Annotated in this window: 98 protein-coding genes, 5 tRNA genes, 1 other RNA gene and 3 pseudogenes (1 of these 107 running past the window's edge); 40 read left to right on the top strand and 67 right to left on the bottom strand. The window is 60.6% G+C overall.

Translation table 11 applies throughout. The annotated features are described in order from the left end of the window. Positions 1-252 precede the first annotated feature (252 nt). The 3 genes from CSING_RS01095 to CSING_RS01085 are packed head-to-tail and all read left to right on the top strand — an operon-like array spanning position 253 to position 2,889. Positions 253-1,317, top strand: coding sequence for a daunorubicin/doxorubicin resistance ABC transporter ATP-binding protein DrrA (locus CSING_RS01095; RefSeq protein WP_042528960.1), 1,065 nt, complete (start codon positions 253-255; stop codon positions 1,315-1,317). Then, on the top strand, positions 1,314-2,075 hold the full coding sequence (locus CSING_RS01090; RefSeq protein WP_014303357.1) for an ABC transporter permease: 762 nt from the start codon (positions 1,314-1,316) through the stop codon (positions 2,073-2,075). The genes CSING_RS01095 and CSING_RS01090 overlap by 4 nt, the downstream gene beginning before the upstream one ends. Further along, positions 2,068-2,889 carry an ABC transporter permease gene (locus CSING_RS01085; RefSeq protein WP_014303356.1) on the top strand — a complete coding sequence of 274 codons (822 nt, stop codon included), beginning with the start codon at positions 2,068-2,070 and terminating at the stop codon, positions 2,887-2,889. Before CSING_RS01090 ends, CSING_RS01085 begins: the two co-directional genes overlap by 8 nt. 542 nt (positions 2,890-3,431) lie before the next feature. Here CSING_RS01085 and CSING_RS13110 read toward each other — a convergent pair. The 9 genes and pseudogenes from CSING_RS13110 to nth form a co-directional block, all read right to left on the bottom strand. Continuing rightward, a pseudogene (locus CSING_RS13110) lies at positions 3,432-3,998 on the bottom strand (transposase); the annotation flags it as partial. 67 nt (positions 3,999-4,065) lie between these two features. Then, positions 4,066-4,368 (bottom strand): RHS repeat-associated core domain-containing protein, encoded by a 303-nt coding sequence (locus tag CSING_RS14185; RefSeq protein ID WP_158014665.1) that lies wholly within the window; start codon positions 4,366-4,368, stop codon positions 4,066-4,068. Beyond that, a complete protein-coding gene (locus tag CSING_RS13705) occupies positions 4,277-4,819 on the bottom strand; it encodes a hypothetical protein (protein WP_158407792.1) in 543 nt (180 codons plus the stop codon). Before CSING_RS13705 ends, CSING_RS14185 begins: the two co-directional genes overlap by 92 nt. A 234-nt stretch (positions 4,820-5,053) precedes the next feature. After that, positions 5,054-5,386 (bottom strand): annotated as a pseudogene (locus CSING_RS13965) (integrase core domain-containing protein); the annotation flags it as partial. Then, positions 5,292-5,555 (bottom strand): hypothetical protein, encoded by a 264-nt coding sequence (locus CSING_RS13960; protein ID WP_236684082.1) that lies wholly within the window; start codon positions 5,553-5,555, stop codon positions 5,292-5,294. The pseudogene CSING_RS13965 and the gene CSING_RS13960, both read right to left, overlap by 95 nt. Positions 5,556-5,689: 134 nt before the next feature. Further along, complete coding sequence (locus tag CSING_RS01070) at positions 5,690-6,886, bottom strand: MarP family serine protease (RefSeq protein WP_201773962.1); 1,197 nt, start codon at positions 6,884-6,886, stop codon at positions 5,690-5,692. Positions 6,887-6,909: 23 nt separating this feature from the next. Then, positions 6,910-7,587 (bottom strand): NUDIX hydrolase, encoded by a 678-nt coding sequence (locus CSING_RS01065; protein ID WP_042528954.1) that lies wholly within the window; start codon positions 7,585-7,587, stop codon positions 6,910-6,912. Continuing rightward, positions 7,584-8,153 carry a TlpA family protein disulfide reductase gene (locus tag CSING_RS01060; protein ID WP_042528952.1) on the bottom strand — a complete coding sequence of 190 codons (570 nt, stop codon included), beginning with the start codon at positions 8,151-8,153 and terminating at the stop codon, positions 7,584-7,586. The genes CSING_RS01065 and CSING_RS01060 overlap by 4 nt, the downstream gene beginning before the upstream one ends. A 9-nt stretch (positions 8,154-8,162) precedes the next feature. Then, positions 8,163-8,801 carry an endonuclease III gene (gene nth / locus CSING_RS01055; protein ID WP_042528950.1) on the bottom strand — a complete coding sequence of 213 codons (639 nt, stop codon included), beginning with the start codon at positions 8,799-8,801 and terminating at the stop codon, positions 8,163-8,165. A gap of 303 nt (positions 8,802-9,104) precedes the next feature. On the opposite strand from nth, the gene glxR reads away from it, so the two are divergent. Next, positions 9,105-9,788: a CRP-like cAMP-activated global transcriptional regulator GlxR gene (glxR, locus tag CSING_RS01050; RefSeq protein WP_042528948.1), complete on the top strand. Its 684-nt coding sequence runs from the start codon at positions 9,105-9,107 to the stop codon at positions 9,786-9,788. Positions 9,789-9,885: 97 nt separating this feature from the next. Here the strand turns inward: glxR and CSING_RS01045 are convergent, their stop codons facing one another. The 4 genes from CSING_RS01045 to CSING_RS01035 are packed head-to-tail and all read right to left on the bottom strand — an operon-like array spanning position 9,886 to position 11,700. Further along, positions 9,886-10,698 carry an MBL fold metallo-hydrolase gene (locus CSING_RS01045; RefSeq protein ID WP_042528947.1) on the bottom strand — a complete coding sequence of 271 codons (813 nt, stop codon included), beginning with the start codon at positions 10,696-10,698 and terminating at the stop codon, positions 9,886-9,888. An 18-nt stretch (positions 10,699-10,716) separates the two neighbouring features. Next, positions 10,717-11,175 (bottom strand): RidA family protein, encoded by a 459-nt coding sequence (locus CSING_RS01040; protein WP_042528944.1) that lies wholly within the window; start codon positions 11,173-11,175, stop codon positions 10,717-10,719. After that, entirely contained in the window at positions 11,176-11,337 is a 162-nt protein-coding gene (locus CSING_RS13480; protein ID WP_010189965.1) for a DUF4177 domain-containing protein, read from the bottom strand. Positions 11,338-11,364: 27 nt separating this feature from the next. Beyond that, on the bottom strand, positions 11,365-11,700 hold the full coding sequence (locus CSING_RS01035) for a WhiB family transcriptional regulator (protein ID WP_201773961.1): 336 nt from the start codon (positions 11,698-11,700) through the stop codon (positions 11,365-11,367). Between the two features lie 175 nt (positions 11,701-11,875). Between CSING_RS01035 and CSING_RS01030 the strand changes: the two genes are divergently transcribed. Continuing rightward, the gene (locus tag CSING_RS01030) at positions 11,876-14,311 is read left to right on the top strand and encodes a transglycosylase domain-containing protein (RefSeq protein ID WP_042528943.1); all 2,436 of its coding nucleotides are present in this window, start codon (positions 11,876-11,878) and stop codon (positions 14,309-14,311) included. 9 nt (positions 14,312-14,320) lie between these two features. Here CSING_RS01030 and CSING_RS01025 read toward each other — a convergent pair whose 3' ends face one another. Continuing rightward, entirely contained in the window at positions 14,321-14,785 is a 465-nt protein-coding gene (locus CSING_RS01025; RefSeq protein WP_042528941.1) for a GatB/YqeY domain-containing protein, read from the bottom strand. 41 nt (positions 14,786-14,826) lie between these two features. On the opposite strand from CSING_RS01025, the gene CSING_RS01020 reads away from it, so the two are divergent. The 3 genes from CSING_RS01020 to CSING_RS01010 all read left to right on the top strand — a co-directional run bounded on the left by CSING_RS01020 (position 14,827) and on the right by CSING_RS01010 (position 16,694). Then, positions 14,827-15,732 (top strand): metallophosphoesterase, encoded by a 906-nt coding sequence (locus CSING_RS01020; RefSeq protein WP_042528939.1) that lies wholly within the window; start codon positions 14,827-14,829, stop codon positions 15,730-15,732. Positions 15,733-15,842: 110 nt separating this feature from the next. Then, positions 15,843-15,919: transfer RNA gene (locus tag CSING_RS01015), tRNA-Pro, on the top strand. A 346-nt stretch (positions 15,920-16,265) separates the two neighbouring features. Beyond that, positions 16,266-16,694, top strand: a complete 429-nt coding sequence (locus CSING_RS01010; RefSeq protein ID WP_042528937.1) for a hypothetical protein — start codon at positions 16,266-16,268, stop codon at positions 16,692-16,694. 210 nt (positions 16,695-16,904) lie between these two features. On the opposite strand, the gene CSING_RS13700 is transcribed toward CSING_RS01010, so the two are convergent. The 4 genes from CSING_RS13700 to CSING_RS00990 form a co-directional block, all read right to left on the bottom strand. Further along, on the bottom strand, positions 16,905-19,352 hold the full coding sequence (locus tag CSING_RS13700) for a VaFE repeat-containing surface-anchored protein (protein WP_236683998.1): 2,448 nt from the start codon (positions 19,350-19,352) through the stop codon (positions 16,905-16,907). Between the two features lie 1,628 nt (positions 19,353-20,980). After that, positions 20,981-22,489 carry a DUF5129 domain-containing protein gene (locus CSING_RS01000; protein ID WP_042528935.1) on the bottom strand — a complete coding sequence of 503 codons (1,509 nt, stop codon included), beginning with the start codon at positions 22,487-22,489 and terminating at the stop codon, positions 20,981-20,983. A gap of 262 nt (positions 22,490-22,751) precedes the next feature. Further along, a complete protein-coding gene (locus CSING_RS00995; RefSeq protein WP_042528933.1) occupies positions 22,752-24,203 on the bottom strand; it encodes a membrane protein in 1,452 nt (483 codons plus the stop codon). A 142-nt stretch (positions 24,204-24,345) separates the two neighbouring features. Beyond that, positions 24,346-25,902 (bottom strand): catalase, encoded by a 1,557-nt coding sequence (locus CSING_RS00990; protein WP_042528931.1) that lies wholly within the window; start codon positions 25,900-25,902, stop codon positions 24,346-24,348. Positions 25,903-26,068: 166 nt separating this feature from the next. Here CSING_RS00990 and CSING_RS00985 point away from each other — a divergent pair, with 166 nt between their 5' ends. Beyond that, entirely contained in the window at positions 26,069-26,617 is a 549-nt protein-coding gene (locus CSING_RS00985; protein ID WP_042528929.1) for an RNA polymerase sigma factor, read from the top strand. Between the two features lie 261 nt (positions 26,618-26,878). Then, positions 26,879-28,201, top strand: a complete 1,323-nt coding sequence (locus tag CSING_RS00980) for a YkvI family membrane protein (RefSeq protein ID WP_042528927.1) — start codon at positions 26,879-26,881, stop codon at positions 28,199-28,201. Positions 28,202-28,373: 172 nt separating this feature from the next. Here the strand turns inward: CSING_RS00980 and CSING_RS00975 are convergent, their stop codons facing one another. Continuing rightward, positions 28,374-29,411, bottom strand: coding sequence for an aspartate-semialdehyde dehydrogenase (locus CSING_RS00975; RefSeq protein ID WP_042528925.1), 1,038 nt, complete (start codon positions 29,409-29,411; stop codon positions 28,374-28,376). Between the two features lie 31 nt (positions 29,412-29,442). Then, positions 29,443-30,708, bottom strand: a complete 1,266-nt coding sequence (locus CSING_RS00970; protein ID WP_042528922.1) for an aspartate kinase — start codon at positions 30,706-30,708, stop codon at positions 29,443-29,445. Positions 30,709-30,854: 146 nt separating this feature from the next. Between CSING_RS00970 and CSING_RS00965 the strand changes: the two genes are divergently transcribed. Then, positions 30,855-31,727 (top strand): DMT family transporter, encoded by an 873-nt coding sequence (locus tag CSING_RS00965; protein ID WP_042528920.1) that lies wholly within the window; start codon positions 30,855-30,857, stop codon positions 31,725-31,727. On the opposite strand, the gene CSING_RS00960 is transcribed toward CSING_RS00965, so the two are convergent. Continuing rightward, positions 31,724-33,007 (bottom strand): mannosyltransferase family protein, encoded by a 1,284-nt coding sequence (locus CSING_RS00960; RefSeq protein WP_236683997.1) that lies wholly within the window; start codon positions 33,005-33,007, stop codon positions 31,724-31,726. The two genes, CSING_RS00965 and CSING_RS00960, sit on opposite strands and share 4 nt — an antisense overlap. Before the next feature lie 238 nt (positions 33,008-33,245). On the opposite strand from CSING_RS00960, the gene leuA reads away from it, so the two are divergent. From leuA to CSING_RS00935, 5 genes and pseudogenes are all read left to right on the top strand, one after another. Continuing rightward, the gene (leuA, locus tag CSING_RS00955) at positions 33,246-35,060 is read left to right on the top strand and encodes a 2-isopropylmalate synthase (protein ID WP_042528918.1); all 1,815 of its coding nucleotides are present in this window, start codon (positions 33,246-33,248) and stop codon (positions 35,058-35,060) included. A gap of 404 nt (positions 35,061-35,464) precedes the next feature. After that, the gene (locus CSING_RS00950; RefSeq protein ID WP_042528915.1) at positions 35,465-37,654 is read left to right on the top strand and encodes a hypothetical protein; all 2,190 of its coding nucleotides are present in this window, start codon (positions 35,465-35,467) and stop codon (positions 37,652-37,654) included. A gap of 49 nt (positions 37,655-37,703) precedes the next feature. Next, positions 37,704-38,879, top strand: a pseudogene (locus CSING_RS00945) (DNA polymerase III subunit epsilon); the annotation flags it as partial. 420 nt (positions 38,880-39,299) lie between these two features. Beyond that, positions 39,300-40,586 carry a Mur ligase family protein gene (locus tag CSING_RS00940; RefSeq protein WP_042528911.1) on the top strand — a complete coding sequence of 429 codons (1,287 nt, stop codon included), beginning with the start codon at positions 39,300-39,302 and terminating at the stop codon, positions 40,584-40,586. Continuing rightward, entirely contained in the window at positions 40,579-41,358 is a 780-nt protein-coding gene (locus tag CSING_RS00935; RefSeq protein ID WP_042528909.1) for a type 1 glutamine amidotransferase, read from the top strand. The genes CSING_RS00940 and CSING_RS00935 overlap by 8 nt, the downstream gene beginning before the upstream one ends. A gap of 34 nt (positions 41,359-41,392) precedes the next feature. Here the strand turns inward: CSING_RS00935 and recR are convergent, their stop codons facing one another. The 6 genes from recR to ffs all read right to left on the bottom strand — a co-directional run bounded on the left by recR (position 41,393) and on the right by ffs (position 47,560). Beyond that, on the bottom strand, positions 41,393-42,049 hold the full coding sequence (gene recR, locus CSING_RS00930) for a recombination mediator RecR (RefSeq protein ID WP_039673215.1): 657 nt from the start codon (positions 42,047-42,049) through the stop codon (positions 41,393-41,395). A gap of 112 nt (positions 42,050-42,161) precedes the next feature. After that, a complete protein-coding gene (locus CSING_RS00925; RefSeq protein ID WP_042528907.1) occupies positions 42,162-42,542 on the bottom strand; it encodes a YbaB/EbfC family nucleoid-associated protein in 381 nt (126 codons plus the stop codon). Positions 42,543-42,599: 57 nt separating this feature from the next. Next, complete coding sequence (locus tag CSING_RS00920) at positions 42,600-45,470, bottom strand: DNA polymerase III subunit gamma and tau (RefSeq protein WP_042528905.1); 2,871 nt, start codon at positions 45,468-45,470, stop codon at positions 42,600-42,602. Positions 45,471-45,546: 76 nt separating this feature from the next. Then, positions 45,547-46,023, bottom strand: coding sequence for a suppressor of fused domain protein (locus CSING_RS00915; protein WP_052471353.1), 477 nt, complete (start codon positions 46,021-46,023; stop codon positions 45,547-45,549). An 84-nt stretch (positions 46,024-46,107) separates the two neighbouring features. After that, on the bottom strand, positions 46,108-47,379 hold the full coding sequence (locus CSING_RS00910) for an aminotransferase class I/II-fold pyridoxal phosphate-dependent enzyme (protein WP_042528901.1): 1,272 nt from the start codon (positions 47,377-47,379) through the stop codon (positions 46,108-46,110). 82 nt (positions 47,380-47,461) lie between these two features. Next, positions 47,462-47,560: signal recognition particle sRNA small type (gene ffs, locus CSING_RS13085), an RNA gene on the bottom strand. A gap of 199 nt (positions 47,561-47,759) precedes the next feature. On the opposite strand from ffs, the gene CSING_RS00905 reads away from it, so the two are divergent. Next, positions 47,760-47,848: transfer RNA gene (locus tag CSING_RS00905), tRNA-Ser, on the top strand. Positions 47,849-47,898: 50 nt separating this feature from the next. On the opposite strand, the gene CSING_RS00900 is transcribed toward CSING_RS00905, so the two are convergent. The 3 genes from CSING_RS00900 to gluQRS all read right to left on the bottom strand — a co-directional run bounded on the left by CSING_RS00900 (position 47,899) and on the right by gluQRS (position 50,829). After that, positions 47,899-48,234: a hypothetical protein gene (locus tag CSING_RS00900; protein WP_042528899.1), complete on the bottom strand. Its 336-nt coding sequence runs from the start codon at positions 48,232-48,234 to the stop codon at positions 47,899-47,901. A gap of 24 nt (positions 48,235-48,258) precedes the next feature. Further along, complete coding sequence (locus tag CSING_RS00895; protein WP_042528897.1) at positions 48,259-49,830, bottom strand: cation:proton antiporter; 1,572 nt, start codon at positions 49,828-49,830, stop codon at positions 48,259-48,261. A 66-nt stretch (positions 49,831-49,896) separates the two neighbouring features. Then, positions 49,897-50,829, bottom strand: coding sequence for a tRNA glutamyl-Q(34) synthetase GluQRS (gene gluQRS, locus CSING_RS00890; RefSeq protein ID WP_042528895.1), 933 nt, complete (start codon positions 50,827-50,829; stop codon positions 49,897-49,899). Positions 50,830-50,882: 53 nt separating this feature from the next. Here gluQRS and CSING_RS00885 point away from each other — a divergent pair, with 53 nt between their 5' ends. Further along, positions 50,883-52,259 (top strand): hypothetical protein, encoded by a 1,377-nt coding sequence (locus CSING_RS00885; protein WP_042528893.1) that lies wholly within the window; start codon positions 50,883-50,885, stop codon positions 52,257-52,259. On the opposite strand, the gene CSING_RS00880 is transcribed toward CSING_RS00885, so the two are convergent. From CSING_RS00880 to CSING_RS13955, 9 genes are read right to left on the bottom strand one after another with little or no spacing between them, the layout of a single operon-like run. Next, positions 52,256-52,774 (bottom strand): hypothetical protein, encoded by a 519-nt coding sequence (locus tag CSING_RS00880; protein ID WP_042528891.1) that lies wholly within the window; start codon positions 52,772-52,774, stop codon positions 52,256-52,258. The two genes, CSING_RS00885 and CSING_RS00880, sit on opposite strands and share 4 nt — an antisense overlap. Next, the gene (locus CSING_RS00875) at positions 52,771-53,781 is read right to left on the bottom strand and encodes a TRAFAC clade GTPase domain-containing protein (RefSeq protein ID WP_042528889.1); all 1,011 of its coding nucleotides are present in this window, start codon (positions 53,779-53,781) and stop codon (positions 52,771-52,773) included. The genes CSING_RS00880 and CSING_RS00875 overlap by 4 nt, the downstream gene beginning before the upstream one ends. Further along, positions 53,778-54,740 carry a hypothetical protein gene (locus CSING_RS00870; RefSeq protein ID WP_042528887.1) on the bottom strand — a complete coding sequence of 321 codons (963 nt, stop codon included), beginning with the start codon at positions 54,738-54,740 and terminating at the stop codon, positions 53,778-53,780. The genes CSING_RS00875 and CSING_RS00870 overlap by 4 nt, the downstream gene beginning before the upstream one ends. Before the next feature lie 41 nt (positions 54,741-54,781). Next, a complete protein-coding gene (locus tag CSING_RS00865) occupies positions 54,782-56,617 on the bottom strand; it encodes a GAP1-N2 domain-containing protein (RefSeq protein ID WP_042528884.1) in 1,836 nt (611 codons plus the stop codon). 2 nt (positions 56,618-56,619) lie between these two features. Then, positions 56,620-58,956, bottom strand: coding sequence for a hypothetical protein (locus CSING_RS00860; protein WP_042528882.1), 2,337 nt, complete (start codon positions 58,954-58,956; stop codon positions 56,620-56,622). A 24-nt stretch (positions 58,957-58,980) separates the two neighbouring features. Then, positions 58,981-61,839 (bottom strand): hypothetical protein, encoded by a 2,859-nt coding sequence (locus CSING_RS00855; protein ID WP_042528880.1) that lies wholly within the window; start codon positions 61,837-61,839, stop codon positions 58,981-58,983. After that, positions 61,839-65,507 (bottom strand): tubulin-like doman-containing protein, encoded by a 3,669-nt coding sequence (locus CSING_RS00850; protein ID WP_042528878.1) that lies wholly within the window; start codon positions 65,505-65,507, stop codon positions 61,839-61,841. The genes CSING_RS00855 and CSING_RS00850 overlap by 1 nt, the downstream gene beginning before the upstream one ends. A gap of 57 nt (positions 65,508-65,564) precedes the next feature. Beyond that, a complete protein-coding gene (locus tag CSING_RS00845; RefSeq protein ID WP_042528876.1) occupies positions 65,565-68,564 on the bottom strand; it encodes a vWA domain-containing protein in 3,000 nt (999 codons plus the stop codon). Continuing rightward, a complete protein-coding gene (locus tag CSING_RS13955; RefSeq protein ID WP_236683996.1) occupies positions 68,564-69,274 on the bottom strand; it encodes a hypothetical protein in 711 nt (236 codons plus the stop codon). Before CSING_RS13955 ends, CSING_RS00845 begins: the two co-directional genes overlap by 1 nt. 435 nt (positions 69,275-69,709) lie before the next feature. On the opposite strand from CSING_RS13955, the gene CSING_RS00835 reads away from it, so the two are divergent. The 4 genes from CSING_RS00835 (at position 69,710) to CSING_RS00820 (ending at position 71,783) form a co-directional block, all read left to right on the top strand. Next, positions 69,710-70,444, top strand: a complete 735-nt coding sequence (locus CSING_RS00835; protein WP_042528874.1) for a queuosine precursor transporter — start codon at positions 69,710-69,712, stop codon at positions 70,442-70,444. A 121-nt stretch (positions 70,445-70,565) separates the two neighbouring features. After that, positions 70,566-70,775 carry a type II toxin-antitoxin system RelB family antitoxin gene (gene relB / locus CSING_RS00830; RefSeq protein ID WP_042528872.1) on the top strand — a complete coding sequence of 70 codons (210 nt, stop codon included), beginning with the start codon at positions 70,566-70,568 and terminating at the stop codon, positions 70,773-70,775. 2 nt (positions 70,776-70,777) lie between these two features. Then, complete coding sequence (locus CSING_RS00825) at positions 70,778-71,062, top strand: type II toxin-antitoxin system RelE family toxin (protein ID WP_042528870.1); 285 nt, start codon at positions 70,778-70,780, stop codon at positions 71,060-71,062. After that, positions 71,055-71,783, top strand: coding sequence for a sortase family protein (locus CSING_RS00820; RefSeq protein ID WP_042528868.1), 729 nt, complete (start codon positions 71,055-71,057; stop codon positions 71,781-71,783). Before CSING_RS00825 ends, CSING_RS00820 begins: the two co-directional genes overlap by 8 nt. Here the strand turns inward: CSING_RS00820 and tgt are convergent. The 3 genes from tgt to CSING_RS00805 all read right to left on the bottom strand — a co-directional run bounded on the left by tgt (position 71,771) and on the right by CSING_RS00805 (position 76,934). After that, positions 71,771-73,054 carry a tRNA guanosine(34) transglycosylase Tgt gene (gene tgt / locus CSING_RS00815; protein ID WP_042528866.1) on the bottom strand — a complete coding sequence of 428 codons (1,284 nt, stop codon included), beginning with the start codon at positions 73,052-73,054 and terminating at the stop codon, positions 71,771-71,773. The genes CSING_RS00820 and tgt overlap by 13 nt on opposite strands. Positions 73,055-73,060: 6 nt before the next feature. After that, complete coding sequence (locus CSING_RS00810; RefSeq protein WP_042528864.1) at positions 73,061-75,493, bottom strand: MMPL family transporter; 2,433 nt, start codon at positions 75,491-75,493, stop codon at positions 73,061-73,063. A gap of 190 nt (positions 75,494-75,683) precedes the next feature. Then, complete coding sequence (locus tag CSING_RS00805; RefSeq protein ID WP_042528862.1) at positions 75,684-76,934, bottom strand: MFS transporter; 1,251 nt, start codon at positions 76,932-76,934, stop codon at positions 75,684-75,686. A 115-nt stretch (positions 76,935-77,049) separates the two neighbouring features. Between CSING_RS00805 and CSING_RS13795 the strand changes: the two genes are divergently transcribed. Further along, complete coding sequence (locus CSING_RS13795) at positions 77,050-77,217, top strand: hypothetical protein (protein WP_010188407.1); 168 nt, start codon at positions 77,050-77,052, stop codon at positions 77,215-77,217. Between the two features lie 507 nt (positions 77,218-77,724). Here CSING_RS13795 and CSING_RS00800 read toward each other — a convergent pair. The 4 genes from CSING_RS00800 to CSING_RS00785 form a co-directional block, all read right to left on the bottom strand. Further along, a tRNA-Ser gene (locus CSING_RS00800) sits at positions 77,725-77,815 on the bottom strand. A 91-nt stretch (positions 77,816-77,906) separates the two neighbouring features. Then, positions 77,907-78,104, bottom strand: a complete 198-nt coding sequence (locus CSING_RS00795) for a CsbD family protein (protein WP_042528861.1) — start codon at positions 78,102-78,104, stop codon at positions 77,907-77,909. A gap of 93 nt (positions 78,105-78,197) precedes the next feature. After that, entirely contained in the window at positions 78,198-78,629 is a 432-nt protein-coding gene (locus CSING_RS00790; RefSeq protein WP_042532996.1) for a nucleoside deaminase, read from the bottom strand. Positions 78,630-78,663: 34 nt separating this feature from the next. Next, the gene (locus tag CSING_RS00785) at positions 78,664-79,167 is read right to left on the bottom strand and encodes a tRNA adenosine deaminase-associated protein (protein WP_042528859.1); all 504 of its coding nucleotides are present in this window, start codon (positions 79,165-79,167) and stop codon (positions 78,664-78,666) included. 39 nt (positions 79,168-79,206) lie between these two features. Between CSING_RS00785 and CSING_RS00780 the strand changes: the two genes are divergently transcribed. Next, on the top strand, positions 79,207-80,235 hold the full coding sequence (locus CSING_RS00780; protein WP_042528857.1) for a prephenate dehydrogenase: 1,029 nt from the start codon (positions 79,207-79,209) through the stop codon (positions 80,233-80,235). 438 nt (positions 80,236-80,673) lie between these two features. Here CSING_RS00780 and CSING_RS00775 read toward each other — a convergent pair whose 3' ends face one another. The 11 genes from CSING_RS00775 to CSING_RS00725 form a co-directional block, all read right to left on the bottom strand. Continuing rightward, the gene (locus CSING_RS00775) at positions 80,674-80,862 is read right to left on the bottom strand and encodes a hypothetical protein (RefSeq protein ID WP_042528855.1); all 189 of its coding nucleotides are present in this window, start codon (positions 80,860-80,862) and stop codon (positions 80,674-80,676) included. An 11-nt stretch (positions 80,863-80,873) separates the two neighbouring features. Continuing rightward, positions 80,874-81,896 carry a trypsin-like serine protease gene (locus CSING_RS00770; protein ID WP_042528853.1) on the bottom strand — a complete coding sequence of 341 codons (1,023 nt, stop codon included), beginning with the start codon at positions 81,894-81,896 and terminating at the stop codon, positions 80,874-80,876. Beyond that, on the bottom strand, positions 81,896-82,801 hold the full coding sequence (locus tag CSING_RS00765) for a DUF418 domain-containing protein (RefSeq protein WP_042528851.1): 906 nt from the start codon (positions 82,799-82,801) through the stop codon (positions 81,896-81,898). Before CSING_RS00765 ends, CSING_RS00770 begins: the two co-directional genes overlap by 1 nt. A gap of 116 nt (positions 82,802-82,917) precedes the next feature. Then, positions 82,918-83,382, bottom strand: coding sequence for a hypothetical protein (locus CSING_RS00760; RefSeq protein WP_042532994.1), 465 nt, complete (start codon positions 83,380-83,382; stop codon positions 82,918-82,920). A 63-nt stretch (positions 83,383-83,445) separates the two neighbouring features. Beyond that, a complete protein-coding gene (locus CSING_RS00755) occupies positions 83,446-84,147 on the bottom strand; it encodes a type 1 glutamine amidotransferase domain-containing protein (protein WP_042528849.1) in 702 nt (233 codons plus the stop codon). A gap of 152 nt (positions 84,148-84,299) precedes the next feature. After that, positions 84,300-84,375, bottom strand: a tRNA-Arg gene (locus tag CSING_RS00750). Between the two features lie 188 nt (positions 84,376-84,563). Beyond that, positions 84,564-86,138 carry an SLC13 family permease gene (locus CSING_RS00745; RefSeq protein ID WP_042528847.1) on the bottom strand — a complete coding sequence of 525 codons (1,575 nt, stop codon included), beginning with the start codon at positions 86,136-86,138 and terminating at the stop codon, positions 84,564-84,566. Between the two features lie 222 nt (positions 86,139-86,360). Beyond that, a complete protein-coding gene (locus CSING_RS00740; RefSeq protein WP_042528845.1) occupies positions 86,361-86,654 on the bottom strand; it encodes a DUF202 domain-containing protein in 294 nt (97 codons plus the stop codon). Continuing rightward, positions 86,651-87,013, bottom strand: coding sequence for a YidH family protein (locus CSING_RS00735; protein ID WP_042528843.1), 363 nt, complete (start codon positions 87,011-87,013; stop codon positions 86,651-86,653). The genes CSING_RS00740 and CSING_RS00735 overlap by 4 nt, the downstream gene beginning before the upstream one ends. A 42-nt stretch (positions 87,014-87,055) precedes the next feature. Next, entirely contained in the window at positions 87,056-87,748 is a 693-nt protein-coding gene (locus tag CSING_RS00730) for a potassium channel family protein (RefSeq protein WP_042528840.1), read from the bottom strand. Then, entirely contained in the window at positions 87,741-89,120 is a 1,380-nt protein-coding gene (locus CSING_RS00725; protein WP_042528838.1) for a TrkH family potassium uptake protein, read from the bottom strand. Before CSING_RS00725 ends, CSING_RS00730 begins: the two co-directional genes overlap by 8 nt. 126 nt (positions 89,121-89,246) lie before the next feature. Between CSING_RS00725 and CSING_RS00720 the strand changes: the two genes are divergently transcribed. Next, positions 89,247-90,578: an MFS transporter gene (locus tag CSING_RS00720; RefSeq protein WP_042528836.1), complete on the top strand. Its 1,332-nt coding sequence runs from the start codon at positions 89,247-89,249 to the stop codon at positions 90,576-90,578. Positions 90,579-90,644: 66 nt separating this feature from the next. On the opposite strand, the gene CSING_RS00715 is transcribed toward CSING_RS00720, so the two are convergent. Both CSING_RS00715 and CSING_RS00710 read right to left on the bottom strand, forming a co-directional pair. Next, positions 90,645-92,693 carry a YhgE/Pip domain-containing protein gene (locus CSING_RS00715; RefSeq protein WP_042528834.1) on the bottom strand — a complete coding sequence of 683 codons (2,049 nt, stop codon included), beginning with the start codon at positions 92,691-92,693 and terminating at the stop codon, positions 90,645-90,647. Next, entirely contained in the window at positions 92,693-95,257 is a 2,565-nt protein-coding gene (locus CSING_RS00710) for a YhgE/Pip domain-containing protein (protein WP_042528832.1), read from the bottom strand. Before CSING_RS00710 ends, CSING_RS00715 begins: the two co-directional genes overlap by 1 nt. A 174-nt stretch (positions 95,258-95,431) precedes the next feature. Here CSING_RS00710 and CSING_RS00705 point away from each other — a divergent pair, with 174 nt between their 5' ends. After that, positions 95,432-96,616 (top strand): Nramp family divalent metal transporter, encoded by a 1,185-nt coding sequence (locus CSING_RS00705; protein WP_042528830.1) that lies wholly within the window; start codon positions 95,432-95,434, stop codon positions 96,614-96,616. Between the two features lie 20 nt (positions 96,617-96,636). Next, entirely contained in the window at positions 96,637-97,029 is a 393-nt protein-coding gene (locus CSING_RS00700) for an NUDIX hydrolase (RefSeq protein ID WP_042528828.1), read from the top strand. Between the two features lie 717 nt (positions 97,030-97,746). Here the strand turns inward: CSING_RS00700 and CSING_RS13950 are convergent. Continuing rightward, positions 97,747-97,914 carry a hypothetical protein gene (locus CSING_RS13950; RefSeq protein WP_210385456.1) on the bottom strand — a complete coding sequence of 56 codons (168 nt, stop codon included), beginning with the start codon at positions 97,912-97,914 and terminating at the stop codon, positions 97,747-97,749. Between the two features lie 55 nt (positions 97,915-97,969). Here CSING_RS13950 and CSING_RS00690 point away from each other — a divergent pair, with 55 nt between their 5' ends. From CSING_RS00690 to CSING_RS00665, 5 genes are all read left to right on the top strand, one after another. Further along, positions 97,970-98,545: a TetR/AcrR family transcriptional regulator gene (locus CSING_RS00690; RefSeq protein WP_042528824.1), complete on the top strand. Its 576-nt coding sequence runs from the start codon at positions 97,970-97,972 to the stop codon at positions 98,543-98,545. Next, positions 98,542-98,904 carry a DoxX family protein gene (locus CSING_RS00685; RefSeq protein WP_042528822.1) on the top strand — a complete coding sequence of 121 codons (363 nt, stop codon included), beginning with the start codon at positions 98,542-98,544 and terminating at the stop codon, positions 98,902-98,904. Before CSING_RS00690 ends, CSING_RS00685 begins: the two co-directional genes overlap by 4 nt. An 88-nt stretch (positions 98,905-98,992) precedes the next feature. Continuing rightward, the gene (locus tag CSING_RS00680) at positions 98,993-99,235 is read left to right on the top strand and encodes a hypothetical protein (protein ID WP_042528820.1); all 243 of its coding nucleotides are present in this window, start codon (positions 98,993-98,995) and stop codon (positions 99,233-99,235) included. Between the two features lie 131 nt (positions 99,236-99,366). Then, positions 99,367-100,592, top strand: a protein-coding gene (locus CSING_RS00670; RefSeq protein ID WP_144403090.1) for an IS3 family transposase whose coding sequence is annotated in 2 segments (ribosomal slippage) — positions 99,367-99,646 and positions 99,646-100,592 — 1,227 coding nt in all. Because the reading frame shifts where the segments join, the coding sequence is not laid out codon by codon here. 87 nt (positions 100,593-100,679) lie between these two features. Then, positions 100,680-100,958 carry a PIN domain-containing protein gene (locus CSING_RS00665; RefSeq protein WP_052471351.1) on the top strand — a complete coding sequence of 93 codons (279 nt, stop codon included), beginning with the start codon at positions 100,680-100,682 and terminating at the stop codon, positions 100,956-100,958. Between the two features lie 162 nt (positions 100,959-101,120). Here the strand turns inward: CSING_RS00665 and CSING_RS13075 are convergent, their stop codons facing one another. From CSING_RS13075 to CSING_RS00640, 6 genes are all read right to left on the bottom strand, one after another. Next, positions 101,121-102,269, bottom strand: a complete 1,149-nt coding sequence (locus CSING_RS13075) for an MFS transporter (protein WP_144403089.1) — start codon at positions 102,267-102,269, stop codon at positions 101,121-101,123. A gap of 16 nt (positions 102,270-102,285) precedes the next feature. Further along, complete coding sequence (locus CSING_RS00660; protein ID WP_236683995.1) at positions 102,286-103,317, bottom strand: HesA/MoeB/ThiF family protein; 1,032 nt, start codon at positions 103,315-103,317, stop codon at positions 102,286-102,288. Positions 103,318-103,752: 435 nt separating this feature from the next. Then, positions 103,753-104,529: an ATP-binding protein gene (locus tag CSING_RS00655; protein ID WP_042528814.1), complete on the bottom strand. Its 777-nt coding sequence runs from the start codon at positions 104,527-104,529 to the stop codon at positions 103,753-103,755. Then, entirely contained in the window at positions 104,526-106,160 is a 1,635-nt protein-coding gene (istA, locus tag CSING_RS00650) for an IS21 family transposase (protein WP_052471350.1), read from the bottom strand. Before istA ends, CSING_RS00655 begins: the two co-directional genes overlap by 4 nt. 550 nt (positions 106,161-106,710) lie before the next feature. After that, positions 106,711-106,799, bottom strand: a tRNA-Ser gene (locus CSING_RS00645). A gap of 64 nt (positions 106,800-106,863) precedes the next feature. Further along, the gene (locus CSING_RS00640; RefSeq protein WP_042528810.1) at positions 106,864-108,000 is read right to left on the bottom strand and encodes a PucR family transcriptional regulator; all 1,137 of its coding nucleotides are present in this window, start codon (positions 107,998-108,000) and stop codon (positions 106,864-106,866) included. A 29-nt stretch (positions 108,001-108,029) separates the two neighbouring features. On the opposite strand from CSING_RS00640, the gene CSING_RS00635 reads away from it, so the two are divergent. From CSING_RS00635 to CSING_RS00620, 4 genes are read left to right on the top strand one after another with little or no spacing between them, the layout of a single operon-like run. Further along, on the top strand, positions 108,030-109,511 hold the full coding sequence (locus tag CSING_RS00635; RefSeq protein ID WP_236683994.1) for an amino acid permease: 1,482 nt from the start codon (positions 108,030-108,032) through the stop codon (positions 109,509-109,511). A gap of 17 nt (positions 109,512-109,528) precedes the next feature. Further along, positions 109,529-111,205, top strand: a complete 1,677-nt coding sequence (locus CSING_RS00630; RefSeq protein ID WP_042528808.1) for an alpha-keto acid decarboxylase family protein — start codon at positions 109,529-109,531, stop codon at positions 111,203-111,205. 10 nt (positions 111,206-111,215) lie between these two features. Beyond that, entirely contained in the window at positions 111,216-112,274 is a 1,059-nt protein-coding gene (gene hisC, locus CSING_RS00625; protein ID WP_042528807.1) for a histidinol-phosphate transaminase, read from the top strand. Between the two features lie 21 nt (positions 112,275-112,295). Next, complete coding sequence (locus tag CSING_RS00620; protein ID WP_042528805.1) at positions 112,296-112,667, top strand: phage holin family protein; 372 nt, start codon at positions 112,296-112,298, stop codon at positions 112,665-112,667. On the opposite strand, the gene CSING_RS00615 is transcribed toward CSING_RS00620, so the two are convergent. Next, complete coding sequence (locus CSING_RS00615) at positions 112,664-112,918, bottom strand: MoaD/ThiS family protein (protein ID WP_042528803.1); 255 nt, start codon at positions 112,916-112,918, stop codon at positions 112,664-112,666. The genes CSING_RS00620 and CSING_RS00615 overlap by 4 nt on opposite strands. A gap of 40 nt (positions 112,919-112,958) precedes the next feature. Between CSING_RS00615 and CSING_RS00610 the strand changes: the two genes are divergently transcribed. The 4 genes in view from CSING_RS00610 to CSING_RS13470 are tightly spaced (at most 39 nt apart) and all read left to right on the top strand, a layout consistent with a single transcriptional unit that may run on beyond the window. Then, entirely contained in the window at positions 112,959-114,110 is a 1,152-nt protein-coding gene (locus CSING_RS00610) for a molybdopterin molybdotransferase MoeA (RefSeq protein WP_042528801.1), read from the top strand. After that, a complete protein-coding gene (locus tag CSING_RS00605; protein ID WP_042528799.1) occupies positions 114,107-114,577 on the top strand; it encodes a MogA/MoaB family molybdenum cofactor biosynthesis protein in 471 nt (156 codons plus the stop codon). Before CSING_RS00610 ends, CSING_RS00605 begins: the two co-directional genes overlap by 4 nt. Further along, positions 114,567-114,986: a molybdenum cofactor biosynthesis protein MoaE gene (locus CSING_RS00600; RefSeq protein WP_042528797.1), complete on the top strand. Its 420-nt coding sequence runs from the start codon at positions 114,567-114,569 to the stop codon at positions 114,984-114,986. Before CSING_RS00605 ends, CSING_RS00600 begins: the two co-directional genes overlap by 11 nt. A gap of 39 nt (positions 114,987-115,025) precedes the next feature. Next, positions 115,026-115,343 carry the start of a hypothetical protein gene (locus CSING_RS13470; protein WP_144403088.1) on the top strand. Its footprint extends 861 nt past the window's final position, so only the first 318 of its 1,179 coding nucleotides appear in the window; the start codon lies at positions 115,026-115,028; its stop codon lies off the right edge, out of view.

Raw genomic sequence — 115,343 nt, 5'->3', positions numbered from 1 at the left:
ATGCTCAACTTTGCAGCAACCTGCAGCGTCGCCGCCGATCAGCCGACCTGTGCAGCCCTCTCCTGCGGGGCGCTGTGCACGACCCGGTGCCGCTAGACATACATCATTTTCTAAGGATTAGTTGGCACTACCCCAGGCGCTTGCTCCGTGGACCACAATCCATCGTTCGCGGGCAATAATCGGTTTTCCTTCTGCGGTAGGAGAATCGGTGCGCCGTCTAATAGACCGTTGACGTATATCCAGGGATGAATCATGAAAGAAAACCCCACCACGGCAACCGCTAGCGGTGACCCCAGCGCCACCGCAGTCCCCTCAACCAGCGCCCACGCAAAAGGCCGCGACCTGGTGCTTGATGTTCAAGATCTGCGATGTAGCCTGGGAAAAGTCAAGAAGCGAACGGAAATCCTGCGCGGTGTGACCCTCGCCATTCCGCGCGGGGGCATCCTCGCCGTCCTAGGCGCCAATGGTGCCGGCAAGACAACCTTGGTCAATGTCCTTTCCACGCTGCTGCCCGCCACGGGCGGAACCGCCATCATCGATGGCCACAACTTAGCCACGGATCCTTCCAAGGTGCGCGCTTCCATCGCGCTGACCGGGCAATACGCCGCAGTGGATGAGGAGCTTACCGGCAAGGAAAACCTCATCTTCTTTGGCCGCCTGGCAGGGCTTAAAGCTAGCGATGCGAAGGCCCGCGCCGCGGAACTTCTTGAGCGCTTCGATCTGGTTGGCGCCGCCGACCGCCTGGTTTCGGCATACTCGGGCGGCATGCGCCGGCGGTTAGATATCGCCGCCTCCCTCACTATCCCGCCCGCGCTGCTGTTCCTCGACGAGCCGACCACGGGCCTCGACCCCGCCGCGCGCAGCTCCGTGTGGGATACCGTCCGCGGGCTGGCGGCCGACGGCACCTCGATCCTGCTTACTACCCAATACCTGGAAGAAGCTGACCAGCTCGCAGACCGCGTCGCCGTGCTCGCCGGAGGCAAGGTGCTCGACGAAGGCACCCCCGCCGAGCTCAAGGACCGCTATGGCACCACGGTGTGCCTCATCACGATGTCTAGCCCGGACGATGCCGCACGCCTCACCCACACCTTGCAAGAACACCGCATCGACTGCCGCCAAGAGGACACCGTATTGCGCGTCGATGCGCCCGATGGCCACCGCACCCTAGTCCGGGCGCTGGCCTTGTGGGATGGCGACGACACCTCGGTCGCGGACGTCTCCTTGGTTCCGCCCTCCTTGGACGATGTCTACTTCGCTATCGCCGGGTCCGGCGACATCGCGCAGCAGGCTCCCCACACCGGTGGAGGCTCCCAGTGAACGCGCTCGGAGCAGTCGCTGCCTCGTGGCACCGCAATGTCCTGCGCACCGTCCGCAACAAGGCCGTAATGGTTTCCGCCGTGGCAATACCCAGCCTGTTCATGGTCATCTTTTACGCCACCTTCGCCAAGGCTTCGACGGAACTTGGCATCGATTACGCCGCCTTCCTCCTGCCCGCCGGCGTTATTCAGGCGATTGTGTTCGCCGCCGGGGGCTCCTCCTTGGCGATTACGCGTGACGCCGAAAACGGCATCCACGACCGCATCCGCGCCACCGGGACGCCCGCCTGGGCCACGGTCGTCGGCCGGCTGCTGGCAGATCTCACCCGCGCCGCGTGGTCGTGCAGCATCGTCGTCCTCACCACGATCCTGCTCGGTGCCCGCTACGCTGCCGGACCGGGTCGTATTATCCTTACCATCGCCCTTTTCGCCGCCCTCACCATCATCCTCTCCGCGTTTATCGATGGCTCCTGCCTGTTGGCCCCCAAGCCCACCTCGGCGTCCTTGCTCTTCCAAAACCTCGTGCTGGTCATGGTGATGTTCTCCACCGCATTCGTGCCTGCGGATGCGCTGCCCGGCGGCATTGGCCCCATCATCCGGCACGTACCGCTATCTCCCATCTTGGACACCGCCCGCAACCTACTAGGTGGCGCTGCCCTGGGGGCGCGCGGAGTCGAAGCACTGTGCTGGCTCATCGCCATGACCGTCGTTGGCGTATGGGGCTTTATCACCGCTTTCCAGGGGAGGAAACATGACTAACCACACCACCGCCACCGTGTCGCACGACACCACCTGGCTGTCCACTGTCGCCACGCATTTTGGAAGGCACCTGCGCGCCGCCCGCCGCGATAGCGCGGTAATTACCAATACCGTGGCTGGTCCCGTTTTGATGTTCCTGGTCATGCGGTGGCTGTTTGGCGACCTCATGGCGGCCTCGCAAGGCTCTGCCACGCTCGACGCGTTACCGCTTACCATCGCGCTCATCCTTTCCAGCGAACTGATGAATGGCACCTCCGCCGCCGCGCAGATAATTAAGGAACGCCAACGCGGTATCACCACCCGCATCGCGACCACGCGCTACGGCACCAGCCCGGAGATCTTCGGCCGCTGGTGTTTCGATTCCTTACGCAGCCTTATCTCCGGCTGCGCGGTGCTGCTGGCTTCCGTGGCTTCTGGCCTGCGTATTCACACGCTGGCCGGGTTTGGCTGGGTGCTGTTAGTCATCATCTTCGGCGCGGTGGTGGCCGCCTCGCTATCGGCCATGGTGGGCGCGATGTGCGCCACCCCGGAGGCCGCCATTGGCCCGGCCCCCATCATCATGGCGGCCATGGCACTTAACGGCGGCCTCGTGCCCGTGGAGCAATTCGCTGGTGTGGTTCAACCCATCGCCCGGTGGAATCCGCTTACCTTCGCCGCCCGCGCCGGCGCCGCCATCGACGGCACGCCAAGCGCCGAAATCCTTGCCACCGGCCAGCCCGGCACCGCAGTCTGGGCTTTCGTGGCCTGGATGGTAGCACTCACCGTAGTGCTGCTAGCCGCCGCAGCTGCGTTCCGCCGCCCCACCATGTCGTAAATAGCGCCGGTTAGCGCGACAGTGCTACTTGTCGCGCGGCGGCGTCCCCAGCGGCGCGGTAGCGCTACTTGCCGCGCAGGGCGCGCCGCCGCGATAAAGAGCTGCGAATCTTTACCCGCGGCCGCGCTAAGGCGGGTAGTGTCGCCGCCGGTTACCGGCAACCAGGCGGCCTCGCCCGGGGCTAGCTCCAGGTCGTTTACCGTGACCACACCAGAAGTAGCCAGGGCGATAGCCGGTCCGGGAAGCTGCGTGGAAACCGTGGTGCCGGCGGGCAAATCGTAGCGGGTCACCGCAAACTCCTGCACCGGCAGCGGGTACTCTACTACCGTCGCGGTGTTGGGCGCGGCATCGGCAACAGCGGCGCTCTCCGCGCCTGCACCATCGCCCAGGGAGGTGTTCCTATATAGTTTGTCAATTCCGTGGGTGAGTTTGTTGGGGGGTGTGAAGGGTTTCTGCTTTTCCTTGTGGATGTTGTTTTCGGGCACGGTGAGGAGCCGATTGGGCTTGCTGTGCAATCGGCTTGAGGTGAGGGTCTGTTGGTTCTAGGCTGCTGCGGCCTCCTGGACTGTGGAGATGTCTCGGTAGAGCTCGCCGTTTCGCATCATGGCGAAGAGAACGTTGAGGCGCCGGCGTGCGAGTGCGACGACTGCGGCGTTGTGTCTTTTGCCTTCTTTGCGTTTTCGTTCATAGAATTGCCGGGAACGCTCGTGGAATCTGATCGATGCAAAAGACGATTGCCATAGGGCGTTCTTTAATTTTTTGTTGCCAGCCCGGTTAGGCGAATTCGACATGATAGACGTTCCTGACTGATTCGTCCGCGGTGATAGCCCTGCATAGGATGCTAGGTGCGCTGCATCGGGGAAGTCGGACATATCGCCAACAGTCATGAGGATCTGCGCTGCGCTACGCGGGCCGATACCAGGCATGGATAAAAGAATCTCGGTCTGCGGAATGTCCTGAATCAGCTTGAGTACCTGCGCTTCGATTTCTTTACGATGCTCGAGTTTGGTTAGTGCATCTGTGGCGGACATTGCTACGCCAAGTTCGGCGTATTCTGCGCCGGCAATGGATACGGTCTGTTCGTGGATGGCAGCAAGCATGGCATCGAGCTTTTGGAATTCTGGCATTGACTGAAGTTCCTTGACCGTGACCTGGTGGCATTGAAGTCCCAGGTAGTCATGCCAGTTCGCTGCGTGGTCGACGTAGCCTTGTGCGCTGGCTGTGCGTGGGACAACACCTAGGGGGGTCTTGGGCGTTGTAGATGCCAGCATCCGGGTGGTAGTAGCGGAAGCGGTTGTATGCCCACCCGGACTCGTCGTCCAGGTATTGGCCGGCAAACAACAGTGGCGAGGTCTCGTCGCCGGTCCAGGTGCGAGTGCCGTAGAGACTATGGCGGGCTGTACCTACGATGTTCCCGGTGGTGGGGTGGATGAGTTCTTGTGGGCTGCCGGTCAGATCGGTGACAAGAGAACTCGGCATCGACCAGTGCCTGGTCGACCGTATCAATGTCGCTGAGATTGTTTTCTGGGTGGCCACCACCATGCGCAATGGCTTCGCTGGTGTTGTTGGTGGTGGTGTTGATGGCTTCCTTGGCGACGCGGCGTCCATAGGGGTCGTAGATGTAGCGCCACCCGAGGTGTTTGTTGTCGGAGGAGATAAAACCGATGGGTTGTTCATTGGTGGCGTAGAAGAATTCGTGCACCAAGGGTTTGCGGGATAGGCGCTTGGTGACGGTGCGCACCACACGCCCAGCATCGTCATAGGTGTAGGCGGTTCGTCCTACACGCACCGGCTTGGTGCCGACAAAGTCAACAGCCGAGTCCGCTGCAGCACTCGTTGCGTTGTGGTTAGCGTGACCGTTGAGCCCTGGGCGACTGGTAGCCCCGGTGACTGGTGAAGCTGCAGCAGTCGAGCCGGTCGTGGTGGTCACGCTGGTTGTGCTTGGCGTATCAGCGTGGAGTGCAGTGAGTACGCCTGCCAGGCTGAGACCATAGAAAATCCGCACTCACACGCTTGCCGATGCCGCGGAAAATCTGCGTCTGTTTCTACCACGCGTTGTGCGTGTTGGAAGCGTTAGTTGTAGAGGATGGCGGTTGCGTGGTTTTTGGTGGCTGCGGTGGTGTAGAAGTCGATGAGGGTGTCGAGTGAAGTGCCCCGGGTTTTCCTAGGCATTTGCCTTAACTTCCATTGTTTCTCGGGCCGGGTGTCGGTTCCAAAATTCTGATTCAACCTCCGTCGGCGTGCGGTACCCCAAGGACTGGTGGAGTCTGGACTCATTCCACCAATTCACCCACTCAAACGTTGCGATCTCCACCTCAACCACGTCGGACTATTTCCGGCTATGAATGAGCTCATTCTTGTACGAACCGTTGACGTTCTCGGCCAAGGCATTGTCATACGAGTCACCGACGGTGCCGATAGAAGCGGTAATACCATGTTCGGCCAAACGTTCGTTGTAGATGATGCTTACGTACTGCGACCCATGATCCGAATGGTTTGCCGCTAAAGCGGGTGGGGCCGAAGTACACCTGGTTAAGGTGTGAAAGCTCGGTGGCATCGGCGGCATCGGCGCCGAGCGCGCGGAGCTTATCGGGTGTGCCAGGTATATGTTCCACCAGCGCAATCCCCGAGTTGCGTAGGCGGAGGTAGGTTTCGATATCCCCCATGAGCACAGAGACTAAAACAGCACCAGCCACCCCGCAACCGGAGGAAGAAAATCCCTGCTTAGAAAGGTGAGAGGAGAAAGTATCTCACAGGTGGGGTTAATGCCGACCAAGGGGAAGAAAAGCGCACGCGAGAACTAGCCGACGCAGGAGCCGGTTGGGATGGCGTCGACAAGCTGCGTGACGTCACCCACGTGGCCGCGCACTTCGTCGGCGGTGAGGGCATAGCCGGTATCGGAATCCTCCACGGACGCGCCGAAGACCACGCCGAGGACCTGACCCTCCGGGGTAATCATGGGCCCACCAGAATTACCTTGGCGGATATTGCCGCGCACCGTGTAGGCATCACGCTCCACGCGGCCGGTGGAATAGATATCCGGGCCGGCGATGGTGAGGCGATCCCGAATACGCGCGGTCTCCGCACTAAACGGCCCGGACTGCGGGAAGCCCATAACGATGGCATCGTCCCCGGTCACAGCATCATTTTCCGCCCACGGCAGGGGATCTATTCCCAAGTCTGGGCTGTGTAGCACCGCGATATCCACGTCCGAGTTGTAGTACACCACGTCAGCCTCCTTCAGCCCCAGGACCGTATCGAGGCGCACCTTATCCGTGCCGGCCACAACGTGCGCGTTCGTGATCACATAATCCGGTTCCGTCACAAATCCGGAACCCATAAGGCGCCGCGAACAAGCCTCCGCGTCACCCAAAACGTGGATGACAGAAGGTCGGACGCGCTCCAGCAGGCCCGGATCCCCAATCTCGAGCTCCGGAGCTTCCACCTCAATATCCGCGCCCGAGCGCTCCCACGGCGAGACAAGAGGCGGCAAACCGGACTCGTTGAGCATGGCAGCGAGGCCATTGGGCAACGCCGCTAGACGGTCCGGAGCGGCAGCGTTAAGTTCGCTGAGGATGCGGGACTCGCGCAGTGCCTGGCCTGGCTGCCCGCCTAAATTGGAAGCCAGCGGCAGCGAGACCAGCCAGATCACCACGATGGCGGCGACGGCCTGAAACACCGCGCCGATGGAAGAATCCACGCGCTGGCCCGAACGGGTACGCATGCGGTCCCGCAACGCCGCCCCCAGGGACGCTCCGACCAGCTGCCCCAAGCCCACCAGCAAAATCACCACGCCAACGGCCAGGAGGAAGCGCAGGGCAGGTTGGTCTGTCAACTGCATCGCCGCCGGCGCCACCGCCGTCCCCAAAACCAAGCCCGCAATAACGCCGACCGCCGCAAGAATCGCCGTCCACGCACCCTGACGCCAGCCCACCCACACGGCGAGGAGCACAGCAATCACAATGGCGATGTCAACAGCTAGGGACACGGAGAACACTTTCTCAGGAAAGACGGCACAAACTAACCCATCTTCTCATTATTCAGCGAGCGGGTCAGTGATTCACGCAGATCATGAACCTTATTTTTGTCCCACTCTACGGCCCACCCCGCGTGATCCATGAGTCCTGACAACACACCGGCGGTAAATCCCCACACCACATAGCCGCGCGCCCGGAAAGCCGGCCCCTTCCACCGGCTGAAACCCACCATCATGCGGTTTGCTGGATCCGCGAGCTCGCGCAGGGGAACGGTAAAAACATCATCGGTTTCTTCGGGGCTGGCCGGCCACACAGTTCCAGGCTGGTGCCAATAGGCCAACACTGGACTCACGGTGTTCCCGGTGGCCCGGATGTCCAGCTTGCCCCACTGTTCCAACGGAGTCACCGTGGAGCGGTCGAGGCCGGTTTCTTCTTCGGCTTCGCGCAAGGCAACGTCGACAAGCGAGGCGTCTCCATCGTCGCGCCTCCCACCAGGGAAGGCAATCTGACCCGAGTGCGAACGCATCGACGGCGAACGGTGCGTGAGCAGAACCTCGCCATCCTCGAAGCTCTCCCCCTTAAAGAGCACCAACACCGCAGACTCTCGGCGGCGCTTGGCGGCAGGGACATGAGTAACCAGTCGCTCTTGAACTCTGCGGGTATCCACGCCCAGCGCCGGGCGCAGCCATGCTGGGGCGTGGGCGGGCTTAAGCCGGCTCACTTGAGCACCTCATCGATAGCTTGCTCCAGCTCATCCGCCGAGGTAAACGGCTTAACAAACTTCTTCTCCACCTTTCCATCGCGCACCACCACCGTGACGGGAATGACGTTGGGCAACCCGAGTTCACCCGCGAAGGTGCCGTTCTCATCCTGGTAGCTAGGCAAATCAACACCAAGGTCACTCAGAAGTGCGGCACCGTTCGCTGCGTTGGCGTCTGCATGCACGCCCACAACGTTCCACGTGGAGTGCGAACGCGCGATGTCCTGGAAGAAAGGCAGCTCCGTGCGGCAAGGCTCGCACCACCACGCCCACACGGTGACGATCTGGATGTCCTTGGCCGCTGCTGTGCTCGCTGCACCAAGGCACGGCAGGTCTACCCCAGCGATGGGCCCCTCAGGGCACTTGGGGCGCTTGGTCACCTCTTGTTCTTGAGATTGAGGCACGGCGACTTCCGGCTCATCATCCTCAAGGAGATTAACCACGCCAACCAGCGCGAGCGCCGCCAACATGAGGACGGCTGCGATGCTGGCCTTCACGTATCCAGGCCACCGGGAGTATTGGCTCATTGTTCCATCCTAACTCCGTGACGGACACCACGAGGCCAGCACGCAGGCGCCGCAGCGGGGCTTGCGGGCCGTGCACACGCGGCGGCCATGGAGGATGAGTCGGTGTGAAAAGACTGTGTGTTCTTCTTCGGGCACGAGCTTGGCGACGTCCCTCTCAATCGCCCTCGGCGTCTTCGCCTCTGTCAGCCCGAGGCGCTGACTCAGACGTGTGACGTGGGTATCCACCGTGATGCCTGGCAAACCAAAGGCATTGCCGCGGACGACGAGTGCGGTTTTGCGCCCCACCCCGGGCAGGGAGGTGAGCTCCTCGATACCGCGGGGAACCTCACCGCCAAAGTCACCGACGAGCTTTTCGCCAATACCGATGAGGTGCCCGGCCTTCGCGCGCTGGAAACCGAGAGGCCGCAGGATCGCCTCGAGCTCCGCGCGGTCGGCGGCGGCATAGTCTGCCGCGGCGGGGTAGGTAGCGAAGAGCCGCGGGGTGACCTGGTTGACGCGTTCATCGGTACACTGTGCGGAGAGCACCGTGGCGACGAGCAGCTCGAGAGCGGTAGAGTAGTTCAGTTCGCAGTCTGCGTCCGGATATTCCGCAGCGAGGGCCGCACGAATGTGGCCGATGCGAGAATGGTCGCTGTCAAGGTCAGACATATGGCCGATTCTACTGAACGAGCAGGTAGAGTGAAACGCATGATTTCGCTTGTTTTGCTTGTCCCGCTGGGCTTGGCACTCTTCGCCATTCTGATGGAGAAGCTCGAGGCAACTGCCTTCGAGAGCTAATACCCATCACATCCCCTGTGACTATTTTTCAGACGGCTGGAAAAAGTGACAAATTGCACTGTATGATGTTGGGCAGTGCCTCGTGGCGCACTGGAGAGTAGGTGCGTCATCAACAAACTAAACCTGCTTGCGTTTGTCTCACCTACCCTACTGCGCAGGCTTTAAGGAGTAACAGTGGAAGGCGTACAGGACATCCTCTCCCGCGCTGGAATTTTCCAGGGCGTTGACCCGGTGGCAGTCCAGAACCTGATCGAGCAGATGGAGACTGTACGTTTCCCGCGCGGCACCACCATTTTTGATGAGGGTGAGCCGGGTGACCGCCTCTACATCATCACGTCGGGCAAGATTAAGCTCGCCCGCCACGCCCCGGATGGCCGCGAGAATCTTCTGACCGTGATGGGCCCGTCCGATATGTTCGGTGAGCTGTCCATCTTCGATCCGGGCCCGCGCACCTCGTCCGCTGTGTGCGTCACCGAAGTGACCGCTGCAACGATGAACTCTGACATGCTCAAGCAGTGGGTTGCTGACCACCCGGCCATCGCCCAACAGCTGCTGCGCGTGCTGGCTCGCCGCCTGCGCCGCACCAACGCTAACCTGGCAGACCTCATCTTCACCGATGTGCCGGGCCGCGTTGCGAAAACCTTGCTGCAGCTGGCTAACCGCTTCGGTGTGCAGGAGGGTGGCGCACTGCGCGTCAACCACGACCTCACCCAGGAAGAGATTGCGCAGCTCGTTGGTGCATCCCGCGAGACCGTCAACAAGGCCCTGGCTACCTTCGCGCACCGCGGCTGGATTCGCCTCGAAGGCAAGTCGGTACTCATCGTCGACACCGAGCACCTCGCCCGCCGCGCTCGCTAGGCGTCGCGTTTACTGCTGCACCGCCCCGGCCGCGCAGCAAGTCAGACGAAAAATCCCCCGAGGAAAACTCGGGGGATTGAGTCGTTTTCTTGAGCCCTTACTGCTGCGCCGCCAGGTACTTCAATGCGGTACGCGTGGACTGCTCAGCAGCATGGCGCAGGACCGGGTCGACGTCGTCGTACATCTCATCAACGAGCGTCTTGACGTCCACATCCTCACCCAGGCGGGAGCGGATCTCCTTGATCTGGTTGAGGCGGTAGTGGCGGCGGTCAATGTACTTGCGCGCAAACGCGGAGGTGTCCTCAAGGTCAGGGCCGTGGCCCGGGAAGAGCGGAACGTCCTTGCCGCGCTCTTCCAGAAGGTCCAGGGTCTTGAGGTAAGCGCCCAGGTCACCGTCGGTCTCAGAGAGAAGAACAGTGTGGCGGCCGGCGATGGTGTCACCGGTGAGGATGCCCTCCAGGGTGGAGTTCTTCGCCTCTGCGGACCACACGAAGAAACAGGTGGAATCAGCGGTGTGGCCGGGGGTGTGAACAACCTCCAGCTGGGGGGTGACGCCATCGATGTCGATAATTTCACCGTCGACAAGCGCGTCGGCGCCGTTGCAGTAGTTAGGGTCGAACGAGCGGATGGGGGCGCCAGTGAGCTGACGCAGGCGCTGGGCGCCCGACGCGTGATCATCGTGACGGTGAGTGAGGAGGATCAGCGCAACCTCGCCCGCCTTCGCGGTCACGACGTTGAGGTGGCCCTCATCTTCCGGGCCCGGATCAACGACGATGGCGCGGGAATCCTCCCCCGCTCGGATGATCCAGGTGTTAGTACCTTCCAGGGCGGTGTAGCTGGGATTATCACACAGCACGACACCGACGGACTGGCTCACGGGACGCAATTGGCTATATGCAGGATGCTCCATGCTTCTTACCCTATCCGATTACTCAGCGATTTCTACGATAACTTCGATCTCAACGGGGGAATCCTTCGGCAACACTGCCACCCCCACCGCCGAACGGGCATGCACGCCGGCCTCACCGAAGACGTCACCCAAGAAGTCCGAAGCGCCATTAATAACTGCGGCCTGCTCCGTGAAAGAAGGATCTGAGGCGACAAAGCCGACGACCTTCACCACGCGGCTGACCTTATCGAGGCCCACGAGGGAGTCGATAGCCGCGAGTGCATTGAGTGCCGCGGTGCGCGCCAGCTCTTGGGCGCGCTCCACCGACACCTCAGCCCCCACCTTTCCGGTAGCCGGCAGCTCACCGTCCACGACAGGCAGCTGACCCGAGGTCCATACTTGGCTGCCCACACGGGTAGCCGGAACATAGGACGCGAGCGGAGCTGCGACGGAAGGAAGTTCGACGCCGAGTTCCTCAAGGCGTTCCTGCACGCCCATTTAGGATTCCTCCAGCGGACGCTTGAAGTAGGCGACAACATTCTCCGGGTTCATGCCCGGGGTGATGGTGACGAGCTCCCAGCCGTCTTCACCCCAGGAATCCAGGATTTGCTTCGTCGCGTGAGTAAGGACTGGCGCAGTGGCATATTCCCATTTAGTCATGGGCTCCATGCTACTAAACTCCAGCGCTTAAATCCCGACGAGTTCGCCGCCTTCAGCAAGGTAGTGTGCCCAGCTGGTGATGTGCGGGTTCTTACGCAGCAGGGCGCGACGCTGACGCTCAGTCAGGCCACCCCACACGCCGAACTCAACGCGGTTATCAAGGGCATCGGCGCGGCACTCATTAAGCACAGGGCAGTGGCGGCAGATCACTGCAGCCTTGCGCTGCTCAGCACCACGCACGAACAGGGCATCGGGATCGCCATTGCGGCACTTAGCTTGGGTAACCCACTCACCACGCTCCGTGGTCGTCGAGGCATTCTTTACCATTGCGGACCGTCCTGCACCGTTCACATTGACTGTCATGGCTAGGTAACTCCTTCCAAGCTCCCATCCCGCCCCGCGAAAAGTGAATAACCCTCTACGCGGCGGAATATTATGTACTAACCGTAAGTCTATTCACAGACCGGTATCCCTGTCTAACAGGTCACACTTTAGGGGGGTCTCCCGGATTTGGCCTCAAGCAACTAGTGTGTGGAGGGTGACTGTCATCAAATCCCTGGGAAAGCTCGTCCTCTCCACTGCGCTGGTCGGCCTCCTCATCGCCCTAGCACTAGCCCCCATCGCGGGTGTCAGCGGCGTCGCCGTGGCCAAAACCAACGAGACGATGCAATCGGACATCCAGGATCTCACCTCCGGAGATACCCCCGGCGTGAGCACCATCCTCGACGCTAAGGGCAACACCATGGCGTATATCTTTGAACAACGCCGCCACCCAGTGAAGCCGGATGAGATTTCAGATGCCATGAAGCAGGCCGTCGTCGCCATTGAGGATCGCCGCTTTTATGAGCATGAAGGCGTCGATCTCCAGGGCAATTTCCGCGCGCTGTGGACTAACTTGGCGGCCGGCGGCGTCTCCCAAGGCGCGTCCACCATTGACCAGCAGTACGTGAAGAACTACCTCCTGCTCGTCAATGCCACCACCGATGAGGAGCGCCAGGCCGCCACCGAGCAGTCCGTACCGCGCAAGCTGCGCGAGATGCGCATGGCTACCGATATCGATGCGCAGCTCTCCAAGGATGAGATCCTCACGAATTACCTCAACCTCGTCCCCTTCGGTAACCACTCCTTTGGTGTTGAGGCTGCTGCCCGCACCTACTTCGGCACCAACGCCGCTCACCTCACCGTGCCGCAGGCAGCGATGCTCGCCGGCATGGTGCAATCATCTGAGTACCTCAACCCCTACACCAATGAGGAGGGCGTGCGGGAGCGCCGCAACGTGGTACTGCAGGCCATGGTGAACAACGGAACCCTGGCCCAAGAGGACGCCGATAATTTTGCCCAGCAGCCCCTGGGCGTGCTCGATAGCCCAGCCACCCTCCCCAATGGCTGCATCGGTGCGGGCGACCGCGGCTTCTTCTGCGATTATGCAGTGAGCTACCTCGCGGATAAGGGCATTGACCGCGAGCACCTCGCCCGCGGCGGCCTCACCATCAAAACAACGCTGGATCCGGATATCCAAGACCAGGCCCTCAACGCGGTGCGCAGTCACACAGCCCCGGATGCAGAGGGCGTGGCTGAAGTGATGAACGTCATCAAGCCCGGCGCCGATTCCCGCAAGGTCCTAGCCATGGTGTCTTCCCGCACCTACGGACTCGACTTGGACAACCACGAAACCCTACTCCCCCAGCCCAATTCACTGGTGGGTAACGGCGCGGGTTCCGTGTTCAAGCTCTTTACCGCCGCAGCAGCGTTGGAGTCCGGCTACGGAATTAAAGACCGCCTCGCCGTGCCCAACCGCTACGAGGCCGAGGGCCTTGGCTTCGGTGGTGCGGAGAACTGCCCGCCGAATAAGTACTGCGTGGAAAATGCGGGCAACTATGCCGCCACCATGACGCTGCAGGACACCCTGGCTTATTCCCCTAACACCCCATTCATTGAGCTCATTGAGCAGCTCGGCGTCGAGCAGGTAGTGGATATGGCCGTCAAGCTAGGCCTGCGCTCCTACGAGGACCCCGGCAGCTACGACGGTGACGCATCCATCGCTGATCACATCAAGAATGCCAACCTGGGTTCCTTTACTTTGGGCCCAACGGCCGTGAATGCGCTGGAGCTGTCTAACGTGGGCGCAACGGTGGCCTCGGAAGGCATGTGGTGCGAGCCGAACCCTATTGAGGAGGTCACGGATGCGCACGGCAATGAGGTGTACCTCAAGCACACGCCGTGTGAACGCGCGGTGGGCAAGGAAGTAGCCAAGGCGCTGGAGAACAACATGACGGCCGATACCCAGAAGGGCACAGCGTCGGCGTCGGCACGCGCAGCAGGGTTCACAGGCCAAGCGGCAGCCAAGACGGGAACGACTGAGTCCAACCAGTCCTCGGCCTTCTTGGGCTTTAACTCAGCCGTGGCGGCCGCACCGTATATCTATAACGACGGCACCACAACGACTCCGCTGTGCACCGGCCCTGTACGCCAGTGCCAGAACGGCAACCTCTTCGGTGGCAAGGAGCCGGCCTCGACGTTTTACACCATGGCGGCACGCCTCCCAGAGGCCGCCAACGGCACGGTTCCGGACTACGACCACGCCTACGATTCGGGTACGGTCTCGCCGCTTATCGACGGCCTGAAGGGCAAGTCCGAAAAGCAAGCCCGAGAGGCCCTGGAGAAGGCGGGCTATACCGTCAAGACCACGGAAGTCGCAGCACCTGGTGTGGGTTATGGCAAGGTGGTGCGCGTCATCACGGGCGCGTCCGGCACCAAGAAGGGTGCGGAGGTAACGCTGCAGCTTTCCGACGGCTCCTCCGCCCCAAGCAGTCCCAGCACCGGCACCGACACCGGCGCCGGCACCGACTACATCTACGCGCCGCCCGCCACCGGCGGTGGCGGCGACCAGCCTCCTTCCCAGCCGGAGCCATTGTTCAACCAGGAGGATGTGGACCGCCTCACCAACGACGTGAGGGACTTCTTCGGACTCTAACGCTGAGCGTTAGTTCAGGGCCGCCTTCACAGCACCCGACAGACGCTTGCCGTCGGCACGGCCAGCGGCCTTAGCGTTGGCCACCTTCATGACATTGCCCATCTGTTTGATGGTGACCGGCTCGCCAGATTCTTTCTCTACCTCGGCGATGGATTCGGCGACGAGGGCGTTCAGTGCGTCGTCGTCAAGCTGCTCAGGCTGGTAGGCCTCGAAGAAGGGGACGTCAACAAGCTCCGCCTCTGCCAACTCCGGGCGCCCGTTCGCCTCGTAGACCTCGGCGGACTCGCGGCGCTTCTTGATCTCACGGGCAATGACCTTGAGCACGTCCTCATCGGTGATCTCGTGGCGGGCACCGGTGGTCTCCTCCGCCTGGATGGCGGACAGGAGGGAACGGATCGCGGAGGTGCGGGCCTTGTCCTTAGCCTTCATCGAGGTCTTGAGGTCTGCGCGGATAGTTTCTTTCAACTCACTCATGCCCTTCAATCTACGCTAGCGAGCCAGGTAGGGTGGTGAGGGTGAAGATTTTTCCCATCCTTGGCGGACTCGCCGCCGCAGGCCTCGGCACTGCCGCGTGGGCGCACTCGGAACTCACCAAATTTGAGCTCAAGGAGTACACGCTGCCCCTATTGCCGCCCGGTACGCTGCGCGATGAGTCTGAATTCCGCCTCTTGCACGTGTCCGACCTCCACATGATTCCGGGCCAACGCGCCAAAATCGAGTGGGTTTCCAGCCTCGACCGCCTCGACCCGCATCTCGTGGTCAATACCGGCGATAATCTCTCCGATGAGGCCGGCGTTCCCGATGTCCTCCGCGCACTCGGCCCGCTGCTGAGCCGCCCGGGCCTGTTCTGCTTCGGCACCAACGATTACTGGGCGCCGCGCATCCCGAACCCATTCAACTACCTTGTGGGTAAGAAGAACACGCCGTCCTATGTAAACCTGCCGTGGAAGGGCATGCGCGCGGCCTTCCTTGAGCGCGGCTGGCATGATGCCAACCAAGCCCGCGTGGAATTCAAGGTCGGCGATGTCCGCCTGGCCGCCGCCGGTGTGGATGACCCGCACCACGACCTGGATGACTACGCTGAAATCGCCGGCGCCCCGAACGAGGACGCCGACTTGGCCTTAGCGCTGCTGCACTCCCCCGAGCCCCGCGTGCTGGAGAAGTTCGCCGCCGACGGCTACCAGCTCTCACTGTCCGGCCACACGCACGGCGGCCAGCTCTGCCTTCCGTTCAAGGTGGCAGGCTCGCGCTCCATCGTGACCAACTGCGGCATCGACCGCGCCCGCGCCCAAGGCCTGCACAAATTCGGCCCCATGTTCATGCACGTCTCCAACGGCCTGGGCACCTCCAAGTTCGTCCCCTTCCGCCTGTTCTGCCGTCCGTCCGCCACGCTGCTGCGCATTACCGAGAAGAACACCTAGCCCCCACACAGCAGCGCAAACCCCCGGTAATGAAAGCACCCCCACGCTGGCGTTTTGCCCTTTCGAACCGGGGTGCGTTAAAGTAATCCGGTACCGCTTAGAGCGGACACCGGGATATGGCGCAGCTTGGTAGCGCGCTTCGTTCGGGACGAAGAGGTCGCAGGTTCAAATCCTGTTATCCCGACCACTAAACCCGCAGGAAACTGCGGGTTTTCGTCGTTTTCACCTTCAAATCTCGGCGCTCACCCAAACCGGCCTAAACGACAAAATGTGTTGATTTGAAGCGTCCTGGGTTTAGTTCCGCTTCTTTTACGGCCCTGTGTTGATGGGCTGGGTGAGATAATACTCGGTGAGCTCGATACCGCGGGCTACTACGACCTCGACGAGATGAACAAGGTTGCTGAAGCCTACATGGCTGGCTTGAGCTCAGAGAAGCTACCTGGGGCCTCAGAAAGCTCCTAAGTCGCTGGCGCGCCGATAGAGCCTCTGCTGATAGGGACACCCGCGAGCGCGCCAAAGAGTTCAAGGCACACGTGCTGAAGTATCGCTATGCCTGGGAGTTCCTCTCACAGACCATTGCCTACGCCGACGCCGACGTTTCACGCCGCGCCATGCTGTGTAGCGTGTTGGCGCCGAATCTGCATATCACTGAGCTTGACGACGCCGAGAACTTCCTCACAGGCATCACCCTAGCGGGTGTGGCCATTGCACAACGGGCCGCAGAAGAAGACCAGAGCGTCACTGAAGGTAAAGCAGACCCACTAAACGTGCCTGAGTCCACGGTTCGAATTGGGGAGCCGCACTCACCACTGCGCACCGCATTCTTCGAATCCGTTGAAAAGGTCAACAACATCTTCTCCATGGCGGGCGTTGACGCCAACAGCGATGAAACCGCGCACATGATTGTCACTGCTTGGGGCACGTTGACTACCCTCCCGGAGGCGGTGCGTCTCGGCAAATAAAACAGCCGCGACCAGCTCAAGCGCTCCCGCAAGTTCCAGAAGGACGCTACTAAGGCGATCTTTAGCGGCGTCGAAAAGCGCACACAGTGCGACGCATTGCTCACCACCGGCTAGGCGCGAGCGTTTAACGAAAATACGAAGAAGCCCTCCAGTGTGCATACACATACTGGAGGGCTTCCTGCAGAACCTAGGTTCTGCTAGCGCTACAGGCTACTTAATGTAGCTCTGCATGCCCGGTTCAAGCTTGGTCGCACCAGACGGTACGTGCTTGATTTCGACACGCTCGGCGTTGGACGGCAGCGGCTGGCCAGCGTCCTCCGGCGCAGTAGCGTCCAGGGCATTCTTATCACGGTCACCGCGACCGGCGTCCTCGACAGACTCGTCCTTGACGTCGTTGTCACGGACGTTGTCCTCGGTCACGTCACCGTGGTCATTGCCACCCTCGTGGTCGCCATCGCTGACGTTATCGCCGCCATCGTGGCCGCCATCGAAACCGTCGGCGATGATCTTGACAAGTCCCAGACCCGGGATGAGCAGCAGCCACCACGGCAGGTCAGACTTCTTCGAGCTGCCATCTTCGTCACCCGGCTTGTCGCCCGGCTTATTCGGGGTCGTCTCCTCACCCGGGTTCTCCGGCTCGGTCGGCTCGGTCGGCTCGGTCGGCTCGGTCGGCTCGGTCGGCTCGGTCGACTCCGTCGGCTCCGTCGGCTCCGTCGGCTCCGTCGGCTCGGTCGGCTCCGTCGGCTCGGTCGGCTCCGTCGGCTCCGTCGGCTCCGTCGGCTCCGTCGGCTCCGTCGGCTCCGTCGGCTCCGTCGGCTCCGTCGGCTCCGTCGGCTCCGTCGGCTCCGTCGGCTCCGTCGGCTCCGTCGGCTCAGTCGGCTCGGTCGGCTCGGTCGGCTCCGTCGGGTTGGTCGGCTCCGTCGGGTTGGTCGGCTCCGTCGGCTCAGTCGGCTCGGTCGGCTCGGTCGGCTCCGTCGGGTTGGTCGGCTTCGTCGGCTCAGTCGGCTCCGTCGGCTCAGTCGGCTCCGTCGGCTCCGTCGGGTTAGTCGGCTCGGTCGGAGTCGTGGTCTCCTTATCCTTCGGAACCGTCTGATCCTTGTCGTTGATGTCCTCGTGAGTGGTGATCAGGTTACCGTCACCCTCCTCATTCGGAGCATCCTCGCCATCTTCATTGACCTGCTTAGAGAACAGCTTCTCGAAAGCAACCGCAGCCTCAACCGGCTCCGTCACCTTGTCAAAGACCGTAATCTCAACAACAACCTCGCCCTTAGAAGCCTCCGGAGTAAAGGTCCTCTCACCTTCACCCAGCACAGACTCACCGTCAGCCTTGGAAATCAACTCAGCCTTCAAGGTGTATTCCTTACCCGGGACCAAGCCCTCATAAGTCACCCTGTCATTGACCTGCGCACCAGCAACAACCTCAGTTGCGCCATTAGCAAAGTCAGCATTCGTCGAAATCTTCGGCTCACCAGACTCATTCTCCTTCGACGTCGTCGGCTGCTCCTTCGTCGTGGTCGGCGTCGGTTGCTCCTTCGTCGTGGTCGGCGTCGGTTGCTCCTTCGTCGTGGTCGGCGTCGGTTGCTCCTTCGTCGTGGTCGGCGTCGGTTGCTCCTTCGTCGTGGTCGGCGTCGGTTGCTCCTTCGTCGTGGTCGGCGTCGGCTGCTCCGGCGTCGGTTGCTCCTTCGTCGTGGTCGGCGTCGGCTGCTCCTTCGTTGTGGTCGGCGTCGACTGCTCCTTCGTCGTGGTCGGCGTCGGCTGCTCCTTCGTTGTGGTCGGCGTCGGCTGCTCCTTCGTCGTGGTCGTCTCCTCGCCCTTCGGAACAGTCTGATCCTTGTCACTGATGTCCTCATGAGTGGTGATCAAATTACCGTCACCCTCCTCATTCGGAGCATCCTCACCAAATTCATTGACCTGCTTAGAGAACAACTTCTCGAACGCAACAGCAGCCGCAACCGGCTCCTTCACATCCTCAGAAACAGTGATCTCAACCTCAGCCTGGCCATTAGCAGACTCAGGCTTAACAACAGCCTCGCCACTACCCAGAACAGACTTACCGTCCTTCTTGTTAATGAGCTCAGCCTTCAGGGTGTATTCCTTACCCGGAACCAAGTTGAAGTAATCAACAGTATCGATGACCTTGGCACCAGCAACAACCTCATGAGAACCCTCAGCAAACTCAGCCTTCGTCTTAATCGACGGCGTCAACGTCTTCTTAGAGGTAACAGTCTGAGCCTTATCCTCCAGATTCTTGTGCTCCGCAATCTTATTCGGAGTCTCAGCACCCGGAGTCTCATCACCATCAGCATTAACCTCCACAGAGGTCAACTCCTCAAACGCAACAGCAACATCAACCGGCTGCTCAGCATTCTTAACAGTGATATCAACCGTGGTGGAACCACTACCACTCTCAGCAGCAGTGAACTCAGCCTCACCAGTACCCAGCTCAGTCTCGCCATCCTTGGACATCAACGTCGCATCCAAGTGGTACTTCTTACCAGGCACCAGACCCTCATAGGTCACAGTGTCAGTAACAACCGCACCATTAACAACACGAACCGAACCCTCAGCAAACTCAGCCTTCGTCTTAATCGACGGCGTCTTAGTGGACGGGTTAGAACCGCTTCCACCGTTCTCGTCAGGTAGGCCCGGCTGATCCACTGGCATAATTGTTTGAGAATCTTTAGCGTCGTTTCCTTCAGGAGGAACAACGGTGATGTATGCGTCTCGAGGTTGCTCTGGGATCGACACCGATTTATCTCTTACGAGTTTCATCTGCTCAAGGTATCTACCTTCAAATCGATAACCCGTAAGTTTTGTGAATTCTTCGTAGCGTCCTGTATAGCCGCTAAAGTTCAAATTGTTGTGTGGATTATTGTACTTTGGATCTAGGCCCGTAATCGTACCGATAGCCTGTGACCTTGAGAGAGCGGCAGTGGCGGTAAAGCTTACTAGATAAACATAATAGTTAGCAGCCGCCTTTTTATCGCCTCGCGCAACCGCACTTTGCATCATCCGTGCGAGTCTGATCACTGGATCATGATACTCCGGACGAAGTTTGAGACGCTTAGCATTCGCTTTGTCATACTTGTTCGACGTGAAAAGGGGAGGTACAAAGCTTGTCTCAATACACCACGCCCAGCCAACATTATTTTCTTTATTGGGAGCATTGTCGGGATGTGGGTCGTTCTCGGGGTCCAGCAATTCGCCAGCCCAAACAAGCATACCCCAGCTAGGATCTTCTCCGAATGTACTTGTGGCACGCTTAGCGTCCTCATTACCCAATTTAGTATTGGGCACAAAATCGGTGGGTTCCGCAGCGCTGGCTCTTTCCGACGGCACGGCGAGCAAAGCCGCGATAACTGCAACTATTGCGAGAATCGCAGTTAAGAGCGCCCACCCCCTTCGGGGCAATCTTCTTGAAATACTCATTATTCCTCTTCACATTTGAAAGATATATTCCGGCTCAGTGGCGATCTCGCTGTTCAAGGCACGATTTCGTAGCTGAGCACACCGCAGCCAATCTCGACTTCAACGCTAAGCTATTGATTAGCCCTATAGTGCATACTGAACACTACCACCATTTAACTATCTGCACTTAATACGTTTTCCAGCGTATGTGTAGGAACAGGCTGCAGTGTTGCCATTGTGAACGGCAGCTGTCAGACGCACGTCAGCCGCTGCCAGAGCACTGTGAACTCTCTGGGAGTAGATTGTGATGTAAAGTTTCCGCCAGAATGTGCAAATATGCACGGGAGTGAGTTGGCGTCTCTTGAATTTCTGAGCGGTGCAGGCCGCCTAATAAAGCTCTGTATGTCTTGATAAAGCCTAGTAGCGCCATGTAGAAGGGCATTAATCCCAACGCGCTGAGCTCGAGGACGGCACTGCGTTTTCGGATTCACCATGCACCTGGTTTATAAGCTCAACACCAGAGATGTCGCTAAGCCTAGTCTTGTTGTGCGCCGAAACGCCCCAGTCTGACCCCCTTGTACCGGAGGGTGCGCCGTTGTCGTGAGTGTCGTGCGGCCATCAGGGCTTCCTACCATGATTTCTGCCACAGCTATCGTCGTGGTCAACACACACGTTTGCTTTTGGTGAAAACCACCATCGTTTTTCGCTCCCCATCATCCGCGTCAGCGGTAACAGCGTGGCCGCCGTGATTAGCGCTTCTTATGGGGACAGGATTCATGTTGAGTTTTCGGGTCTGCGCTTCCACTTTTTCAACTCTTGAGCGGGGGTTCGGGCTTCCGAATTGTGAGTCGCCCTTGCCGGCCTGGCCCTCTGCTTCCTTAGAAGCTGGAGGAGCCACCCGAACCGGAGAAGCCCGAGCTAAAGCTGCTGTTGACACCGCCGCCGCTGCTGCCAGAGTTAGAATCACGGGCGGCGACAGCATCGCTGTCCCAACTGCTCACAACGTAGAACGGCACGTAACCGTTGTAGCCGGAACCAGCGAAGAAATCCTTGTCATAAATGTGGGTGCGCTCAGGGCGCTCGTCGGCCTCATTGCGCTTCTGCAGCTGGCCCTGAAGGTGCTCCGACAGCAGTGCAGAACGGTCAAGGATCTCCAGGTAGCGCTCCATAAACTGCGGATGATCCGGTTGGTTGGACAATGCCACGGCGGCATCTTCCAGCTCCTTAGCGTGACGCGCGGCCCCAGAATCAATATCGGAAGCCACATACCCCGCCTGCGCCAGATCCTTGCCCAACTCATAGAGCTCATAGCGGCGGGCATCAACGTCGGCGTTCTCAACGCGGTATAGCTTCTCCAGATTGGCCTCGGCCGTTTCTACGCGCTCACACATGAGTCGTGCCTCCGCGATTTTCTCGGCGCGCGAACGAAACTGTTCATCCGGCGCATCGGCAGGGATAGACATGAAGGACCCGACGGAGCGATCAATAGCTAGGAAGTCATCGCGCAGCCCCTCCCAGTCCTCACGCATGCGCTCGTCTACCAAACCCGACTGCAGCGAATGCGCACGGATATCAATAGACTGCAAGCGCTGTGCAACATCGGTGTACGTCTGGGACACATAATCCCAATCCTCACGAGCCCGCATCGCCTTCTTTTGCTTGCTGCGGCGCACTCCGCCAACCGTGCCTGCAGCAACGGTTCCTAGCGCAAGTCCGCCCACACCGAGTCCCACGGCCCCGCCGACACGACTCTTCTTGGCGCTTTCAAACCGAGCATCGGCAGCACGCTCAGCATCAATTGCGGTGGACGCGCCTGCGAACAACCCGGCGGGGATATTGCCATCCCGCGCTCCCGGTTTGATGGCATCGATGGAGCGGCTCAAATGGCGGTCATCCTTACGCAAATCAAGCGCTTTGGCCACGTCCTCGCCCGAGAAAACGAAGGTTCGACGTGGGTTCAGCCCCACCCCGATGAACACCTGGCCGTCGGCGAACTTGTCCTTGCCAATGAGCTCTGGATGCTGGTCCCGCAGGTACTCCTCCACCGTGTCGTTGACGTTTTCATGATTCCTGGCGAAAACCACGTAGTGCAGGCCTTGAACCACATCTGGGGCGGCGATCCGGGAGGCATCGCGAAGCATGCGCTCTTCTTCCTCCGGAGTGAGCACGTCATGTGGATCCATGATGTCCGTCTGCACCGTCTGCTGGGCCGGCTGAATGACGTAGTCGGAGCGCTCAGGAGTGCCGACGGCTGCAAGGGTTGCCCCAGCGCCAAGCCCACCGAGAAGCAGACCACTAGCTAACGCCATCCCGACGATAGCGCCGACGGACGTCACCTTGGGGCCACGGCTAGCAGCAAACGGCTTGATATCACGGTCCGAAGTCACAATAGTTCTCCAATCCTAGAGCGGGATATCGTCGATTTTACCCCCGAAAACGGGAAACGACGCGGTGCCCCTACAGCAGCCGCGTCGCCCCTATTCCCTATCACTCACAACGGATTGGAGAAACCGTTTGCCTACCCCCTAAGTAGGCTTTGTGAGCGACTTTAACTCTAGCACTATTTCCCCTCGTTGCGATACCTAACTTCGGAAAATCGTAGTATCTTTAGCCGTTGCTCAGCCCGCTCTCACACCGCGAGGCCCTGAGCTAGGCTTTTGTTTCTGGGCGCCGAGAAGAGGGTGCCCCCACAACGCCAATCGAGACGGCGATGATTACCCCCAAAATTGCCATCCCGGCAAAGAGCTGTGGGGAATTCCCCCCATTTCCTGCCACTGTAATGGCGGACGTTGCCCAATGCATGGGGAAAAGATGAACAAGGGCGCTCAGTGCCGCATTCAGATCCGTGCCCGTGGACGCCGCCTTCCACGCCCATCCTACGACGCCCACCTGGAGCACGCCGAGCAGGATACCCAGGCCCCACCCCGGGACACCAAGGCCACGAACCAGGGCGAACATCGCGCTTGCCGACGCCACCCCGGCCCCCACCGCCGCGAGCACCGCCCAGCCCACGGCAGTAGCGGTCACACCGGTGGCCAAAAGAACCATGAGAAGGCCAACAATCACGCCGATCACCGCCGCGCCGCCAATCAGGGTCACGAGACGACGCTCAACACGGGTGAGCAGGGCACCCAACACACCGCCACCAAGAACAGCGAGCGCGGCCAGCAGCATCGCCACGATGGGGCTTAGCAGCTGCGCGGGCTCAGAGTGCTGCTGTGCTGGGCCAGCCACGGTGGGCAGGGCGCGCTGTGCACCCTGAACCTTGGTCTTGTTCTGCTGGGCCATGCCATCAACCTTCTCGGCACCGGCTACAAGCTCATCGACGCCCTTGAGCGCCTCATCCACCTTGGCGTTAAGCTCGCCAATACCGGCGTTAAGCTGCTTGGCACCCTCCGCAGCTTGGTAGACGCCGTCATGATAGGCGTAGCCATTGACCGCCAGTTGGTTTGAAAGCTCACGCGATCCGTCCTTGAGCTGGATGAGCTGGTCCTGGATGGATTGGTCAAACTGGAAATTCTCCACCTGGGCGCGCAGATCACCGAGCTGTGAGCGAATTTCCTTCGCCTCACGGGAGTTGTTGCCCTCAAGATCCTTGACGGTGCCGTCGATAGCTTCGAGGATTTGGCCACGCACCACGCCGAGGCCGACGACTTGATCGACGGCGCTACCGACGCCGTCGGCAAGCTCGGTGGCACCATTGCCCAACTGAGCGGTGCCGGACTGCAGCTGGACAAGCCCGTCGTACAGCTCTTGTGAGCCGCCCGCGAGCTGGTCCACGCCGCCGCCCAGTTCGTCTGCGCCGCCTTTGAGTTCGCCGGTACCATCGGTGAGCTGCTGTGTTCCGTTGGCCAGGAAGCCGGCCTGAGCATTGGCTTCGGTGAGGGCTCGGGCAACATCATAAAGCTCAGTAGGATCAATCGTGCCGTCACTGGGTGCACCGGCCTGCTCCTCTGACCACGCTTGAGCTGGTTGCCACTGGGACGCAGTGGCAACCACTGCACCGACGATGAGCGGTAGAAGGAAAAGGGCGGCGATCAGCAGCGAGCGAGTGCGCCCGGGCTGCTCGGCATCAGAAGAAGTGGCTAGGCGTGAGGTCATGGTATAGAAACTATCGCTCACGCTGGGAAAAAGGCGTCAGGCGCGCGGAAAGGCCCCGCCGGAGAGTATCCGACGGGGCCGCGATATTGAGTGGTCACATTCCGCTCAACTGTTTAACGCCTAGGCGTTCAGCTTCTACTGTTTACTTCTTCTCAGCGAAGAGCTCACGCACGCGCTTGCCCAGCTGCGGGGAGACAGCGTCCCAGTAGGCGTAGACGCGCTCCTCAGTCTCCGGGGATACACCAGCCATGGCGTTGGTGATGTTGTCCGCCATACGCTCCTTGGCGGCATCATCGTAGACGTTCTCGTACAGGTCGGTGGCCTGAACGGTGTCGTTGTCCTCAGCGTGGTGAATGTACGGCGCACGGACCAGGTCGATGCCGGCCGGGTCCGGGTTGACGTAGAGATCCGGAGCGGTGGTGGTCTCCTGCTCCTTGAAGCGCAGGTTCTCGTCACCGTCGAGGTAGCCGCCGCCCTTGGCGTGGCGGTTCGGGGAGTACACCGGATCCTCCGGGGCGTTGAACAGGTACTGCATCGGGCCCTCGTGCTCGTAGGTGTTGACCTGGTTCACGGGCTGGTTGACCGGAAGCTGCTTGTAGTTCGGTCCGATGCGGTAGCGCTGCTGGTCAGAGTAAGCAAAGGCACGAGCCTGCAGCATCTTGTCCGGGGACAGGCCAATGCCCGGAACGATGTTGGCCGGATCAAGTGCAACCTGCTCAATCTGTGCGAAGAAGTTGCGCGGGTTGCGGTTGAGCACGAAGTATCCGACATCCACCAGTGGGTAGTCCTTCTTGGACCAGACCTTGGTCAGGTCGAACGGGTTGAAGCGGTAACCCTCGGCCTCAGCGACCGGCATGATCTGAACCTTGACGTCCCAGACCGGGAAGTTGCCTTCCTCGATGGCGTTGTAGAGGTCCTCGCGGTGGTAGTCAGCGTTCTGGCCGGCCACCTCGCCTGCCTCAGCGTCGGTGAAGTTCTCCACGCCCTGACGGGACTTGAAGTGGTACTTCACCCAGAATGCCTCGCCCTGCTCGTTGACCCACTGGAAGGTGTGGGAACCGTAACCGTTCTGGTGGCGGGTGGTCTTTGGGGTACCGCGGTCACCCATGAGGTAGGTCACCTGGTGGGTGGTCTCCGGGTTACGGGTCCAGAAGTCCCACTGCATGTCAGCATCGCGCAGGCCGTTAGTACCCAGGCGCTTCTGGGAGTGGATGAAGTCCGGGAACTTGATGCCATCACGGATAAAGAACACCGGGGTGTTGTTACCCACGATGTCGTAGTTGCCCTCTTCAGTGTAGAAGCGCAGCGCGAAGCCGTGAACGTCACGCCAGGTATCCGGGGAGCCCTGCTCACCAGCAACGGTGGAGAAGCGGCCCATCATCGGGGTAACGGTGCCCTTCTGGAAAAGCTTGGCCTTGGTGTAAGCGGACACATCCTCGGTGACGTGCAGCTCACCGAAAGCGCCGTGGCCCTTCGCGTGCGGGGTACGCTCCGGAACGCGCTCACGGTTGAAGTGGGCCAGCTTCTCAATGAGATGGATGTCATTGAGAACAACCGGACCGTTCTCACCGTTGGTGATGCTGGTATTTTCGGTGGCCACCGGCTGGCCGGACGGGCGGGTGGTGTTCGGGCCACCCGGGGCACGCTGGCCCTTGTCCAGTACCTTGTCTGCTGCAGATTCGTTCGAAGCGTTAGTCATTGGGGAAAATTCCTCCTAATTCGGTTGATAATTTGAGGATTATTATCAATCTCGGACGTTTCATAGCCTACCGCCGAAATATGACCCCCGCAACAGGTTCACCAAACCGAACGCCACCTCACAGCGATAACTAAGGTGGCCCACCGCTGCTGGTAGATTGTGGGAGGTGAAACCCCACTCCGAGCGCGATGATACGCGCGTTACCGACCTTGCACTAAAGGCGGGACGCGGCGACCGCGCAGCATTAACGGAGTTCATTAAGTCCACCCAGGATGACGTCTGGCGCTTGCTTGCTCACCTCGGCGGACCCGACATTGCCGATGACCTAACCCAGGAAACCTACCTGCGCGTCATCGGCGCCCTCCCCCGCTTTGCCGCGCGTTCCTCTGCGCGCACGTGGCTACTCTCCCTTGCCCGCCGCGTATGGGTGGACAACATCCGCCACGACATGGCACGCCCCCGGAAATCTGCCACCGAATATGAGGATGCGGCGGCCCTAGCCCCAGCTCCCGAGAACGCCGGCACGTGGAGCGAATGGATCGACGCACGTTCGCTTATCGACGCCCTCCCCGACGATCGTCGCGAAGCCCTCATCCTCACCCAGGTGCTGGGCTACACCTATGAGGAGGCTGCCAAAATCGCCGGGGTGCGCGTGGGCACCATCCGCTCACGAGTAGCCCGAGCACGAAAAGACCTCATCGACCACCGCGAATAATCGTTACCGAGCCGTTATAAAGTGCAAGCCTCGACGTACACACCTGCACAGACACTGAGAACATTACCCTACTGTCACACGCATCACACCGCGTTGAGACCGTTTCAGCTGGAAAATACCTGTCCGCCATGCCTAATGTTTTTCGAGGCACACGTGATAAATCGATAGTCGACCCGGGCCGCGCGGCCTCCGACCGCCCGCATCACGCCTCAAAAAGTGACGACCCCCGGCTCGTGTGAGATTGAGAGACCTCTTAACCTTATGTGGAAACGCGCAGTGGCCATTTCTATGGCCTTTATCGGCGTCGTCGTTGGCGCCGGCTTTGCATCTGGACAAGAAGCGATGCAGTACTTTGTGGCATTCGGCAATTGGGGCCTGTGGGGTGTGGTACTTGCCGCAGCCCTCATGCTGATTACCGGTGTTTCGATCCTGCAGTTGGGATCGTACTTCCAGGCTGATGAGCACACTGCCGTCTACGACAAGATCAGTGGCCCGATCATCTCTCGCGTCCTGGACTATGGAACGCTTGCCACGCTATTCGCCATCGGCTTCGTCATGTTCGCCGGTGGTGGCTCTACTATTAGCCAGCAGTTCGACGGTGTCCCCATTTGGGTCGGTGGCGCGATCATGCTCGCCTTGGTCCTCCTCGTCGGCCTCCTCGACGTGGACAAGGTGACCTCCGTCATCGGCGCGATTACGCCGTTCATCATTATCTTCGTCGTCTTTGCCACCGGCTACACCATTGTGGTCACGGATGTGGATTGGTCCTCCGCCAACGAGTTCGCCGTGGCACAGGTGGAAAGCCCAATTGGCAGCTGGTGGCTGGCAGCCCTGAACTACACCGGCCTCAACGTCATGTGCGCGGTGTCCATGTCCATCGTGATTGGCGGCAACATCCTGGATAACCGCGCCGTGGGTATCGGCGGTTTCTTCGGCGGCATCATCTATCTTGTACTGCTGGCTCTGCTCGTGGTGTCCCTGTACATGGTGGCCCCTGAGGTCAACGGCCAGGATCTTCCGGTTCTCACGCTGATTAACAACGTGAACCCGGCACTGGGTTACTTCATGACCTTCATCATCTACGGAATGGTCTTCAACACCGCCATCGGCATGTTCTACGCCATGGGCAAGCGCCTGACCCGCAAGAAGCCGAAGCTCTTCTACCCCGTCTACGCCGCGGCCTGTGTCATCGGCTTCATCCTGTCCTTCGTGGGCTTCAAGAAGCTGGTCTCCAGCGTCTACCCAATTCTGGGTTGGATCGGCCTGCTCATGATCGCGGTGATGGTCATCAGCTGGATCACGCAGCGCGACAAGATTACCTCTGAGTCCCGCCGTCGTGTGCGCGCCCGCAAGCTGGTGAAGCGCCGTCTGGACCCGCGTGAGCACTTCACCAAGAAGAACGAGCGCGAGCTACGCAAGCTTGCTGCAGCCTCCAACATGAAGACCGAGGAGTTCGTGGAGACTGTCGCCGAGGAAATCCACGAGGAACTCGAGGCGGATGACGAGATCGAGTACGACCGCGAGGACCCGGATCCGTCCGTAACCTATGTGGAGCACACTCAGCCTGAGGTTCCCAAGAACTAGCAGGGGCTCACAGGACTACGGCTGAAGAGAGCTCGGCGCTCTTATCGGCCCTCGAAACGAAGAAAGTCCGCCGCCAGATAAAATCTGGGGTGGACGTTCGTTGTTTTTGGCTGCCAATAAGGCATCCCGGACCTCTCGGTCCTTTTCGGGCGCACCCTATGGGTGCGGCGTCTTAGACCAGCAGCTCCGCAATCTGAATAGTGTTGAGGGCTGCGCCTTTGCGGAGGTTATCACCGGAGACGACGAAGACGAGTCCCTTGTTGTCCGCGACCGTCTGATCCTGGCGGATACGCCCCACCAGGGAGAGGTCAATGCCGGTGGCAGCCAGCGGGGTTGGAACGTCGACGACCTTGACACCGGAGGCATTGGAAAGAACCTCGCGGGCCTGCTCCGGGGTAATCGGCTTCTCAAATTCCGCGTGGACGACCATGGTGTGGCCGGTGAAGACCGGAATACGGACGCAGGTACCAGAAACCTTCAGCTCAGGGATGCCCAAAATCTTGCGGGACTCGTTGCGCAGCTTCTGCTCCTCATCGGTCTCCTCCGAGCCATCGTCAACGAGGTTGCCGGCCATCGGCAACGCGTTATAGGCAATCGGGGCCACGTAAGGGCCGAGCTCGTCCTCAGAGACGTCGAGCACGGAGCCGTCATGCGCCAACTCCACGTTCTGGTGGCCCAGGGATGCGACCTGCTTGGCCAGTGTCTCCACACCAGCGAGGCCGGAGCCAGAGACTGCCTGGTAGGAGGCCACGCGCATGGTGGTGAGACCGGCGGCGTCGTGAAGCGCCTTAGTGACCGGCATAATTGCCATCGTGGTGCAGTTCGGGTTCGCAATAATTCCCTTGGCAACGTTCTTCGCCTCTTGCGGGTTCACCTCGGAGACAATAAGCGGAACCTCGGGATCCTTGCGCCAGGCGGAGGAGTTATCCACCACGGTGGCACCCGCCTCCGCAAAGAGTGGAGCGTACTGCTTGGAGGTAGAACCGCCCGCAGAGAACAACGCGATATCAATTCCGGCGAGGCTCTCTACGGTCTGCTCCGCCAGATCCTCCACAACAACCTTGTCCTCACGGAAAGTCAGTTCTTGGCCTGCCGAGCGCGCGGAGGCGAAAAAACGGACCGTGTCAGCCGGGAAATTGCGCTCTTCCAGGATGGACCGCATCACGCGGCCGACCTGCCCGGTGGCGCCTACAACTGCAACAGTGGTCATGACGTTAACTCCTTGATCCTTAGTGCGTTCTCTAGCGTCCGGTACCAGCGTAGACGGTAGCAATCTCATCGCCACCCAGCTGGAACTTCTCATGCAGTGCGACGGCAGCCTTCTCCAGGTCTGCCTCGCGGGTAAGCACAGAAATGCGAATCTCGGAGGTAGAGATGAGCTCCATGTTGACATCGGCATCACGCAACGCCTCGGTGAAGTCTGCGGTAACTCCCGGGTGGGACTTCATGCCGGCACCGACGAGGGACACCTTGCCTACTTGGTCGTCGTACAGCACATTGGCCCAGTGGCCATCCTGCTTGAGCTTGGCCAAAAGCTCCATGGCGCGCGGGCCATCTGCGCGCGGGCAGGTGAAGGTGATGTCAGTGGTGCCGGACTCTAGGGAAGAGACGTTCTGCAGGACCATGTCGATGTTGATCTCTGCATCCGCAATGGCACGGAAGACCTTGGCGGCCTCCCCTGGGCGGTCCGGGATGCCGAGGACGGTGACCTTGGCCTCGGAACGGTCGGTAGCGATGCCGGTAAGTACTGCTTCTTCCACGGGGATATCCTCCATTGAACCGGCGATGAGCGTGCCGGGGTCGTTTGAATAAGACGAGCGAACTCGCATAGGAACGTTGAACGCGCGGGCGTACTCGACGCTGCGCAGAACCAAAATCTTGGAGCCCACTGCTGCCAGTTCCAGCATTTCCTCAAAGGAAAGCTTTTCCAGCTTCTGGGCATTCGGCACGATGCGCGGGTCAGCGGTGTAGACGCCGTCCACGTCCGAGTAGATTTCGCATACATCTGCCTTGAGCGCTGCCGCAAGAGCGACTGCAGTAGTGTCTGAGCCACCGCGGCCGAGGGTGGTGACATCACGCGTGTCCTTGTTCACGCCCTGGAAACCGGCGACAATGCAAATTTTGCCTTCGTCGAGAGCCTCGGTGAGGCGGCCTGGGGTGACATCGATAATCCGGGCATTACCGTGGCGCTCAGTGGTGAGCACGCCGGCCTGGGAGCCAGTGAAAGAACACGCCTGGGCACCCAAAGACTCCACCGCCATCGCCACGAGGGCGTTCGAAATACGCTCACCGGCGGTGAGCAGCATATCCATCTCACGCTGCGGTGGGACCGGGTTTACTTCAGCGGCAAGGTCAAGGAGCTCATCGGTGGTGTCTCCCATGGCGGAGCACACGACGACGACGTCGTGACCCTGCTTCTTCGTCGCTACAATGCGCTCCGCGACGGCGCGGATGCGCTCTGCGCTTTCGAGGGAGGATCCCCCGTATTTCTGTACGACTAGGGCCACTGATGGTCCCACCTTTCGTTTTCGTGAGGGCCAATACCTGTTCACCGCCCAATACCTATAGACCGGCAGTCAACTCCTTTAGCCTACCGCCCTCACAGCGCGACCGAAACACCAAACGCACTTTAATTCCGGGTAGGGTGGATACGATGCTTTCTAATGTGGTTGCCGTTGCTTTTGCACTGGCCTCGGCGCTGGTCATTGCGTGGGGCACGGTGATTCGTCACCGTATTGTGCTCGACGCCAGCTCCACCAGCGTGATGCGCACTGCACTGCGAACCCCCCTGTGGTGGGTGGGTACTGGCGCTGCTGTGGTGGCGTATGTGTTGCAGCTCATCGCCCTTCATTTCGGAACACTGCTTATCGTGCAGCCCATTCTTGTGCTTTCGCTCATGTTCACGCTGCCGCTTGCGGCGTGGTATTCGCGGCGCCGCATGCCTGCCCGCGAGATCACCTGGTGCGTGGCGCTGACCATCGCCGTGGGCATCCTCGTTGTGTATGGGCGTCCTACCAAGGGCTTGTCGACGCCCACGTGGTCCCAATGGTGGCCCGCTTTCGCCGTCGGCGCCGTGGCGTTGGCCGCGCTGTTCGTCGCCGCCTATAACCGCCCAAAGGAATCCGCCCTGGCGCTCGGCACAGCGTGCGGCATTCTGTATGGCTACGTTGCGCTGGTAGCTAAAGCGGTCGTGGACATCTTTTCCCACGAAGGTGTCGCGGCCATGCTGGGCAGTTGGGAGCTCTACACGCTCATTGGGCTCGCAGGGGGTGGCACGGTCATTCAGCAGTATTCTTTCCACGCCGGCGCCCTCGCGCACTCTTTGCCGGCTATGACCATCATGGAACCCATCGTGGCCTTCGGCCTGGGCTACTGGGTGCTGGGAGAAAAGTTCCAGGTGAACTCTAGCGTGGGCTGGTGCGTCATGGGCGGCTCGTTGGCCATCATGGTTATCGCCACGGTTGTCCTGTCGCGTCTTCCCGTCAACACCGGCACGGCTCGACGCACCGATCAGTCACCGCGCTAGATAGCCCACTCAAACACGACAATCATGTAGGCGGAAAACCACGCCGACCAGACGACCCATGCTGCACTACCCAGCCAGGACATGCGACGCGGCAGCGCAGCTACAGCACGCACCGTCCACGGCACAAGAAGCAGCGCGACGGGCAGCAGCAAACGAGGACGCGAGTGCATAATTCCGTCTGACAACAGGACGTTCGCTGCAAGAGCTACGCTAAACCACCACGCCACCGGGTTCGCCTTGCCCCACGACGCCACAATGAGGACGACAGTACCCAAGATGACGAGCACGGAGAGCAGATATCCCACATTGTTGTTCTTCGTCAGGGTTTCCCACACAAAGGTCGCGGTGGCAACTCCACCATCGAAGGTGGAATGCCAGTGTTTGGTCTGTATTCCGAAGTAGCCGCCCACATCTGCCAGGTAGCGCTGTGCCCACAGCAGGTAAGCAGGCAGCGGAAGCGCAGCGATGATGAGGCTCACCCACGCCTGCCATGTCCGGCGACCGTAGATGAGTACCCACAGACCGAAGACGGCAAGAAAGTCCACGGAGGTTAACCGGACAAAGGACAGGAGGAAGCCCAAGGCACCGGCCCACCACCAGGCGCGCTGGTCCAAGGCCACCAACCCCCACACCACGAGCGCACCAAACAGCGCCTCCGTATAGGGCATGGAGAACACGATAGACATCGGCGCGCTCGTCACCACGAATGCCGCCGCCACTTGGCCAGCGCGGCCAGCGCCAATCCGGCGCGCCAGCACCATGACACCCGCAGCCATGACCGCAGTAAATACCGTATTAATAAGAAGAGCCGAAAGCTCCAGACTCAGCCCTGTCCAGCCGAGCGCGCGCAGCACCATGGGGAAGCCCGGAAAGAAAGCCATGGTGGTTTCATGGATCGGACCATCGGTGGTGATGTCAGCATCAAAATAGCCAACACGAGCGATTTCAAGGTAGTACTTGGCGTCCCACGCCAGCAGCTGATCCCACAGTTCACGCTCATGAACCGAGCTCAGAAGACGCAGCACTCCGATGCGCACGGCTGCACCAATGACAGCAACGGCAACGGCCGGAAGAATCAGGGCAATGTAGCCGAAGCCAGATGTAGCCTCACCCTTTTCGGCCCGCTCCTCACCTTCCCCTTCACCATGTTCGCCACCCTGCCCGTCACGTTGCTCAACACCACAGTCGTCATCCCCCGGGTGGAGCTCGGGAGGGGTGCCGACAAGCGCGGATTCACGCTCCGATTCCGCAGCATTCAGATCGAGTTTCTCTTCAGTCACAATGAACATCGTAACCACCCCCACCCAGATCCCAACATGTGAAATCGGTTGCCACAGAGTGAGAGGCGCTGTATTGTGGCTCACATGACATTGCGGCACACCCTTCTCCTTAGTAGCCGCGGCGGGATTTAGGTTCGTCTTTCACGGCCAGCGCCCCGTCGCGGAGCGCGGTGATGCTTAGCCCACCGCAGCTGGCCGTCATCACACACAGCCACAGCCCCAAGGAAGAGAAACCTCCATGTCCCCCAACGATTCTTTTATCTCCGCTCCGCGTGACATCACCACCCCCAACGGCCCACGCAATGAGAACCAGCCCGCGTGGAACAAGCAGCGCGGTTCCTCCATGCCCGTAGGGCGCTACCAGAACTTCGCCCAAGAAGTTGAGCCCGTAGAACTGCCGGATCGCACATGGCCGGATAAGAAGATTACGGTTGCCCCGCAGTGGTGCGCCGTCGACCTGCGCGATGGCAACCAGGCCCTCATCGATCCAATGAGCCCAGAGCGCAAGCACCGCATGTTCGACCTGCTGGTAAAGATGGGCTACAAGGAGATTGAGGTGGGCTTCCCGTCTGCGTCCCAGACGGACTTCAACTTCGTGCGCGAGATCATTGAGGGCAACAAAATCCCTGATGACGTCACTATCCAGGTCTTGGTCCAGGCGCGCGAGCACCTCATCCGCCGCACCTTTGAAGCCTGCGAAGGCGCCAAGAATGTCATCGTGCACTTCTACAACTCCACGTCCAAGCTGCAGCGCCGCGTGGTTTTCCGCAAGGACCGTCCCGCCATCAAGAAGCTGGCAACGGATGCTGCGGAGCTCATCAAGGGTATTGCCAAGGACTACCCGGACACCAACTGGCGGTGGGAGTACTCGCCGGAGTCCTTTACCGGAACCGAGCTGGACTTTGCCGTAGAGGTGTGCGACGCGGTTGTGGACATCATGGAGGCCACCCCGGAGAACCCGATGATCATCAACCTGCCATCCACGGTGGAGATGATAAGCCCGAATGTCTATGCCGACCAGATCGAGTGGATGCACCGCAACTTTGACAAGCGCGATTCGATCATCATGTCCCTGCACCCGCACAATGACCGCGGTGAAGGCATCGCTGCCGCCGAGCTGGGCTACCTGGCCGGCGCCGACCGCATCGAAGGCTGCCTGTTCGGCAACGGCGAGCGCACGGGCAACGTGGACATCGTCACCCTGGGTTTGAACATGCTCACCCAGGGGGTGGACCCACAAATCGACTTCTCCGACCTGCCCAAGATCCGCGAAACCGTGGAGTACTGCAACCAGCTGCGCGTGCCGGAACGCCACCCCTATGGTGGCGAGCTCGTCTTCACGGCGTTCTCCGGCTCTCACCAGGATGCGATCAACAAGGGGCTCGACGCCCTGGCCCAGGTGGTCCGCCCGGGAGCGAACAACACCGACGTGTCGTGGGAGGAGCTGCGCGAGACCACGTGGGAGGTTCCCTACCTGCCCATCGACCCAAAGGATGTCGGCCGCGACTACCAGGCTGTTATCCGCGTGAACTCGCAGTCCGGCAAGGGTGGCGTTGCCTACATCATGAAGACCGACCACGGCATCAACATGCCGCGCGCAATGCAGGCAGAGTTCTCCTCCGCGGTGCAGGCGGTGACCGACGCCGAGGGAGGCGAGGTTAACTCCAAGAACATGTGGGATATCTTCGCCACCGAGTTCCTGGACCGCACCACCCCGCTGGAGCTGGAATCTTTCCACGTTGATAACTCCACGACGGATTCTGAGGACGCGAAGGTAACCGCCACGATCACCTATAACGGCGAGAACCACGTTGTCTCCGGCAGCGGCAACGGCCCGGTGGCCGCTTATGCCAACGCCCTGGAAGGCGTCGGCATCGACTTCGAGGTCATGGATTACTCCCAGCACTCTCGTAGTGCTGGTGATGATGCCGAGGCGGCCTGCTACATCGCTGCGGAGGTCAACGGTACCCACGTTTGGGGTGCTGGAATCGCAGGCTCGACCACGCGCGCTTCCATCAACGCGATCACCTCAGCCATTAACCGCGCCAACTAGCACTCGTTAGCTGCACACAAGTACAGACATCCCCCGCCCGTCGTCCTAGCCCCGAATATCGGGATAACACGACGGGCATAATGCTTTTCCTAGCGCTTGCACCTACCCCTATCGCGGATTGTATTGATACCTTTTACATTCGACGCCGGTCCCCTCCAGAGCACACCTGTGCAATATTTTTTGTCACAATTATGGAATGTGACATTGTGCAGGACACGTCAGCTTGTCGGCAGAACGTTTCCCCCTGTATGGTGAATACACACAGACAATTTTGAAAATTTTTTTACCATCTTTTTAAGGGATATGTCCCGGCTGCAACTCAGCGCCTTGGTGCCCGCGCCGACACACACTCTCACTCTCGTCGCCCGCACCGTGCGCTCGAGCCAGCCACGAAGGCGAGCATTATGACGGTCACCAATTATGTGGTTCCCCACGCGGGCTTTGGTGATCCTCGCCACCTCACCGTCGACAATGTAAACCCCGATCTTTTCCTTGAATTGCTCGCTGAGGCAGGGGACTCTCATGAGGTCACGGTGACCTTATGCGGCCACTCCAGTTCTGGTTTCAGAGTACGCCACGACGACACCGTGGTGGGCATGGTCTCTGCGGCCCAATCCGCCGACTATGGCGAGCTGGATTGGGTGATGCTCGCTGGGTTGAGCCCACAAGTTACCGCAAGGGTGAGCCTGTGCTTGGACTGCGAGGATGACACAACTCCTGTCGTCGAAGTCCTCCTTCCGGAGCCCGGCTTGTGCGTACCTAGCAACAACCCGCCCGCTGATCGCTGGCACCTGCTCGAAGGTGACACTCCCCTACGTATCACCGATTTTGAAATTTCTGACGATGGACTGTCGAACCATTCCGCTCACCTGCTCGTGCGGGTGGAGAACAAACGCGGTTTGTTCCAGCACCACATTCAGGTCTTCGCGGATACAACACTCATCGCCACGATTCCTTATGAAGAGGCCGAGTGGCTTGCGCATGCCATCACTAACGTCAACCGCGAGGACCTGGTTGCCGTAACTCGTGCCTACTATTCGGCGGACAATGGCACGCCTACTCTTACCCTCTTCATCCCAAACGACACGACCAGCGGCTCTCCATTTTTGAAGACCGCGGGCGCTCTCGCCGCCGCTACCGCAGGTGCTGCCGTTGCCGCTGCTCGTGCTGAGGCCAACGGGGCTAGCTCTCCCACCCCGTTTGTTGGTACATCCCCGAGCCCGCATTCTCCCGTTGTTTCGCTGAACTCCATGGATGATGCCGCGTCCACGGCCTCCTTTGGCTCTAAATTCGCGGCAGCGAGCACTGGGTTGAAGCTCGCCTCTGCAGCCAGCGTTGCCATCATCATCGGCGGCACCGCCAATTTTGCCGCCTCATTGGCTTCCCTCAATTCCTCCCAGGAGCACATCACGGGCTCGGCTCTGGAGGTGTACAACAATCCCCACATCAATCCTCGTGCGGCCGATGACGAAAACACCGCGGACTCCACTGGCGTGGAGGGCCCCGAGTGGTCGGAAAAGAGTGCAGTGCTGGGCGTGGACTCGGAGCTGTTGTGGGATGGTCCATCGCCTCTGCGTGACGTAGTGTCCCAAGGTTTCAGGAATCCCTCCGCTGGTGAGTCCTCCGATTCTGCCACGGCAGCAAGCGACAGGGCCGCTGACACTACTGCGCTTGTCGACGTCCCCCGTGGCACCGCCCAAGCCACCGGCACCGGCTCTGCCCCAGAGCGCAACGACCGCGGCGCGCACCGCGAAGGACGCACGTCCCCGACGTCGAAAGCCACCGAAGCCCACACGTCTCCGCGCCGCACTGCGACGCAGGACGCTCCTCGCCGCCGCGAGCGTCTCGGCGCAGAATCAGATTCCGCGCCCATCCGCGACTCGGGTTCTGGCGCCGCCGCCACCGCTGCACGGCCCACCCGCCAGGCACAACCGAAGCCCAGCGTAACGCGCAAGCCAACGCCAACTGCCCAGGCAAAGCCGACTCCGCCGAAGGCCACCACACAGCCAGCGCCGGAGACAACTCCGCGCGCAGCTGCCTCGCAACCGACGTACGCTCCGCAGCCACGCCCGACGTCTGTTCCATACGTTCCGCAGCCCACGCCATCTGCCCCCACTGAGCAGGATCGTTCGACACCTGAGGAGGGCCAAGTCGTCGTCCCCTTCGTGCCAACACTCCCTCCTCACGGATCAGGCACTGACGAGCCAGCTCCGGAGATTTCCGAGGATGTCACTGTCATTCCAGCCGCGCCTCTCGAACCTGCTGCAACGGTCGAACCGTCGACACCCGTCTCAACACCACAGGAGCCGACGCCGGTCCCCAGTGCGGCAGAGGAGCCGACGCCGGCCCCCACGACAGAGGAGCCGACGCCGGAGATAGAGCTTACGATAGTGGTGGAGCTTACGACGGTGGTGGAGCCAGAGGATGATGAGCCGAGTCCGGAGCCGCATCCACTGCCGCAGCCGGAGGTCGATGAACCGGCCAAAAAGCCAGGAAAACCGGCTAAACCGGACAAGCCACAGTGGATTCCTCCGGGCCAGCTCAAGAAGATGGAGAGGGAAAGCAAGCCCTCCCCTGCCTCACCGAGCCGCTAAGAGTGTGCCCTTTCCTCGTTCCCTAGGACCGGGTACTAAACTGTGAACAATGACTACGACACCCGGCCCCACCGAACCTCCAGCGCACCACAGCGCTGGGGGAGCTGCGGCCGTGGCGTCGCCAAGCACAAGCGCCCCGAAGCCCGGCCCGCGTCCTCAATCCACGGAGAAGTCCACGCCCGCCAAGGGCAACAACGCCTCTCGGGACACCGCCCGTGAGGAAGCACTGGCAGCGTTTCCCTATGTCGCGCTGACGATTCAGACCACGGGCATTCACCCGTCAACAGGAAATCTGCTCACCGTTGATGCGCTGACGCTGAATGACGATGGGGAGGTCGGCCAAGAGTTCCACGCCGTCATCAATCCCGATGGTGACCCGGGCCCACGCCACCTCCACGGACTGAGCGTGGAGGAGATTAAGGCCGGGCAATCCTTCTCCTCGCTGCTCAAGCCCCTTGACAGGCTTATTGACGGCCGCACACTCATTGTGCACGACACCACCTTCACCTGGGGTTTCATCGTTGCGGAAGCCCGCCGAGCGATGACCGCAGCCGCGCGTCAGAACCGCGCACGCAACCGAAACCGCAACAAGGGTCGCCGTCGCCGCGTCAAGGTGGGCCACGTGCCAACCCCGGTGAGCATCATCGATACCCTCGCCACGGCGCGCCGCCAAGGCGTGTGGGGCACGGATATCCGTCTGGCGGCTGTCGCCCGCGCTACCGGCCTGGACGTGGACTCCCCCACAGCCACGGTCGAGCGCGCCCAGCGCCCGGAGAAGGAAACGTCCCGTGAGGCCACTCGCCTGCTCGTGTCGCTCTACCGCGCGCAGCGCGACGGCGTTGTGAGCGCCGCATCCCCTGAGGAACTGCGTGCGGATCGCTTCGGCCTACAGCGCTCCCATGTGCGCGTCGACGCCGCCGAAGCACCCCGCCAGCACCACAACCCCGGCCCCTATGTGCCGGGCAAGGAGCTCATTCGTGGCATGGAAATCGTGGTCGCCCCAGAGATCACCGAGGATCCCGATACCATCATCGCGGCACTCGCGCGCGAGGAGCTCAACTACTCAGAAAAGCTCACCCGGGAAACCTCCCTCGTGGTCTGCAATATCACCACCGACCTCGTGGGCAAGCCCATGCATGCGCACCGCAAAGACATCCCCCTGATGTCCGATACCGCCTTCCTTGCCGCACTCGAGCGCATCGAAGACGCCCAAGAGCCAGAAGAATCAGACACCAGCTCCGGATCTGGCGGAGGAAACAACGGCCAGCGGGCCAATCACGGAGGCTCTGGCGGGAACACTAGCCGTAACCGCTCCAGCAAGAACCGCCGCCGCTCGCGGCGGAAATCTTCCGGCAACGGCCAGGGCGCGAAGAACAAGAACCAGAGCCACAAGAACTCCCAGGGCAACTCCGGCAACAACGGTTCTGCGTCCCACCAGGACAACGCTGCGTCCTCCAACAAGAACAACAAGAGCGGCAACAACTCCAACCACAAGAGCGGCAACAACACTGGCCGCCGTCGGCGCCGCCGCGGTGGGCGTGGCCGGCGTGGGCAGGGCGGCCAGCACCAGCAGAACCAGCAAAACTCGGGACACAACCGCTCCCGCACCACCGATAACTAGCGTCCCCCGACTACCCTGGGGAACATGAATTTTAACTTCCGAAGCGCGCTGAAGTCAGCGCGCACCGCGGTGGCCACAACTGCTGCATCGCTGGCCACCACCGCCTCGCGCGCTACCGGCCGCGGCGCCGGCGGCATGATCGGCGGCCTCATCGCCGGCGCCATTGACCCCACCATCATGCAGAACTTGGCCAGGCAGCGCCCATCCATTTTGGTGACTGGTACCAACGGTAAGTCCACCACAACCCGCATGCTGGCCGCGGCAGTACGCACCGAACACGCCGTGGCAACCAACGATGGCGGCGACAACATGGACGCCGGCATCATCTCCGCGCTCCTCGCTGGAAAGGATGCAAGCCACCTCGTGCTGGAGGTTGATGAGCTGCACGTTCCGCACGTGGCAGATAACCTCAACCCCACGGCACTGGTACTGCTCAACCTCTCGCGTGACCAGCTGGATCGCGTAGGCGAAATCAACAAGATCGGGCGCGCCCTGCGTGGCGCAGTAGAAGCGCATCCGGACATGCTCGTCGTCGCCAACTGCGATGATGTCCTCATGACGTCCGTGGCCTATGACGCGAAGAACGTCATCTGGGTCTCCGCGGGGGCGGGCTGGATGGGTGAATCCGTGACCTGCCCGCGTACGGGCGGCCACATCGTTCGCGATGGCGAGGACTGGCGCGCGGTGAAGCCGCTGCCCGATGGGCGCGAGTTCCGCCGCCCCACCCCCACGTGGGCGGTGACGGAGGAAGGAATTGTGAGCCCTGGGGGCGTCGATAAGCTCAGGCTTGCTCTCCCCGGGCGCGCCAACCGCGGTAATGCCGCACAAGCTGTTGCCGCCGCCGTCGAGGCTTTCGGTGTGGATCGCCACAAGGCCATTACCGCTGCTGAAGGCGTCGACGATGTGGCCGGACGCTACTCCACCATCACGCTGGGCAACCGCACTATTCGTCTGCTTCTGGCCAAGAACCCGGCCGGCTGGCAGGAGGCGCTGTCCATGGTGGACCGTGATGCTGATGGCCTGGTCATTGCCACCAATGGTCACGTCGCAGACGGCATCGACATGTCCTGGCTGTGGGACGTGCGCTTCGAAGATTTCGAGGGTATCGCCGTCAAAGCCGCTGGTGAGCGCGCCGCAGACCTTGCCGTGCGCCTGGTGTATGCGGATATTTCGCACGAGCTTATCGACGACCCCCTCACCGCCATTCAATCCTGCCCGGAAGGACGCGTCGAGGTCCTGGCCAACTACACCGCCTTCCGTGATCTGAAGAAGGCACTCACCGCCGCAGTAAAGGAGCACGAGAATGACTAACCTGCAGATTGGTCTCATCCTTCCGGACGTTCTGGGCACCTACGGCGACGATGGCAACGCCCTCGTCCTGCGCCAGCGCGCCCGCATGCGCGGTTGTGAAGCAGAGATTGTGCCCATCAAACTGGGCGAGCCAGTTCCGGATTCCCTCGACGTCTACACCGTCGGCGGCGGCGAAGACACAGCGCAGATTCTTGCGGCGGAGCACCTCATTGCTGATGGGGGCCTTAGCCGCGCTGCCGCTGCCGGCCGCCCCATCATGGCTATTTGCGCAGGACTTCAAGTACTCGGCGAGTCTTTCCGCGCGTCGGGCCGCGTTGTCGATGGTGTGGGTCTTCTCGACGCCACCACCGCCTCCATGACCGAGCGCGCCATTGGTGAAGTCGCTTCCAAGCCAACGAAGGCTGGCATCACTGCCGAACTCACCGAGCCACTCAGCGGCTTTGAAAACCACATGGGCGCCACCATCCTCGGCCCCGCTGCCCAGCCGTTGGGCAAGCTCACCCGCGGCACCGGCAACGCCGACACCGCGGCCACCTGTGATCTGTCCGACGGCGCTGCACAGCGCGCCGCCGAGGGTGCGGTTCAGGGCAGCGTCATCGCCACCTACATGCATGGCCCGGTTCTAGCACGTAACCCGCAGTTGGCTGACCTTCTTCTGGCCAAGGCACTGGGAGTGGCCCTCAGTGAGCTTGAGCCGCTTGACATTCCTGCCATCGACCGTCTGCGCACCGAGCGCTTCAACGCCTCGGAGCCGCCGCGCTCCCAGCGCTAGAACGCGGAGCAACGTGGGGGACGGTGTCCCCCGGCTACACCGTCAGGCGGCCGCTGAGCGCGCGGGAAAGCGTGAGTTCATCAACGAACTCAAGGTCACCACCCAGCGGCATGCCGGACGCCAGCCTCGTGATTTTCAGCCCTGGGAAATCACGAAGCAGACGAACGAGGTAGGCCGCCGTCGCCTCGCCCTCCGTATTGGGATCGGTAGCGAGGATAACTTCGGTGATTTCGGGTGTGTCATCGTACAGCGGTTCCTCAGGGGTGGAATCCGCCAGCTCACGGTCCGGCAGCACGCCACCAAGGCGCTGCAGCAGCTGAGAAATGTTGAGATCCTTCGGCCCCACATTCGCCAGCGGGTCCAAAGCACCGCCCAACACGTGATAGCGCCCCTCATATTCGCCGGTGCGCTCGATGACCTGAATGTCCTTGGGCTCTTCCACCACACAGATGGTGGAGGCATCGCGCTGCGAGTTAATGCAGATGCGGCACACCTCCTCGCGGGAGATGTTGCAGCAGATGCGGCAGAAGGTCACGCCATCGCGCACCGCGCCCAGTGCCTTCTGCAGGCGGTCAATGTCCTCTGGGTCCTGGTGCAGCACGTGGAAGGCAATGCGCTGTGCCGACTTTGGCCCAATGCCAGGCAGGCGCGAGAACTCATCAATGAGATCCTGCAGTGGTCCTTCAAACACGCAATGCTCCCCTTCACGTCACGGTCCCCAACCTAGGTGGCTGGGGATAAACAAAAGGCCGCGCCGCCCTCTGTGGGGAGAGCGACAACGGCCTTCAAGTCTAACGCGCGGCTTACTGGTTACCGCCGAAGACATCCTGGAAAGAAGGACCATCGTAGTCCTGCTGGGACTGGCCCATGCCCTGGGACAGCGGACCAATCTTCTCCTGTGCCAGGCGGCCAGCGGCGGCGTGCGCCTCCTTGAAGGCACCCACGATGAGGTCCTGGAGGGTCTCAATGTCGTCCGGGTTGACCACGGACTTGTCAATGGTGACATCCTGCAGCTCTGCGCCACCGGTCATGGTGACCTTCACCAGGCCGTTGCCGGCGGTGCCCTCGACGGTGGCGGCCAGGATTTCTTCCTGCGCCTTCTGCAGCTCTGCCTGGACGCGTGCGGCCTGCGCCAGGATGTCGTTCATGTCGTTTGCTTGCTGCATCGGATCGTTCTCAGTCATGCTAAAAATCCTTTCACACGGTTATTTTCGCTACCCGACAAGTGTACAGATGCCGCGCTATAGTCGCCGCGCCCCCAGCTCTTGGGCAAGGAGCTCTATGGCGACCTCGGTGGCGTTGCGGTGGTCCATCTCGCCAGCGCTCTGTGCGGCCTCCATCATCTCGCGTTCCTCGTCATCGCGCGTGTAGGCCGGCTGCGGTTCCGGGGCTCGCTGTGGCTCCGCCTGCTGCGACGATCCCGCGCTCTGAGCTGCGCTTTCCGACGTCCCGCCCATCCCCGCCGACGGTGCATACTCCTCCGGTGGGGCCTCGAATTCGCCTTCATCCGGGCCGGGCTCCGGCGGCAGTGGAACTCCGTTTCCAAACTGGGGAACCTTGGAAAATTCTTCATCGCGTTGGGCCGCTACCTGGCTGGCTTGGGCAATGCGTGATCGCCATTGGCTGCCACGCGCCTCCCTCTTTGGGGGCACCGCCGCGCCGCGCTGTGGGACATCCTGGCGCGGCGAGTCCTGCTGCAGTGTGTCTCGCTGTGGATTCTGCGGCGCCGTCCGCTGGTGGAGGGACGACTGTGCAGCCGGGTCCTGTGCTTTGTGCTGCAACTCTGGCGGTGATGTTTCCTCACGCACGGAGTCCTGTCGTGACAGCGTACCTCGCTGACCGTGCCCCGTCGTTTGAGACGACGGCTCCTGTCCACCAATACGGCGCGGCGCTCCCCAAGGGTCATCGCTCGCCTCGTGCTGGGGCGTAGGCTGCTGCGCCCGCTCCGGCTTTTGCTGAGTTTCCGGCTCGGATTCTGCCTCCGGCTCAGGGGTGTGAGACCGTTGCTGTCCAGTCGGCTCCTCCGCTGGTTTTTGGGCCTTCTGCACGGCAGAAGTTTCCGCCGTGTCGGACTGAGCCGTGTCGGACTGAGCAGCGTCAGATTGATCAGGAGCCTTAGAGGGCTTCGGACTCTCTGCCTCCTCTTCGGGCTCGGAGGCCTCACGCTGCGGTTGGTTCGGGTTCCACTGGGCGCGTTGTGCTGGCTCCTCAACGGTGAAGCCCTGCGACTTGGGGTCGGTGCCAATGACGCACGTGACCTTCAGCTCGCGGTTGAGTTCCTCCTTGAGTACCGCAACGATGACCTCGTTTGTTCCTGGCGAATTGATGCGCTCTGCCAGGGCGCCCGTGGTGTGCCCCAAGACGAGGGTTTCATCGCGCACTCCAAGAACGCGGGCTTCCGCGAGCATGATCTCAGCGACCTTATTGCGGCGGCCAATTGTTGCTCGCACATCGGACCACGTGGAACGGATCTCCGCTGCGAGATCCTGGGGAGCTGTACCCTGCTGTGGTTGCGAGTGCGCCGAGTGCTCCGCCGGTTCAGGCTGAACGGTCTGCTCGGTGGGTGCAGGCTGCTGTGCCTCCGACGAAGTGCGCTCTTCATGCTGCAGCTGCTGCTCCGACTGGTTTTGTGTCTGCTCCGAGCTGTTCTCCACACTGCGCTCAAGGCTGTGCTCGGGCCTGTGAGCGGGTTGCTGCACCGCGTGTGGCTGTGAGGCAGCCTGTTGGTTTCCCTGCAGGCTTGGCTCCGCCTGGTTCAGCTGCTGTGCGTCCTGCTGGGGCTGCTGGCCCTGTAAGGCATTCTGCTTCGCGGCCTGGCGGCTGCGGCGCTGCGCGATGATGGCGGCGGCTGCAGCGGCAGGATCCTGGGCGCTGGAGACTGCAGACTGCGGGCGCTGAGAAGGCGCGGAACCCTGTGCGCCGCTGACCGCGGCCTGACCAGTGACGGGGGCACCGGCAGCCGGCGCACCGCTGCCTGGTTGAGCGGCTGGAAGGTGGCCAGCAGCCGCGGCGGCGGGAGCCGAACCCACGATCAGGTGTGCGCAGAGAATCTCCAGCAGCAGACGTGGGGAGGTTGCGCCGCGCAGCGATGATACGCGCTCATTGACGGTTTCAGCGAGGTAAGCCAACTGCGGTCCAGAGAAACGTTGGGCCTGGGCCGTGAGGATGTCCCCGCGGTCAGTCGGCGCGGACACCAAACCTTCCTCCAACGCTGAAGGCACGGCCTGGATGATCATGAGATCGCGGAGGCGATCGAGTAGATCGATGGCGAAGCGACGCGGGTCGTGGCCGGCTTCGATGACATCATCAACAAGCCTAAACAGTGCCGCCTTATCCTGGCTGGCCAGGGCTTCCACAGTGTTATCGAGCAAGCCTAGGTCAGTTACTCCGAGGAGTGGACGGGCAACGTCATAGGTCAGGCCATCCGGGCCGGCACCGGCAAGGAGCTGGTCCAAGATGGACAGGGTGTCACGGGGAGAACCGCCGCCGGCCTGAATGACCATGGGGTAGACAGTGTCATCCACATGAACATTCTCAGAGGCCACAGTGCGCTCCAGCAGGCCCTTCATCGCCGGCGGGGTGAGCAGGCGGAAAGGATAGTGATGGGTACGCGAACGGATGGTGCCGATGATCTTTTCCGGTTCCGTTGTGGCAAAGATGAAGATGACATGCTCCGGCGGCTCCTCCACCACCTTCAGTAAGGCGTTAGCGCCGGAGGCGGAAATCATGTGAGCCTCATCGATGATGAAGATGCGGTAGCGCGATTCCGCCGGCGCATAGTAGGCGCGGTCACGCAGCTCACGCATGTCCTCCACACCGTTATGGGAGGCAGCGTCCAGCTCAGTAACGTCGAGGTTGCCCGGCCCACCGGGGGCGAGAGAAACACAGGAATCACACACGCCGCAGGGCGTGGACGTGGGGCCCTGCTCGCAGTTCAAGGAGCGGGCCATGATGCGTGCCGAGGAAGTCTTTCCGCAGCCACGCGGGCCGGAAAAGAGGTACGCATGATTAATGCGCCCCGCGTCAAGGGCGGCGGACAACGGCGTGGTGACCTGCTCTTGGCCCACCACTTCCGCGAACGTTGCTGGACGATATTTCCGGTAAAGAGCCACGGTTAGTCAGTCTAGCGCCTCGCCCGGACATCCGGATCACCCCCAGATTCCTCGGCGAAAAGACGCCAACGCCCCGCTACTCGGAGCGCTGCCAGTCCAACAAATCGATGCCCTGCTCCGCCACGGCTTGCTGCAAAGCAGGCACGCCTTCATCGACAGCGAAGGCATATTCAGCATCAGTCAGCATGAGCAGCTGGCACACAAGGGTAAGGCGCTTGTCCTCCGCCACCTGCGGGGTCTGTCCTCCCCACAAATACGGCGCGATGAGCATGCCGTGGCGAACAGTGAGCGGCGCGAAACGCTCATCATCGTCGACAAAGAGCTTCGGTAACAGCAGGCCCGGCTGCGCAGGTAACACGCCGGCAGCTTTCGTGAGCAGGGCTGCTGCGGCACTCACCGCAGCAGCCACTTCTGCCTGACCAGTACGGGCCACGGCAAGAAGCTCGCAGCGCACGTCCACGCCTTGTTCGGCATGAGCCAAGCCCGTATCGACGTCCGCGAAGTCGCAGGAGACGGCGAGGGATTGGGCGTCGTCAAGCGCGGCTAGGCCCAAGCGATGCCCATCAACGTTCTTGAACTCAAGCTCAACCGGAATGACCTGGTCGAGCCAGTAGGACGTCTCGTCAGCGTTGATGGCCTAAGCCTCCAGTTTCTCCACTGCGGCCAGCAGCACACAGGTAGCCACGCCATCCATCGCAGCCTCAACCTCTTCCTGCGGCGGCAGGGACGGCGCGAGGCGGATGTTGTGATCGCGAGCGTCCTCGCCATACGGGAAAGCCGAACCAGCCTGGGTAAGCAGAATTCCGGCATCACGCGCCAGTTCCCACACGCGGGTAGCGGTGCCATCCATAACGTTGAGAGAAATGAAGTAGCCGCCCTTCGGGTGGGTCCATTCCGCCACGTCGTACTGGCTCAGACGCTTGTCCAAGATACGCAGAACCGCCTCAAACTTAGGGGCCAGCAGCGCAGCGTGGCGGCGCATGATGGCACGCACGCCCTCGGCGGAGCCAAAGAACTCATAGTGCGCAAGCTGATTGATCTTGTTCGGACCAATGCCGCGGATACCAGCGTGCTCGAGGTACCACTCAAGGTTGTCCTCGGAGGAACCGAAGAAGCTCACGCCCGAACCTGCGAAGGTGATCTTCGACGAGGAAGACATGGCCCAGAAACGGTCGGGGTTGCCTTCCTGTTCGGCGATGTCCAGAATCGGCAGGATCTCCGGGAATTCCTCGGTGAGGGTATGCACGGCGTAGGCGTTATCCCACACGATGCGGAAGTCCGGCGCACCAGCCTCCATACGTGCCAGGCGGCGGGTCTTTTCTTCAGAGATGACCGCACCCGTCGGGTTAGAGAACATAGGCACCACCCACATGCCCTTGACCTGAGGGTCCTTTGCCAGCTCCTCGACGGCCTCGATATCTGGGCCGTCCTCTTCCATCGGCACGGAAATGAGCTCGAAGCCGAATGACTCCGTGATGGCGAAGTGGCGATCATAACCCGGGGTAGGGCAGATCCACTTGACGGTTTCTTCCTTGTTCCACGGGCGCTCAGAGCTGTTGTTACCAAAGCTGTAGGAGCAGTGGATCAGGTCATACATGATGTTGAGCGAAGAAGAATCGGCTGCGACCAGCAGTTCCGGGTCAATGTTGGTTAGTTTGCCCCAGAGATCACGCAGCTCTTTAATGCCCTTCTGGTTGCCGTAGTTACGCAGGTCATTGCCAGCAGCGTCGGTGTAGTGACCACGGCCTGGCAGTACGAGCAGATCGTTGGACAGATCCAGCTGGGCCTTGGACGGCTTACCGCGAGTCAGATCGAGGTTCAGACCCTCGGCCTTGAGATCCTCGTAATCCTTGCGCACCTGGGCAGCAAGCTCGTTGAGCTCAGACTTCTCGAGATTAGAAAGCGACATCCCTCTTCCTTCCGGGACATGTTGCGGACAGATGGCACCCATAGTAACTCTCGTACGCTTCCCCCGTGCGAAAGACCGCATATAAAAAAGGGGACCCCGCGCACCCGCCAGAGCCTCCTGACCCTTGCTGCATTCCTGCCCTGGGGGAGTTCAGAGGATGGACGCCACGCGGAATCCTGCGGTCTAGCCTAGCGCGCCGTGCTTGCCGACGCCAAACCGCCAACCCCTCCCAGCCCGTCACCCTCGCCCGCCCCACACCGCACCACTCAGCGCCCCCACGAAGGAACCGCGATCCACAGTCCGCCACCCAAGAGGACACCAATTTTCGCACTGACCAGGCGATTTTGCTTCATTAGGGGGCTCATGTAATGTTTTCCAGCGGAGGATTCGACTAGCGGCCTATGTCACACGCCTGGAACGCGTGCGGGAGTCACATCCCTCAGGGGTTCAAATCCCCTATCCTCCGCCAGTGGAAATCCCGGCCACAGCTTCCGAGTTGTGAGCCGGGATTTTCGTATTTCAGGGAAACTCTGGGACCTCGACACCGTCCTCCTTGAGCCACTCCACGTGCGGCGGCGTGTTCATGCCCCACTCCGTGCGGGCGAGGAGAAAAGCCTCGGAGATTTCTGACTCGTCATAACCGCCATCACGCACGTATTGGCGGAAACCGCGGGGACCGGGCTCCTTGATCCACAGCCAGACAAAGTCCTCCAAGGTATGGTCCCCCAGGATGTCTTCCATACCTTCTGGCAGGAGTTCACGCCCGGCGCGTACGCGTTCTTCGAGGTCCTCATCAAAGAAGGCGTAAAGGTAGTCCAAGCCGTCCTCCAGCTGGGCATACTCAAAAGCGTCCATTGTTGCTCTCCTTTCGCTGCCGCATCAGCCGCGTTTTTTGGCGCCGAGGGACATACGGTCGACGTCGACAAGCACTTCGTCCACAATCATGGGATTGAACTCCCTATCGCGGCGCAGTCGCAGCAATTCCTGCTGTGCGCCGGCCAAGGCGGTCGTGCGCGCAGCCAAGGCCAATTCACGAGCCTCAATAGCCATCTTCATACGGGTCGTGGCATCCTCGCCATCCTCGTCCTCACCGAGCCGGTCCTCAAACCACTGCGCAATATTGGCGGCGATGTCGGGGTCCAGTTCCTCATACTTGGAACGCATCGCGGCAATGCCGGCCTTACGAGCACGGGAGGTAATCGTGGCCCGCATCTTATCGGTGGCGGCCTGCGAGTAGGTGGTGATGTCCAGCTGCCGCATGAGCCAGGGCAGGAGCAGGCCGGGGATCACCATGGTCATGAGCAGCACGACAAGGGCGATGACGGTCAACTCGTTGTAGAAGCTCAAGCCGCTCGGCACGGACAGAACCAGTGCCAGGGTGACCAGTCCGCGCATGCCGGACCACGACATGACGAGCACCTCTTGACGGCGCAGTGGCGCCAAACGCGGCTTACCCCGGCGCCGGTTGATGAGGTAGAAGGTATACATCCAGGCCATGCGCACAAGGAAAGCCACGAGGGACAGGATGACTCCGACGATGACTGCGTGCCACAGATCCGCGCCCACGGCATCAACCGCGCTGAAGACCGTCAGGCCGATAAGGCCAAAGGCCACACCAGTAAAGAGCAGCTCAACTGTTTCCCAGAAGGACTGACCGGAGAGTCGGTCCTCGGCCTGAACCGGGGCGCGAGAATGCAGCTCCACCGCAGCGATCACTACGGCAATCACGCCAGAGGCGCCAAGCTCCTCGGCTGCGATATAGACGGCGAAGGGAATCACCCAGGTCAACGCGTTGCGGGCGACGACCTCGTGCACCGCACCGATGAACCAGGAGGACACACGGCCCACCACAAGGCCCAGGATGGCAGCGACGGCCGCCGAGTAGAGGAAACGCATAACCGCCTGACCGGCATGCATCTGCCCAGAGCTCGTCACGGCCTCAAGGGCGAGGTGAAAGGCCACGATGGACGCGGCATCATTAAACAGGCCCTCAACCTGCAGCACCGAGATGATACGGCGGGGAATACCGGCGGGTTCTGCCACTGCCTCCACGGCCACCGGGTCCGGCGGGGCAATCGCTGCACCAATGAGGATGGCTGCGGCGATGCCCAGGCCCGGCATGAAGGCCCAGGCAGTGAATCCAACGGCCAGTGTCGTGGCCACGACGAGCAGCACGGAGAGAGCAAGGATGGTCATCCACTGTTCCCGAATCACGCCCCACGATGTCTTCCTTGCCAGAGCCCACAACAGCGGCGGCAAAAAGATTGGAAGGATAAGATCCGCGGGCACAGCGAACTCGAACTCACCACTCGAAAACGTGGCGTACACAAAGACAGAAATCGCCGTAAGGAGCGTGAGCAACACCGGCCAGGGAAGTCCAATTTTGTCCCCCACCGCCATGACAATGACGGTCAGCAGCATCAGACCGATGAGGACAAATAAAACTTCCATAGTGCGCTTCACTCCCCGTTGAAGGTGTTATGTTCTTAGAGTACCGCTGTGCAGGAGAAAAGGGAGCTACACAGTTCCATCCCATACGAAGGCCTTACGGATGAGAGACTCGGGCCGGAATCTCTCCAGGAGTTCAGCCGCTGACGTTGCCTCATAGCCCAATGAGCGAGCCAGGAGCTTGACGACGTCCCCCCTCCCCCGTCCCGGCTCCTCGAGCAGCTGGCGCAGGGTCACCGCCCCATCGCGTTTGGATAGGCGCACACCGTCGGCGTTAAGAACGAGCGGCACGTGAACAAACTCCGGCACCGCATAGCCCAGCTTGTGCGCGAGGTAAGCCTGGCGTGGGGCAGAGGAGAACAGATCGTCGCCGCGCACAATCTGGTCCACGCCTTGGAAAGCATCATCGACCACCACGGCCAAGTTATAGGCCCAGTCCATGCCCTGTGCAGGGTCGGATGGGCGCTGGCCGCCGCGGCGCAGGATGAAGTCATCAACCTCGCCGGTGTACTCACCCGCAAGGGCATCGTGGATGGTGTAGGTGGTGGTATCGGCACGCAAGCGGATGGCGGGAACGCGGTTCTGGGCGGCGAGTTCGGCGCGTTTGGCGGCGCGTTGGTCGTCGGAAAGCGCCCGGCACGTCCCTGGGTACTGCCCCGGGATGGCGTGCGGCGCGCGGGAGGCCTCCTGAATGTCCTTGCGCGAGCAGTAGCACTCGAAGGTGGGCAGCTGAGCCAGGGCCTCCTCATAGGCGGCGTAGCGATCGTGCTGGTAGATGACCTCGCCATCCCAGTCCAGCCCCAAGGTTGCTAAGTCCTCCAGCTGGCGCTGTGCCGACTCCTCTGACGAGCGCTGCGTGTCGATGTCCTCGACGCGCACCAGAAAGCGGCGGCCGCTGCTGCGGGCATACAGCCAGGCCAAGAGTGCTGTTCGGAGGTTTCCCAGGTGAAGATCACCAGACGGGCTCGGCGCATAGCGCCCGGCAGGAGTGAGAGAATCCATGGCCCCCAGTCTAAGGGCCGCACGTGGTGACGTCCTCTACTAGAATCGCCCCCATGGCTTCTGACGTGACCTATCCCCTGCTTGATTCCGCCGACGCTGAACGCATGCTGGCCTATGCACGCTCCCAGAGCCCGGGGCTGACGCTGCCCACGGTGGAATCCGCCAACATTGAGAAGCAGATTAGCCGCGTCCTCCCAGAGGATTCCTTCCTGGGCAGTGCTGAGGACGCCCGCCCAGCCGCCCAGTACCTTGAGGCCCGCGAAATCCTGCGCCAAGCTGCAGGCACCATTGAGAACGCCAATGATTCCTTCACCATTGCCGCCCTTGGTGCGCTGACCGGTCAGCCGGACCTCGTGGCTACCGGCTATGCCCGCGTTGCACGCGCCTGGTTGGACAACGGTTTCCCGGAGGAAGCGGAGAAGTTTGCCGCCAGGGCCGCCGCTGCGGGGGACCGCTCCGTGCTCGAAGAACTGGCCGCTGCACAGACCGCAACCAGCCACAAGGACTTTTCTGAATCTGCGTCTTCCTCCCCCGCTGACTCCGCATCCGCGCGTACCTCAACGCCCCAAGCGGCAGCTCCCTCCGCACCCGCCGAGAAGGCGCACTCCGGTTCCTCGTCCGCCCAGCCTTCGCTCGCCGAGCTCCGCGCGGTTCTCGATGCCGCCAAAAGCGGCGACGCCAAAGCCCACGCCGCCGACTTTGTGGCCATCAATGACGCGGTGGCGTCTGGGGCGTTTAATGGCTCGGGCACATCGCTTGGTGATGCCCTCTCGGTCATCCTCGAGTCCGCCGTCGGTGCCCTGTGGGCCTCCGATTCGACTGCGGACTGCTCCCGCGTGGCCACGCAATCCTTTGCTATCTTGTCCAATGCTCGCAGCGAGGCGGACTACAAGCAGCTTCCCTCCTCCATGTTGGCGCGCTTCTACAGCGATGCTGCCGCCAATTCGGGGGATAACACAGCGCAACGCGTGGCATGCTTCGAAGCGGCCGCCCGCGAATACGGCCGCTACGGGGACCTCGAAGGTGAATTGCAGTCCATCCTGAAGACTGTGGTTCTCGATGTCCGCCACCGCGATCCCAGGGAGGCCTACGACATTTTGGCTTCGCGCTACGTGGATTCCACCAAGTTGCAGAATCTTCCGGTGTCCGCCAAGTGGACGGTGCTCTACTCCGAGAGCCTACGCACCCAAGCTCAGGACATGTTTAAGTCCACGCAGGTCTTGCTCGATTTCTTGGAGAAGCACACGGCCGCCGAGGCCACCACGCCTTCGGAACAGAGTGCTCTCGCGGAGGTGGCTGAGCTCCTCGGTGACCGCTACGCCGCCGGAAACGTGGCCGACCGTGCGCGGAGCATGTACCACCTTGCTTATAACTTGTTCGACGCTGCCGGCAATTCCCGCGCGCTCGACGAGCTACGCAAGAAGGCCTAGTTCTTCACCCCGCCGAACCACTGCCGGTTCGTCGGAAGCCACAGCAGCACGATGACCACCGCTGAGGCAATGGACACGGGCATAACCGAATCCACCGGGATGAGCAGCACCAGAACTGCGCTGATGACGGTAAGAGCAATGCGCGCTGCCTGCTGGGCATGCACCACGTAGGCGGTCAGCACACATACGAGCAGCACCAGCAGGCCCAACAGCACACCGAACTCGGTGGATAGCTGATCCATGCGGGTGACCGCCGCGGGACTGTTCTCAAAAGCGACGAGCCGGCAGATGGTGAACACCGCATAGCTGCTGATGAACAGCTCGATGATTGCTGCAATTTTCAGCGGCCAGGGCGCCCACTGGGCCTTCATATCAGCCGCCCGGCGGGTTTCCCGGGCAGAGTCGCTGACCTGCCCATAGCGATAATCCCGGGCAGGCTGTGTCTGCGATGGATGCTGTGGCTGCGATGGATGCTGCGGCTGCGGGGCAGCAGGTTGTGGCGTGCCGAAAGTCATGACACGTCCTGCACAAACACGCCACGACGGCTCAGCAACCACCGAATCGGGTCCAGCACACGGTACGGGGCAATACCGCTGCGCGCCAGCTGGCGGCCCGTCGGCGCCTCACCCAACGCGGACACGACGAAGAAGCTTCCCTCATCTGTGCCTGCCGAGTACAGCTTGTTGATGAGGTCGTTCGCACCGAGGAAGCGAAGCAGCGACTCGGCTTCTTGGTGAACCATATACCGATCGGCATCGTTGAAATTCCAGCCGGTATCGCGGCGGAATGCCGCACCGCGGTTGGACATGAGCTTCTTCCAACGCACGTCATCCACCTGCTCAAGCTTTTGCACGGTATCGAACTTGGAAATGGTCACTGCCAGCGGCGGAGGGGTATCTGACTCGAGCAGATCAAGGAGGTTGTCCAGCACGCGCAGGGAATCCGCTCCCAATTCACCGATGTTGGGGATTAGTCCGTGGATGAAATCCTGAATCTGCTTCACACGCAGGGGATCAAAGAGGAAAATCACCAGGTCTGCGTGGGAAAAGAAAGCAAGATTCTCGCGGTCTGCCTCATTCTCCGGTGGGTTCTCAAGGTCCTCGCCTGCGACATCGCGGAAGACGAGGTAGTTCATACGCGGGGTGCCCTGCTGATCCGGCCAGACACCGAGCTCAAAAATGAGCGGATCGCGCTGGTAGGCATCCGTCGCCACGGCGCTCGGCGTGGGGTCCATAGCGCGCATCTCTTCAAAGAGCGGCTTCTCATAGACCTCCTCGTAGCGCTCACGCGTCGAGGCATCCGCCGGCTGCACAGACTTATCGTGCTTGTGCGCCAGCTGCTTGAGCTGCTTAATCATCACCGCGGTGTAGAGCGACTTACCGGAGTTTCGCGCACCGGCCATGGCAACGCAGTGAGTGACCGCATCGGTCCAGCCTTCGGGCAGTTCACGGTTGGTGTACGGGCTGACGGTCACGCCCGCCTCGAGCGGTTTGAACGTCCACGGGCAACGTGCCTGGGTCATGAATTCCTCTCCTTCAGCATGGCGGTAACGCGGTCGGTGAGCTCAGAAAGCTCGGTGTTTGCTCCGGTTTCCAGCTGCTTCGCCACGTCCTCATCGATGACCGCAAAAGCCACCTGGCGCGGCGTTCCGTTGATGCGGGCGAGCTCGAGTTCCTGGCGGCCTATAGCGCTCGTAATGAGCACGACTGTAGGCACACCCGTGGTGAGCATGGACGCCACCGGGGAATCAGTGACGTAGATGGCCAGCGAGGTTGAGGACGCAATACTCGGGCCGCGCCACGGACGCTGGCCTACGCGCTCGGCGCCGTTGCTAATAACCCCGCTGATGAAGCGGCTCAGCTCATCCACCTTGTGCGTCTGGATGCTGTCCTGGCCATCGGTGGCGCGGAAACGCTTAAACGCATCCGACAGCGCATCAATGTACTTGGCCGCAGCGTCAATGATCTTCGCATTAACGTTGACCTGCATGGAGGCGGAACCATCAACGATAACGGTGACGTCATCCAGCCCGGACACGTCCAGTTCCGCGCGGCGCATCTTGGAACGCACCTCGCGGGCAGAATCTGTAATGCCAGCCCCTTCGCTCGTACCGAAGGCATCAAGGCGGTAGCTTCCAGACTCCGGGGTGACTTCGGCGAGGCGCTCGGGGGAGTCCTCGGCGGCGTCGATAAGCACACGCGGGAAAGTCACCGAATCGCCCGCGTTGCTCACCGTAAGGCGTACCTCGCTGCGCTGACCAAAGGTGCCGCCACGCTTGGGCTGCACCACAATGGTGGCGCGTTCGGGAAGGGAATGAACCATGAGGGAGAGGTCGTGCACGCGCACGGCATCGACGCCCTCGCCCACGATGGCCAGCTCCATTGAGGCACCTCCGGCGCCCATCTCGAAGGCCTCGACGCGCAGGATGCCGTCTGAGCCGATGCGGCGGGACTCGCCGTCCCGCAGTGTGTATTTAGCCATGACGCTTCTTACCTTCTTTTATCTTGCCTATCGTGTGTTGCCTAAAATCCATAGCCTCTACCCCGGCCAGAGCCCTGATTCTGCCAGCCTGCCTGGTATTGCTGGGCCCGTTCTGCGCGCTCAGCGAGCATTCTCTGGACTTCATCGAGCACCATTGCGACACGGCCGGTGACATGCCGATCGCACTGCTCAAGGCGGAACGTGCCCACGAAATGGTCCGCGGTGAGGTTCGCAATGTGCTCAAGATCCCGGTTTTCCCACGGCCGCAAGGCATCGGCCGCAAGCAGCTCAAAGTCTCGGGGGAAGTAGAAAACCCACGAGGCGATAACCGCTGACATGAGCAGCTTGTCCAACCCATCCCCCAACGCGGTCTTGTCCAGGTAGGCCAACTGGATAGAACGCCCGCGGTGGACATCGAGGTATTCGATCCACCAGCGCGCATCAAAGGCAACAAGCTTCTGGTGCTCCTCTGCGCTCAAGGCGGGAACGACCGCATTTGTGCTGGGAAGCTTCCTTTCGGATGCCGTCTGCTCACCGTGCGCGGCTGCCGGTGTGGAAGGCGCGACCGGTGGTTGGGCCGAGGTGTCAGAAGACGCAGTGCTTGGCGGCACCCCTCCCACCGCAAAGGGATTGCCCGATGCAGCATTCAACGGCAGCCCGTCATCCTCAGTCGCTGCCAGTGCGGTGTCGCGCTGCACAGGGGATTCAAGTCCCTCCGACGAGTGCTGACTACCCAGGGGATTCGGCGCATCCAAGGGGTTGGGCGGGAAAGGTGAAGAAGTACCATCAACGGCGGCGAAGGGCGAGGCGTCAGAAGCGGGGGAACCAAACTCCGCTGCGCCGTCCGCAGCCCACGGGTCACCACAATTTGATTGCGTATCAGTGCCTTCACCAGCAGTGTTCCCCGCGGCCCAATCCGCCGTACCGGCACCGCAAGTGGACAGCGAGCTGGCTTCTGACTCTTCATGCAGAGACGACGATTCCGACGTGTACTGGGAAGGATCACTCAGTTCGCTCTCCTGAGTAGGGCGTTCAAAAGCGCTGACGTCTGGGAGGGCCTCATCCACAGCGAACACCACTGGGTTCCCGGGTATGGCGGTATCCGCAAGGCGCTGCTTCTCACTCGGCGGCACAACGATCATCGTGGAGGTGCTCAAAGGAAACTCATTGATGGCCGCAGCTCTTTCGAAGGTGGAGAATCCAAAGCCGTCCTCTCCCACTTCGCGTGCAGTGGCAGCAATCCATAATGCCGCTTGATTATCCGGCGCAACGAGAATGACAAGTCCATTGCGGGAATTGAGCACGGTCGCCATCGCGGACACAAGCGCGTGGTTAAACGTGGGATTCGGATTCGGGGTCACGGATTTAAATGGCGCGGGAAGCTTCTCCGGCTGACGGAACTCCCCCTCGAGGAATTCATCCAGCAACACATCCGAATGCAGCGGACCACGCGCCGAAATGCTCTCTGGAATCTGTACCTTGTCCACCTCATAGATAGAAAAAGGGGCAGGAATATCCGGGGAATACAAAACCGTCGAAGGCACCGGCGGGGTACCCGTCCGGGTAATGCTGGTGTAGGTAAACACGTTACCCCCGCGTCCCGTGGCATCGAGGCCAGCCGGAACCGACACCATGGTCACCCACTTGTCTGCTTCCGGAGTGAGCGCAAAAACCGCGGTACGCCGCACAAGCTCGGCACGCTGCCGGGCCGAGGGAAAATCCGGAATTGAAGTGCCGTTGTTGAGCGTGGTGGGCACGAAGGAAACGAGTTCAGCCAGCTCTTCCTGGGTAAGGTCGCCGACCTTCTGGCCCACTCCCCAACCACCAGCGCGGCCGTTGGCTCGGGAGAAGGACGCGTAGCTAAATGCGCCGCCCATGATTAGTGGCCTCCTTGGAAGTACTGGTCCTGACCATAGTTCTGGTCGTAGTTGTACGGAGGCTGCTGGTTTGTGTACTGCTGATTGTTGTTCTGGCTGGCGGCATAGAACATCAGCTTGTACGACACATCTTTTTCCACCACCACTGCCTTATCCGATGCGCTGAGCGTCGGTGATGCCTCGCTGTAACTCTCAGCGAATCCGCTGAAAGCGTCCTCACCACCGAAGCTGCCAAAGGAAGAATCAACGTGAGCATCGAAGCCCTCGACCGCGAAGAGGCGAATGAATCCTCCTCGCTGTGAGTACTGCCCCAAGGAAACCGTGAAGTCGGGGTACTGGCCGCGTACGGGGCCCAAGCCCTGCGCTACGTGAGTGGTGTTCTGCAGGTTGGTCTCGACGATGCCGAGCGCCTCACCGTCTTCGGGGAAGAGAGGGAGGCGATCGGCGCGGTACACCACCTGACAGGAGAACTGACGCTTGTCACCGTTGCCCAGGCTCCACAGGTACACCTGCACCTGGCTGTTGGACTCATCAAATTCAAAGTCATAGGTCACCGGACGTAGGCCCTCATACTGAATGACGCGCTCATCGCCCTCGGTACGCTTACCCGCAAACACTGCATAGGGCTTAAGACGTACCGTATCGCCATGCTGATCCAGGCGCATGCGGATGCCGCCTTGCAGGTCATAGTCCTCTTCGCGGATCTGGTCATGTTCGCGGTTGGTGGAGTATTCAACCGCCGTCGCTCCCTTTGGCCAGTCAAAGGTGATGAGCTGGCTGTCCACACGTTCAATAAGGCGGAACTGGTCGTCCCCAATGGACTGCACGCGCTGCAATACCTTGGATTCACCAACCCAAGCATCGGCATCGTTAAAGTTCACTGGGGTGATGTACACCTCGTACCAGTCTGGTGGCCATGGCACCGTGGTGGTTTGGAAGGAACCGGCCTCGGACACGCCACGGGTCTCACTGATCGCACTCGACAGCGCACTTTCGACGTACGTCTTTGGTACTGCCGAGGTACGCAGGTCTGCCTGCGGTGCGGTGGGCGTAAGGTAAATCTTCACTTCACCAGTCTTGGGCGAGTACCAGTCCACCTCGATCGAATCCTGCCCGTACTCGCTGCGGCGCTCGCAGCGCGAAAGCTCCAGCTTTTCCAACTCACTGGCTAGCTTCACGGAGCGCTGCACCGCGACCTCATCCTGGCTTTGCTCGGTAGCGCCATGGAACTCTGCTTGGCCCAGCAAAGAGATGACAATGGTCTGACCTGCCTCCTGCACGGGGATGGTGGCCTTGCGCCCAGAGCTGTCCACATCCTGCTCGAAGCGCGGTGAAAGGGGCTCCTTCTCGGTATCGCGGCAGGCATAGACCATGGCGCTGGTGTGCCCCGGCAGCAGGTCCCAGGAAACCTGAACAGCGCCCTTGATGGTCGAGACCTGAACGTTGACCGGTGGGAAAACTACGGCAGTATCACCCATGAAAACCGGCTGACTGTGGACTAGTTCCCGCAGGTCCGTCCCCTTATAAGCCCACACCGCGTAGTGGCGCAGGCCAGCTTCCCCCGGGTTGTGGTCACGGTAGGCCGTTCCCTTGGTGTAGACCAGCGTGTCGCCGGCATCTGGGGACGCGACCATCTCAGAATCGTCCGCCACAACACGGTAAAACACGACCTCATTCGGCTCATGCTCAAGCTCCGGCCACCACAGGCGCACGGGGTGGCGCTGGTCAGTGTCTTCCTCCGGCTCCGGTTCGACGCCATAGCTAAAGTCTTCGCTAGATTCTTCCCCGGTGTCGGTGTTCTCAGGGACCTCCACCTCGACATCAATACCGGGGGCTACCCAGTTCGGATCCTGGCGGTACTGGTATTCCGCGCGGATTCCGAAGCCCGGAATGGTGATGTAATCCTCTTCGTTGACTTGAGTCTTTTGTTCCTCCTCAGCCTGCAGCTGCTCCCACTCAGCGAAGAAGTCACGCGGAGCCGCTGCAGCGGGGGCTTCGGGCGCGGGGCGCGGCTCAGGCTGACTATGCGGCTGTGCTTGCGATGCCGTGACGTGCTGCTGTTTATCACGTGCCGCTGAACGCTCCGCCGCCGCACGTTCCTCAGCTGCCTGCTGAGCAGCACGCTCCTGCGCGGCAGCAGCGTTGAGGGACTCCGCGCTGAGCTCTGGGTGTTCTACCTCTTCACCATTGAAGGCAGCAGCGATCTGCTCAGCAAACTGCCGAAACGGTGCTGAAACGGCCGCGCGGACGTCCTCAGCGCTCACGCGCTTGAGCTCATGCAGCGTGGTGAGCTCGCTGAGCGGTACATCCTTAATCGAAGGTTTCGGGGTGTGTGTCATCAACGTTCCTTAGATCAGCGGTCTTTAGAAGGTTTCATCGAGGTCCGACAGGTCCGGCGCACCCGGCTGCCTAAAGACTGGGTTGGCGTTCGAGCCCTGCTGCCATGGGGAGTTCTCCTGTGCATCGGACTGGGATGGTGTGGCGAAACCCATGTGGCTAGTGTCATCAAGCTCATCGAGGGACAGAGCCGACGGGTTGTCAAAGGTGTACGCGCCGGATGCCGAATCAGGGATGAGGTACTTGAAATCGGTGATCTTGCCGTATTGCACCACCGTGACCGAGCGTGACAGCTGGCTGGTCAGGGCCGTCTGGCTATCTACCTCAACGATGCGGGTGCGGTCACCATCAATCTCCGTGAACCCTTCGGCGCCACCTGCACTGGTCAGCGCGTTAGGGCTGAAGGCTTGCAAGGCACCTTTGTCCTGGTTCATACCGGCAAGGAACTCGCTCGTGCTCTGACTACGGCTGCCACCTTCCTCGCGGAAGGTCACGTGGCCCAGGTACTGCTGAAGGCTGCGCGTCATACGCGGATCCGTGATGACCTTCTGCCACTCCTGCTGCTTCGCATCACGATCTTTCATGTACGGGTGATCCAGGCTGCGTGAAAGATTATCCAGCGGGGTGCTTGAGCCCAAGCCCGCCATGCCCCACATCTCATTAAGCGCCACAGCCGAGTGGCCCGTGCGGTTGCGCTCAAAGGTGTCGTTCATGTCATCCAGCAAGGACTTGAGGGACTTGTGCGCCCACTCCGACTGATAAATGTAGGAGCGAATCTCATCGGTCATGCGCACCGCATCATCGCGGCTGAGCACGGCCTGCGCAATGCGCGCGTTCTCTGGGAGGCCAGACTGCGGTGTACGCAGATGATCGCTCGAAGTTTCCTTGCGGCCAAACGGCGCGTAAATTGCGCGGCCCAATAGCGCCGACCAGCTCAGGAACTGGTTATAGGCATTGGAAATGCGTGAAATCTCTGCCGAGGCGGTGGCCAGGTTCTGGGCTGCAATCTCCTGATTACGGTTCAGCAGTTTTCGGCGCTGCACGTAATCAAAGATCTCTCGCTGAGCTTTTGTGAACACCGCCCACGAACACACAAGGAAGAGCACAATCGCCAGAATGAGGCCCACCACGTACCACGGCCAGTCGAACCATTGCAGGTACTCGCCTAGTGGCAGATCCGGGTTGTACCGGCCGGCCACCATGTACGTCATGAGGGCAAGGACAACGAAGAGCACAATCCACATTGTGCGCAGTTTCCTGGTCAGAGCTTTGTTCTCCGCGTTGAAGTCGCGGGCCTGGAAGCTGCTGGCCAGTTCTTGGAGCTCACGGGCCTTCGCATGGGCCTCGCGGTACTTCTGCTGGGCGTGGCCCACCGTGTCCCAGAGGCCTTGGCCCACCTTCCACGCGAAGGTAGTGCTGTTCTTCGCCCGCCACGAGGCAAACTCGTGTTTCTTGCGGCTTACGGCCTCGTTGCGGGTCTGCTGGCTGGTGTATTCGATATCAGCAGCAAAGCGCTCTGCACCGACTGGGTCAAAAGGAGCCACCGTTGCCTGTGACTCATGCGTGTACCCCAATGTGCTCGTCATGAGCGGGTGAAAGCCCTCGAAGGACGCGCTGACATCCTGTACCGACTGCCCGCCGTACTGCACGATGTACATGTTGCCTTGGTTATTGCGTAGGCCCTGAACATCAATGCTGTCGCGCCAAGAACCGTCAACCAGTCCCAGTGCGAAATCGTGGTAGGCCTCCCAGGTGCGCGATAGCTGCGGTTCCTGCCCCAGCGAGAAATGTTGCTCTTTAGCCACGCGCAGTGCATGCTCGCTGGCTTGGCGCAGCTCGTCAACACTCGTTGCACCGCTACCCTTGCCGGAGTGCCCCGCCAAGACGACCTCGACGCTGGAATTCTCGCCGTACAGCATCTTCTGCAGGAAGGTGGCCGCGTTCTTGTTTATGGCGCCGCGCTGGCCTTCGACCCAATCCTGTGGCTTACCAATAACGGTTGACCAGTACAGGCGAAGGTTATCCTTGAGTGCTGCCCAGCCACTCACCTTGTGGGACTGCAGCTCCTCATAGGCGGTAGGCGCGCTCACCAGTGGAGAAATCTCCTGGTCAATGAACATCTGTGCACACTGATCCGTGAGCTGCTCCGGGTTGGCGTAGTGTACAGCCCGCGAGATGTTGTTGACCTGTGGCTGCGGCAGACGCTGGGTGGGATCAAAGACAGCCTTTTTAACCTTGTCTTCAATGTCGCTGGCATCAATGGTCCGGTGGAACGCACGCACGAGACGGAAACGCTGGCGGTCACCGGTTTCGATAACGCGGTGCGTGTCAGGGTCGAGCACAGCAGGTTCTGGCATGCCGCGCCATAGGCCAAAGATGCTGGCCACGGCAGGAGCTGCGAACTGCGCGAGCTCGAAGCCATCCTTCGTCCGCTTGATCGGGCGGATGCGTGAGGATGCCGGGGTTCCGCCCTCCTCCGGAGACAGCACGAGATTGCTCCATCCCTGCAGTGGCATGATATCCACATTCTCTACCGGCAGGGCTGACAGCAAGAGGCGGACGCGCAGGTTCGAAGCCTGAATGAGGCGCTGGTCAACGGCACTGACCCACGCCGTGAGCTTATCGACGTCCTGTGGTTGGTCCGCATCCATCGGATCAATGGTGGCGAGGAGAACATCGCCGGTGAAGCTGCGGAGGGCCTCGTCCAACGTCGACAAGCGCGCGGTGCCCTCCTCCGTAAAGGAGCGCACTACCGCACTGCTGGTGGGGTGCGCGTAGTCAATCCATAGGAAGTCCTGCAGGAGACCGACGGCACGCAGATCGCTGAGCCGCGAGCGGATGTCATCCGCGGTCGCGCCGTGCCCGAAGATAATTACGTTCGTCATTAGAAGGTGTCATCCAGATCGTTGAGGTTGAATTCCGGTGCGGTGGTGTTCCCTAAGCCAGACTCGGAGCTGCGGACCTGCGGGGTCGGCTGCGCTACAGGGTTCTCCGCCACAGTCTTGGCTTGGTCCAAATAGTTGCGGATTACCGGGATCATCACAATGACATCCTCCGCCAAGTCACGGTAGTACGGCGTCATTGATGCCACCTCACGGGAACGAATCTCTGCGAACGGCTTATCTGTGCGTCCCTGCCCCGGCAGAGCATTGTTGTGGCCGGGGACGAAGTGATCCGCGCCGCGGGCGAACTTATCCAGCTCTGCCACGAAGGTGTCGTAGCGATCCTGAATGGAGGTACCCACGGTTCCACGGTTCGGCACCTCGCCCGATGCCAAGAACGTTGCCAGCCGGCGAACCACCGGGTGGGTGGAGGCACCGGAGTGAGCAAAATCGAGGCCGTCGTCGAACAACCCGCGTAGCAGCTGATAGGGGTACAGAGAGGATGCGAAACCGTGGGGGCCGTTCTCCTGCACCTTGGCGTAGGCAATGAAGATGGACTCAAGGACCGAGGACATCCAGTCCGACTTCTTGATCATGCGACGCGGCGAAATGAGCATGGGATTCGGGAAGTCTACCCAGTTGTTCACGCCGCCATCGGTGTCATCAAAAATGTGGGCCGCGGCGTTGCTGGCATCCGGGTTGGAAATGTACACGCGGCCGGTAATGCGGCCGATGATCCAGCCGGCCACCATCGCCTGACGCTCCGTTTTCGTCAGTGGCAAAGCTGCCGGTAGCGGGCGGGTACGGCGCTCGGACCACCAGGAACCATCGAAATTGTCCTGCTTCTCAATGTCCTTCGCAATGTAGTTGAACATGGAAGAGAAGACGATGGGCGAGTAATTCGGGTAAGAACCGAAAATCTCGATGTGCTGGACGTGATCCGACATGTTCAGCGAGTTGCGCAAAGCTACCGACGACGGTCCATCAATCTCTGGGCGGTTGAGCACGGACTCAAGCCGAGCCGCGATGCCGTTCTCTGCCGAACCAAGCTCGGCAAACGGGATATCAGAGAAGGAATAGGTGTACTGGACTGACTTGCCGTGAATGCGCTGAACCATGTCATCGTTGACAGCTGCCAGCGGGCGGGCATAGCTCAGAGCCAGCTGGAAGGCCTCGACGAAGCGGCGCTGGCGCTCTGCATGCTCAACCTCATTGATGTCCGGAGTCAGGGTGAGGTAGCGGCGCAGATCCACAGAGTTAAACTTCTGGAACTCATAATCGCGGCGGTTGATCCACTGACGGGAGCGCTCCAGCAGGTCCGTCGGGCGAATCTTGGCGTGGTAGTGCGCGCGCTGGGATTCACGGGATTCACCAGTCTGCGGGTGGCGCGACAGGTACTTGGATACCCAGCCGGCGCGGTTCGAATAGGCGTCATTGGTGCGCTTCTGTGGTGCCAGTGTGTCCTGCGGAGCCTGAGCTGCATCGAGCGATTCCCACTCGCCGCGAATAACGGCGCGTACTGCGAAGGGATAGGCCTGCTCATAGTTGGTGACATCCGCAGTGGACTGCTGGCCCTGGACAGTGCGCAGCATCTGGTCCTTGTAGTCAAAAATGAAGGAGTTGACGTCCGTGAGCATGATTTCGTTCTCAGATCCCTTGAAGCGGGATTCAACAACCTCATCAATCTCTGTCGGCCACGCGTTGACCTCATCCGTGCGCACATCGGCGAGTTTGTTGGTTTCCGCACGCTTGGACACTGCCTTCTCCAACACGGCGTGGGCATCGCCCAGTTCACGCTTGAGATGGAAGAGGTTCTCATCGGCGTAATCCTGAAGGACGTCCTTCAACAGGTGCGCGATGGCCATCAGCGCGTAGCTGTAGAACTGGTTGTAGTACAGACCCATGAGCGCGTTGACCGTAGGCGTCGGATCTGTCATCTGGCCCTTACCGGTCAGCGGGCTCAGGATGGGGTCTGCGCCTTCCGGCTTCGTGAGCACTCGCGTGTTGTGGTAGTAGCCGGAGTACTCCGCCAAAATCGGCATGAGGCGGTCAGAGTTCGTAAGCACATCCGTGATCTTGGAGAGCATCTCGCGTACATAGGGCACGCCGACGGCAGCGAGCTCGCCTTCGACGGTGGCCAGTACGCTATCGGTGAAGAAGTTGGCGTAGCGATACACGATGTCATAGGCAGCGTTGTTGAGCACGGACGCGATGGCCTGCTCATTGCGGGGATCAGCCAGGTTGCCCTCGAACTCTTCACGCCACTCGTTGACGTTGCGTCCCTGGCCTACCGGAATGTAGTTCTGCAGGTACTTCGTGGCGGTATCAGCGGCCTGCTGGGCTTGGCCACCGAAAACACTGTTGAGCCAGTTCCAGACGCTCCCACTATCAATCTGACCACCCCGTGCCCAAGACGGGTCAAGGGTGATGGAGCTAAAGGCATTGGGAAGGCGCTCTTCGAGCTTCTTAGCAATCTGCATCTCGCCCGCCTCAGGATTCTGCGGGTCGAGGTGACCGTTAAACAGGCGCTCGAAGGCGCTACGGGCGAGGCGCTGGGATGAATACTCGGCGAAGCGGTCGCGACCCATGGACACCTGGGCATACCCCAGTGAACCCCAAGGCAGACGGCCCCATGGAGTACCGCCGCTGGGACTGTCCCAACCGAAGAAGCGACGACCACCGTCACCTGCTGGGGTGTTGGTCAGCGCGTAGGACACAAGGTTGTCGCTAGCCTTGGTGGAGGCCATCAGCCCGGCGAGTGCACGGCCAAGGCCCCGGTAGATGGACATAGCGGATCCGTCGCCGAAGCGAGCGCTGGTGGTGCCCATCTTGGAACCAATCGGGAAAATACGACCGAAAGTCTGCCCCTCCGGCGGATTGCCCATATCGAAGGCCTCAAAAATGGCACGGTCATGGTCGCTAGAGTTGCCCATCTGAGCTGCAACGACCTCACCAAACATGGCCAGGGAGTTGGGCCACGCGCCGGCCATGTCATCAGCCTTGTTATCGGAGAAAATCTCCGGGGTGTACATGAAAACGAGTGTGCCCTGCGGATTCACGTTCGGGATAGTGGTGAGCACGCGGCACACATCCAAGAACATGGAAGCACCGGCGCCACCGGCCATGGACGACACCACGAGAACAACCGGCTCGGAGTCACCGGTATCGGACTCCAGCTTGGTCTGCTTGTAGTTCAGGCGGTTGAGTTCCTGGATGGCTTCCTGGGTGAACATCTCATCCACCGCCGCCTTGAGAGACTGACGAATCTCCTTGAGGTGCGGCAGGGTCAGCATGCGGCCGATGGCACGGTACTGGCCGGCGCCGTCCGCAAGCTTGACATCATTGGTGGACGGGTTACGGGTAGCCCAAGTAGCAATTTCACCGAGCTTGCCGGAGCGGCCAAGGATGCTGGAGACGCCTTCATCAAAGGTGTTGTAGTTCTGACGCGAACCGATGCCGACGTACTGTCCGCCGTTTTGGGTCACATTAGGCAGTTTCTGCGGGCCAGCTTCCTCCTCGAGAGGCACATCAATGTTGACGAACTGCCATGCTTTGGGCAGCTCTGTCATGTCTGGGTCAATACTGCGCAGCTCAGCCTTGAGCTGGTCCATCATGAACGCCAGGGTTTTGGCGCCGGAGCCACCGCAACCGACGACGAGGAACTTCTTCATCTTTAACTACCTTTCGAAGGGCTTCGCTTCTGTGCTGTTGTGTGGTGCTAAACCGACTTAGCTCTGAGAGCCAAACCCGGGGTTCGGGGGAAAGCCGCCGTTGTTACCAGGGGTACCAGGATTGTTCGGACGCTGCTGCCCTGGCTGGCCAAAGCCCGAGCTGCTGGGCCGCCCTGGCTGGTCTGGTTGGCTTGGACGCTGCGGCTGACCAAAGCCCGAACCGCCACCGAATCCCGATCCAGCGCCAAAGCCAGGCTGTCCGGTCTGACCAGGCTGCTTGGGCTGCCCCGGGTGATTTTCCCGCGACGGACCCGAGGGCTGAGAGGAGCCAAAGCCGCCATGCTGTGGGGCATTCTGCTGCCCACCGCGGAACGGAGCTCCCTGTGGACCAGGCTGAGGACCGCCTTGCGGGCCGGAAGGCCCGGGCTGGCCACCCGGCTGCTGAGGCGGCTGCTGCCCAGTCGGCGGAGGAGTCTGCTGCTTTTCTGCCGGGAACTCAACTTGGTCAAAGAGCGGCAGCGCCTGACGGCTGATCTCCTTGGATAGCTCGTCATAGTGGTGAGCCTGAGCCAACGTATCGACGGTCATGACGATCTCACCCGAGTCTCGGTCCTTCTCATTACCGACGAAGAACCACTCATTCTGGATAGCCAGCGGCAGCACCGCGCGGTAACCGGACTTCTTGCCCTTGCCGGAGATAGTGCCGTCGCGTTGAATCTCTACGTGAGCGGCAGTGAAGGGACTCAACCCCATTTTCACCTTGGCTTCATTGCGCCCCAGCTGCGCCGCGCGCGCCGATGCCTCCACCGGCACCGCGCCCTGGAACTCGTCCTTGCTGACTGAGAACGGACGGCCATTATCAGTGCGCACGAGGTTAGCGCCATCACGCTTCACCGGAATGGTCTTGACGAACATGCGTGGCTTCGCTGGAATGCGGCCGGAGAACCACTTCATGAAGTAAAGGATGGCCAGCGGAATCAGCAGTGCAAGCAGAACCGCGAGGACGAAAGCCAAGCCGAATGCAGATTTACTCAGTGGCGCGCTCATGGAGCCTTGCAGAGTGAGCGGCAGCTCCATCTGCTGGTTATCCTCTGCCGACTGGAGATTAATCACCGGCTCCACTCGCAGCGGGCCATCTGCAATGTTCTCAACGCTCAGGGTCACCGGAATGGTGGCCTTCTCATCCTTGGACAGTTCTAGTGCAGAGTCCTCGGAGTTGTTCTGGGAGGAGACGGCAATGGAGGGTACTCCCGAGGGAAGCATGCCGCTCGCAGAGTCCACTGTCTGGTCCGCTACCCAGACCTTGCCGGGGCCGGTCACTGGGACATCGACGGTGATTTCTTTCTCCGTCATCGTAATTGTCTGTGCCGAGCCAACAGTGGGCATATTAACCGGGGTAATGGTGAGAGGGGCCTCCGCATTGATGGGATCAAGCTTGGAGCCTGGGCGATCCTCCGTGCCCTTTGTAGTGATATCCACGCGGGTGACCAAGTGGCCCGACGCGGCATTCTCTACGTGTTCCAGCGGAATGTCGACTGGTTGGCCGTCCGTAATCGGGGCGTTGTCCACGAGAGTTACCGGTGAACCGTCTTCCGGAACAAACTCTGCATGCACTGTTCCCTCGCCTTCGAGGGTGCGGGGCTCGCCTTTGCCATCAACCAACTGGCCCTTGATGACCTGGTCAGAGTTGATGCCGCCGGCAGCCTTTGAACCGTCCTCACGTGTGAGGTTGAGATTAAGTCCAGGTACCATGACGACGGAAGCGAGATACTCGCCCTCAGCGCCCTCGGCCACCTTGTAGCCAAAGGTCCATGCGCCGGCCCAGTCATCGCCATCCTTTTCCATGGAAACATCCACCATGCCAGGAAGCTTGTTGTTCTCCGTCACGGAGACCTTCGCTCCAGCAACGTGTGTCGTATCAGCGTTAAGCTCAACCACCTCTCCGTTGGGCCCAGTCAGAGTCGGGGTGAGTTTTCCTTCTTCAACTGAGTTCTTCGGCACCGCCGACAAACGCACCGGGGAGACGGAGTTATCTAGAACAAAGTCAAACTGGTCCTTGAGGTTTCCGTCCTTGGTCACACCACCTGAGGTCGGAATGAGGTTTCGGAAGGCGGCGAACAATGCTGCTGGGTCCTCGCCTGCATCGAAGAATGCACCGTTCGGGGCCCCTTGACCACAGTCATCACCCTCCGCCATGCGGGTGAGCTGACGAATTTGGTCCTGTGCTTCCGCAGCCGGCACCAAGCCGACGTTGAAGAGGCGGATAGTGGAGTTACGGAAAGCCGTCACCGAGGAGTTAACCTCACACAGCTTATCCTGGGCTCCCTGCAGGTCATTAGCCTCAGCATCGGTGTAATACTTGCCGTCGGTGAAGAACACAATGGCGCGGCAGTTACTGCCCTGATGGGAAGCAAATTCCTTCAAGGCGCCAGAGTAAGCAGCGCCGTAGTTAGTCTCCAGATCGGAGACGCGGTCCTTGTGGCGGAACTTCTCCAGTTCGCCATCAAGTGCCTCAGCCTTACCGGAGACGTTGGTCCAACTACCATACTCAGCTGGATCGCTGTAATACTCAGAACCGAAGCCGGAGAGCTTCACGTTGATATCGGCGCCATTGTCCTCGCCCAGATTCGCCAGCTGCTTGATGATGTCCCCCGTGGCATCCACACGGAAAAAGTCGGCGTCCGTAGGCGTAGAACCTTCGTACCCCACCAGCGATGCAGACTGGTCCAGAACAAAGAGCAGGTCAGCGGATTTCTCGCTGGCGATACAGGAACCGAAGTCAGACAAGTTCTTCTGCGAGATCTCAGAGAGCTTGGACTCAGATCCAATACCTTCGCGGTGCTCCTGCGGGGCTGGAGCCTCGTCCGCATGAGCGCCCTGATCGTCGCCATGCTCTTCCGGGTGTCCCTCGGGAGCCGGCGCCTCGGGGGCTGGAGCGTCGGGAGCTGGAGCGTCAGGGGCTGGCGGCGCTTCCTGAGCCACAGCTCCCAAGCTTCCTCCGAAGCCGGCCAGCATCGCAGCTGCGGACAGGGCTAGTGCGCGGGTGAACTTCTTCATTAGGCTCCAACCACCTTTCCCACGTAGAAGGCGATTTCTACTGCAGCGGCGATGACGAGGAGGAAGCTACCGCCCATGATGATGCGGTAGAGCAGCGTCTGCGTGGTGTCCTCTACATAGAACGTCTCGGCCTGACGCTGCGTGTTCTTCAGCGTGTACAGGCCGAGGAGAACAAAGGCAACGATGCCTGCCAGCAACCAGCCCGCGATCGCGAGACCGAAATACAGGCCCTGCGTTGGAGAGGCAACGAGGGGCGCCAGCACCAGCACAATCAGGGCAATGACCGCTGACACACCACCGGCGATGAGCAGCGGCCACGGGCCCTTGGTGGGAACGGTCGGCGTTGCAACCTGGCGGCGGTAATCCGGAGCCGGGGAAGACTGACCAAAGCCATCCGACGAACCCGGCGCGCCGAAGGAGCTACCCGTGCTCGAGCCTGCATGTGGATTCGAGCCGGCTGGGGCGCCCTGGTTCGGTACCGAACCAAAACCAGAGCCTGAGCCAAAGCCAGTACCGGGGCCCGAGGGCGCTCCGGAGCCGGGACGTGGTACGGGGGCCTGGGCGGGGTCAGGCGCACCGAATCCACTGGGCCCACCGGACGCACCAAAGCCAGAACCAGCGTTGTGTCCCGCCCCTGCGTTTGGAGAAGGCGCACCGTGCGGCGGGCGCCCGCCAAACTGAGGTGACGAACCTGGGGAACCAAATGTCATAGCGATAACCTTCCCTATAACGGGTTATGCCCCAACTAATGCCCCCTTTCCCCTGCCTTAAGACACAGGAAACGAGGAATCAGCCGGAGAGCCGAGAGCCTTGAGATTTAAGGTAGTCGCAATCCCGGACACGCTCTCCTAGTCATGACGTGAAAATCGAACGCGCCCGAATTTCTTCGAGCGCTCATCAGACACAACAGACAGGAAACGCGCAGGGAACACGACAACACTGCAAGCAAAAGGATGCCATAATACAGTCATTTTTTCTGCCCACTTTAGATATCTTCTTGAATAAACACCCCAGCCATTACCTCTGAAAGCGCCTGCTCATCTGCGGTTTTCGTCGACTAGCTAGCCGTAGGGAGTACTCCCCAGTAGTAGTGCTTGGTTTACCCCATTTCTAGTTCCCCCATTTTCATGGAAAAATGCTGTTCCATGACAACTCAATCGGCAACCGCAACCACCGCAAAGGGTGGCGAGAGCATCCGATTCATCCCGGTACATTCCACTTTGTACCCGTGGCTGGTCGCGGTGTTCGTCGTTACCTTCCTCATCTCGAACATCAACGCGACCAAGGGCGTCCAGCTCGGCCCACTCATCACCGACGGCGCCTTCTTCCTCTTCCCCCTCGCCTACATTGTGGGCGACGTTCTCTCCGAATGCTATGGCTTCAAGTCCACTCGCCGCGCCGTGTATATCGGTTTTGCCATGGCTCTTTTGGCCGCAGTTTCCTTCTATATTGCAATCTGGCTGCCCGCAGCTGAGTTCTACGAAGGCCAGGAGGCCTTCGCCGCCACGCTCGGCCTCGTTCCGCAGATCCTCCTCGCCTCCCTCGTCGGCTACGTCGTAGGTCAGCTGCTTAACTCCTTCACCTTGGTCAAGATGAAGGCCCGCAGCGGTGAGAAGGGACTCATCGCCCGCCTTGTTACGTCCACCGTCGTCGGCGAATTCGGCGATACACTGCTGTTCTGCGCCATCGCAGCACCCGTCATCGGCATCGATTCCTTCAGCGGTTTCCTGAACTACGTCATCGTCGGCTTCCTGTGGAAGACCGCCTGCGAGGTCATCATGCTTCCGCTGACCACCCTGGTTATCTCCTGGGTCAAGCGCCGCGAAGACTACGTACCTACCGACGAGATCACAACCCCTACGGCAACGCCTTCTAAGTAGCCGCGACTTATCCCCGAGCTTTCACCCCCCTTGGCACCCACTGTGCTGAGGGGGTCTCTTTCTCCCTTCCCTTCGTTCTCCCCATAGAATACAATGTATTCACGTTGGTTAAGGAGGGAATATGGCTACGTTGACAATTCGCATGGATGATAACGACGCGGAACTCGTTCGGAATCTAGCTGCCTTTGAAGGCCGTACGATATCTGATTTTGCCCGAGCAGCGCTTTTAGAACGGGTCGAGGACTACTACGACCTTCAGGAACTGCGCGCAGCAATGGCAGAGGATTCTGGCGAACGGTTTAGCCTTGATGAGGTCCTCGAGGATCTCTAAAGATGTCGGAGAGAATCACTTCATATCACGTCGAATTCACGGCGAAAGCCCGCAAACAGCTAAAGAAGTTTGACCGATTCGATGCACGAATCATCGTGACGTGGATCCACAAGAACCTCGAGGGCTGCGAAGACCCTCGAGCTTTCGGAAAAGGATTGACTTCAAACCGTTCAGGTGAATGGCGCTATCGGGTCGGTTCTTACCGCATTCTGGCGTACATCCACGACCAGAAAGTAACGATTGAGATATTCGCTATTGGCCACCGGAAAGACATCTACGATGCATAAGCAGCGTCGAACGTCCCTCATGCTTGCTCTGAGCCTGGCCGCGGCCCTAAGCCTTGTGGCGTGCTCGGGGACCGAAGAAGACCCGTCACCTGAAACGACGAGCGACGCGGCCGCGTCGGAGTCGATGACGGTGAGCAGTGAGGCGTCGTCAAGCGCAGCGCCCACCCCACCCCCACTTAATGAGGGCCCGGCACCAGCACTGACCGGCACGTTTGAGATGGATGGCCCGGCCACGATCACGGGGGCGACCTATGACTCCATGCCTTTCGTCGTGCCACTCAACCCCGCCGGCCCGCAAGCCACGATGGTGCGCTGGGTCGACGGCTGGGGTGAGTCCCCCGCCACGGCTGAGCAGGGCACGACCTATGTGTTGGGGCATGCGTGGGGCCAGCAGAAACTCGTGTTCAATCCCTTCTCCGAGGTCGTCACGGCCAACGTGGACCTGAGCTCTCCCACCACGGTGGAGGGCCTCGACGGAGTGCAGGTGCAGCGCTTTGCGACGTCCACCCTCAACGGTTCCCACATCCGCATGACCTCGGCCGATGGTGCCGGCCGTGAGTGGGTAGTGGATGACGCTTTCCTCATCCCCAAGAATCAATTCGGTAGCGACGCCGACCTCATGAATACCGAGGTGCCCGGGCGCATCGTGCTCATTGCCTGCGCCGTCGATGGTTATACGGATTTGGAGTATAACGTCATCGTCACTGGTCACTTGGCGTAGTAGCGCCCCATGAATTCATCGCGGTAGGCCTCGTAGTAGCCGCCGTCGATAGACTCCCGAATGTTATCTACCAGGCGGATCATGAACTCCAGATTGTGGATGGTGCACAGCGTGCCAGCCAAGAATTCCTTGGCCTTGAGCAAGTGGTGGATGTAGGCGCGGGAGTAATTCTCCGACACGTAACCGCCGAACTCCTCATCCACACCGCTAAAGTCGCGCTTGAAACGCGCATTGGTGAGGTTGAGGCGGCCATCCAGGGTGTACACGCCACCGCGGCGCGCCAGGCGGGTCGGTGCCACGCAGTCAAAGGTATCGGCACCAGCCTCTACGGCGGTAAAGATGTCATCGGGTTCAGAGATACCCAGCAGGTGCCGGGGCTTATCGACGGGCAACTCATCGCACACCCAGCCCACAATCGTGCCCAGGTTCTCCTTCTCTAGCGCGCCACCGATGCCGAAGCCACCGAACCCGCGCTTACCGTTTGCTTCCGCACGATCGGAGAGCTCAACCAGACCGCTCGCGGCCTGTCGGCGCAGGTCCTCGTATTGCGCGCCCTGCACCACGCCCCACAGGGATTGGCGTGGCTTCTGCGGGCCGCGGGCCTGGGTCAGGCGGTCATGCTCATCCAGGCAGCGCTGCGCCCAGCGCCGCGTGCGCTCCACCGATTCCTCCTGGTAGGTCCGGGTATCCACCAGCGTGGTCAGCTCATCGAAGGCAAACATGATGTCCGCACCCAGACCATGCTGGATCTGCATGGAGACTTCCGGGGTGAAACGGTGAGAGGAGCCGTCGATGATGGACTTAAAATCCACGCCGTCCTCATCCACCTGCGCCATGCGCTCTTTCTTGGCCGCGCGGATATCGGACTCCGTCAGGTCCGCCACGTCCATGGCCAGGACCTTCTTAAAACCCACCCCGAGGGACATCACCTGGAATCCGCCCGAGTCGGTATAGGTCGGCCCATGCCAGTTCTCGAAGGTGGCAACACCGCCGGCCTCATCCACGATGTCGTGGCCCGGCTGCAGGTAGAGGTGATAGGCGTTGGACAAAATAGCCTGAGCCCCGGTCAGCCGGATCTGTTCCGGGGTCAACGTTTTCACCGTGGCCTTGGTGGCCACCGGGATGAAGGCCGGGGTCTGGATATCTCCATGCGGGGTGTGGATAACACCGGTGCGGCCGTGCTTTCCCGGTTGTGCTGGACCGCTTAAGTCCAGCTCCTTCTTCACGTCGAAGGAAAGGTCGGTCTCCAGCTGGGGCTTAGGGTGAGTCATAAGCCTTTAGTCTACTGTTTGCGCTGCCGTATCCTCTGTTTCACGCGAGGATGCAGCGTGTTCGCGCTCCCATTCCTCTTCCAGCGCGGTGCCCTCGATATCCAGCTGCGGGATTAGCTTGTCCAGCCACTTCGGCATCCACCAGGTCGTGTGTCCCATGAGGAACATGGTGGCGGGGACGAGGGACATGCGGACTAGGAAGGCGTCGAAAAGCACGCCCGCTGCCAGCGCGAAGCCGAAGATCTGGATAAAGGGCAGCGGCTGGTTGATGAAGGCCACGAAGACCGCAATCATGATGATGGCTGCGACCGTGACCACACGCGCACCTGCGGTAAAGCCCGCAATAGTGGCTTCATCGTTGACGTTGTACTTGCGGTACTGACCATCGGTGCCCTTGGGGAAGCGGGAGAAATGCTCGCGCATACGGGTCACCAGGAAGACCTGGTAGTCCATGGCCAGACCAAAGGTCACGCCGATGAGGAAGATGGGCATGAAGGAAATCAGCGGGCCCGGCGCAGGCACCAGGCCGGTGAGGCCGTCCTGCCACACCAGCACGGTCAGGCCGAAGGCACCACCGACGGAGAGCAAGAATCCCAGGCCCGCCACCAGTGGCACCAAGATGGAGCGGAAGACCGCGAGCAGCAGGACGATGGCCAGGCCCACCACGATGGCGAGGTATGGCCCCATGGCCCCCTCAAGGCGCTCGGTGATGTCGAGCTGCACCGCGGTCAGGCCCGTCATACCGACTTCGGCGCCGGTGATGTCCTCAATTTCATGGCTCGCGGCACGAAGAGCGGAGGCTGTACCAACCGTGGCCTCATCTGTCGGCGCTGTGGTGGGGCTGACCATGATCTGTGCCGCGGTGGAATCGGAATTCACGCCCACCAGCTGCGCATGTTTCACACCGCCCACTTGGTTGAGGCGCTGTGCCGAGTACATGAAGGAGGCCAATGCCGCCTTCTGTTGCTCATTCTCATCCCCTTCTTGAGCCTCCACCAAAGGCTTGAGAGCAGCGGAATCGGGGTTCGCTTCGGCACCGTTCACGATGACGAGGAAGGGGCCATTGATACCGGGGCCAAAACCTTCGGAAAGCAGGTCCGCCGCCTTGCGCTGGGTGGTATCCGGGTTGGACGTGGTATCCGCGGGCAACGCCAGCTCCATGTGGAGCACTGGGGCGGTCAAAGCACCCAGACCTAGTACCACCAACGCCATGACGACGCCCGGCGCGCGCTGGACGGTGCGTACCCAACGGTTACCCATCGTTGCCTTCGAGCGGCGTGGGCGGCGCTTTGTCGGATTTCCGGCCACGCCGGGAATGCGCCCGGCAAAGGCTTTATCTCCCAGCAGGCCCAGCATTGCTGGCACCAAAGTCAGCGCCACGAGCACGGCCATGAAGACCGTGCCCGCTGCCGCCAGGCCCATCGCCGTGAGGAAGCTGATGCGTGCCACGAGCAACGCGAAGAGGGCGATGAAGACCGTTGCACCGGCAAAGACCACCGAGGAGCCCGCCGTGCCGACGGCCATGCCGGCGGCGTCTGGCCCATCCATTCGGGAGCGCTCCTGCCGGTAGCGCGACATGATGAACAGGGCGTAGTCGATGCCCACGGCCAAGCCGATCATGACGGCCAGCACCGGGGTGAGGTTGTTGAGCTCAATCCAGTGGGTCGCAATCATGACACCCATCGCCCCCAGGCCCACGCCCACGACAGCGGAGATAAGCGGCATTCCGGCCGAAGCCAAGGAGCCGAAGGTGATGATGAGGACGATGAACGCCACGGCCAAACCGATGATCTCAGAAATGGAGTTGACCTGGATTTCGTCACCGAAGCCCGCGCCGCCGGCTTCTACCTCTAAGCCCACTTCGCGGCCAATGTCCATAGCCTCATGGACCACTTCTTTATCCGCGGGGTCTACTGAATAGGGGCTTTCCGCATCGAAATCGAAGGTGGTGTAAGCAATCGTCTCATCAGCATTGACCATCGCCAGGTTGTCAGCATCCGCCTGCGCGGTCTCCTCCGGCAAGCCCATGGAGGTGAACTGCTCGATGACCTGCTGCTGCAGCGCCGGCGACACGTCAAGCGGGTTGCCCCAACGCTGCTGGCTTCCCTCCGGAATATTCAAGCCCTCTGCAATGTGATGCACCACGTCTTTGATCGCGGCCTCATTCTTGGGCTCACTGAGCTTCTCCCCTTCCGGAGCCTTGAAAACAAGGTTGACCGACGGCGAATTGGCGGGGTTCCCGTTCTCTGGGAAGAGCTCCACCGCGCGGTGGGTAGCATCGATCGCCGGGGTGCCGCTGATGGAATACTCCGTGGTCATGGACTTCATGAGCCCCAGCGTTGCGCCACCTGCCGCCGCTACGATGATGATCCAGGCGATGATGACCTTCCATCGATTGATGTAAGACCAGCGGCCTAGGTGATAGAGCAGCTTTGCCACGGAATTTCCCCTTCACATGCGCGATTGTGAGTCGCGGAAGCTTTGGTGGTGGACACGAATGTGCACCAGTTTAACCAGTGGGGCTTCGAAGCCCTAACGACATCACGTGACCAGATAAGCACCAGCTCGTGATTACAGGGCTTCACCGCCAACAAGCCAATGACACACCTGCCATGCGTACTTCACTTCATCACAAAGAAACAGCACCCTCAGCCATATCTGCCGTACGCGGCGAACGCGCCACAGGCAAGGACGACGCAACAGCTGCGACTACCAACGCAGCTGCCAAGGCAACCGCCGCAACACCAGGATGAGAAGAAAGTGCCGCGAAAAGAATCATTCCAAGCGGGGTACCGGCGGTAAAGACCAGCTGATCCTTTGTAGCGAACTGGTGTACCAGACCATCATCTCCCAAAGACTGCCCGAGAGAATCCCACGCAATACCTGCCGCAGTCATCAACAAGGACGCAGCAGCACCAACTGCAGCGATGAGCACGAAGACAGAGGAGAATGCCAAAGCCAGGATCTGTCCGGCCAGAAGAATCAACATCAGGCTTTGCAAGGTGCTAAAGCGCACCCGATCTAATGCCTTCAGAATTGTTGCAGCTGAGCCAATCAGCGAACCGACCGCAAGCGCAGTTGCCATAAACCCCCAGGATCTTTCGTCGAAAGTATTCATAATCCATGTAGGGCCAGCACTTCCTAGGAAGCCGTTGACAACTGCCGCGACCAGCCAAGTACCGAGCCCTACCCGTGCCCAGCTAGGGAGCGTCGGGGACGTAAGAGGCTTGTTCGAAGCCGATGAACCTGCGCGGTCCGGTTCTGGTTCAGCCGCGGCGCTATTAGAGCTTTCTCCTGCTGGTTCTCTACGTACTGAGAGAAACGGAAGAACAAAGAGCATGGCCACGAGGAAGGTGGCGCCGTCGATAAGCAATACCGTGTTAAATCCCAAGGTGAGCACTGCCGCTGTACCGATGAGGGGGCCGGCGATAAACAGCACATCACCGAGCATCGATAGGGTTCCATTGACTCGGGTGCGCTGCTCGTCGGAAAACAGCTGCGACAAAAGGCTAAACCTTGCTGGTCCAAAGAATGACGAGGCACAACCGTACACGCAGCTTGAGAGCGCGAACGCAGCAATAGAATCGCCGCGCGCAACCACCCACGCTACAAGTCCCCACTGCGCCAGCATCCGAACGACGTCACTCCCCAGCATCCAGGTCACTGGCCGGTGTGGTGGCGGCAGTTTTCGGACCACTAAAGAACTAAGAAAGCGGCCCGCCCACAGCGCGATAAGCACCACCGTCAAGCCGCGGCCCGACGGATCTACTCGGTGCGCCTGAAGCGCAAAAGCAATCGGGATGAGGCCGTCACCCAACCCGGAAACGACAGCGGCTGCAAAGACGAGCGAGAACGTAGCTTTAAAAGAAAGACTATTCATTAATCACAACATCTTATAGTGTTACATGTCATAGTATTTCACTATAGAGAGTCAGGACACGCTCACTCCCTGTCCAGCCAGAGTTTTATCCACTGAAGTGCTTTAGGAGACCCCCATGTCAACTTTCGTCATTGTTGCCGTCGCGGCCATCCTTCTCATTGCCATCCCAGCGGGAATGATGAGCAGGCGGATTCACAAGCGTACGGAAGACCACGACCCTGAGGCACGCCAAGCCGCGCTGGATTTCCAAAGAGATGTTGATAGAGGGCGAGCCGGCTTCTAAAACATGAAAAGACCGGCACCCCAGAGCTTAAAACTGGAGTGCCGGATGTGGCGGTGGCGGCGGTGTCTGAGTTCACGACATATTTGACACCCTGTTCCTGCGAAGGCAGTCCTGATACTTGACAGGTGAGTCGCGACAAACTTGACATTAAGCCCACCCTTACCGTGTCGAATGATGCTTGACAGGTGAGTCGGGACATGTTTGACACCATGAACAGTCCCAACCGCAACCTCGCCATCGTCAAAGCAGGCTAAGGCCTTAGTATTGCCGTAGGACTAAGAAGCCCTTGCTCCACTCAGCGTAGGCGCCATCGTGCTCATGCTCGGACTATCCCGATACTTCTCGCGCACGCGGCAGGGTTCCTGCAAGGAGGGCCTCCAGGAACAGAATCAACCTTTCCAGTGCTCTGGGCAAAGCGAAACCGGCACCCCAGAACAAAACAAACTGAGATGCCGGTTTGTCAACGATGTCGCGACTCACCTGTCAAGCATGTCGCGACTCATGACATGGCGGTGGCGGCGGGATTTGAACCCGCGGTTGGGGGTTACCCAACAATCGCTTTCGAGGCGATCACCTTCGGCCGCTCGGACACGCCACCGCGTTCCAGATTACGGGAGTCGTCCCGAGCGACAAAATCGCTGCCCACGCCAGGCGGCGGGGACAGCGATTCAGCTATTTGAGGCTAGGAATTAGTCCTTGAGGTTACCGATGACCTCGTTGGCCTTATCCTTGATGCCCTCGACGGCGTCGGAGGCCTTCTGCTTAGCCTCAGAGGTGACCTGGTCGGCCTTGCCCTCGTTCTCCAGCTTCTCGTTGTCAGTCACGTCGCCGGCGGCTTCCTTGGCCTTGCCGACGAACTCGTCCTTCTTGTTCTCGAAATCACCCATAGTTTGCTCCTTTATCTATCAGCGTTTCTGATGTGGCCCCCAGCCTACACCCGGTTCGGGTGCGGCTGCAGCAACAAGAGCCCACATTCGCTCTCAGCGAAGTCCCCCGAAGAAATCGGTGAGCAGGTTCGCGCACTCTCCCTCCAGCACGCCGCCGCGCAATTGCGGGACGTGGAGGGCGCCGGGGGCGCGGAGGACGTCGACAAGCGAGCCACATGCCCCCGTCTTCGGCTCAAAGGCACCAAAGACCACCGAGGACACCCGGGAAGCCTGAATCGCACCCGCACACATTGCGCACGGCTCCAGCGTGACAACCAGCTCGCAGCCCTCCAACCGCCAGCGATCGCCATGCACGCGCACCGCCTGGCGGATGGCTTCCACCTCCGCATGCGCGGTGGGGTCCTCAAGCTGTTCGCGGCGGTTAACGCCGGTGGCGAGTTCTTTACCGGAGGCGTCATACAGCACGGCGCCTACCGGGATATCCCCCGCCGGCGTGGTGCGCGCCACCTCCAGGGCGCGACGCATGCGAGACTCCGCGCGCACCAGCCCCTCCGCCGGCTTAAGAGTCATCCGAGTCGAGGCCGTCGAGGTAGTCCTCCAACTCATCACCAAAGCCCAGCTCGCCGGCGATGCGCAGGAGCATATCGGAAGGCCAGTCCTCATCGTTCTCGATGATGTAGCCCACCTGATCCTCATCGAGGCCGAGGTCCGCGAAGATGTCGAAGTCACCGTCGCCGTACGGGTCGGCGTCCTCCCACTCATCTTCGTCCAAATCCGGGATATCGATGTCGCGCAAGTCCAGGAAGTCCGCGGCGAAGTCGTCTTCGGCGGCATAGGTGGCGTCGGAAAGCAGCATGCGTACATCCCCCGGCACCGGGCGGACCACGACGAAATAGTCATCCTCCACACATAGCAGCGCAAACGCCGCGCCCTCGGAACGCAGGTTGCGCACCGCCTTAATCGAGGTCTGGACATCGTCAAAGTCATCCTCGAAGGGGCGAATCACCCAGCCGCGCTCGTCACGCGCGACGGTGATGGAAAAAGACAGATCGTCATGGCTCATACCTCGTCAGATTAGTCGGGTTGTGCCACAATTGTCACCGTGAGTTCTCAAGATGTTCAACGCCCCGTCTGCATTATCGGTCTCGGCCTCATCGGCGGTTCCCTGCTGCGTGATCTCGCCGCGGCCAAGCACCCAGTATTCGGCTACAACCATTCCACGTCCGGTGCCCGCATTGCTGTGAAGCAGGGCTTTGACGTTACTGATGACCTCCCAGCCATCCTGCGCCGCGCAGAGGAAGACAAAGCCCTCATCGTCATCGCGGTGCCCATGGACGCGGTTGCCTCGGTTCTTGACGCTATTCAGGAGCACGCCCCAAGCTGCGGGTTTACCGATGTCGTCTCGGTCAAAGCCGAAATCCGCCAGCTCGTCATCGAGCGCGACATGCATCCTCGCTACGTTGGCGGCCACCCCATGGCGGGCACCTCCAAGTCCGGCTGGGAGAACTCGCAGACCGGCCTGTTTCACCGTGCCGCCTGGGTTATCACCTACGACTACGCCGCTGAATGCGACGCCCGCGGTGAGCGCATCCCTCTTGAATGGGAAAATGTTTTCGCTGATGTTGTCCGCATGACGCAGATGGTTCATGCGGAAGCAGTGCCAGTGCGCGTGGCCAACCACGATGCCGCGGTGGCTCGCATTTCTCACCTGCCGCACGTGCTGGCGGAGACCCTCGCGGTGGTGGGCGATAACGGCGGAATTCTCGCACAGTCATTGGCCGCCGGTTCCTTCAAGGACGGCACGCGCGTGGCCGGTACCCGCCCTGACCTGGTGCGTCAGATGTGTGAGACGAACGCGACGGCTTTGGTCAGCGCTCTGGATGAGGCGATTGAGTTGATGCAGTCTGCCCGTGACTCGTTGGCTTCAGATGAGCCGTCCATCGCCGAGCTTGCCGACGCCGGCTACAGAGCCCGCACCCGCATCGAAGCCCGATCCGGCGCTCGGAAGGAATCGGTCTCCCCGGTCAAGATTTCTTCCCGCCCGGTGCTGCGACTGCACCCGGGCGCTCCGAACTGGGTGGCGCAGCTGCGCCAAACCGAGTCCCTCGGCGGGCGCATCGAGATTTTCTAGCCGGTGGTTTCACCGCGCCCTCACCGCCGTGGCACAAGGTCCCTCTAGTACGGTCCCGTTACTCTGGTCCCTTTACAGCCTAAAGGGACCATGTACAAGCAATTTTCTATACCTAGATGGTCCTTGTGGTCAGCAAAAGGACCAAACTAAAGGGACCAATGTAAAGGGACCATCTGCGTCACTCTTCCGCTACCGCGCAGATAGCTGACCGTCCCGCCATTGGCGGTGATCCCAGAAGGCATCGCGCAGATGGCATTATCCACAAGGCGTTTTCTCGCCTGAAAACGCCATGTGGGCACTGCAGATGGCGTTTTCAGCCCCAAAGATGCCCTCTGGCAGTTGCCTTTTACACGATGCCTTTTGTGGAATGCCATCTAGTGATGAGCCGCATGACAGCGTGCGCGGTGGCGTGGAGCGGCGTGCGGCGGCGGGGGGCGCTTAGTCGCGGAAGGTGTCGTCGCGGCGCTTGCGGGCTTGAGACTCATCGCGCGTCATGCCGAGCAGCGGGTACCCCGCAAGACCTAGTACTAGGCCTACCGGCAACAACCACAGCATGCCGGAAGCCAGCCACAGCACCACGCCGAGGATGGCACCGGCGATAAGACAGGGAACGAGTTTCTCCTTCATGGAGTTTCAGCCTAGCTGGTGCGCTTTTCAGCGCTTGGCTTGCGGCCTCGCAGGCGCGAGAAGAAGGCGATTGCGATGAGCCCCACTACCGCGGCAATGCTCGCTGGCCATGCAACGGGAGCACTGACCTGCATCGTTGTCGGCGGCGCCGGGGAAGTATCAGCGTTGAGAACGCCGTCGGTATCGCGGCCGCTGGTGATGGCCTCAATCCAGTCGCGGACTTCGACCACCGAGGTGATGGCAGCAGTCGGGGACGGAAGATCCGGGTCCGCATTCGACGTGCCAGCCGTGGCCACGCCGACGAGCCGACCATCGACGAAGAACGGTCCGCCCGAATCACCGCCCTGCATCCCCTCACCGTTGAGGGCCTTCACGTCCATGATGGCTGCGGCAATCATCGGGGTGGATCCGCCAAGTTCACCAGCGGGAACGCTCTCCGAGCCGAGCGCACCCGCCGGGATGCTTTCCGCACCGTCAGGGCTAACCGCAATCTCAGGCATCTCACCGCCTTCCATGACCTGTGGCGTTTCGGCTTCCTCAGGAGGCGGGGTGCCGCCCGAGAGAAGCTCGCCCACTTCCATCTCCGCCATCGGCAGCTGGCCTGTGCGGGCCATCCGGGAGCTGCTGCTCCAACCGTAAAAGTGGCCTTTCTCGCCGGCAGAGGGCACTGCGTCCGCAAGCTTGGCAGGTGTGATGCCCTCGACGGGTTCGGTGAGGTGGATAAGGCCGGCGTCAATGGTGGGTGAAACCGCCCAGGAGTCAGCATCAAAGACTCGGTCACCGAAGCGCGCCTGAGTGCCGTCGTTGTTGACGGACTCCAAGCAGTGGCGGGCGGTCAACACCCATTGCTCGGCCACGAGCGTGCCGGTGCAGTCACCGAAGTTGCCAATTTTGCCCATGCGTAGAGCGGCTACGGCAGCGCTTTCCTCCGAGTGAGGTGCGGGTTGGGCGAATTCCAAGGCCATGGCCGGCGCAGCGCCTAGCCCCACGGCCACAGCGCTAGCCAGAACAGCAGTCATCTTTCGTGCCGTCATTACGCGGCCACCTCCTTGATTGCCCACGCCACGGCCCTCTCGGCCGGGCCTTTTCCGAAGAACTTTTTCCACAGCGCGCTCAGCACCAAGAAAGCGAGCACAAAACCCACTGCTGCCATCGTGTTGTGCAGCGAGACGTTCGCCTGCCAATAGCGAGCAGTGAAAATATGCAGGATATAGATGGTCAGCGACATCGACCCCAGCGCCGCGAAGGGGAAGAATACACGTGGCCACTGGCGGCCAAGGACCAGACACAGGTGCAGCACCACCGCGGTCACCGCAACGGAGAGAAGGATTTCACCAAGCACACCCGTATGCCCCGTAAAGCGCAGCCAGCCTGGAATGTCCGGGTTGAAGCGCTGCCACAGGCCGATGCCGGTGACAACGGCAGCCACCGCGGTCGTAATGGTGTGGGTGCGGGTGGGGCGGGTGAGGTAGACGTCGTAAAGCAGCATGCCCGCCACCATGTACGCCAGGAACGCCACGAGGGGGTAGACCTGCGGGAGGGTGTACGGCGCGTAGAGAACCGTCGCCCCCGCGGTGGCCAGCGCGAAAAGCAGTACCTTCCAACCAGTGGCCAGCGGCGGCACCCAGGCTGTCAGCGCCATGGCCGCGCCCATCACCACGAGCACCACCTGAATCTCACCGCCAACGGGCAGCAAAGCCACGCCAATAAGCATGATGAGGCAGCCGCGAGCCACCAGCTTCATGAACACCCGCAGCGAGTAGTCACGGGCAAGAATCATCATCGTAGTACCGGCGATGATGACGAAGCCGGCTGCCGGCAGCCCTGAGAGCACCACTTTGACACCCCACACCAGGTTGGCCATGTGCAGGATGATCATCCCGATGATGGCCAAGGAACGTGCAATATCGAGACCCACTATTCGGGCATGCGCTGACACCTATTCATCTCCTTGCAGTCGAAAACGTCGAAAGACCGACCAGGGGCTCTGGCCGGTCTTCTTATTTGTGTTCGTTTTCAGGTCTGCGTTTCACGCAGCACTGCGTGATGCGCGTCTCAGCGGGTAAGGGCGATGGCTTGATCCCCACGCACAAGGTAAATGCGCTGAGGCGTTGCGGAGGCATCGCGGTTCACCATTACCTTCGCCGGTTCGGACAGGAACACGGTGAAGGGAAGGTCAATCTTTCCTCTGGGACAGGCCATTTCCGTCACACCACCAAGCTCCACCCCGCCATCAACCAAGGTGAAGTTGCCTCCGTTACAGGGCAGCCACGCCGTCTGGTTCTGGAAATTCAGGGAGAAATCCTCTGGGCTCGCCTCAGACTCCCACCTGAAAGCAGTGATGTGCTCCATCTGCTCGTCGTTGGCCTCGACCAAACCTGCTGGCGCGTTCGTGATGACGCCATGCTTGGCGACGTTCACCGCCCACGCCTCCGAACTCCCCGCCAGCTCCGAGGAGCCCGCGCTAGAAAACAGCGAGGAGATAAATAGCAGAATGGCGGAGAGAATCGCTTTGATCATGAGCACCAGCATATCCGCCCTTGACCGGCTTGTCCTGCGACTCAATCCTCCATTTTTCGGCGCTTACTTGTCCAGGTCCGCCAGGATGCGCTTCGCCAGCTCCTCCGAGGACTGCGGGTTCTGGCCCGTGTAGAGGTTGCCGTCCACCACCACGTGGGAGCTCCAGTCCTCTGCGGCCTTGTCGTACTTGACGCCGGCGTTGACCAGCTCGCTCTCCAGGAGCCACTTCGCGTTCTCCGCGAGCCCGGTGGACTCTTCCTCCGTGTTGGAGAACGCAGTCACCTGCTTGCCGGCGAAGGCGTTGGTGCCGTCCTCGTTCTTCGCCGCCAGGATGGCGGCCGGTGCGTGGCACAGCAGCGCCAGCGGCGTGCCGGCGGCAAGGCGCTGCTTAAGCAGTGCGCCGGAGACGGCGTCGACCGCTAGGTCCTCCATGGGGCCGTGGCCACCCGGGTAAAAGACGAGGTCGTAGTCGGCCTCGTTGACGTCTGCCAGAGACTTCGGGGCGTCGAGCTCGGACTTGATGGAGTCGAGGTAAGCGCTAATCTTCTCCAGATCCTTGGGATCACCGGCGCCCTCCCCCAGGCTCATCTTATCCAGCGTCGGCGCTACCGCGTTAGGGGTTGCCACGGTGATGTCCCAGCCGGCGTCACTAAACAGTTGGTGCGGAACGGCCAGCTCCTCGGCCCAGTACCCGGTCGGGTGAACGGAACCGTCCTTCTGGGTCCAGACATCTGCTGCACTGACGACGAACAAAACGCTAGCCATGTTCTACTCTCCTTGAAATTCGCGGTTTCGGTTAGGTGCCCCACTATGTCAGAAAACGCGGCGGCGTGCCGTCAGCGTAGGCGGCGCGACTATAGGAGGAGATATGGACAGCACAAAGCCCCTAGCCGCTTGTGCAGCTAGGGGCTGAGATGTGGTGCGCCCGGAGGGATTCGAACCCCCAACCTTCTGATCCGTAGTCAGATGCTCTATCCGTTGAGCTACGGGCGCAGTCCGTTGGTTTGCAGTGCGTAACGCTGTAGCGTGTGCGCTCTGCTGTGCAACGAGGAATAACTATACCCACGCTCTGGAAAACTGACAAATCACGACGTCACAGCAGGTTTTTCACCCTTTACGGCGGGATCTAAATTCACCCGCCGTTTACCTTGCACGGCACTGCCTTAGCTAAGCCATGAAGGCTAGACGGACAGGCCGAAGATGGGCACCGCCAGTAGGTAGATGGTGAGGGTGATGAGGAAGATGCCCAGGATGTTGAGGCCGAAGCCGCCCTTGATCATCTCCCCAATCTTGACGTAGCCGGAGCCGTACGCGATGGCGTTCGGCGGGGTGGCGACCGGGAGCATGAACGCGCACGTTGCCGCCAGCGCGACGGGGATGGTGAGCAGGAGGACGTTGATGTCGCCGTCGGCAGTCAGGCCCACGCCAACGGCGACGCCGCCCATGATCGGGATGAAGGTCGCGGCCGTCGCGGTGTTGGAGGTGATCTCCGTGAGGAAGAGGACCAGAGCCGCCACGGCGGCCACGATGAGCACCACCGGCAGGACGCTGAGCCCCTTGGCCATCTCACCGATCCACAGGGACAGACCGGAGGAGTTGAATACCGAGGACAGGGACAGGCCGCCGCCGAAGAGCAGAAGGACATCCCACGGCATCTCGTTCGCGGTCTCCCAGTCCAGCAGGCGGATGCGGCGCTGGTTATCTGCCGGGAGAATGAACAGCAGGATGCCGGCGGCGATGCCCACGATGGCGTCGTCGTAGTTCTCAAACTCCGAGAGCACCAGCGGCAGCGTCACCCAGGCCGCGGCGGCGAGGACGAAGATAATGCCCGTCATGATCTGGGGGCGGGTCCATGGGCCGAGGGCCTTGATTTCATCGTCGATAAGCTCGCGCCCGCCCGGGATTTCCTTCATCTCCGGCTTGAAGATAGTAATCAGCAGGAACCACGCGATGAGCAGGAACGTCGCCGCCAGCGGCACGCCGACTGCCATCCAGCGGCCAAAGCCCAAGGTCACGCCCCAGGTATCCGCCATGTAGGCGTTGAGGAAGGCATTGGGCGGGGTGCCGATGAGCGTGCCGAGCGAGCCAATCGACGCCGAGTAGGCAATTCCCAGCATGAGCGCAGTAGCGAACTTCTTCTGCTTATCCCAACCGCCCACAGTCTCCGCGGTAAGCGCCAGTACCGAGGTACCAATCGGCAGCATGACCACGGCCGTAGCGGTGTTGGACACCCACATGGACAAGAAGCCGGTAGCCAGCATGAAGCCCAGAATCAGGCGCTTGGGCGAGGTGCCAATCACCTTCACCACGTAGAGCGCCAAGCGGCGGTGCAGGTTCCAGCGCTGCAGCGCCAGGGCGATCAGGAAGCCGCCCATGAAGAGGAAGATGGTGGCGGAGGCGTACGGCGCGCCGACCTCCTTGATGGTGCCCACGCCCGCCAGCGGGAAGATGACCAGCGGCAACAGCGCGGTGGCGGCCAGCGGGATGGCCTCCGTCATCCACCACACGCCCATAAGGATGGTCACCGCGGCCACCGCGCGCAGTGCGCTCTCGGAGTACTCCGCCCCTTCCTTCGCGCCCGGGGATTGCGCCACCGTATCGACGGCGTTGCTGGGGAAAATGAACCACACGATGGCCGCCAGCACCAGGCCGGCGAAGAGCCCGATGGCCATGCGGCGCCAGTCTTTGCGGTCTACGCCGTGGTCGTCCTCGCCCTCCGTGTGCGCGGTAGAGACGTGAGTGTGCGGGGTAGTCATCTGCCCCTCCTTTTCTTGGTTAGCCAGACCCAAGTTAGTGCTGAAAGTTATACGGGTCACCGAATAGGCTTGCAGCCTCAGACTATCGAACCCCACACACAGCAAACAACTAGTTCCGCACTATTACCCCCGCTAAGCGGCTATATCCACCCCTACACGGGCTGATTTATGTACTGCAGCTACTTCCCCGTTCCAGGTCTGGGGATCTGCGAACGGGAGGGGCTACCAGACCGCTATGAACGCCACCGCGCCCAGCACCATCGTCCCCGCGGTCACCGCGGCGAGCGCCCAGGCGCCAGGCAGCGGCGCGGCCTGGGAGAGGGCGCTATCGGCGTGCCGGAGCTTCGCCGTGGCCAGCCACAGCACCGCGGCGGTGACAACGCCCACGATGACCGTGGCCCACAGCGCCGCCGAGCGCGCCACGAGCAGGCCGGCTACCAGGGCGGCAAGGCCCGTGCGCTGCCACGCTAGGCGGGTGCGTTCCGGCTGCAGGCCGGGGTCATAGAGCTCACTCACGCCAGTAGCTCGCCCACCAGAATCATGACGCCGATGACAATCACCACGCCCACGACCAGCGCCAACGCGGGGCTGGCCGGCAGGGGCCGGGAGTGCCGCATCGCGCGCTCCGCCGCACCCCAGTGCAGCCAGGCCACGCCCGGGAGCACAATGGCCACCGCCAGCATGACGGCGGAGATGACGCGGGTCAGGGTCGTATTCAGCGGCAGGTCGAAGGTCTCTAGGGCCACGCCACCGGCAATGAACGCGAGGGAGGTGCGGATCCACGCCAGGAACGTGCGCTCGTTGGCCATGCTGAAGCGCGGATCGGGCTCCTCACCGGAGCCGTACACCGAACGGGGGAAGCGGTCCTTCGTCATACGCGCCACTGTAGCGCCACTTCCAGCCGTGTACCTCTCGGGCTAGGACTGCGAGAAGGCTTCCAGGTCCGTGGGGCTGCCCGCGACGACGATGAGGTCGTGGTGGGTGAGCTCGGTGGCGTCGGCAAGCGGGCGCCACTCCCCCAGCCCCTCCCGGCGCGAGATGAGCTGCACGTGGTGCTGCTCCCACACCTGATTCAGGTTGAGGGGGCGGCTGCTTATCGACGCCGGCGGGGCCATCACCGTCACGCCATAGTCAGCGGCGATCTCCGCGAAGTCCTCGAAGCGCCCGCCCAGAAGGTGCGCCACGCGGCGGCCGGTCTCCCGCTCCGGGCGGATAACGTGGTGGACTCCCAGCTGCCGTAGGATTCGCGCGTGCGCGTCGGAATCCGCCTTGGCCCAGATGTCCTTAATACCTAGCTCCACCAGGTTAGAGGCGGTAAGGATGGAATCCTCGAGGTCCGAGCCGATGGCCACGACGACGCGTTCCACCTCGTCGACGCCCAGCTGGCGCAGGGCCTCCGCATCGGTGGTATCGGCGCTGACCGCTTCGGTGAGGTAGGCCGCGTGCTCGCGCACGAGCTTCTCTTCCGCGTCGATGCCCAGGACTTCCACGCCGTGCTCCATGAGCTCGCGGGCCAGAGAGGAGCCGAAGCGGCCGAGGCCGACGACGACCACCGGCGGGATATTGATGGAGCTCTTCTCGCGCCGCAGGGCGCCAAATAGGTTAGCCAATGAACGGCCTTTCTTCGGGGTAGCGGAAGCGCAGGCTCACCGTGCGCGCGGCCAAAGCCGCCACGAAGGTGGTAGGGCCGACGCGGCCGACGTACATGATGAGGCACAGCATAATCTGCGAGGGCGCCGACAGGCTGGAGGTAATACCGGTGGACAGGCCCACCGTGGCGAAGGCGGACATGACCTCGAAGGTGACCTGGTCCGCGGTGAATTCCGGATCCCACACGCGCAGCGTGGCCACGCCCAGGGCAACGAGGATGATTCCCGCCGCGGTCAGCGCCAGGGCCTGGCGGAACGTGGACAGCGGCACGCGCCGGTGGCCAATCGCCGTGTCCTCCCGCCCCAGGAACTCCGAGGCCATCGCCGCCGCCAGGACGCAGGCGGTGGTGACCTTGATGCCACCGGCGGTACCGGCGGAGCCGCCACCGACGAACATGAGCATGTCTGTGACCATGAGCGTGATGGGATGCGCCTGCCCATAGTCAATGGCGTTAAAACCCGCCGTGCGGGGCGAGGCGCTCATGAAGAACGCGTTGAGCAGGCGCTGTCCCACCGACATGCCACTCAACACCCCGGCGCGCTCCGACAGGAAGAAGAATGCCATGCCGCCGAGGAGCAGGACTGCGGTGGCCGCAAACGTCATCCGGGCCGTGACGGACATGTGGTAGACGCGCGGCTGGCCGCCGCGCCAGCGCGCGATGCGGCCGCGCGCCCGGCGGGCCAGCTCCGCCAGCATGGGGTAGCCCAGGCCGCCAGTGATGAGCGCGGCGGCCAGCGGCAGAAGGATCCAGGCGTCCCCGACGAAGGGCACGAGGTTATCGGAGTAGGTGCTAAACCCCGCGTTGTTGAAGGCGGAGATGGCGTGGAAGACGCCCTCCCACACCGCTTGACCGGCTGGAACGCCGTGGGCGGTGGCCAGGCGGACGGCGATGATGCAGGCCACCACTGCCTCGCAGATGAGCGTCACGGCGAAGGTAAACAGCAGCGTGCGCCGGATACCGCCGGAGACAATGGGGCGCCCCTCGGCCGCGGTGGTGCGGCGCGCCTTGAAGCTGATGCGGCCAGTCAGCAGCATGCCGGACAGGGACGCCAAGCTCATGATGCCCAAGCCGCCCAGCTGGATGAGGACGATGATGACCGTCTGCCCGAAGGGCGTCCAGTAGGAGCCGGTGTCCTCGACGATGAGGCCGGTGAGTGAGACTGCCGACGTCGCCGTGAACAGCGCCGGCAGGAACGGCGTCCACTGCGGCACGTGGGCGGAGATCGGAAGCATGAGCAGGCCGGTGCCCACGAGGATGAGCAGCAGGAAGCCCGCCGCTGTGAGCTGTGCCGGGCCTTGCAGGCGGGGCCGCGAGGAATGACCGCGTTTCACAGGAGGAATCCTAGACCCGCGCAGGCAGGCGGTACAAGGGGTGCGTGCCACACCCAACACCCCCGTAACCTGTGAATATTTATTGTCGCTAATGTAAGGCACGTCACCACGAGGTAGTTTCTTGCTATGACTAATGGAGACACTACTGCCCCCACCCCCAAGGTGGAATGGCGCACGGTAAAGGCAATTCTGGCGGCGTCGAGCGGCAACCTCGTCGAATGGTTTGACTTCTATATTTACGCCTTCTTCAGCGTGTATTTTGCCGATCAGTTCTTTAGCGGCACAGGTGAAACCGGCGCGCTCATGAAGTCCGCCGGCGTGTTCTTTGTGGGCTTCCTCATGCGGCCTATCGGCGGCTACATCTTCGGGCGTATCGCGGACCGCTACGGCCGCAAGCAGTCGATGCTTATCGCCATCATCATGATGTGCGCGGGCTCCCTGCTCTTCGCGGCGTTGCCCACCGCCGCGATGGTGGGTGCGTGGGCGCCGGTGCTCATGCTCATCGTGCGCTGCATCCAGGGCCTGTCCGTCGGCGGCGAGTACGGTGCCACCGCCACCTATATGTCTGAAATCGCCTCTTCTGGGCGCCGCGGTTTCTACTCTTCATTCCAGTACGTCACCCTCATCGGCGGCCAGCTGCTGGCCAGCCTCCTCGCGGTGATCATGACCTCCACTTTGGGTGAGGAAGCCATCACCAACGGCTGGTGGCGCCTACCCTTCGTCATCGGCGCGCTGGCTGCCGTGGTGAGTATGTGGCTGCGCAACGGGCTGGAAGAGACGACGTCGACAAGCGAGCGCAGCGAGGAAGGCGCCGGCACCCTGCGCCAGCTCATGGCGCACCCCCGCTCCTTCTGGGTAGTCCTAGGAATTACCGCCATCGGTTCCCTGACGTTCTACACGTACACCACCTACATGCAGAAGTTCCTCATTAACACCGGCGGTTTTGCCAAGGGTGACGTCGCCCGCACGATGACGGTGTGCCTCTTCGTTTTCATGCTGCTCCAGCCGCTCACCGGCCTGCTCTCGGACAAGATTGGCCGTAAGAACACCATCCTCATCTTCGGCATCGCCTCCACACTGGGTACCATCCCCGCCTTCATGCTGCTCAACCAACAAACCACCTTGCTAGGAGCAGGTGCCGTCATCATTCTGATCTTCGTCTTCGAAAGCGGCTACACCTCTATTTCCGGCATCCTCAAGGCCGAGATGTTCCCCACCTACATCCGCGGCCTTGGCGTCGGCTTCACTTATGCCGTGGGCAACTCTCTCTTCGGCGGCTCGGCTGAGTACGTGGCCCTGGGTCTCAAGAACGCCGGGCACCCGGATGCCTTCCCCGTCTACGTCACCATCATGGCGGCGCTCGGCGTGGTGGCCATGTTCTTCCTGCACGACAGTCGTACGCACTCCACCATCGACAACCCGGAGGGCTCCGCCTACGCAAAGAGACCCGCGCGTTAGCGGGCCTCTCAGTACGTCGTAGCGCTCCAGATCTGCAGTACCGGAATGCTGAAGTGCGGAAAGCTGCTACATCAGCTTGGTCTTCTCCAGCGTTTCCACCCAGCCGTTGGTGAACTTCTCCAGCGGCTTGTGCAGCAGCACGCCCAGCGCCAGCATGGGCAGGACGAACAGGAGCAGGCAGAACAGCGACAGCCAGAAGTCACCGTGGTACGTGCCGGCGATGGCCGCGCGGAAGGCCCGGATGGTGTAGGTGACCGGCAGCCACGGGCTGATGTTCTGGAACCACTGCGGCAGCACCTGCAGCGGGTACGCGCCGCCTGCCGACGACACCTGGATCACCAACATGAGCACCGCCAAGGCCTTGCCGGCGTTCGCAAACGAGACCACAAACGTATAGGCAATGAGCATGAACACCACCGAGCTGAGCCAGCCGGCCAGCAGCATGAGGAACGGGTGGGCAGGCTCGATCCGCACGAAGAAGATCAGGCCCAGGATGAGCATGGTGGACTGCACCAGTCCCACCGCGGCGAAGATGCCGAAGCGGCCAAAGTAACGCTGGATCGGTCCGTACTTGTCCTTGTTGACCACATCGGTACGCACGCTCACCGCGGTAAGCAGCGCGCCCACCCACAGGGCCAGCGCGGTGTACATCGGCGTCATGCCCGCACCGAAGCTGGTGACGGGGAACACGGCCTCGCGGTCGATATCCACCGGGGCCGCGATGGCGCTGGCCAGGGCGTCCGGGTCGGAGCCGATGAGATCCGCCAGCTTTTTCAGGTCACCGGATTCCACTGCGGAATCGATGTCCTTCTTCAGGTCACCGAACTCGTTGGCCTTGTTCTGCAGGCTCGCCGCCAGGTTCTGCACGGCGGTCTGGGCATCGGTCAAGGAAGAGGAGTCAATGGTTACCGGCGCATTGATGGTGTCCAGGTCCTGGCCCACCCGGCCCAGGGAATCCTGCAGCGCAGAAATGGATTCCCGCAGGCCGGAGGTGGAGATGCCGTCGATGGACTCCTTTGCCGCGTCGATGCCGGAGAGATCCGGCTTCGTGGGCTCCGGGGCGTTGGCCGCGGCCTCGAGGCGGGAGTGCAGGGCGCGCTCGTTGGCGATGGCGTCCTCGATGCGGCTGAGCGCCTTCTCCTTGTCCGCCGCGGGGATCGGCAGGGCCTCCACGTGGCCGTGCAGGTTCTGGTACTGGGCGATCGTGCCGTCCACCTGGTCCGCCAACGTGTTGAGGGTGGCAACGCGGTCGGCGCGGGAGGCCGAGGCGTCGTCGAAAAGCGCGTCAATGCGTTGGCGCACCACGTCGTAGCTGGCCTTCGTCGCGTCTAGGGACTGCTGCAGCGCATCCGTGGACACGTTGAGGGACGTGGACTGGACCTCCGGGAGCTCCAGGTTGGCGGCGCCAACGATGTTCTCCGCGCTCTCCATGAGCGGGACCGTGGTCTCCACCAGGCCCGCCAGGGAGCGGGCGGTTCGCGCGCCCATGTCCAGCTGGGACTGCACGCCGTCCGCGCGGGCCTGGATGCGGTCCAGGACCGCCTTGGTATCGCCCTGGCTCATGAAATCAGACAGGCCGGCCACGAGGTCGAAGGACACATGGCCCACGGTGCGGGTAAAGGTTTCCGCCACCTGGGCGGACACGCCTTCTGCGCCCTGGTCGGTGATCTTCGGTGCCAGCGCGTTCTTCTTCTCGTTGGTGTACAGCGACAGCCCCGCCGGCTCCGAGCCGTCAGTGTAGAAGGTCATCATGTCATCGCTGAAGTTTTCCGGCAGCACGATGGCGGCGTAGTACTCGCCGGACTTGGTGCCCTCGACGGCCTCGTCGGGGGTGGTGACTACCCAGTCCAGCTGGTCGTTGGCGCGCAGCTGATTGAGCACCTGGTCGCCCACGTTGATGGGCATGGGCAGCAGGTCGCTTTCGTAGCCGGTGTCCTCGCTGGCCACCGCCACCTTGAGCTGGCTGGTGTTGTCGAAAGGATTCCAGCTGGCCAGCACGTTGAACCACGTGAACAGCATGGGGATGACCACCAGGCCAACGAGCATGACGATGCTCATCACGCTGCGGCGTGCCGTGCGGATGTCCTCGAGGAAAAGATCCAGTGTTCCGCGCATTACTTCTCTCCCTCCGTCTCGGCCGGTGCTACCGCGGCCAGGTCGTTGTCCTCGTTGCGGGCCGGGTGCTTGATGTCATCCTCATCCAGCGTGAGCAGCTCCGCGGACTGCTTCAGGCTGATGCGCAGGTACTCGAGCGTGACGGCCGCGCCCACAATGAGCAGGCACCACGCGGTCCAGATGCCCAGGAGCAGCGGCTTCTGGGAAGGCAGGAGGCCGGAAACCAAGATGAGGATGATAACCCCCACCACGCCGGCGACGGCGACGAGCTTGAGCCAGTAGCTCCAATCGTGGTCGCGGTGGTCCAGGTCCTGCTTGAGGCCGCTGCGGCTGTCCAGCGCCTGGATGACGTCGGCGATGCGGTAGCCGTTGCCCATGACCTGCACGTTCTCGTAGTCGAAGAGCTCGGTGTCCTTGAGCTCCTTGTTGAACAGCGCGTTGAAGTGGGACAGGGCCTTGCGCAGCAGGAGGCCGCACACGAAGAACAGAAGGAACATGAAGGCCAGCACGCCCATGTACTTGAAGTAGTGGGCGCCGTAGAAGCCGCCGATGGTCTCACGCATGGCGTCGATGCCGTAGGTGAACGGCAGCAGCGGGTAGATGGCGTGGAAGAAGCCCGGCAGCAGCTCGATCGGGTACAGGCCGGATGCGCCCGGGATCTGGATGATGGCCAGCACCACGCACAGGCCGCGGCCGAGGTGGCCCAGGGAGGTCGATAGGGCGTAGATGATACTGAGGTACGCCAGCCCGATGAGCACGCCGGTGACGATGAACGCGGCCGCGTTGACGGTCTGGACACCGATGAGGATGTCGCCCGCCGTCACCACGACGGCCTGAATGACCACCATGGCGGCCATGAGCAGGAAGCGACCCAGGTAGGCCTGGTCCACGGTGACGCGGCGGAAGCCCTCCTTGTCCACCTCAACCTTGAAGATGACCATGAGCACGAAGGCGCCAATCCACAGCGAGAGGTTGGTAAACAGCGCCGCCATAGCGGAGCCGTAGGAGTCCACCGGGTAGACCGTGACCGACTCGACCTCGATGGGCTCGGCGAAGAACTGGCCGATTTCATCCGCATCGAGCCCGGTGACGTTCTGCAGCACCTTGTTGTTCATCGTGGCCTTGAGCGAGCGGACATCACCCTGGATGCTCCTCAGGCTGTCCTGCAGCGCGACCAGGTTGGTGTCGAAGTCCCCCAGCGTGTCCTTGGTGGCGAGCAGCTGTTGGGACACGCCGTCGAGGAGGCCGTCGGCCTCCCGCATGGTTCCCTTCTGTGCTTCCAGGGTGGCGCTGAGCGCGCTCGCGGTGGAGCTCAGGTTGCTCATCGCGCGGTTGATCTCCGGCACGGAGGAGGTCACGGTATCGCGCAGGGTCTGGGACGTGGCCTTGGTATCGGCCGCGGCCTGGTTAATTGCGTCGGAGCTGGACTTCACGGAATCCGCGGCGGCCTGGGTGTCCTTGCTCAGCGCGCCCAGGTTACCCAAGAGGCGACGGTTGGATTCGTTGCCCTCCTCGAGGCGCTGGACGGCGTCGTCAAGCTCCTTCGTGGCCTGCGGGGAGAGCGTGGCGGAGTTGAGCAGCGCCTTGAGCTCGGCGATGGACTGCGCGCTGGCGTCCACGGCACCGTTGGCCTGTTGGGTGGCGTAGTCGAAGCGCTGTCCCGCCTGGTCCAGGCCGGCGGTGAGATCCGCGATGGATTCCTGCGCCTGCGCGGTGCCGTCGGCGACAGCGGTGGCGCCGTTGACGAACGCCGAGGTGGACTGGTCAGTGAAGTCACCGATGCCGCCCTGGGCCTGGTTGACCAGGGAGCTGACCTCGTTGAGCGCGGCTTGGGCGTCGGTCAGCGCGGCCTCCACGTCCGCGACGGTACCCTTGGCCCCGCCCATGGACTGCGAGGCGGTGTCGAGCTTGGCCTGGATGTCCCCCAGCTTGCGGCGGCTATCGTCGATTTTCTGCGCGGTTTCACCGAAGGAGGTGCTGGTGTTGTTCATGGCGCGGGTGATCTTGGTTTCGAACTCCGTGCCGGAGTCCTTCACCTTCTCCGCGGCAACCGTGGCCACCTGCTCCTTGAACGCGGCGGTGATCTGCTTATCCAGACCCTTGGCGCCGGTGTCCGTGATCTTCACGGCGATGGCGTTGTTCTTCTCGTTGACGCGGTAGACCAGCTGCGGTTTGGTGAACGTGCCGTCGAGCATGCTCACGAGGTTCTCGCTGAAGTCCTCCGGGATAGTGACCGCGGCGTAGACGTCCCCCTCATGCAGGGCTTTGTCTGCCTCGTCGGCACCTAAGAACTGCCAGCCCAGCTGGTGGTTATCCTGCAGCTTGTCGACGACTTGTTTACCCACGTCGACGTGACCGGTGAGGTCGTTATTGGCGCCCTTGTCCTCGTTGACGACGGCAACCTTGATGTTCTCGGTATTCCCGTACGGATCACGGAAGGCCGCGATGTTGACCCAGGAGTACATCGCGGGGGTAATGACGAGTCCGATGAGGATGATCCACGCCCTGGGGACGCGGCCAAGCCTGGCTACATCTCTTAAAAATATTTTCCAACTTTGGCGCACTGAAGGGAGTGTACCCTTTACACCCCAATGTCTCTAGCCTGCCGAAATACATAAAGTAATTTAAATGATTAACAATTAAACTTTAATATAGTTTGCCGAATCAAACCCCTGGCTTGACTTGATACGGTTGGAACCTAGACTTCAAGTAGTTGAACTTTTGATACGAAGGTGCTCATGCGCAAGACCTTAATCAGCCTCACCGGCCCCGCCTTCGTTGCCGCGGTGGCCTACGTCGACCCCGGCAACGTGGCCGCCAACATCAGCGCCGGCTCCCGCTACGGCTACCTCCTGGTGTGGGTACTCGTCGTGGCCAACCTCATGGCCATGTTCATCCAGTACCACTCCGCCAAGCTGGGGCTGGTCACCCACCGCTCCCTGCCGGAAATCATGGGCGAGCGCCTCCCCCGCCGCGCGCGCCTGGGCATGTGGGCCCAGGCCGAGATCATCGCCGCAGCCACCGACCTCGCCGAAGTCATCGGCGGCGCCATCGCTCTGCAACTCCTCTTCGATCTCCCGCTGCTCGTAGGCGCGCTCATCATCGGCGCGGTGTCCATCGTTCTCCTCATCTTCCAGAAGAAGAACCAGTGGTTCGAGGGGCTCGTCATCGGCCTGCTCCTGGTTATCTGCATCGGCTTCCTTGCCGGGCTTGCCATCGCCCCGCCCGACCCTGCCGACGTGGCCGCGGGCCTCATCCCCCGCCTAGAGGGCAAGGACAGCATCCTGCTGGCCGCCTCCATGCTGGGTGCCACCGTCATGCCGCACGCCATCTACCTGCACTCCTCCCTGACCAAGCAGCGCTTCCCCGACCTGGAAATCCCCCACGTGCTGGCCGGCACCCGCGCAGACATCGCCGTGGCGCTGTCCATCGCCGGGCTCGTCAACATAGGCCTGCTGGTCCTGGCGGGCTCGGCCCTCTACGGCGTAGACGGCACGGAGACCATCTCCGGGGCGCACGCGGCGATTGCCAGCCACCTCGGCCCGCTGGCCGGCGTTCTCTTCGCCGTCGGCCTGCTGGCCAGCGGCCTCGCCTCGACGTCGGTGGGCGCCTACGCCGGCTCCGAAATCATGGACGGTCTGCTCCACATCAAGGTCCCGCTCCTAGTGCGCCGCCTGGTCACACTCATCCCGGCGCTGGTCATCATCGCCTGCGGGGTCGACCCCACCATGGCGCTGGTGGTCAGCCAGGCGCTTCTTTCCCTGGGCATCCCCTTCGCCATCATCCCGCTTTTCCGCTACGCCGGCTCCCGGGACGTCATGGGTCAGTTCGCCGCAAAACCTTGGTCTATGGCCGTGGGCTGGACGCTTGCCGCTCTGGTCATCGCGCTCAACCTCGCCCTCGTGGTCCTCCCACTGCTCTAGGCCGCCTACAATCGGCAGCCATGATTGAAGTCGCAGCCGTCGTCATCCGCAACGCCGCGGGCCAGGTCCTCACCGTGCGCAAGAAGTCCTCCACCAAGTACCAGCTGCCCGGCGGCAAGCCCGAGGAGGGCGAGGCGCTTGTCGACGCCGCCCTGCGCGAAGTTGCCGAAGAAGTAGGACTCACTCTCGACGCCGAGAGCCTCAACGAGCTCGGCACCTTCGACGCCCCCGCCGCCAACGAGCCGGGCGAGGTCGTCGTGGGCACCATCTTCACCTACGCCCGCGCCGTCACCACCGACGCACCCCACGCCGCCGCCGAAATCGGCGACACCGCCTGGGTCAACCCGGCGCACCCTGACCGCGAGCTTGCGCATCTGTTGCGGGACCGCGTCTTCCCCGCGCTGGCTGGGTAGGTACGTTTTCGTAGATAGCGCCTCGAAGCCACCGGTCTCATCGCCTGTCCTACGCATCCGTAGCAGCGCACCTCCGCGCCCATTTTCTCGGCTCATCAACATAAAACAGAGGCAGGTCCGCTGAAATACCTACCCCTGTTCAGGCATTTACTTCTTCCCGCTGGGAAGAAACACAAGGAAAATGACCAAAGCTGCTAGAGCAATCGTGACCGCATACGGCCATTGAACATAAACGGAAAGAGACATCAGAATAACGCCAACAGTGGCCAAGATTTTTTCCACATAATTGATTCTCCCTAATTGGCAGATTCTCTTTGGCTGCCTAATAGACAGTTCAGCAACGATCATACGGCAAAGTTCCAATCACGCTACCCTTAGAACCCTCACTGCTTAGCGCAAAGATAATTTATTGAAAACCAACCCGCCGAGAAAGTGCATTAGCTGGAGCGAGAACTGTTGCTGCCGCAATCAGCACCGCCCGGGGCGCACTTTTCTTAGGGCGATACATGCCCTGAGCCCTTTTGCAAGAAGACGGCTGAAAACTCGGAGACCCCTAGAGTTACATGTAGTCGACAAATTTGGTAGCAAAAATGGAAACCGTAGACGAACGTATACACCTCCCCATAATTCATTGCGCGAGCCCGCAGGAAGGCGTATCGTGTTGCGGTTTCCCCTGCAAACATTTAGCCTTCCTAAAACTTCGGTCTATCTGCTACTTCAGTAATTGTCGGCACCATCTTCACCTGCACCCACACCGTCACCGACAACGAACCCCGCGCCGCCGCCGAAATCGGCGACATCGCCTGGATTGACCCGGCACACCCTGACCGCGAGCTTGCCCACCTGCTGCGCGACCGCGTCTTCCCCGCGCTGACCTAGCTGCAATCACCAACACTCTGACGCTATTGACCCTGAAACTGCCAAGCGCTACTCTTTGAACATGTTCACTGAACACGTTCATTCTTCACGTTCGGCCGCCAAAGCTGGCACAGACAGCAAGGTCCTAGCCACCGCCTACGAACTCTTCCTCACCCAGGGCTACGCCACCACCAGCATCCGGACTATCGCATCCGAAGCTGGTGTCAGCGTGGGAACCGTCATGGGAGTCGGCGACAAACAAACGCTGCTCATCCGCACTATTGGCCAACATATTTCAGAACTCCACGACGACATCCGCGGACAATCCGATAGCCTCCTCGACGTCCTGAGACCTTTCCTCCAGATGTTTACTGGCCACGAAGAGCTTTCTCGCGCCTTTGGCGCGGCACTCATCCAACAAGGCAACCAAGGCGAAGCACTCACTGCGCTCAAGACGCTCCTGACAGATGAAATCACCTTGCGCCTCGGCTCCGGATTCAGCAACGAAGATGCGACCGAGTACTCCAACCTGCTGTACAACGTCTACCTTGGCTTACTCATCGGCTGGGCCGCAGGCCTCTACGACACCGAACACCTCACATCTCAAGCCGCTTCATCGATCGAACGTCTCAACACCGCATTCGGAGTAACCCAATGATCCTAGAATCTTCCCCAGCCTGGCCCTCCCTACTACTAGCAGCCATTCTGCTTGGCGACGCCGCTCTCTCCCTCAAACCAGTCCCCTTTATCGAAGCCTGCCTCAGCGGCGTCAAACTCCCCAAAGACTGGTGGTGGGCACTCATTGTCATCAAATGCCTCGCAGTCACAGGACTCATAGCCGGTCTCTGGTACCCCGGCGTAGGTATCGCAGCCATGGTTGGAGTCATCGCATATTTCTGCGCAGCCGCAGCAGCCCATGTCCGCGCCCACTTCCTCGGCAGCGCATTCTGGATCAACTGCTTAGGCATGCTCGCACTCTCCATCGGAGTACTGATCCTGACGCTCGCACTGAATTAAGACACCAGTCAACCTTTCACGGCTTCCTGAAGACAGATGCATCATTACATCTCTTGATTGATGACTTGATGCTTTCTATCCTAAAGGTATGCGCACCACGATAAACCTCCCCCCGAAACTCCTTGAAGAAACGAAGGTCCAAGCCAAAGCCAACAATGTCACTTTGAGCTCATACGTCGAAGAGGCGGTCCGCGCTGCCCTCAAGAAGAAAACCCGCATCAGTACCGAAGACACCCCCGTTAACCTGCCCTCCTTCGATTGCGGCGGACCGGCTCTAGTCGATTTCAGCGACAAAGAAGCTGTGTGGGCGGTGCTCGATGATCATTCCTGATGTCAACATTCTCGTTTATGCCTTCCACTCCGCTGCACCGCAACATAAACCCGCTCAACAATGGCTAAATAGTGCTCTGAATTGAAGCGTCCTGGGTTTAGTTCTTACCTCAGGTAAGGAAGGATTGAACTATGCCTAGAAAGTATTCCGTTGAGTTCAAGGAGAAGGCGGTCCATCAGATCATCGAAATGGTCCGCCTGGAGTCTTGCTCACTGCAACGCGCCTACACGGAGGTCGGTGAGCTGCTTGGAGTATCTCACCACACGTTGCGGGCTTGGTACCGTGACAGCGCTTCAGTACGTGATGACTCTGACGCTTCAGGCGGCGAAACAATGGAAGAAGAGCTCAAGCGTCTGCGCCGCGAAAACCGTGAGCTGAAGCGAGCAAACGGGATTCTTAAGACTGCTTCGGCTTTTTTCGCAGCGGAACTCGACCGACCCACGACCAAATGATCTCTTACATCGACGCGTATAAAGATCAGTTTGGGGTCGAGGCCATCTGCCGAGTCCTTAAACAAGCAGATCGTGGATTCATTACTGCCCGCGGCTACCGCAAAGCCACTACACGTGTACCCAGCGCAAGAGCCTTAAGCGATAGCCTGCTTATCCCAGAGATTCAACGCGTGCATGCGGAGAATTTCTCGGTTTACGGTATCCGCAAAATGTGGCACGCGATGAACCGTGAAGGCTTTCATATCGGTCGTGACAAGACTGCACGTCTGATGAAGCTAGCAGGTGTTTCCGGCCGCAGACGTGGGCGAACCCCTGTGACAACGATTAGCCCGAAGACACAGGATCATCGCCCGGACCTTGTACAACGAGACTTTCGTGCACAAGCACCAGGCAGGCTGTGGGTTGCCGACATTACCTACGTTCGCACCCTGTCAGGATTCGCCTACACCGCGTTTGTCGTGGATGTATTCAGCCGAAAAATTGTTGGTGTTGCTACACGCTCGACGATGCGTACCGGTGCGCTGCCCATGGAGGCTTTGGAACATGCGTTAACGACTGCAGGGCGAATTCATGGAAACCAGCTGATTCACCATAGTGATCGGGGCAGCCAGTACGTGTCACTGAAGTATTCCACCGCGCTAGCGGAATCCGGTATCCGGCCGAGTGTCGGAACGGTCGGTGATTCTTATGACAACGCTCTCGCCGAGACAGTCAACGGTCTCTACAAGGCTGAACTCATTCACGCCCAAGGCCCGTGGACATCGGTGGGGGAAGTCGAATTGGCCACCTTGCGGTGGGTGCATTGGTGGAACACCAAGCGACTTCACGAAGCATTGGACTACGCCACCCCACAGGAAGTAGAAACCGAGTATTATCTCACCCAGCCCATCAACACAGGGCCGTAAAAGAAGCGGAACTAAACCCAGGACGCTTCAAATCGGCATGAAACAATTGGACTCCTGGATGTTGTGGCAACGGGCTTTCTTCGAGTCATGACGAACCACAAGTTATTTCACAAACCACTTACCACCCAGCAAGCGCTGATTGCACTCAATACCATCCTAGAAGCCCCAAACGGCACCTTTTTAAGCTCCAGCCCAGGGACCTGGACGACCTTCACTGAATTGGTGCGCTTGCACAAACTTAAAGCCAGCGACATCCCCGATGCCTGGATAGCTGCGGCCGTAATAGAAGAAGAAGCAACCCTACTGAGCCAAGATCAGGGCTTTGCCCGCTTCCGAGAGCTGCGCTGGCACCCACTTTCATATTGACAACAACAAACGCAAAACCCGAGCCACCGGCGAACGGTGACTAGGGTTCTACAGGCTGAAGCAACGAAATCAAGCAATTAATACACCAACAAGCCCTCGACTTAAAGCTGACAATACCTCCCGAAACAGGGGCTATTAGCGTCATCAAGGGTAAGAAGACTCCTATAAACGAATGGATTTAACGTCGCCCTTCTTGATGAAAAACAGATCTGAGAGAATCAAGACCAAAGCAAAAAAGGCTACTGCTGTCAATCCTCCGAAGTGCTCGAAGAGCACGCCGGCAAGTGCGTTTCCGATAGGCATGGTTACCATCGCAGATGTTGACAGAATCGCAGTACAACGTCCTTGAAACTCTTGCGGTACTGATTTTACGAAAAAGCCACTGCACGGCGCATTGAAAACTGGCAAGACCAATCCAGCCAAAACCATTCCAAGAATAATGCACGTACTATTTACCATGGTTACTGCAAGCGCTACAGTGAACAAACACATGGAGTAAAGAATTAGCCTTCCGGCCTGCACTTTTTCAACTAGCTTTCCTGCAATCATTGCTCCCATTAGGCCTGCTAATCCAATTGCAGCCTGATATATTCCCAATGAGAATGAACTGAAAGAAGCATATTTTAAACTAAGTAGCGAAAGTGTTGTTATTCCAGCGAATGAAAAATTCATCAACGGACTATACCAACCGATGGAGAAGAGCTGCTTTTGACCACGTAGCCAATCCCATGCTGGGCGTAGCGGAGGTGTTTCGCTGGGGGTATTCGAAGAGTCTGTTTCGCTTGACCGGAAACGAATAAGCAAAAGGCAAGCTAGAACCCAGCAGAATGAAGCTGCATCAACCCAAAAAGGAGCTTGCGCCGAATGCGAGATAAGCAGACCGGCAATTGGTGGCCCAAGTAAGGTTCCGATCGAGTATCGACCTTGATTAACAGCCATGGCTTTTGCTAGCAAACTCGGGGGGATTAGTTCTTTAAGAAATGCGCGTTCTGCCGTACCAAAAGCCGAGGAGATACCCCCTAGCAAGAAAGCTGAAACTGCAAAAAGAGATATCGGATAATGTCCATTGGCCGCAAAGACGCATAACAGGGAACCAACGACGCCAAGTGTGGCGGAAATTTTAAGAATTACTAATCTTGAATATCTGTCCACTAGGCGACCGATTGGCAGCCCCAAAACAACCATACTTAAGACAAATAATCCTGACGAAAAACTTGCAGCGGATGGAGAGTTGGTAACATTAAGAACTACAAGAAATAGGGCGAAAGTAGTAATTTGATTACCGACTACATTTACTGTTTGCCCCGACATTAGCAATTTGTAGTCTCTATTTTTCCAAAGCGACAACACCAACTCCTTTATGGGCGCAAGTTTCGAAGTTAGGTACTTCAACTTTGTTTATCGTCATTGATTGCATAGAAAACCAATACTCTACGTTTGTTTTTATACAAGGAACTCCCGTGAGTAGACTAATTATTCCGTGCGCGAGAAAGGCTGCTGAAATTGAGGAAGAAACGGAATTACCCGCTTGCCTTAGAGGACGTGAGTACTCTCGGATGTGCAGATCACGGTCGGCACGCTCGATCGTCTGATAGTCTTTTATGCATCTAAAACAGGCACCACAGCTATCATGAATACCTAGGATAATCTCGGGACCTTGGTACCCGCAGTGCGCCCACGGCATTTCATGACGTAATGCAAAGTCATTCGCCGTGAATCTTATTCTCTCAGGGTAGTCCGCTGACAGTGCGAAAGTATCTACCGAATTCAGCGTACGCTCGAAGTCACTCGTTGTACATAAGCTTTTCTGCAAGCAGTCTATCTCTGTCTCAAGTCCAATTTCCGCTATTTGACTAGCTAACGCCTTACTCTTTGCATCTCCAATATCGGTAAATTTGAAATGCTGGCGAACAATATTTGTCGGCTCAACTGTATCTGGGTCAATAAGGACGAGCTTTCCAATGCCAGCTCGGGCAAGAAGAACGGCCACTTCTGACCCGACTCCCCCAAGCCCTACTATGGCAGCTGCGCTATTTGATAATTTCTCCTGCACATACCATGGATGCTCTCGCAACTGGTTATCCATCCCTTGATACAGGTTTTGCGCTCTAGACCATAGTTCGAACCTAGTATCAAGTTCGGAGGGATACTCCGACTCTTCAAGAAATCCAAAGTCTGCAAGTGCGGAAACGAGCTCCTCGACAAATTGATAGCTTAGCGACGGAAAGGACCCCTCAAGCTCGAAATAGATCTGCTCAAGGGTCCTAGTTCCATCTAACCGAGTTAAGATCGCCTTGATTCTCCCATCGGAATCCCTTACCTTCCTAGAGCTCCCGTAGGAAACTCCGCCAATGATCAAGGAGTCCTTACCAACAGCGAGTGGCCTATGAGCGTATTTCAGACGATACATACTCAACTCTTTCTGGGATTATCCGTCGGTACAGCAACCGCCGCATAACAATACGAAATCTTCAGCTTTCAAGTTTTCGAAAGTCAGGCCTTCCATTTTCACTCCCTTCAGGATAAATAACTGTTACAACCGCCTAGCCTACCAAAAACTTTTGGATACAGAACGGGTTTGTATACAAAACTGGAATCGGTCGTGCGATTTCGACCAGGAGGCTCATCGCTCCTCAGACATATGGGGCTTAGCCGTTCCCACTTTTGCAGCCCAGAGGGATACCCAATACGTTGGCCTCATATTGTTAGGACCACGTATTTAGTAACGCCGTGGTGAGCAAGCAGTAACGCCCGGGTGAGTATTGAGTAACACCCGGGCGTTGCTTATGAGCAACTACTCTGCGTTGCCTTCTAGGCGCATGTTGGGTCCTTCCAGTGTGATGATCTCAGCGCCAACGACAAGCCGATTCAGTATCGACTCGGCGATGACAGCATCCGGGATGGATTTGTACCACTCGTCGGGCGTGAACTGTGAGGTCACGATCGTTGATCCCCGGTGTTCACGTTCCGCAAGAATATTGAGTAGCTGGTGTGCTGTGGCTGCATCAATCGGGGTTGTTAGGAAGTCGTCAAGAACGAGTACGTCTGCCAGGTGTAGGTCTTGAAGAAATTCCATGCGTGCTGCGTCATTATGGCGTAGCACCATCAGCTGGTTGGCTAGTGTGTCTGTGCGGAAGAAGCGGGCGGAGTAGTCGTTTCTGCACGCGGCGGTTAGCAGTGCTTGGGCCAGGTAGGTTTTGCCGACGGATGATTTGCCGAGGATGACAATGCTTTGCGCTTTTTGACACCATTGGCAGTGAGCGAGTCTGGTGATTTGCTCTTTGTTGAGGTTGCGGCCGGGTGCGTAGGTGATGTCTTCGATACATGCATCAAGATTTGGCGATCGGGATGCTTTGAGTAGTTTGTTGACTCGTCTCTCACGCTTGGCCGCGACTTCTTTATCGAGTGCGTGGAGCACCTTGTCAGAAAAGCTCCACGAGTCGAAGACGGGATCTGCGGCAATATCAATCACGGTTCGGCCGAAGGCCGTCATTCGCAGATCGGTAAAGACCGGCAGGACCGATTCATCTAGAAAGCGTGCTGATGCCGATGCTGGTTGTGGCTGTGTCATGACTGCGAAGGTCCTTTCTTCCTAAGGTTTTCCATGCTGAACTGAGCAGACCCACCCAGATACGCGCCGCGGGTATCACGTGCGTGTACTGCTGGTGGTGTTTCAGGCGGTGTTGTTGGCAGAAGATCATGGCCTGTCGGGCGGGTGGATTGGTCTTTGCGTACCGCAGCCATCATGTTTTTCACCGCGGTATACGACACGGCCCTCCTTGCGCCATCAGGTGCGATCAGGCGGGCACAGGCTTGTTCCAAAATCGCCTTGTTGGCGTGCTTGCCCATATTTAGTACGTTTCGACACGACTGATATGCCTGGGCAGGGATTGCCTTTGCGCTGATGAGTTCTGCGATGACTTTCTGGGTCGCTGGCCCGATCTTGGCTGCTTCACGGTAGAAGTAGTCACTGGTCCACAGTCCTGTGGTATCAGCCATGGTGGCAGGAATATGATCCACGTCAGTGACATAGATCCCCCGGGCTTGGGCTAGCTGGTGGGTGGCAACACGCTGCCCAGCGTCAAAGACGGTTACTTCGTTGCCGGTGATGCGTACATCGACAGTGCGGCCGACGAGCTGGTAGGGCACCGAATAGTGAGCAGTATTGACGGTGATGTGGAAGTTGGGGGCGACTTTCGCGCGTTTCCATTCGGTATGCTGCCACGGTGATGCGGGAAGTTGGCCAAGCACATCACGTTCAAACTCATTAAAGAGCATTCTTCTGCTGGTGCAGGTGCCACGAAAGGGTACCGCGTCATTGATACCGTCAACTAGGCTGCGGATGCGTGCATTGAGTTCATCGAGCCCAACGCATTGATGCCCGTGGAGGGTATGGATGACTTTTTGGGTGATGATCTTGACTGCCGCTTCCACGTTCGCCTTGTCCTTCGGACGCCGAGCGCGAGCAGGCAGCGCGGCAGTGTTGTAATGCTCGAGGAATTCCTCGTAGGTGGAATTAACCTGCCGGTTGCGGTCAGCAGCACCGATTGCGTGTGACGCTGTCGAAGCATTATCAGGCACAATGACTTCAGCGACGCCACCGAAGTATTCAAACGCTTGGATATGCGCCCACAGCCATGCTGCTTGCCGCTGGTTCGGGCAAGCACAGGCAAACAACATTCCGGAATACGGCAGTGACGCCACGAAAATACTGACTTTTGCACCCCGGGCATCAATCGGGTCAAACAGCCGCATTGTGGTACCGGCCCAGTCGACTTGCATAGTGTGTGCCGGGATATGCGTAATGCGTGCGGTAAGTCCTGTGGCATCAACGTGTTCGGCGACAAGCTGGCGGAACCGCTCGTAGCTGTAGTAACGCTGAGACGGACGGGCAGGTTGGGTGGTGTAGCGGCCCCACAAGACTTGGAGAGTGACTTTGTTTCGGCCGGTACGTGCTTTGGCCACCGCGTCGAAGTCGATGGGCACGAAGTCTCCTTGGGCAAGACTTCGACCATCAACAAACCATGTGGCCATTTCTTCGTCGGTGATGCCGGCGAGTTGTTCATGGGTTGTGATCTGGTGTGCCGCCATTGTCTGGCGGGCCTTTTGGACTGTGGTATGTGAGCAACGCACAGTCGAGCAGATTTGACGGACGGACCAGCCTTGTAAGACAAGGTCCATCACGGCCCGGTAATCAGTCACGATCGGACTCCTCTGATTATGCCGCGAGCCCTTTTGTCACGCGGTCAGAAGAATCTTCCCCCAAAGTGTTACTCGATACTCACCATCCCGTTACTAGATAGTCACCACGGTGTTACTAGATACCCCCGCGCAACACTCATATCTAGGGCGATCAGGACCACTGCTTCATTAAATGGGCCTGCACTCCGAGGCAATGGAACCACATATGCTCGCTAGGTAGCGACACGAACTTGGAGCCAGCATCATGGTAGAGAGTGGCAACCTGGGTAACCTTCGACACTTGATACCGTTGGTTACCTGCTTAAACAGCACGGTCCAATTAGCAGAGTCCTGTGTACCATCCGCACTTCGACCTACCGAGAGCAAGGCCTTTAGGCTATCCAGCTCCCTTAAGCGGCGGGGTATTTCAGGAAAACTGGATGAAGCGCATCTGACCGCATTAGGGGGGTTCAACGCAAAACCGGCACCCCAGAACAAAACATGCTGAAATGCCGGTTTGTCAACGATGCCGCGACTCACTTGTCTAGCAGGTCGCAACTCATGACATTTGCGGAGACGAGAGGATTTGAACCTCCGGACCTACGCAAGTAAGTCAACTCCTTAGCAGGGAGCCCCATTCGGCCGCTCTGGCACGTCTCCAGCGATTCGCAATGAATCGTCCATCACTCTACCTGAGCGCTTCCCCTAGGAACAAAATGGGGCTTCACTTTTCTTTCCCTATAAGGGCCGCGTGCAGCTTAAGGGCCACATACAGTGCAGCGCAGCGCCAGCCGTCATCCAGTACACTGGGCCCGAGAATGTCGCGCACGCGGTCTAGGCGGTAGTGCAGCGTAGCGCGGTGAATATAGAGAGCATCGGCGGTTTCAGACACGTTGCGAGAGTGCTCAAAATAGGTAAGGAGAGTCTCCCAGTAGGAGTTGCGGGGCTCGTCGAGAAGCACAGCGGCATCCGGGCTTATCTCCTCTACCGTCTCTGGAGTCAGCTCCCACCCGCGCAGCAGCCGCCAAGCACCAGCTTCATCCCAGCTCATAGCCTCGTGGCCACACAACCTGGCCACATCCGCCATGAGTCGCGCCTGCCGAGCAGTGGGCGCCGACCCACGCGCCACGACGGCCGCGCCAACCACGAGGGCAGCGTTGTGCAGTTCCTCCATCAGCGCTTCCGTGTCCAGCACACTGCGGCGGCATTCGATGAGAACGAGGGAATCGTGGGAGTCCGCTACCAAGAAAGGCCGGCGAACCAAGGGACGCGAAAGCTCCACAGCAAGCGCGCGCTGATCACCTTCTATCAGCACGCGGTGTATGGTCAACTCGCCATCGGAGGGCAAGAGGTCACGTTCCCGGGCTGCCGCCAGCGCGGCAGGATCGCCCGCGAGGACTTCGCGGGCCATGTCACCTAACTGTTGCGCATGGGCGGCCAGTGGAGCATCGTGTTCGTCGATAAGCCGAGCCAAGCGGGTAAGAAGAGAGCCGAGCTTGACCACGGGGGCATCACCCAGCGCGGGCTCATCAATAGCCCACAGATACCCCACCAGTCTCCCCTGGTGACGCAGCGGAATAACCAAACGAGGCAACATGTCGTAGCGCGGGTTGGCGGGCAGGCGCACCGGCAGGACCGCTTCCTGAATGCCGAAGCTCAGCATCCACGGAATCGGCTCCGGCGGTGGCGTGCGGTTAAGGATGGACCGGGCACGATTGTTGTCGATGGCGCCGATCTGAGCGCTGGCAGCAATCACGGCGATGGTGGGGGTAGTCACCTCAACGGAGCGCTGCAGGATCTGGGCGCAATCGTCGACGATGTCCTGAATGTTCGTCAGCTGCGGGGGAGACACTTTTGACATATGTCAAAGATACTTACGAAAATTGTCTAGTGACAAACAAAACTGTGGTGGGCGATAATCTCCTACAGTTCAATGACACTCGTCACACATATACGTTCATGAAGGGCGTCTACATGACCACAACCAATAATTCCGTCAGAGCACAGGACGTGAACACCGGTACCAGCGCTGGTGCAGACGACGGCCTGCAGCGCGGCATGAAATCACGCCACCTGCAGATGATCGCCTTCGGCTCCTGCATCGGCACGGGCCTCTTCCTTGGTTCCGGTGCCTCCATCCAGGAGGCCGGGCCAGGCGTTATCGCCGCCTACGCCATCGGTGGTTTCATCATCTTCCTCATCATGCGCATGCTGGGTGAGATGGCCGTGGAGAATCCCGTCGCGGGTTCCTTCAGCGCGTATGCCCGCGAGTACATCGGCCCCATCGCCGGCTTTGTCACCGGCTGGAACTGGTGGTTTACCACCATCGTCGTGGGCATGGTGGAGCTCACCGCGGCCGGCACCATTATGGACTTCTGGTTCCCCGGCATCCCGCACTGGCTCACTGCGCTCATTGCGCTTGTCATCGTCACCGCTATTAACTTGGTGCACGTTGGGGCTTTCGCCGAAGCGGAGTTTTGGCTTTCCCTCATCAAGGTGGCCGCACTGATCCTCATGATCATCGTCGGCGTCGCCATCGTCTTGGGCCTGACCCCAGAACCCGCACTGGGCCTAAGCAACATCACTGAGCACGGCGGCATGTTCCCCAACGGCGCTAGCGGCGTCATCTTCTCCCTCGTCGCGGTGATCTTCTCCTTCGGCGGCATCATCTCCATCGGCACCGCTGCCGGTGAAGCACAGGATCCTTCCGAGTCCCTGCCCAAGGCCATCAACAACGTGATCTGGCGCATCCTTATCTTCTACATCGGCGGCATCGGCATCATCGTGCTGCTGGCTCCCTGGAATGAGTTGGATACTTCCACTTCGCCTTTCGTGCGCGCGCTGAGCACCCTTGGCATTGGCGCCGCCGCCACGGGCCTGAACCTCATCGTGCTGGTGGCTGCCGTATCAGTGTTCAACACCATGACCTTCTCCGGTGCGCGCATGTTGCGGGATCTCTCCCGCGGCGGCCAGGCCCCGCCTTTATTCGATTCAGTCAACGCCAAAGGCGTGCCGGTGCGCGCTCTGCTGTTTAACGCCCTGCTCATGGGTTCGGCGGTGCTGCTCAACTTCCTCTTCGAGGGCAAGATCCTCATCATCTTGCTGGCCATCATTGTGGGGGCGGAGCTCATTTCGTGGTCCGCCATTGCTATTGCGCATCTCAAGTTCCGTCGCCGCTACCCCAACGCTGCCTTCCGCGCACCGCTGTATCCCTTTGCGAACTACCTATGCTTAGGCTTCTTTGCCTTCGTCATCGTGCTGATGTTCTTCCTGCCCGATTACCGCACCGGCGCTATTGTCTTACCCTTGTGGATTATGGCCCTGGGACTGATCTGGGTAGGCAAGAAGCGCCACGACGCACGTAAAAAATAGAAAGGTTTCCTCCTATCATGCAGACCACCATTGGTGATTTCATTATTGACCGACTCAAGGCCATCGGCATCACGGAGATCATCGGCGTGCCCGGTGACTTCAACTTAAGCTTCCTTGAACAAATCGAGGCTGCTGACGGCATCCGCTTCGTCGGCGCCTGCAACGAGCTCAACGCGGCGTATGCGGCAGATGGCTATGCCCGCCAGAAGGGCGTGGGCTGCCTGCTCACCACCTACGGCGTGGGCGAGCTCTCCGCCCTCAACGGCATTGCGGGGGCGCGCGCCGAGCACGTCCCGCTGGTGTCACTGGCTGGCGCGCCGCCGCAGTACGCCACGGAGTTCCGGTGGAACCTGCACCACTCGCTTGCCGACGGCGACTTTGCCAACATGCTTGACTCCATCGCACCGTTTACGGAAGTTGCCACGCGCGTTTCCCCGATGAACGTGGTCGAGGAGTTCGACCGCGCCCTGCATGCGTGCCTGCGCGAGAAGCGCCCGGTGCACATCCAGATCCCCTCCGACATCACGCACCTCACCGTCGAGGTGCCTGATGAGCCTTTCTCCACCGCTCTCATGCCCTCCGATCCGGAGCGCTTGGAAGCCGCCGCGAATTACCTGCTCGAGCACCTCGCAAAGGCCAAGGATCCCATCATCCTCATCGACCAGGACACCAACCGCCACGGTTTCACGGAGAAATTCCGCGCCATCATCGACAAGGCCCAGCTGCCCTACTCCCAGCTCTCCTCCGGCAAGGCCATCCTGTCGGAGCGCCACCCGCTGTTCATTGGCACCTACAACGGCGCCGCATCTGCCCCGGGCGTGCAGGAGCGCATTGAGAACTCCGATTTCCTGGTCACCACGAACCCGCGTTTTATCGAGGTGAACTCCGGCTCTTTCACCCACAACCTGGCGAACGCCCGCGTCTACAACTTCGGTGACCAGCACCTCAACGCCGATGGTGAGTTCTTCGTGGGCATTCAAACGCTGGAGCTTCTCGACGTCCTCCTTAACCGCATCCCGGAAGCCGAGACGTCGCCAAGCACTGCTGGCTTCGAACCCGAGCCCTTCGAACCGAACCCGGATGCCCCGCTCACCCAAGAGCGCATCTGGCCACAGATGCTGAGTTTTATTCAAGAAGATGACGTGGTCATCGCCGAAGCCGGCACCTCCAACATCGGCCTGGGTCAACAGCGCATGCCCGAAGGCGTGCAGTACATCAACTCCACCATCTGGGGCTCCATCGGTTTCACCCTGCCGTGCGTGCTCGGCTCCCAGCTAGCGAACCCGGAGCGCCGACATGTCCTCTTCATCGGTGACGGCTCCTTCCAGCTCACTGCCCAGGAACTATCCACCATCGTGCGCCAGGACCTCAAGCCCATCATTGTGCTGGTCAACAACGATGGCTACACCATTGAGCGCTTCATCCTAGGCATGGAACGCGAATACAACGAGATTCAAATGTGGGACTACACCGCCCTGCCGAAGGCCTTCATGCAGGACACGACGATGCAGACCTACACCGCTGCCACGGAGGGCGAGCTCGCCCACGCCTTGGAGGATATCGCTGCCCACCCGGAGCGCGGCGCCTTCCTCGAGGTTCGACTCGATCCTCTCGATGCCCCTAAGGGCCTGCAAGCCTTTGGCCCCCAAACCGCTGACTTCGACTTCGGGCCACGTGGCCCGCGCAACGCCTAAGGTGGAAAACATGATTCGCCCAGATCTTTCGTCCCTGCCCATCTATGTTCCCGGCAAGAATTCCGAGACTGCCTTGAAACTCTCCTCCAACGAGGCAACTCAAGAGCCGCTGCCGGGCGCGCTCAAGGCCATGGAAGCCGCCGTGGCACACGTCAACCGCTACCCAGACATGGGCGCGGTGGAAATCCGCAAGGCCCTGGCGGAGAACCTCGGTGTCACCCCGGAGCAGGTCACCACTGGTGCTGGCTCCTCCGCCATTTGCCAAGAGCTAGTGGAAATCACCTCCGTGCCGGGCGATGAGGTCATCTTCCCTTGGCGCTCTTTCGAGGCCTACCCCATCTTCGCCCAGGTCGTGGGCGCCACCCCGGTGAAGGTGCCGCTCACCGCCGACCACCGCGTGGACCTAGACGCCATGGCTGCAGCAATCACGGAGAAGACCCGGCTGATCTTCGTGTGCAACCCGAACAACCCGACTGGCTCCATCATCACCAAGGAGGAGTTCGACGCCTTCCTGGCCAAGGTTCCGGACAACATCATCGTGGCGCTCGATGAGGCCTACATTGAATACAACCGCAATGATGCCATTCCGCTGGCCACGGACTACGTTCACACCCACGACAACGTCATTGGCCTGCGCACCTTCTCCAAGGCCTACGGCTTGGCCGGCATTCGCTTGGGTTATGCCTTTGGCAATGAGGAGATTATCTCCGCCCTGAGCAAGGTGGCCATCCCCTTCTCGGTGAACTCGGTAGCGCAGGCGGGTGCCCAGGCCTCGCTGGCCTCCCAGAAGGAGTTGCGCGAGCGCACCGATGAGACCGTGGAGCAGCGCGACCGCCTGGTGCAGCACTTCGCGGATTATGGCGTGCCGGAGTCCCAGGCCAACCACATCTGGTTTGCCACGGAGAACATCGCCGCGCTTGGGTCTCCGCAAGAGGTCGCCGAAAAGCTAGCACAGCACGATGTCCTCGTCCGCGCCTTCCCCGAGGGCGTGCGCGTCACCGTCACCACGGCGGAGGAAACCGAGACGCTGCTCAAGGCTTGGGACGCAGCCTTCGGTGCACAGAATTAGTTTCCGCGTTAGAGTGCAGTTGTGAAGACATTGATCAATTTTGCACTCAACGTCATTGCCGTCGCGGTGGCCTTCTGGGCCGTGGTGGCGATTGTCCCCGGAATCGATATCGTTCCCGCGACCACCCAGAATTTTCTGCTCATCGCGGCGGTCTTCATCATCGTCAACGAGGTGGTCACACCAGTCCTCCGCTTCCTCGGCGCCCCGCTGACCTGCCTGACGCTGGGCCTCTTCGCGCTCGTCATCAACGGTGCGGTCCTGCTGCTTGTCAGCGCGCTGATGGATTCACTCGTCATCGACGGCTGGGGCGCCGCCATCATCGGCGCGATTGTCCTCGCGATCGTATCCGGCGTGGTGAACTTCTTCACCAGTCCCTTGCGGAGCCGAAACTAACCCCCTGCGAAGGGCGGGAGGACGTCGACGCGGGAGGCGTCGGAAAGCACTGCGTCCTCCGTAGCTCTCGCGCCATCAACGAGGAATGTGCAGCGTTCCAGCACTTGCGCAAAGCTCATGCCGGCCTCCGTGCTGCCGGTGTGGCGCTGGCGCAACACGTCGAGCAGCTCCCCCAAGGTGGACGCCTCCGCTGTGTCCTGCGCGCGCCCCGCGGCGGCGCGGGCTGCGGCAAAATAGTGAACATCAACCATGGCTGCTACTATGCCAGCCTCTGCGACAGGAAGGAACCCGATGCGCACTTATGAGGAGCACCTCGCCGCCGTTCGCGCGGCTCTTCCGCAGCCGCGGGCTGTCTCCACTCCGCTGACCAGCGCCTTCGGACGCCGCGCTGCGACCACCTACCGCGCGGAGGCGGACCTGCCGCCCTTTGATAACTCGCAGATGGACGGCTACGCGCTGCCCACGTGTGACGGCGGAACCTTCACCGTGGGCCGCACCATCGCGGCGGGAAACGTTCCTGGTGAGCTCACGGACGGCTCCGCCCTGCCCATTATGACCGGCGCCAAAGTTCCCGCGGGCACCGCCACCATCGTGCCCGTCGAGCACTGCGAGCCCCCGCACTTCCCGGAAGAAGGCGCTACCGTCACCGTGCCGGCAGCTCCCGAGCAGTTCATCCGGCGCGCGGGGTCCGATGTCCAGGCGGGGACCATCCTCATCAACGAGCACGCGCTTCTCGACGCCCCCTCCATCGCCACCCTCGCCTCCCAAGGTCTCACCGAGGTCCTCACCTTCGCGCCCGCCCGCATCCTCATCTGCACCGGCGGCGCTGAAATCGGTGGCGACGGCGAGGCCACCATCCCCGATTCCAATGCGCCGATGCTCGCGGCCCTGGCCACACAGTATGGCATCGACGTGGCCGGCTTCGTGCGCACGAATGACGATCCTTCTGCCCTGCGCGCGGACCTCGCCGAAGCAGTTATCACCCACCGCCCCGATGTCATCGTCACCTCCGGCGGCATCTCGCACGGAAAATTCGAGGTCATCCGCCAAATCTTCGAGGAAGACGGTTGGTTCGGCCACGTGGCGCAGCAGCCGGGTGGCCCGCAGGGCCTGTCCCGCCTTGGCGACGTCCCCGTAGTCTGCTTCCCCGGCAACCCCATCTCCACGCTGGTGAGCTTCCGCCTCTACTTGGCACCCGTCCTTGGCCGCACGCCGGCTCCTTTTCACGCGCACCTTACTGAGCCCGCGGATGGCCTTAACAACCGCGAGCAGTTCCGCCGCGGAACTATCAGCATCGCCGATGGCACAGCCCACGCCTCCTTCCTCGGCGGCACCAGCTCCCACCTGATGTCCCAGGCCATCGGCGCAACAGCCCTTATTCGTATCCCCGCCGGCTCACAGCTTTCAGCCGGCGACCTCGTGGAGGTGTTTCCGCTCTCATGACCCGTCGTGCACTCGTTATCGTTGCCTCCAACCGCGCCGCCGCCGGCGAGTACGAGGACCGTTCCGGCCCCATCTTGGTGAACTTCCTGCGTGAGCAGGACTTCGATACCCCGGAGCCTGTCGTCGTCGCAGACGCCGACATGGACGCCGCCTTGGCCACCGCCTTCGCCGAGGCCCCCTCCGTCATCCTCACTTCCGGCGGCACGGGCATCAGCCCGGATGACCAGACTGTCGAAGCACTAACCCCACACCTCGAGCGCGAGCTCCCCGGCCTGGCCCACGCCTTCTACGCGCACTCCGCCGCCATCCCCACCGCGGCACTCTCGCGTACGGTTGCCGGAGTCACCGGGCCCACTTTCGCCATGGCCCTGCCCGGCTCCACGGGCGCGGCCAAGGACGGCTGCGCGGTACTCGAACCAGTTCTTCACCACATCATCAACCAGTTGGAAGGCATTCATGAGCACTGATTTCGGCCTACTCGGCGCCCACATCAGCGCTGAGCCCATCACTGCCCCCGACATCGCCACCGCTGAAACCGGCGCCGTCGTTGTATTCGACGGCATTGTGCGCAACCACGATTCCGGCCGCGGGGTCAAACTCCTGACCTACACCGCGCATCCCAGCGCCCAGCAGGAAATCGAGCGCGTGGCCGCTGACGTCGCCGCTGCCTTTCCCGCCGTGCGCCTGTGGTGCACGCACCGGACTGGAACACTAGAAATTGGCGAATCCGCTTTCATCGTCGCCGCCGCCTCCGCACACCGCAAGGACGCCTTCGAGGCCGCCTCGACCTGCGCCGACCGCGTCAAAGCGGAAGTCCCCATCTGGAAAGAACAGCTCCACACCGATGACACCACCACGTGGGTAGGCTTGGAATGAACCGCTGTATGCACTGTCAGCATTCGGTGTGGACGGGAAATGGGCTTAGATTCAGAAAGTGAAAGCGCAATGCTCATAGCACTACTTCGAAAACTCCTAGCGGTTTACGCTCTAGGCGTCTGTGCACTTGTCGTTTCTTCGTGTGCGCAAGAGCGTTCACAAACATCGAAATCTTTTGCCACTTGGGAATGGGGTGGGATCGCTAGAGCTGTCTCTGCAGCTCCTTCCGCAAGCAATCCCAATTATGTTTTTGGAACGAGCACTGACGAGGTAGGCTCTCTCGCTGAACTTGCATCGGTGTATAACCCTTCGATGGAAAGACTTGGTGAAGGGTATGTAGCTCCAGATAAGGATCAG

This window comes from Corynebacterium singulare, from assembly GCF_000833575.1.
In the GTDB taxonomy this organism is placed as follows: domain Bacteria; phylum Actinomycetota; class Actinomycetes; order Mycobacteriales; family Mycobacteriaceae; genus Corynebacterium; species Corynebacterium singulare.
The sequence above is the reverse complement of the archived record's forward strand: the minus strand, read 5'-3'. Positions and strand labels throughout refer to the sequence as shown.

What these genes read in the sequence shown, in the direction of transcription:
- CSING_RS01095 (WP_042528960.1), top strand. Translation starts at nt 253, where the DNA reads ATGAAAGAAAACCCCACCACGGCAACCGCTAGCGGTGACCCCAGCGCC.
- CSING_RS01085 (WP_014303356.1), top strand. Translation starts at nt 2,068, where the DNA reads ATGACTAACCACACCACCGCCACCGTGTCGCACGACACCACCTGGCTG.
- CSING_RS14185 (WP_158014665.1), bottom strand. Translation starts at nt 4,368, where the DNA reads ATGCCGAGTTCTCTTGTCACCGATCTGACCGGCAGCCCACAAGAACTC.
- CSING_RS13960 (WP_236684082.1), bottom strand. Translation starts at nt 5,555, where the DNA reads ATGGGGGATATCGAAACCTACCTCCGCCTACGCAACTCGGGGATTGCG.
- CSING_RS01060 (WP_042528952.1), bottom strand. Translation starts at nt 8,153, where the DNA reads ATGAGCCAATACTCCCGGTGGCCTGGATACGTGAAGGCCAGCATCGCA.
- nth (WP_042528950.1), bottom strand. Translation starts at nt 8,801, where the DNA reads ATGTCTGACCTTGACAGCGACCATTCTCGCATCGGCCACATTCGTGCG.
- CSING_RS01045 (WP_042528947.1), bottom strand. Translation starts at nt 10,698, where the DNA reads ATGGAGCATCCTGCATATAGCCAATTGCGTCCCGTGAGCCAGTCCGTC.
- CSING_RS01040 (WP_042528944.1), bottom strand. Translation starts at nt 11,175, where the DNA reads ATGGGCGTGCAGGAACGCCTTGAGGAACTCGGCGTCGAACTTCCTTCC.
- CSING_RS13480 (WP_010189965.1), bottom strand. Translation starts at nt 11,337, where the DNA reads ATGACTAAATGGGAATATGCCACTGCGCCAGTCCTTACTCACGCGACG.
- CSING_RS01035 (WP_201773961.1), bottom strand. Translation starts at nt 11,700, where the DNA reads ATGACAGTCAATGTGAACGGTGCAGGACGGTCCGCAATGGTAAAGAAT.
- CSING_RS01025 (WP_042528941.1), bottom strand. Translation starts at nt 14,785, where the DNA reads ATGAGTGAGTTGAAAGAAACTATCCGCGCAGACCTCAAGACCTCGATG.
- CSING_RS00995 (WP_042528933.1), bottom strand. Translation starts at nt 24,203, where the DNA reads ATGACCTCACGCCTAGCCACTTCTTCTGATGCCGAGCAGCCCGGGCGC.
- CSING_RS00990 (WP_042528931.1), bottom strand. Translation starts at nt 25,902, where the DNA reads ATGACTAACGCTTCGAACGAATCTGCAGCAGACAAGGTACTGGACAAG.
- CSING_RS00980 (WP_042528927.1), top strand. Translation starts at nt 26,879, where the DNA reads ATGTGGAAACGCGCAGTGGCCATTTCTATGGCCTTTATCGGCGTCGTC.
- CSING_RS00975 (WP_042528925.1), bottom strand. Translation starts at nt 29,411, where the DNA reads ATGACCACTGTTGCAGTTGTAGGCGCCACCGGGCAGGTCGGCCGCGTG.
- CSING_RS00965 (WP_042528920.1), top strand. Translation starts at nt 30,855, where the DNA reads ATGCTTTCTAATGTGGTTGCCGTTGCTTTTGCACTGGCCTCGGCGCTG.
- leuA (WP_042528918.1), top strand. Translation starts at nt 33,246, where the DNA reads ATGTCCCCCAACGATTCTTTTATCTCCGCTCCGCGTGACATCACCACC.
- CSING_RS00950 (WP_042528915.1), top strand. Translation starts at nt 35,465, where the DNA reads ATGACGGTCACCAATTATGTGGTTCCCCACGCGGGCTTTGGTGATCCT.
- CSING_RS00940 (WP_042528911.1), top strand. Translation starts at nt 39,300, where the DNA reads ATGAATTTTAACTTCCGAAGCGCGCTGAAGTCAGCGCGCACCGCGGTG.
- CSING_RS00935 (WP_042528909.1), top strand. Translation starts at nt 40,579, where the DNA reads ATGACTAACCTGCAGATTGGTCTCATCCTTCCGGACGTTCTGGGCACC.
- CSING_RS00925 (WP_042528907.1), bottom strand. Translation starts at nt 42,542, where the DNA reads ATGACTGAGAACGATCCGATGCAGCAAGCAAACGACATGAACGACATC.
- CSING_RS00910 (WP_042528901.1), bottom strand. Translation starts at nt 47,379, where the DNA reads ATGTCGCTTTCTAATCTCGAGAAGTCTGAGCTCAACGAGCTTGCTGCC.
- CSING_RS00900 (WP_042528899.1), bottom strand. Translation starts at nt 48,234, where the DNA reads ATGGACGCTTTTGAGTATGCCCAGCTGGAGGACGGCTTGGACTACCTT.
- CSING_RS00895 (WP_042528897.1), bottom strand. Translation starts at nt 49,830, where the DNA reads ATGGAAGTTTTATTTGTCCTCATCGGTCTGATGCTGCTGACCGTCATT.
- gluQRS (WP_042528895.1), bottom strand. Translation starts at nt 50,829, where the DNA reads ATGGATTCTCTCACTCCTGCCGGGCGCTATGCGCCGAGCCCGTCTGGT.
- CSING_RS00885 (WP_042528893.1), top strand. Translation starts at nt 50,883, where the DNA reads ATGGCTTCTGACGTGACCTATCCCCTGCTTGATTCCGCCGACGCTGAA.
- CSING_RS00880 (WP_042528891.1), bottom strand. Translation starts at nt 52,774, where the DNA reads ATGACTTTCGGCACGCCACAACCTGCTGCCCCGCAGCCGCAGCATCCA.
- CSING_RS00875 (WP_042528889.1), bottom strand. Translation starts at nt 53,781, where the DNA reads ATGACCCAGGCACGTTGCCCGTGGACGTTCAAACCGCTCGAGGCGGGC.
- CSING_RS00870 (WP_042528887.1), bottom strand. Translation starts at nt 54,740, where the DNA reads ATGGCTAAATACACACTGCGGGACGGCGAGTCCCGCCGCATCGGCTCA.
- CSING_RS00865 (WP_042528884.1), bottom strand. Translation starts at nt 56,617, where the DNA reads ATGGGCGGCGCATTTAGCTACGCGTCCTTCTCCCGAGCCAACGGCCGC.
- CSING_RS00860 (WP_042528882.1), bottom strand. Translation starts at nt 58,956, where the DNA reads ATGACACACACCCCGAAACCTTCGATTAAGGATGTACCGCTCAGCGAG.
- CSING_RS00855 (WP_042528880.1), bottom strand. Translation starts at nt 61,839, where the DNA reads ATGACGAACGTAATTATCTTCGGGCACGGCGCGACCGCGGATGACATC.
- CSING_RS00850 (WP_042528878.1), bottom strand. Translation starts at nt 65,507, where the DNA reads ATGAAGAAGTTCCTCGTCGTCGGTTGCGGTGGCTCCGGCGCCAAAACC.
- CSING_RS00845 (WP_042528876.1), bottom strand. Translation starts at nt 68,564, where the DNA reads ATGAAGAAGTTCACCCGCGCACTAGCCCTGTCCGCAGCTGCGATGCTG.
- CSING_RS13955 (WP_236683996.1), bottom strand. Translation starts at nt 69,274, where the DNA reads ATGACATTTGGTTCCCCAGGTTCGTCACCTCAGTTTGGCGGGCGCCCG.
- CSING_RS00835 (WP_042528874.1), top strand. Translation starts at nt 69,710, where the DNA reads ATGACAACTCAATCGGCAACCGCAACCACCGCAAAGGGTGGCGAGAGC.
- relB (WP_042528872.1), top strand. Translation starts at nt 70,566, where the DNA reads ATGGCTACGTTGACAATTCGCATGGATGATAACGACGCGGAACTCGTT.
- CSING_RS00825 (WP_042528870.1), top strand. Translation starts at nt 70,778, where the DNA reads ATGTCGGAGAGAATCACTTCATATCACGTCGAATTCACGGCGAAAGCC.
- CSING_RS00820 (WP_042528868.1), top strand. Translation starts at nt 71,055, where the DNA reads ATGCATAAGCAGCGTCGAACGTCCCTCATGCTTGCTCTGAGCCTGGCC.
- tgt (WP_042528866.1), bottom strand. Translation starts at nt 73,054, where the DNA reads ATGACTCACCCTAAGCCCCAGCTGGAGACCGACCTTTCCTTCGACGTG.
- CSING_RS00805 (WP_042528862.1), bottom strand. Translation starts at nt 76,934, where the DNA reads ATGAATAGTCTTTCTTTTAAAGCTACGTTCTCGCTCGTCTTTGCAGCC.
- CSING_RS13795 (WP_010188407.1), top strand. Translation starts at nt 77,050, where the DNA reads ATGTCAACTTTCGTCATTGTTGCCGTCGCGGCCATCCTTCTCATTGCC.
- CSING_RS00795 (WP_042528861.1), bottom strand. Translation starts at nt 78,104, where the DNA reads ATGGGTGATTTCGAGAACAAGAAGGACGAGTTCGTCGGCAAGGCCAAG.
- CSING_RS00790 (WP_042532996.1), bottom strand. Translation starts at nt 78,629, where the DNA reads ATGCGTCGCGCCCTGGAGGTGGCGCGCACCACGCCGGCGGGGGATATC.
- CSING_RS00785 (WP_042528859.1), bottom strand. Translation starts at nt 79,167, where the DNA reads ATGAGCCATGACGATCTGTCTTTTTCCATCACCGTCGCGCGTGACGAG.
- CSING_RS00775 (WP_042528855.1), bottom strand. Translation starts at nt 80,862, where the DNA reads ATGAAGGAGAAACTCGTTCCCTGTCTTATCGCCGGTGCCATCCTCGGC.
- CSING_RS00770 (WP_042528853.1), bottom strand. Translation starts at nt 81,896, where the DNA reads ATGACGGCACGAAAGATGACTGCTGTTCTGGCTAGCGCTGTGGCCGTG.
- CSING_RS00760 (WP_042532994.1), bottom strand. Translation starts at nt 83,382, where the DNA reads ATGATCAAAGCGATTCTCTCCGCCATTCTGCTATTTATCTCCTCGCTG.
- CSING_RS00755 (WP_042528849.1), bottom strand. Translation starts at nt 84,147, where the DNA reads ATGGCTAGCGTTTTGTTCGTCGTCAGTGCAGCAGATGTCTGGACCCAG.
- CSING_RS00745 (WP_042528847.1), bottom strand. Translation starts at nt 86,138, where the DNA reads ATGACTACCCCGCACACTCACGTCTCTACCGCGCACACGGAGGGCGAG.
- CSING_RS00735 (WP_042528843.1), bottom strand. Translation starts at nt 87,013, where the DNA reads ATGACGAAGGACCGCTTCCCCCGTTCGGTGTACGGCTCCGGTGAGGAG.
- CSING_RS00720 (WP_042528836.1), top strand. Translation starts at nt 89,247, where the DNA reads ATGACTAATGGAGACACTACTGCCCCCACCCCCAAGGTGGAATGGCGC.
- CSING_RS00715 (WP_042528834.1), bottom strand. Translation starts at nt 92,693, where the DNA reads ATGCGCGGAACACTGGATCTTTTCCTCGAGGACATCCGCACGGCACGC.
- CSING_RS00705 (WP_042528830.1), top strand. Translation starts at nt 95,432, where the DNA reads ATGCGCAAGACCTTAATCAGCCTCACCGGCCCCGCCTTCGTTGCCGCG.
- CSING_RS00700 (WP_042528828.1), top strand. Translation starts at nt 96,637, where the DNA reads ATGATTGAAGTCGCAGCCGTCGTCATCCGCAACGCCGCGGGCCAGGTC.
- CSING_RS00690 (WP_042528824.1), top strand. Translation starts at nt 97,970, where the DNA reads ATGTTCACTGAACACGTTCATTCTTCACGTTCGGCCGCCAAAGCTGGC.
- CSING_RS00685 (WP_042528822.1), top strand. Translation starts at nt 98,542, where the DNA reads ATGATCCTAGAATCTTCCCCAGCCTGGCCCTCCCTACTACTAGCAGCC.
- CSING_RS00680 (WP_042528820.1), top strand. Translation starts at nt 98,993, where the DNA reads ATGCGCACCACGATAAACCTCCCCCCGAAACTCCTTGAAGAAACGAAG.
- CSING_RS00665 (WP_052471351.1), top strand. Translation starts at nt 100,680, where the DNA reads ATGACGAACCACAAGTTATTTCACAAACCACTTACCACCCAGCAAGCG.
- CSING_RS13075 (WP_144403089.1), bottom strand. Translation starts at nt 102,269, where the DNA reads ATGTCGGGGCAAACAGTAAATGTAGTCGGTAATCAAATTACTACTTTC.
- CSING_RS00655 (WP_042528814.1), bottom strand. Translation starts at nt 104,529, where the DNA reads ATGACACAGCCACAACCAGCATCGGCATCAGCACGCTTTCTAGATGAA.
- CSING_RS00640 (WP_042528810.1), bottom strand. Translation starts at nt 108,000, where the DNA reads ATGTCAAAAGTGTCTCCCCCGCAGCTGACGAACATTCAGGACATCGTC.
- CSING_RS00630 (WP_042528808.1), top strand. Translation starts at nt 109,529, where the DNA reads ATGCAGACCACCATTGGTGATTTCATTATTGACCGACTCAAGGCCATC.
- hisC (WP_042528807.1), top strand. Translation starts at nt 111,216, where the DNA reads ATGATTCGCCCAGATCTTTCGTCCCTGCCCATCTATGTTCCCGGCAAG.
- CSING_RS00615 (WP_042528803.1), bottom strand. Translation starts at nt 112,918, where the DNA reads ATGGTTGATGTTCACTATTTTGCCGCAGCCCGCGCCGCCGCGGGGCGC.
- CSING_RS00610 (WP_042528801.1), top strand. Translation starts at nt 112,959, where the DNA reads ATGCGCACTTATGAGGAGCACCTCGCCGCCGTTCGCGCGGCTCTTCCG.
- CSING_RS00605 (WP_042528799.1), top strand. Translation starts at nt 114,107, where the DNA reads ATGACCCGTCGTGCACTCGTTATCGTTGCCTCCAACCGCGCCGCCGCC.
- CSING_RS00600 (WP_042528797.1), top strand. Translation starts at nt 114,567, where the DNA reads ATGAGCACTGATTTCGGCCTACTCGGCGCCCACATCAGCGCTGAGCCC.